A 115,343-nucleotide genomic window follows, 5' to 3' on the forward strand; every position below is an offset into this window, starting at 1 on the left:
GAAGGACTGGCCCTGGCCCTGGAGCCGGAGTTTACCATCAATACCAGCGGGGAAAGTAATTTACGTATAAAGCCTTTCGTGCGCTACGGGCTGAGTAATAGTCACCTCAACGCCTATACGGAAATTAACTTTCAGAACACCAGCAAAATCAGTAAGCGGTATGGGCGTAACGACTGGAAGCTGGCAGGGGGCAAGCGTATTTCCCAATTCAACCAGGACAACCCGATCGATAATATCGCCAACGAATTTTATACCCTGTTCCTGAAGGAAAACTATATGAAGCTGTATGAGAATTGGTTCGGTAACCTGCAATACAGCAGAACGTTTCAAACAAATGACCGTTTAACCGTTGGCGTGAATTATGAAAGCAGGATACCGGTAGAAAATACGACGGATTTTGTATTCTTTAGGAACGACCGTAAGGCGTTTACGCCCAACCATCCGCAGGAATTGGCTGGTGTACCTTTTGAAAAGCACCAGGCGCTGGTTGCTGATGTGAGTTTTACTTACCAGCCGGGGCAACAGTTTATAGAATTACCGGACCGTAAAATACCGTTGGGTTCTAAATATCCTACCTTTAAAATCAGCTACAGCAAAGGAATTCCGAATGTAGCCAATAGCATCGTTGATTTTGATAAATGGAATTTTTCAGTGCAGGATAATATGAACTTTAAATTACTGGGTGAGTTCCGTTATCACATTGGAGTAGGGGGATTTCTGAATGATAAAAATGTACAGATCCCGGACTACCAGCATTTCAACGGGAACCAGACGTTCTATAACATGAAATACCTGAATAGTTTTCAGCTGGCTCCCTATTACCAGTATAGTACTACCGCCTCGTTTTATACCACCGCCAATGTAGAGCATCATTTCAATGGGTTGCTGACCAACAAAATTCCGTTGTTCAACCGGCTGAAATGGAACCTGGTAGCGGGCGCCAATGCTTTTTATGTAAACAGCGATAACAACTATGTAGAAGTATTCGGAGGTCTGGAAAATATTTTCAAGATGATCCGGGTAGATGTGGTGGCGGGTTATCAGAGCAAACAGGATACCCGTATAGGCGTGCGCGTTGGCTTTGGCGGAATATTAGGTAACGTGGTAAAGTTTAACAGCCGTTAAGTTCGATGCCGGAGATTTTACCTGGGGTACCGTAAAATCTCCGTATCTCAACATCCACACCCTAAAAAGGGGTTTACTTTTTCCTGCTCTTTAATTCCTTTTTCTCGTCGAAGTAATACGCCAGCAACCTGAAGATCCAGATACCAACGACTGCGTAAATAAAGTAAGTAATGTAAGTACTCATAATGTAACATTTAAGGGTTAAACAATAATTGTTCTTGTAATGCCATTTTTCAAAAAGGGTGCCAATCGGGGTCGTAACTTATAACAAAGTTATATACAATAATTATCAAATAGTTATAAAATAATAAATATTTTTTTTCTCAGGGAAGAAACTTTTGGTTGATAAATTACGTTAGTAAGGTAAGCATATTTGCAGGATCGCTGTGCACATTTTACTCACACGTAAGTACCAGCGGCCTTTAGTTAATAAGAAATTGTTCGTTATGAGGAAAATCGCCCTTTACGCGTTATTATCAGGCATCCTGCTGGCAGCAGCAGCCTATTTTACAGAAATGAATGACCTGCCCGGCGCAGTGGAATTAAGAACGCCTGGTTTTGTAGGTTATATATTCATTATCAGCGCAATAGGTTGGTTTTCCCTGAATACCCTGTATGAATGGGGACGGGAAGCCGATGCTTACCAGTATTGATATTGCTGTATTTTTGCTACCTTTGCGCCCTAATCAATTGTTCTTTTACGATTAAAGAGGGGTTGATTGAAGTTTTGTTCACGACGCAGGTGTCCTTAAAATTTCAAGCAATTATGGCATTACACAACAGAGTATCTGCCGCCGAACTAAAACAACGGCTGGCAAAAGAAACATTTAAGCGCGTTACAATTTCTTTCTACCAGTACGCGAAAATCCCCGATCCGCAGGCATTCCGCGATCAGCTCTACGAATCCCTTTTCAAACTGGATACATTCGGACGTATTTACGTGGCCCATGAAGGCATCAATGCCCAGATCAGTGTGCCCGAACATCATTTTGATGCATTTAAGGACACGTTATATGGCATCGACTTCCTGAATGGTATAAGGCTGAATATTGCGGTAGACGATGACGGCAAGTCGTTTTTTGTATTGAAAATCAAGGTCCGGGAAAAAATTGTTGCTGATGGCATCGAGGACCCCACCTTCGATATGGCCAACCGTGGCCGCTATGTAGACGCCCGAACCTTCAATGAGCTGACTGCCGATCCTGACACGGTGATTGTGGACATGCGGAACCACTATGAGTACGAGGTGGGACATTTTGAAGGCGCCATTGAAGTACCCTCCGATACTTTCCGCGATCAACTGCCCATGGCCGTAAATATGCTGGCCGACCAGAAAGATAAAAACATCATTATGTACTGCACCGGGGGCATACGTTGTGAAAAAGCATCGGCCTACATGCTGCATAATGGTTTTAAGAACGTATTTCACCTGGAGGGCGGCATTATTGAATATACCAACAAAGCTCGTCAACAGGGCCTTCCCATCAAATTCAAAGGCAAAAACTTTGTATTCGATGATCGCCTCGGTGAGCGTATCAGTGAAGATATTATCAGTCATTGTCATCAATGTGGTGAGCCTTGCGATACCCATACCAACTGCCTGAACCAGGGCTGTCACCTGTTGTTTATCCAGTGCGAGTCTTGCGCGAAGAAGTACAATGGGTGCTGCAGTGACGCCTGCCAAACCGTATACGCTTTACCGGAAGAAGAACAGCTCGAATTACGCAAGGGCGTAGAGAAAGGATTGATGTTTAATAAATCGAGACGGAGAAAAATATAAGCGGGTGCGTTTCCTGCAAAGTAAATAAACAGCGAAGCCGTAAAGAAATGTAGTCACATTCTTTACGGCTTCGCTGCTTGGTTTTAAAAAATCCGCTCCGCGTTGTATCTTCTCGGCAGGGCGGAGTAGTATGAGCATAAAATTGAATGGTCGGAATTACTCCGGCCATTCTTTTTTATGGCCATGCTATCAACCTATATGCGAACTAAAATTTTTCTAGTTTACTTATAAAGCGTCTTTCTTATTTTTATAAGCACCGTAGAAGATAATTGGGAACACCAGCAGTGTTAAGATGGTGGCCGTAATCAATCCTCCAATTACTACAATCGCCAGCGGCTTCTGTGTTTCGGAGCCAATTCCGTGGGAAATGGCGGCTGGTATCAGACCGATGGCAGCCATCAGCGCGGTCATTACTACCGGACGCACACGACTCTGTACTCCCAGTTTAATGGCCTCATTGAGTGGCACTTTTCCTTCCAGGTTTTTATGGAAGACGGAAATCAGGATCACCCCATTTTGTATACAAATCCCGAACAGCGCGATGAAACCAACACCGGCGGAAATACCGAAGTTCATACCGGTAACATGCAGCGCCAGGATACCACCAATCAATGCAAACGGTACGTTCATCAGTACCAGGCCGGCATCTTTTACACTACCCAGCATGATAAACAATACCATAAAGATGGCGATGATACTGATAGGCACTACCTGTCCCAGACGTTGCGTGGCACGTACCTGGTTTTCAAACTCACCGGTCCAGCCAATAGAGTAGGCCTTCGGCAATTTAACCACCTTGTTGATTTTAGCTTGTGCTTCCGCAATGGTACTACCCAGATCACGATCACGTACAGAGAACTTCACCCCGATGAAGCGCTTATTGCTGTCACGGTAAATGAACGCCGGCCCTGTAATCGTTTTGATTTCCGCGATTTCTTTCAGTGGTATCTTATTATTGTTGATGGTAGGTACCATCAGGTTAGCCAGGTCGTCTTCCGTTTTACGATAGTTTTCGTCATAACGGATACGGATATCGAATTTTTTCTCTCCCTGGTACAGCTGGGTAGCGGTTTTACCACCAATCGCCATTTCAATTACAGCCTGTGCATCGCCGGTGGCTACGCCGTATTGGGCCATTTTGTTGTCGTCGAGATTGATACTCATTTCAGGCTGACCAATGTTACGGATAACCCCCAGGTCTTTAATACCCTGTACTGTTTTCAGCTGTGCAATCACCTGTTGGGATAATGCTTCCAGCTTTGTCAGGTCATCTCCGAAAATCTTCACCCCGTTAGCGGCTTTAAAACCTGCAACGGCTTCCGCTACGTTGTCGCTGATCGGCTGGGAGAAGTTCAGGATAATGCCCGGATATTTTTTCAGGCGATGCTCCATTTCTGCAATCAACTCGTCCTGTGTGATTTTGCGCTTCCATTCCTCTTTCGGCGCCAGGTCTACCTGGTATTGTACGAAGTAAAAACCATTAGGGTCAGTACCGTCGTTGGAACGGCCTACCTGCGACAATACCCGCTTTACCTCAGGGAATGTACCCAGGTCTCCCCGGATATCATGCGCCATTTTGGTGCTTTCGCTCAGGGCCATACTCATGGGCAATTCCGTGGTTACCCAGAGGGAGCCTTCATTCAGCTGCGGCAGGAACTCTGTTCCCAGGAATTTGGCAGAGATGAAGGTCACTACCATAAATGCCAGGGCCAGCGTCATACTTAAGCGCTTGTTGCGGTAAGTCCAGCCGAAACCGCGCATAACAATGCGGTCGAAGAAGTTAACCAGTATATTATTTTTCTCCTTTACATTTTTATTGAGCAGGATAGAGCACAATACCGGCACAAGTGTTAGCGTAAACAACAGGGCGCCCAGTAAGGCAAATCCCAATGTCCAGGCCAGCGGCGAAAACATTTTACCTTCTACCTTCTGGAAGGAGAAGATAGGAATGAGGGAGATGATAATAATGAGTTTGGAGAAGAAGATGGCCTTCGCCAGCTCACCGCCGGTTTGCTTGATCCATCCCAGCTTGGCCATTTTATTAAACCGCTCCATGCCATACTTGTGGGCTTTGTGGTCGAGCATTACGAAAATACCCTCCACCATTACCACAGCACCATCAATGATAATACCGAAGTCGATAGCTCCCATCGACAGCAGGTTGGCGCTCATGCCTTTCAGGCGTAAGCACATGAAGGCAAACAGCAAGGCCAGCGGGATAATGATGGATACGATCACCGTGGTGCGCCAGTCGGCCATGAAAAGGAATACGATCACCGTTACGAAAATGATACCTTCTACCAGGTTATGCATTACTGTATGGGTACAGAACTCCATGAGGTTATCACGGTCGTAGAACGTTTCCATCTTGATATCATCCGGCAGGATGGTTTCATTCAGCTCTTTCAGCTTGTCTTTCAGGCGGGCGAGGACTTCGGTCGGATTTTCGCCTTTACGCATTACCACGATACCTTCTACCAGGTCATCATTTTTATCGATACCTACTTGTCCCACGCGTGGAGCAGAGGCTTCGCGTACATTGGCCAGGTCTTTTACCAGCAGGGGTACGCCATTGATATTTTGTAAGATGATGTTATTGATATCCTGTATGCTGTTCAACAAACCTATACCACGTACTACATAGGCCTGCCCGTTCTTCTCGATCACATCGCCGCCTACGTTGACGTTACTCTTGGTAACGGCCTGGTATAATTCCAGCGGGGTAATATCGTATTTAGCCAGTCTTACCGGGTCGGCAGAAATTTCATAAATCTTTTCCTGTCCGCCGAAGGCTACTACGTCGGCAATGCCGGGCACACTGCGGATTTGGCGGTCTATCACCCAGTTCTGCCAGGTGAGCAGGTCGCGGGAGTCGCGTTTGCTGCTCTTGAGGTAGTATCGGAATATTTCACCGGTAGGGCCGTAGGGGGGTTGTACTTCCGGTTCGGAGCCCTCGGGGAGACTTACGTTAGACAACATGTTGTTGACCTGTTGCCGGGCGAAGAAGTCTTCCACATCGTCTTCGAACATGATTTTCACCACAGACAGCCCGAACATGGTAACGGAGCGTACACTGGTTTTCTTTTGTACGGCGTTCATCGATACTTCTATGGGTAGCGTTACAAAACGCTCTACTTCCTGCGCGCTCCGGCCATTCCATTTGGTAACGATTACGATTTGTGTATTCGTTACATCGGGGAATGCTTCGATCGGCGTATGCACAAAGGAAAATATGCCGGCTGCTATCAGCGTTGCTACGCTGATGAATACAAACAACTTATTCCTCAGCGAAAAAGCTACAATATTTCTAATGAATTTATTCATAACTCCTGTTCTTTAGAATGCCACTCTGGTCCTTATGCCGATGATGTTAACCGGTCCGCGGTCCTTGTTGTAAGCAGGATGCAGCACAAACTGGTAATCAGGGCTTAAGGCAATATGTAGCCTGGTAATGTTACATTGATAGAAAACTTCGGCAATCATTTCCGGAGCATAGTTCAGGCGACCATCGCCCACCATGAACCCGGTGCCTCCTGCAGCGAGGTAGTCGCGGTGGTCTTTCGACAAGCCGTTTACAGCGATGGCGATGCCGGCATTATCCTGTGCGCGGTGCCACCATTGGCCATTTTGCAGCCATCCGGCGCTGAGCGACTGATCTATTTCGGTGTAGGCCCAGGTTTCATTATGACCATCATTCCAGGACGCTTTCAGGAAAGCCCCTCCGCTTTTGGTAATTTCCTGGTCTATATTAATGCCGAAGCCGTATTTAGTACGTCCGTCTTTCCTGGCAGCGGTAATGTCGGGGGTGTCGGTAGCTCCCTTCAGTGCCAGCCGGTAGTTGCCCATAGGCGCCTGGTTAATAAAAGCCATCAGCCGTACATTCCCTTCATGCTTATTCAGTGTATGTGTATGGGCTACTTCTATCACTTCGCCGTTCGACTTGCCATAGTCATAATTCAACTTAGGGCCATTGGCCAGCTTGGGCTCCAGAGAAGTTGCCGCCTGCACCTGCCATTTGTCTTTCCGGTATTGTACGGTCAACGCCATGGTATATCCGCGTACATCGGCGGGGTAATCCCACGCGGCATTAGCCATCAGCGACCAGTTCAGGAACTGAGTGCGGGGATCGTGACTATAGCTGTTCTGATCGAAGAAGTCGGCCAGACAATACTTACCGGCAATAAAGCGCAGATAATGGGTAGGCGTGGCGCCGGCTACATGGTTCAGATCATCAGCGTCAAATTCGTTCCGGTCATCCAGGTCGGCTGCTGTCCTTTTGGAAGTTAACGGCAACGTATATATGCCAAATGCCCGGGCCAGGTAAATGGTAGGTGTGGGGTTGCCCACCCTGAACGTTTCGCCGTTGGGGAAACCCGCGATGCCGGTGGCATGGCTGAGACCCTGGCCACCAGCGAGTTCCGGGTTTACATATAGTTCCAGGTTCTTTAACGGGCGAATGCCCGCATAAATAGTACTGGTAATAGAAGTAGCGCCTTTTTCATGCGTCTGGAAGCTGTTGGGACCAGAATACTTTGCCTGAAAGTCCGGGTGCCATTGCGTTACCAGTGTTTGCTGGAAATGGAAAGTGTAAGGAACAATGCTATCCGTTCGTTTGTCCTGTGCGATAGCCTGGCTACCGGCAAATGCCAGTATACCCAGGGAGAATAAGGGTTTTATTCCCAGCTTAGTCTTTAAGTGCATCGTAAATAAGCAATTGATTTTTTGAGATAACTTTTTCATCTGCATTGAGGCCAGATGAAAGATAAGTAATATCTCCCGCTGTCTTGGCGACCTCTACCTGGCGTACAGCGATATTAAATTTGTCCTTAAATACGAGCACATAGTTTTTGCTGTTGTCGAAAATGACCGCTGCAGAAGGCACTGCTACTTTTTCATCGTTATCCTGGTATTTCACATACACGGTGGCAAACATTTCCGGTTTCAGCTCCATATTTTTGTTATCGATGGCGATTCTTACCTGCATGGTTTTGGTAGCAGGGTCCAGGAAGTTGTAGATCTTGTCGATCTTGCCATGGAAGGGCTCATCGGGATAACTTACGGTTACCACCTTGGCTTCGTAGCCTTCTTTAATCCGGGCAATATCCGTTTCAAATACGTTGGCCATTACCCATACATCATCCAGTTCGGAGATGGTGAAGATGTTGGCGCTGTTATCCGAACGGATCTCCATATTGTTGTTGATATTTTTTTCGATGATATAGCCCGATATAGGCGCAGTTACCAGGTAGGTAGCGCCATTTCCTTTGCGGTAAATTTTAAAGAGGTCGTTGAGGCGATTAATTTCCGCTTCTGACTTCTGTAATTCTCCTTTGGCGTTTACCACATCTTTTTCTGTGCTCAAACGGCTATCATACAGGTCTTGCGCTACTTTCAGGTTTTTGTCGGCTACATTGCGGTCAGATTTTGCCTGTGCCAGTTGTTTTTCATAGTCGGCAATTTCCGCACTGTGTATCACGGCCAGCACCTGTCCTTTTTTAACATAGTCGCCCAGCTGCACTTTGATATCTTCTACATAACCACTCACCAGCGGATATACTTTCAATACCTTGCCACCGTTGGGCGTTACCTTACCGGAAAGGCGCAGTTCATTCATCACCGGTTGCATATGCGCGGTATCAATGCGTATATTTTTCAGCATGGTATCGCTGAGTACAAAGGTGGTCTTCTCTGAATCTTCTGCCTGGCTGTGTTTGCATCCACTCCACAGAATGGCTGCCAGCAGCGAAAAGCCAATAATCAGAATAGGCTGTTTCATGTGCTTAGTTTTTAAATAGTTCTTGTCCTGTTGCATAGTTGAGTTCTTCGTAAGCATTTACCCGGTTGGATAAAAACTTATTAATATTTTTTGCGTTGTCGCTATAACTGTTGAAATAGTCGATAAACTGGAGCAGGGAGATATTACCCTTGCTGAAGTTTTTAGATACTTCTGCGATGAGGGTATCAAATTCGCCCTGAAACTGGTGGAGGTCAAATCCTTTGTAACGCTTTTCCAGTACCACAATGCGCTGGTAGGCATTCAGCACTTCTGTTTGTGCTACGGATTGTTGTTGGAGTAACTGTTGTTGCTCACTGTTGATTTGCAGTTTTGCTGCGTGTATATTGCCCTGGTTGCGATTCCACACTGGCAGGTCAATACCGAGGGTCAGGCCCACAAAGTTATTAACGTAGCTGCCTTGTTTATCGTAAGTGGCGCCTACATGCAGATCGGGTACTGCCAGGGATTTTTGCAGGCGATAATTCAGCTGTGCGGTCTGGTATTGCAGGTCGGCCATCCGTACATCGGCCCTGTTTTTTGAAGCGGCTTCCAATAGCTGGGGCAGCTGTATTTTATCCAGGGTGTAAGGAGCCAGGTCGGCGGGCTTGATATCAGCTGCGTAGAAATCCTGGCTATGTAATAGCTGTTGCAGGTTTTTCTGCGATTCCAGTTCCTGTTGTTTCAGGTCGGCGAAATCGTTTTCTATTCCCACCTGCAGGGCCTGAAGGCGCACGAGGTCAGCATGTGCCACGCTTCCCTTTTTATCTGCAGTAACGTAGGCATCTACGATTGTCTGCAGGTTGCCCAGTTGTTCTTTTAATACCTTTTCGGTTTGCTGTTGGTAGTAGATATTGTAAACGTTTTCCCGCAGTTGTAAACGGAGAGTACGTATCAGCTCATCGAAGTTGGCCTCACTCATTTTGGTAGCGGTGGCGGCCAGCTGAATAGCTTTATTCCTTTTGCCCGCGGTTTGAATCAGCTGGTCGATGTTGTACTGTGTTTCACCACCGGATCCAACGTTAAAAGGTTTCAATTTATCGGTGCTGCCAAAACCAAGTACAGTGCTGAAAGAAGGATTGCTCCACATCTTCGCCTGGCGTACCAGCGCTTTGGAAGCGTCAATCTGGTAGCGTTGTGCCAACAATAAATAGTTTTTAACCAGGAAAGAGTCCTCCACAGACTGGAGGGTTACTGTTTGTACAGAATTTTGTGCCTGTGTAGGTTGAATAAAGCCCAGGCATGTTCCACATGCTGCCAGTAGCAGCATCCTTATAGTTCGCATAATGCCAATTTTGATGATACAAAATTCTTAAAGCGAAATTAAAGGCGCCTTTAAGCCACATTAAAATGCCCTTAAAATAGGATTAGAAAAAGAGCGTATAATCGTGCACGTTGGGTCCGGGGAGCGCGTCTGGCTATGGTTTTTGCTTTGAAGTGTTTGCTGGTGGCTTGTTTTAGCGCACCGGGCAAAATTATCACCGGGTATTTTAAAAACTAAAATACATCTCATTCCGGATTAGAATAAGATTAGAACCAGGTTATAAATGGGGGAGTATGACGGTAAAAGTGGTGCCTTCCGGTAAATTAGAAGTAACTGTAATGTGTCCGTTGTGGATCTGGACTATTTTCTTGCAGATAGAGAGCCCCAGGCCATGGCCGCGGATTTGCAGGGCATTCTGGCCGCGGTAAAAAGGCTCAAATATTTTATTGATCTCGTCGGGGGGGATACCGATGCCGGTATCTTTTATCTGTACCAGGATATATTGGGTAAAGAAATCGATGGATACGTGTGCGGTATTGTTGTCAGAAAATTTGCATGCATTGTCGATGAGGTTCAGAAAAAGTACTTTCAGCAGGTTTTCATTGCCATAGCAGGTCACCAGGGAATCGTTGTCAGGTACCTTCAGGAAGTGCAATTCCAGCTTGCTGGCGGTTTTCTGCTTCAGCCGGATCAGCGTGGTCATTTCCATCAGCAGTTCATCAATGCGCACATTACTGAGCACAAATTCCTGTTGCCGCATTTCAGACTGCGCCAGCTGTAACAGCCCATTGGAAAGGTCGGAGAGGTTCTCCGCGTCTTCCAGCACAGAACTGAGGAGGGCCTGGTATTCTTCCTGGGTCCTGTCTTTCGACAGGGCTACCTGTAGCTGGCTGATAATGGCGGCCAGCGGGGTACGCAGCTCATGGGAGGCATTGCTCACAAAGCTTTTCTGGAGATGGAAAGACTCGCTTAGACGCTGCAACATGGTATTAAAGTTGGCGCCGAGCTTGGCAATTTCATCTTTCCCCTTTACGGCTACCTGTGTATCCTGCAGGTTGTTGGCATTGATACTGTCAACCTGTTGTACTAATTGATCAATCGGTTCCACCATTTTACGGGCAAAGAAATAACCTATCACCACCAGCACAATGACGGCCGTGAGCAGCTCCAGCAGCAGGATCTGGCTCAAGTGCTGCAGGTTGAGGAAACCATACTTATCAAAGGACGATACAATTACGATCACTGAAATATTGCCTTCCGTATAGTATACACCTACCACTTCGCCGCTGCCTTTGTCGTAGCTGTATAATTTATTCTCCTTGATATAATTCAGCAGGCTGGGGTGGGTGCGGATGGTAGTGTCTTTCAGGTTGCTATAAAGCAGGTCATAATTGGTACTGTATACCAGGATGGTTTCTTTGTAGAGGTCCTGGAAGGTGGTTCTGTCCAGTTTTCGCAGCAGGTCTACCTTTACGATATCATCTTCAATAATTACATTGGCGATAGACCTGGCGCGGTATTCCAGTCGTTCCAGGTATTCCGCTTTGCGCGACTTGGCCGAGAAATAATAAGCCAACCCCGCAAACGCAATGAGCATCAGCGTAGCGGAGAGCGTGTAATAGAGTGCTATTTTATATTTGATCTTCAAATAAAACTGCTATTCTTCGGAAAGATAATATCCCATGCCGGTTTTGGTATGGAGTAATTTCTGGTCAAAGTCTTTGTCTATCTTTTTACGGAGGAAGTTCATATACACTTCGATCACATTGGTGCCGGTATCGAAGTCGATGTCCCACACTTTTTCGGCGATGGTGAGTTTGGAAATAACTTTTCCTTTGTGCATGGCCAGGAACTCCAGCAGTTGGTATTCTTTGGCTGTAAGGGCAATTTTTTTGCCGGCGCGGCTCACATCTTTTTTCTCCCGGTCTATTTCCAGGTCGGCAATCGTGATTTTGTATTGGGTGCCATGGGTGGCTTCAGAGCCGGCACGTTTCAGGAACACCCGGATGCGGGCCAGTAGCTCACGGAAGTCGAAGGGTTTTACCAGGTAGTCGTCTGCTCCCAGCTCGAAGGCCTGCATTTTATCTTCCATGCCGCCCAGCGCCGTCAGCATGATGACGGGGACCCGGTTATTTTTGTTGCGGATCACCTCACAGAGCTCATACCCGTTGTTATGCGGAAGATTGAGGTCGAGGATCACCAGGTCGTAGTGGTTATTGGTCACCAGGCCTTTACCGATGCGGCCATCATAGGCTACGTCTACATCAAAACCATTTTCTTCCAACCCTTTCTTAACGGCATTGGCCACTTTAACTTCGTCTTCAACTACCAGTATTTTTTGCATACTACAGGAAGGGGGATGGTTAAAAAATATAGCTGACTAGCTACGGTGTGGAAGGTGGGTGGCCGGGCCACACCGTAGTAATGATACCTGAATGTAATGATATTAGCTGACCAGGCTGGCTTCCAGCTGCATTATTTTTTCGAATAACTGCTCATATTGCTGGTTGGCGCGGTCTAAATACTTCTGTACTTCCTGGTATTCACTTTCTACCTGGGCAAATTTTGCCCGGTCGCTGTAAATATCCGGTGATCCCAGGCTGGCTTCCAGGTTAGCCTTGCGCTCTTTCAGGCTGGCTACCTGTCCCTCTACCTGCGAAAACTGTTTCTGCTGTTTTTGCAACTCGCGCTGTACATCTTTATTGATGGCTCCCTTGCCGGCTTCAGCTGTCGCGGCATTATTCTGGGGAGCGGCTTCTTTTTTCGTATCTGCGTTATTGTTAGCTTTTGCTGCAGCGGGCTGCTGTTGGGCGGCCATTCTCTTCTTCCACTCTTCGTACTCGTTATAGGTCCCCTTGAACTCTTTGATTTCGCCATCTACGATTTCCCAGATCTTGTTGGCCGTTTGGCTCACAAAATAACGGTCGTGCGATACCAGTACCAGGCTGCCTTCGTACTTGTTCAATGCATCGATCAGCATTTGTACGGAGTTCATATCCAGGTGGTTGGTAGGCTCATCCAGCATGAGGAAGTTAGCCTGGCTGATAATGGTTTTGGCCAGGGCCACACGGGCTTTTTCCCCTCCCGACAGGATCTTGATCTTTTTAAATACGTCGTCGCCGGTAAAAAGGAAGCAACCGAGCAGCTGGCGTAATTCCAGCTCTGTGCGGCCGCTGCCGAAGTTTTTCAGCTCGTCCAGGATTTCTGCGCTCAGGTCCAGCGATTCCAGCTGGTGCTGGGCGTAGAAGCTGGTCACCACGTTATGGCCGGGAACACGTTCTCCTTCCATTGGTTCCATCCCGAAAATGATGCGGAGCAGGGTAGACTTACCCTTACCGTTGGCGCCTATCAGGGCAATTTTATCGCCGCGGTTGATTTCAGCGCTGGTATTTTTCAGGATTTGTATATCTCCGTAACTTTTACTGATATTGTTCAGGGTACATAGGATCTTACCGGGCGTTTTATCCACGGTAAAGTTGATCCGGATCTTAGAGGGACCATTATCTACCTGCTCTACCCGTTCCAGCTTATCGAGCCTTTTTGCAATACTCTGTGCCTGGGCGGCTTTGGAGGCTTTGGCTTTAAAACGCTCAATAAAGCGTTCCTGCTGGCGGATATAGTCCTGTTGATTTTCGTATGCACGTTGCTGCATTTCCCGGCGCAGTTCTTTCTCCACTTCATAATCAGCGTAAGAGCCGGCATAGTGGTGCAGTTGCTGCTGGTATACTTCCACGATTTTGTTGACCATGCGATCCAGGAAGAAACGGTCGTGCGATACAATGATCACGGCGCCGTTATAGCCTACCAGGTATCTTTCCAGCCATTCTATAGATGGAAGGTCCAGGTGGTTCGTGGGTTCATCGAGCATGAGTACATCGGGCTGCTGCAGGATCAGGCGGGCGAGGAGCACGCGCATGCGCCATCCTCCGGAAAACTGGCTGTAGGGGCGGTCCAGGTCCGATGTGGTGAAGCCGAGGCCTTCCAGCACCTGCGCTGTTTTATGTTTCATGTTATATCCATCCAGTGCCTCGAATTCGTGCAGCTTATCGCTGAACTCCTCCAGTAACGCGTCTGTCTGGCTATGCTCCAGCTCTTTGGTAATACGTTCTATATCCTTTTCCAGCTCCAGGGCCTTACCGAAGGCCATCATGCCCACGGTGAGGATAGATTCATCGGTTTCAAAACTGAGCAGGTCCTGGTTAAAGAAACCAATCGTCAGATTTTTACTTTTATTAACACTTCCTTTAGAAACGGAATATTCCCCATTGATAATGCGTAACAGGGTTGACTTTCCGGTACCGTTTAACCCGATAAGGCCCACACGGTCACCGGGTTCTATATGCCAGGAGGACTCTTCCAGTATCACCCTGGATCCAAACTCAAACGTAATATCCTGTAATGCGATCAACATAAAAACAAAAAAAATTGGATAAAAAACGTGCAAAGTTAAGGATAAAAGGTGAAACCAGAAAGCCTTTAGACAGGCAGCTATTAAAGTATCCGTTTATATCATTTGCTGCCGTCACTGTCTGCTTTATGATTACTTTTGCTAAAAGACCAACAAGATGCATATCAAACAAGGCTTATCGATTGGATGTTTACTGGTGGGGCTTGGGGCCTGCCATTCCGCAGCGCCTAAGGAAGAACAGGCAACAGCGCCTGTTACCGCAGCGCTACAGGCCCCCTATAGCCAGCAGTTTTACGACTCGCTGGGAGGTGTAATGAATACCTACTATCGCCTTTCCGCCGCACTGGTGGCAGCCGACAGCCCCACAGCCAATCATGCTGCCGCCGCGTTGAAAATGCAGGTGGACAGCCTGCCGGTAAACCTGCTTCAGATGGATAGCAGCCACCTGGCTAATATAAACGGCATCAGTACCAGTATCAGCGCTGAACTGGCCGGTTTTGAAGGAGAGCAGGGGCTGGATGGCAAACGGGCATCGTTCCAGATGGTATCCGATATGTTGTTCGACCTTGTAAAAAATACCGGTTTAAAAGGACATACGATTTACCACCAGTACTGCCCCATGGCATTCAATGATAAAGGCGCCTACTGGCTTAGCGATAAACCGGGTATTCAAAATCCCTACTTCGGCCATGATATGCTAACCTGCGGAGAAACCCGGGATAGTTTAATTTATAAGTAGATTATCGTCGGGTAAATCGTAAATTACCAGCAACGATCTTACGGTATGTTTACACGATACGGTCCCTTCTTACTGATATTATGGCTGTCATGTTTTGCGGGTGCAGCATGGGGACAACAGTATATCGTCAGCGGCTTTATAAAAGACAGCACCAACGGCGAATCCTTGCCAGGTGCCACTGTGCAGGTACTGCATTCCTCCAGTGGCGTGCAAACCAACAATTACGGCTTCTACTCCCTCACCTTGCCGGCCGGCAGCTATATATTGCTTTATTCTTTTGTAGGATACGAATCCAGGGCTGTGGCGCTTAACCTGGCAGGAAATGCCACCCAGCACATGGAATTGGCGCCGCATATCTACCAGGCAAAGGAAGTGGTGATTACCGATAAAAAGAAAGATGCCAACGTTAAAAGCACCGACATGGGGAAGGTGGAAATTACCGCTGACCAGGTAAAGAAATTACCCGCCCTGATGGGAGAGGTGGATATGCTCAAAGCCCTGCAACTCATGCCTGGTGTACAGGCCTCAGGAGAAGGGAATGCAGGATTTTATGTGCGGGGCGGCGGCCCGGATCAAAACCTTATCTTGCTCGACGAAGCGCCGGTATATAATACGGGTCACCTTTTCGGCTTTTTCTCCGTATTTAATACAGATGCCATCCGTAATACCACGCTGATCAAAGGAGGAATGCCTGCCAACTACGGTGGGCGGCTATCTTCCGTAGTGGATATTTCCATGAAAGAAGGTAATAATAAAAATTTCCAGGGAGAAGGAGGAATAGGACTGATCTCCTCGCGGCTCTCATTACAGGGACCATTGAAGAAAAACAAGGCCTCCTTTATTGTAAGCGGCAGGCGCACTTATATCGACCTGATTACAAAACCAGTTATCAATAATACTTCGTATAAGGGTTCGGGTTATTACTTTTATGACCTCAATGCGAAAATGAATTATATTTTTTCAGACAAAGATCGCCTGTACCTGAGCGGTTACCTGGGAAAAGACGTGTTTAGTTTTGCCAACAAAGACCGTTCGTTTAACGTGAATATTCCCTGGGGCAATACCACGGCGACATTGAGATGGAATCATATTTTTAGCCGGCAATTGTTTGCCAACACCTCACTCATTTACAACGATTATAAGTTTCGTTTCAACGCTTTGCAAAACAGCTTTGATATCCGCCTGTCGTCTGGTATCAGCGATGTAAACTTTAAAACGGATTTTGACTATTATCCGCATGTGGATCATCATATCCGGTTTGGCGCCAATTATATCCACCACACGTTTACGCCTTCCACGGTGTCTGGCCGGCAGGATTCTACGCAGTTTACGCCGGAAAAGGCCTTCGAGAAGTATGCACATGAAGTGGCGGTCTACCTGATGGATGACTGGGAAATATCTCCCAAACTGCAACTCAATGCAGGCGTTCGTGTCAGTGGGTTTATGCAGGTGGGACCCTATAAGCAGTACACCAAAGATGCCAACGGCAATAATATTGACAGTGTTATGTATGGCCGGGGACAAAAAGTGGTGAGTTACGGAGGGCTGGAACCCAGGGTGATCCTGCGTTTGGCACTAAATGATCAAAATTCCCTGAAAGCATCGGTTACCCGTAACTACCAATACATACACCTCGTGTCTAATGCGGCTACCACGCTGCCTACCGATGTTTGGGTGCCCAGCACTTATCTCGTACAGCCGCAGGTGGCCTGGCAGTACAGCGCCGGCTATTTTCTCAACTTCGGCCATAATACTTATGAAGCTTCTGCGGAGGTATATTACAAGGAAATGGACCACCAGATTGAGTATAAAGAAGGATATACGCCTTCTATCACGGACCCGGAACAGGATTTCGTTTTTGGTAAGGGGCAGGCTTATGGCCTGGAACTGTTTGTGAACAAGAAGAAAGGACGTTTTACCGGATGGCTGGGATATACATTGGCATGGACCTGGCGGCAGTTCCCCGATCTGAATGATGGCAAACAATACCCTGCGAAATATGACCGTCGCCATGACCTTGCGCTGGTAGGCACTTATGAGCTGAGTAAGCGCTGGAGCCTGTCCGGTATATTTATCTATGGCAGCGGCAATACGACTACGCTGCCGGAAACTTTTTATTTTATGGAAGGCACGCTGATACAGGCCTATGGGAACCTGAATGGCTACCGACTGCCGGCCTACCACCGTCTGGACTTATCGGCTATTTATTCGCCTCAGCCAAAAAGGCCCAACCGCCGGTTTAAGAGCAGCTGGGCGTTTTCAATATACAATGTGTACAGTAGGCAAAACCCTTATTTTGTGTATTTTGATCAGAATGGAAGTGTGGTTAACGGGACATTGCAAGTAAGTGCCAAACAGGTGTCGTTGTTTCCTGTATTGCCTTCTATTACTTACAACTTCAGGTTTTAGGGAGAGAGAAAATGGAAGCTTAGCGGAGGTGGAACGTAGACAATTGCTTACTTAATTACGCCTGCATATTTCAGGATTGTGAGAACAGAAATGATGACTACCAGTAGTTGGCCCAACCCCACCATATATATACTTTTAGTAACCCGGGCCTCCACTTCTGCCAATTCGCGTTTAGTTGCCATGTTAGTGTTCATGTTATGGTTCATGTGTTCCAACTTGGTGTTGATAATTTGTACTTCATGTTTAACAGCTTGTACCTCGTGTTTAACGGCTTCAATTTCAGTTTTTAGCTCATTCTTCGTGCTTTGCAGCTCAGTCTTGGTGGCCATATCCTTGGTGGCTTCGGTGATTTTTAGCGAGAAAAAATCATCCATGGCTACCATGGCTTCCATGGCCCGGTTGTCTGGTAAATGAAGATCCAGTCTAAAGATCTCGTACAGTTTTAAGTTTTCAAATGTCATATGAAATATGGTTTTAAATCATGATAAAATTACGGTGTTTAAACCTCTTGTATAGGTATTTATATAGATATTTCTTTTAACTATATTATATTATAATTTAATTGATTAAGATGTAAATTGATCGATCATTTTGAGAGAGATGAATACTAACTACAGCCAGGAATGTAAAAATGAGAATAATCCGTTATGTGATCAGGCGCGCAGAATAGCCGGGGAGCGCCTTGCATTGTTTCAAAATTTTATGATAAAACCCATTTCTGTCATTTTTTAACTGAGCTTACACCGCTGTAATAATATTTATTTTTAAAATCCTTAATTTCAATGACATGGTTATCTAAATGCTAACAAAGTATTTCTTAACTTCGCAAACATTTATAAAGGAAATATAGCCCATATGACGTAGTATGGCGCTAACAGCAAAACGTATGATAAATATCACTTTTCCGGATGGCGCAGTTCGTCAGTATGAACCAGGAGTAACTGCATTGGACATTGCCAAATCCATCAGCGAGGGATTGGCGCGTAAAGTATTGGCAGCAAATGTGAACGGGCAGGTAGTGGATGCTACGCGCCCGATTTTGACGGATAGCACACTACAGTTGCTGACGTGGGTGGATAAGGATGGCAAGGCAACGATGTGGCACTCTTCCGCCCACCTGATGGCCGAGGCCCTGGAAGCCCTGTATCCTGGTGTGAAACTGGGTTACGGACCCTCTATTGAAAACGGATTCTATTACGATGTTGACCTGGGCGATCGTACCATTTCGGAAGAAGATCTGAAAAAGATTGAAGCCAAAATGGTGGAGCTGTCTAAGTTAAACAGCGAGTATATACGCAAGGATATCAGCAAAGCAGATGCGCTGGCTTACTTTACAGAGAAAGGAGATCAGTACAAAGTAGAAACCATCAATGAACTGGCGGATGGCAGCATTAGCTTCTATACCCAGGGTGGTTTTACAGATTTGTGCCGTGGTCCGCATATCCCGAACACCGGCTTTATCAAGTCGATCAAGCTGACCAGCATTGCCGGTGCTTACTGGCGTGGGAATGAAAAAAATAAGATGCTGACCCGCATCTATGGTATTACTTTCCCTAACCAGAAGGAGCTCGACGAGTACCTGACCCTGATCGAAGAAGCGAAGAAACGTGATCACCGTAAGCTGGGTAAGGAACTGGAGTTGTTTGCCTTCTCTGAAAAAGTGGGGTTGGGGCTGCCTATGTGGCTGCCTAAGGGCGCTATGCTCCGCGAGCGTTTACAACGGTTCCTCCAGGAAGCACAGATTGCCAGTGGTTACCTGCCAGTGGTAACTCCGCATATCGGTAACAAAAATCTGTACGTGACTTCCGGTCACTACGAAAAATATGGTAAAGACAGTTTCCAGCCTATTCACACGCCGGAAGAAGGCGAGGAGTTTATGCTGAAACCGATGAACTGTCCACATCACTGTGAGCTGTACAAGGTAACGCCTAAATCCTACAAAGACCTGCCGGTTCGTTTTGCCGAATTCGGTACCGTGTATCGTTATGAGCAACACGGCGAACTGCATGGCTTAACCCGTGTAAGAGGGTTTACCCAGGATGACGCACACTTATTCTGCCGTCCTGATCAGGTGAAGGCGGAATTCCAGAAGGTGATAGACCTGGTGATGTATGTGTTTAACAGTCTCAGTTTTACCGATTTTACCGCGCAGATTTCCCTGAGAGATAAGGAAGATCGCAGTAAGTACATTGGTTCAGACGAAAACTGGGAGCTGGCAGAACGGGCGATTATCGAATCTGCCGCCGAAAAGGGTTTGAATACCGTGGTGGAATATGGTGAAGCGGCCTTCTATGGTCCTAAGCTGGATTTCATGGTAAAAGATGCATTGGGCCGTAAGTGGCAGCTGGGTACTATCCAGGTGGATTACAATCTGCCAGAGCGTTTTGAGTTGGAGTATATCGGCGCCGATAACCAGCGTCATCGCCCGGTAATGATTCACCGTGCGCCATTTGGTTCACTGGAGCGGTTTATAGCCGTGCTGATAGAGCACTGTGCGGGCAAGTTCCCGCTATGGCTGGCGCCTACCCAGGTGAAGATTTTACCGATCAGTGATAAAAGCCAGGAGTACGCAGAAAAAGTAGCAGAATTGCTAAAAAAAGCGGAAATTCGCGCTGAAATAGACGATAGAAGTGAAAAAATAGGCAAAAAAATCCGGGAAGCTGAGCTGGCAAAAATTCCGTACATGCTCGTCCTGGGTGAAAAAGAAGCCGCCGATAATGTAGTAGCTGTTCGTCGTCAGTCTAAAGGTGATATGGGAACTATGCAAATTGACGCTTTTACTGCGTTGATCAATGAAGAAGTAGCGAACCGGAAACCATTAGAATAGTGATGTAATAAATGTGGAAAAAAGGTATATAAAACAATGAACATTACTAGAGAAAGGTATGTTTATTGCTATAATTTTCCCCTTATTTTTGTAGAAATTGTTTTTGGTCCATGGAAGAGAATGGACCATGGACTAAATGGACAATTAATTAATTAATTTTAATTTTCTTAATGCAACAAAGACCCAGACCAAGTTTTGGCGGTAACAACAACAACCGGGGAAGAAACCCCAACTTCCGCAGGGAACAACAACAAGAACATCGCACCAACAGGATGATACGTGTCCCTGAGGTTAGACTTGTAGGTGAAAACGTTGAAGTCGGTGTTTACAGAACGGAAGAAGCACTCCGTATGGCGGAAGAACAGGGATTAGACCTGGTAGAAATTTCTCCAAATGCAGTGCCTCCTGTTTGTCGTATTATCGACTACAATAAATTCCTTTACGAGAAGAAGAAGAAGGAAAAAGAAATGAAGGCGAAGGCGCATAAGAGCGAAGTGAAAGAAATTCGTTTTACGCCTAACACCGATGATCACGATTTTGATTTCAAGGCCAAGCACGCAGAAAGCTTCCTGAAAGACGGTAACAAGGTAAAAACCTATGTTCAGTTTAAAGGTCGCGCTATCATGTTTAAAGAGCGTGGCGAGTTAATTCTCCTCAAATTCGCTGAAAGGCTGGCAGAAGTAGGTGGTTTGGAAAGCATGCCTACCATGGAAGGTAAGCGTATGATTGCCATCTTTGCGCCGAAAGCAGCCAAGAAGAAAGAGAAGGAACCTAAAGAGCCGAGAGAACCAAGAGAGCCGAAGGCAGCAACTCCTCCGTCATCTGCTGATGCGGGTGGTAGTGCAGAGTAATCACCAACGGTTATATACCTGATTAAGAAAAGCAGCACAACGGGGTGTAATACCTCGTTGCGCTGCTTTTCGTTTATGGCTTGGGTATTCTACTGAATGGCTTTCAGCACCTTCTTTGCCCTCGACCGGATACCAGGTGTGGGATTGGTTTCCAGCTGGTCTTCCACCAGCAGGCGGATCTCGTTTTTAATATCGGGATAGTCTTTCGCTAAACCGGCCAGGATGCTCATCGAAAAGGCTTTTACCGCTACTGGTTCTTCCGGGTCTTCCAGGAACCGGAAGCAGCTGTTCATCACTGCACCGTGAAGGGGAGTGGGGATGTCAAGGTATTGTAGTATCCTGAGCACATTTCTTTTAACGGCTACGGGGATACCGGCATCTTCCATCCTGGCCACCATGGCGGGCAGGTGAGTAGTCAGCAGTGCCGGGTGTTTCATGGCCACAAAGCTGATGACCCAGGCGGCTCTTTGTACCACGCGGTATTCATCTTCCAAAAATAATTGCATGAGCTGCCGGAAGCGGGAAACGCTATTGCCGATCCAGCCTGCGATGTACAGCGATTGCGTACGGGAATGTTCTGCCAGTATGGCTGTTCTAAGGTCCATACCGGAAAGTTAATACAAGTAGCTTAATCAGCCTGGTTTATTGATAATGCTCCAGCAGGTAGGACAGCGTCTTCTGTTTCATCCGGCTAATATCTTCAGGCATTACCGACATGTCGGTTTCCTTACCCATATCGTCCCATATTCTTATCTGGATGTATTGATGGAACAGCGGATCACTGCGGAAAGCAAGGGCTTCTTCTTCAGTCATAGGCCCGCCCTGGTATTCGAGGGTTTGTTTGCTGGCTTCAGAAAGCGTATCGTAGTAAGCGCTATCGGACCAGGTGAGATAACGTTTGGCGGCCACATGACTTCCGACCAGCTTAGCCATCCTTTCAGGAAATCCACATTCTACCAGGTAAGCGCTGCCCAGGTCGTCGTGCGCCTGGCTGCCATAGATGCCCATTTGCGCTTCCTGTTCAAAAAAATGCCCGATGTCGTGTAAGAAAGCGGCGACAATCATCTCATCATCGAATCCTGTACTTTCTGCTATCAGGGCGGCTTGCATCATATGCATCATCATCGTTACCTGTTCTCCGTATTCCTGGTGCCCGAGACGTTCGTATAAATCAAAAATATTGTTGATAACGGTGTGTGCATGTAGTTCGTTGTCGGTCATTTTCGTATATTAATTCGTATATTAATGAGGGTTAGGACTGTTTTTCAGTAGTTGTGGTAACGCTTATCGCAAATGTAATGGCTATCGGTGCTAAATCTGCACAGGTGTTGTTATCTAATTATTAAGGTCTTGGATACGGCGGGGCATAAAAAAAGCCCCGCTATAAACGGGGCTGGTTTAAGATCTTTACCGGTCGTTGATTTATTCTTCTCCTGCTTCTTCGCCATCACCATGGCCCAGTATTTCACGTATTGGTTTTACTGCCTGGTAAATGCCACGGTTATATTTGTTGCCTAATATAATCAGGGTAGTGGAGTCTTGTACAAAGCGGTAAAACACGGTATTGTTACCATGCCACCATCCGTTGTGGTAGACGATATTTTTGGTGCTGTCAGGGTATACCATCAGTCGCCATCCCAGGCCATAGTTGCGTACGCCGGGTTTCTCGTTGCTGTAAGGCGTGTAGGCTACTTTCAGGCTGGCTTCATTCAGAAACTGGCCGGAGTAAAGCGCCTGGTCCCATTTCAACATATCTTCTGCGGAGCTGTAGATACCTTTATCGCCCATGACGCCATCGAAATAAGTGTCGGGTTCAAACTGCCCGTTATATTTGTGGCTTTGTGTCTGGTGTGCATGTACTGCGCTGCCCGGATTAAATACAAAGGTGCTGTTCATGCCCAGTGGTTTGAATATGGTTTGGGTCATGAAGTCGGCATATTTTTGTCCGCTTACCTTTTCTATGATGGAAGCCAACAAGAGATAGTTGGTATTGCAATACTGGAAGTGAGTGCCCGGCAGATGCTGCATGGGTGGCTTATGTACTTCCATCAGTTTAATTACTTCATCGTTGGAGATAAAGCCTGATTCTTTTTTCCAGAGGCTGTCACAGAAGTAGAGGTAGTTCGGAAGGCCGCTGCGGTGGCTTAACAGCATACGTACATTGATTCCCTTGTAGGGGAATGTGGGAAAGAACTTTTGCAGGGAATCGTCCAGGCTGAGTTGTTCTTTTTGTACGAGCCATAGTACGGCTGCGCCGGTAAATGTTTTGGATACGGAGGCCAGCTGGAAGGCAGAGCTGTCCACAATTGGCGCCTTGGTGCGGGAGTTTTCGTACCCATGATATTTCTCAAAAATCACGACACCTTTCCTGGCCACAATCATCGCGCCGTTGAACCCACTACGGACGAGTTTACCGTTATAAAATGCTTCCAGTTCCTGTTGCATTTGTTTGGTGCGGGATGATTTAAGGATGGCTTCCTTTTCCGCATTGTTTAATCCTAATGTATAAAGAACACTGTCTGTTGTTGCTTTCTTTCTGTTTGCTTCTCTGCGTGCTGCATTGCTCTGGCAACTTGATACAATTGCAATTCCCGATATTAAAATGATACTTACTGCTTTCAATCGCTTCATTAGAGGAGTGTATACTAGCTTTCTTAATTCAAATGACCCTTAACAAAAATACAAGGCGTTAAATTTATACTCAAAGTGTATGATTGCCAAATAAAAACAGTGTTTTCAGATCGTTTTAATGGGTTTTTAAGCCCAAAAGCTAAAAAAACTTCAAAATTTGTCCCTGATACGCGTGTTTTTTTGATAAAATCGAATTTGATGTTCCTACTATTTGAATATTCCCCGACATAGAGTAGGTTTGTGCCCTGTTTCCCCGCTATCAGCAATTATTAAGCCAATTGCAACACAGAGATACACATATAATCTAGTATAATATTATGGACCAGCAAAAGTCGACAAGTTATCCGAAAGAGAAGATCAGTATTTTATTATTGGAAAATATCAGTGATGCCGCCGTGGCAGAATTTACGTCGGCGGGATACCAGGTGCGTAAGTTGTCGGGTGCGATGAATGAAGATGATCTGATCAACGAGATCAAGGATGTACATCTCCTGGGAATACGTTCTAAAACCAAGGTTACCCGTAGAGTGCTGGAGGCAGCAAAGAAATTGCAGGCAATAGGATGTTTTTGTATTGGTACCAACCAGGTAGACCTGAAAGCTGCTACAGAGCATGGTGTGGCGGTATTCAATGCGCCATACTCCAATACCCGTTCGGTGGCTGAACTGGTAATAGGATTATCCATCATCCTGATTCGCCGGATTGTAGATAAGAATGCTGCGGCTCATAATGGTACCTGGCTGAAGGAAGCTACCGGTAGTTATGAACTCAGAGGCAAAACGCTGGGTATAGTAGGGTATGGTAACATTGGTAGCCAGGTGAGCGTACTGGCGGAAGGTATGGGTATGAACGTCATTTATTACGATGCGGAAACCAAGCTGCCCCTGGGAAATGCAGAACAGCAACGTACCCTGAGGGAGTTGTTTAATAAGTCGGATATTATTTCCCTGCATGTGCCTTCCAGTAAAACTACTGCCAACATGATCACCAAAGAGGTGCTGGCAGATGCTAAACCGGGTGCTATTTTTATTAACTACGCACGTGGGGAAGTGGTAGACCTGGAAGCATTGAAGGACGCATTGCAGAGTGGCCTGTTGTCTGGCGCTGCCATCGACGTGTTCCCGGTAGAACCGGAAAAGAACGGGGCTTCTTTCAGTACGCCGCTGCAAAAATTATCCAACGTTATTTTAACGCCACACATCGGTGGTAGTACCGAAGAAGCGCAGCATAACATCGGGCTGGATGTGAGCAGTAAGATGCTCAATTATCTCGAGAAAGGTGCCAGCTTTGGTTCACATACCGTGCCCGCCATCAGCGTGCCACCGATTGAAAATACACATCGTATCCTGCACATCCACCAGAACGTGCCGGGCGTGTTGTCGGCGATCAATACCGCACTGTCTTCCAACAAAATCAATATCCTCGGACAATACCTGAAAACCAACGACCAGATTGGTTACGTAGTACTCGATGTGGATACCCGGTTATCACAGGAAGCGTTGGCACTGCTCAAAGAAGTGGAGCATACTATTAAAACAAGGTTGCTGTACTAATACTTACAACAGTATAAATATTTCTAAAAAAAGCAGGGATTTCTCCCTGCTTTTTTTGTTTCTTTATATTCATTTTTAAACCCTAATACCTTTTCTGTACTATGAGAAAATTAACCCTTTTCCTGGCGCTTTGCGCAGGATTGTTATCCCAGCAAACGAAGGCCCAGATTGGTAGTTATGATACCATCTATTTAAACAAGACCTATCGAAACAATATTTTCAGCAGTGTTTACTCGGCTAATTTCAGATCCGGGTTAAACTTTCAAACCGGGGCCTCCATTAATTCGGCTATCAGTAATTTTTTGGATCGTGGCTTCCAGTTCAGGTGGCTGGCAAATGATGTGGCAGTCGATTTTACCACAGACCGGGACCTTATCATGAAGTTAACTCCCGTTGGAGACCTGTCAGTAAAAAAATCCCTGAACGCGCCGCTTTTGACTGTAGGAAGTGCCACCGACAGTAACTATTATAAGCTGGTCATCGTGGGGCCTAACAGCCCTTACGGCCCGGATAGCAGGCGTGATCTTTCCTATGAGTTCGCCGGCGCCGGTAAAGCCGTTGTGCGTTCCTACAGGGGAGGATCCTGGGATACTTACCTGCAATTTTTAACGAGCGGGATCAATAACACCGGGGGGGAACCTAGTGTAAGAATGCATATTGGAGAGGACGGCAACGTGGGTATTGGCACTACTGCTCCGGCAAACCATTTGCAGCTGGCCACTTCAGCAGCGAATAATCCCAACATATTTTCTATCGTGAATACCGGCGTTGCCAATTCTCAAATGTTTATTGGCAACACGACGAGCAACTATGTTGTTACCAACCAGCGGGATGGCAATATCGTTGAAAGTTACAGGGACCTGCATGTAAGTGCCGCCAATGCAGGAAACATTTACTTCGAAACAGCCAGGGGAGGTAACACTGCGCCTGTCCGCATGACGATCCTGAATGATGGCAGTGTTGGTATCGGTACGGCTACGACGGGTACGAACAAGCTGGCCGTAGAAGGAACGATCGCTGCGAGAAAGGTGAAAGTAACTGCCGCCAATCCCTGGCCCGACTACGTGTTCCATGAAGGTTATCAATTACCACATTTGAAAGACCTGGCGCACTATATAGCGCAACATAAGCACCTCCCAGGCATACCAGACGCAGCAGCTATACAGCAGGAAGGGCAGGATCTGGGAGAGATGAACCGTAAATTGCTGGAAAAGGTGGAGGAACTTACCCTGTACATCATTGAGCAACATAAAAGAAATGACGAGCAGCAGGTGCAAATAGATATGTTATTGAAACAATTAAAACATTAACCGTATGTTTTGGGAGATGACGGCTATGTATATCTCCCAAAATTTCCCTTGTTAACTCCCCCAAAATGGCCATTCACCGACTCTTTTTCCCCATATACGCTTTTTATTGGTAGATTGTCAAAATTCTTTGCTAACCTTGTAGTGCAACTGAAAATATTAGCACATGAAAATGAAAAGGGCACTGACAACAGGAGCAGGGATAATAGCCGGATTACTGTTATTTGTAGAAGCTTCTGCGCAGGATGAACCTAACAAGTGGGCGCCAGCCAATATCAAGGTAGACGGACAAGCCACCGAATGGCCTAAGCCCCTCCAGTTTTATAATAATGAAACCAAGTTATTTTATACCATAGCCAACGATCAGGATAATATATACGTAATCGTAAGTGTACCTGATCCAAAGAGCCAGATGAAAATTATGCGTTCTGGCCTGACGCTTTCCGTGAATGCCACAGGGAAGAAAAAGGGAGGTGCTTCTATTACATTTCCCCTGACGGAAAACGTGAGCACCGGGGCGCCGGATGTACCCGAAGCTTCCAGGGCTTTAATTGCCGGCGAGCTGAAGAAGCAGGTATTGGCTAACGTTAAAGAAATTAAAGTATCGGGTTTTGAGGGCATACCAGATGGCAATATTCCAGTGCGTAATACGTTTGGTATTCAGACAGCCGGCACTTATGAGGCTGCCGGGAACCTGGTACTGGAGGTGGCGATCCCGTTAAAAACTTTGGGCGTTACCTCGTTAGCCAGTCAAGCCATTGCCTATCATTTTAAGGTGAATGCGATGAAACGGGAAGATAAAAAGGAAATGGAAGCCAAGCGGGCCAAAGGGCAGGCGGCTCCCATGCCTGGTGAGTATGAAGACAATTTCGCCATGTACTATTCTGCCGACTTCTGGACCAGGCAAACACTGGCCAATCACTAGTTGCGGCAGCGCAAATCGTTTTAACCGTTTTTATGTATAGAGAGCTGTTTACTACAGGAGCAAAAGCAATGTTGGCTGGCGTTTTTTGTGCCGGCGTTTTGATGTCTTGTCATAAAGACCATAATCCTGCCCCTGATCCGGGAACGGGCCCCGTAATTACGGATGCCATGAAGGAAGATTCCCTGCGATACCTGATGTACCAAATTATGCAGGTAACCTACGGCGATGGCGGGCGGAACGCGAGTACCGGACTACCCACTTATTACTGGAATAAATCAGTACCGGTGCTGAACCCCTTTGATAAGCAATTTGCCAATGCCGATAGTTTGCTGGAGCAAATGAAGCGATATGCCATTAACCCCACTACAGGAAAGCCCTTCGATCGTTATAGCTTCCTGGATCGCGATGGTACGCTTACCAACAAGCTGATGAACGGCGTTTCTTCCCAGGCTTATATCGCCGCTACCGGCTCGCTGGGACTGGATTATGCGCCAGTACTGGTACCGAATACCAATAAGGTAAGGTTGTTTGTATTATACGCCGACAAAAATAGCCCGGCAGGGCAGGCAGGTGTTACCAGAGGCTGGGAGATTACCAGCGTAAATGGAACGACCGATTTTAACGCCTCCAGCTCTTCGCTTGACTTTGTGTACAATGCCATCCTCAAATCGTCGAGTGTTACGCTGACGTTTAAGGTGCCTAACGTAAACGATCCGGTTACCCGCACCATTAATACCGCCAGCTATAACATCAACCCGGTATTGTTCGACACCATCTATACTGTGATCTCTAATCACGGTCCGGTGAAAGTAGGTTATTTCGGCATGTATACTTTTGCCAGTGTATTTAATGAAAAAGGACAGCCTACGGCGACGAAAATAGCACTGGATCAGACCCTGAGCAAATTTGCGGCACAAGGGATCAGGAACCTGGTGGTAGATCTCCGTTACAATGGAGGCGGCGCCACCACTACCGCTGAGTACCTCGATAGTGCGATTGCACCCGCTTCGGCAGCAGGGAAGGTCATGTACAAGTATAAGTATAATGAAGCCCTTACGCAGAACCTGAATGCCGCCGGCCTGGCCTCGCAGGTAAACTTCCCGGCTAATACCGGTGGTTTCACACTGGACAATGTTTTCTTTATTGTTTCCCGGGGTACTGCATCCGCCAGTGAGCTGACGTTGAACAACCTGAAGCCCTACATGAATGTAAGGTTGGTGGGAGATACTACCTATGGCAAACCGGTAGGATTCATCGATTTTAATATTTCAATGTACGACAACACACATCAGCCTAAATACCTGGCCGACCTGTATGCCATTAACTTTGAAACCATGAATGCAAAAGGAGAGGGCGGGTATTTTACCGGTATAGGTGAAGACTTCGGCGCCTTTGCACATGATTTTGTAAATGTTCCGTGGGGTGATACTACCGATCAGAATATCAAGCAGGCACTGAATTACGTCCGGACAGGTGCTTATCTGAGTATCCCGCGTAATGCGCGCCTTGCGGCAGCTCCGACCAGTGGAGGCAGTTTGCAAATCCCCATCCAGAACAGCCATCCGGCTCCTAATTTCAACGGCATGGTTGACTTCAGGATGAGGCAGAAGATCAGATAAAAATTCAACGAGAAAATAATAGCGTTTAGGCCTGCCCGTTAGTCGATACACTAGCAGGCAGGCCTAAACGTTAATAGATAATTACTTCATCTGCGAAGAGGAAGCCATGTTGCAGGTTCTTTGCATGTATCCGGATATACCTTGCCGACTGCCCCTTTAAATCAAACCGAAAGTCTTTAAACGTCAGTGTTGATTGCGTAACAGGTACGTCGTTGTCTATCTGTTTTACCTTCCTGAAATCTTTATTATCATCAGACACCAGTACTTCTACAAAGGCCGGGATATATACTCCGGGTCCGGTTTGCTGCATGAAGGAAACCGACAGACTTTTGAGCGCGGTGGGTTGATCCATATCGATGGTAACGTCCATATCTTTCCCTTCAAATCCCTGCCATTGGCCATCACCATAGGTGAGCGATCCCCGGTAACCATTTACCAGCGTGGATTCCCGCTGAGCAGGATAGCCTTTGCTGTAGGGGAGATTGTAGATCACCTTTTTGCCAAGTGCGAGGTGATCGTCGAGCTGCAGGGAAGCGGATTTGCCCGGCATGTTATTGTCTTTGAAGACCGCAGCAGTAACGGTGGCAGTACCGTGTACTTCAAAAGGACTGCCATACAAAGCCGACTGACTCGTGGGGACAGTACCATCGAGGGTATACCGGATCTGTGGTTGGTATTGCTCCGTACTGAAAGAAATAACAGTTTTATGTGCTGCGATATTTATAGCCGGGTGAATGGTAACCGCATACGACGGCCGGTAATAATTTACGTGTAGCCGTTGAAGTAAGCGATAGTGCGATTGTAACCGGCGTTGAAAGTCTGTCCATTCTTTATGCAGGGTATCCGACCAAACTACCTCCGACAATGCCAGCAAACGTGGATAGATCATATATTCCAGGTGGTCGGTAGTAGGAATATATTCTGTCCATGTATTGGCCTGAGCGCCTAATACATGTTGCGCAGCCTGGGGAGTCAGCTCTTCCGGTACTGGTTCATAACTATATACTTTTTCCAGTGGGAGATAGCCTCCAATGGCTTCCGGCTGAGTTGTGGGATCGGCCTGGTAGCTGTCGAAATAACAGAATCCGCCCGGTGTCATGATAACGTTGTGCCCAGCCAGGGCAGCGGCAATGCCCCCGGCTTCCCCGCGCCACGACATTACCGTGGCTTCGGGAGCCAGTCCGCCTTCCAGGATTTCATCCCAGCCCAGGAGCTTACGCTGGTGCGCCACCAGGAATTTTTCCATGCGACGTATGGCATAGCTCTGTAATTCGTTTTCATCTTTCAGGTGCTCCTGGCGTATACGTTGCTGGCATTTGGGACATTGCTTCCAGGCCTTTTTATCTGCTTCATCGCCACCGATATGGATATAGGGAGAGGGAAAAATATCCAGCACCTCCGTTAGTACATTTTCCAGGAAGTGGAAGGTACTGTCGTTACCCAAACAGAATTCCGAGTTTTTGTAGGGTAGCCCCGAACAGGATAACTGTGGATACACGGCCAATACTTCTTCTGAGTGACCGGGCATTTCAATTTCCGGGATAACAGTAATTCCGCGTTGGGCGGCATAAGCAACGATTTCCCGGGCTTCCTCCTGGGTGTAGTAGCCGCCATAGGCGTTGGGATCACCTTCGCGGGCATAATGGCGGTTGCCGTTCCACCATTCTTTCCAGCTGGCTTTATCCCTCCAGGCGGCTACCCGCGTGAGTTCAGGATACCGTTTTATTTCCAGCCTCCACCCGGCGCCATCGGTAAGGTGCCAATGAAAGGTATTCATTTTATACAGCGCCATCAGGTCGATAAAGCGCTTGATATAGCTGGCTGGAAAGAAATTCCTGGACACATCCAGGTGTACGCCGCGATAGCCAAAACGGGGATAGTCCGTAATTTCTGCGCAGGGAATGACAGTGGGAACGGGTTGTAATAACCGTAATTGCAACAACGATTGCATCCCATTTAATGCCCCTGTGCGGGTAAAGGCAAGAATAAAAACATGATCGGGTGTAACTTTTAACTGGTAACCTGCGGAATCGGAGAGTGCCGATTTATCGGCTACTCCGAAAACAATGCTATGGCGGGCCGGTTTGCCGGAAGTGGAGGCTACCTGAGAAAGGCCGGTAGCGCTGGCCAATAAGGTCGCTACTTCTTTAAAACGGGGAGTGCTGTATACTTTACTCTGGCTGGTAAAGGTAAAAGTGCCGGCGGTAGCCAATATCCTTGCCGGCCGGGGAATAAGATCCAGGTTGCCCCAGCTCTGGCTATGCAGAACGTTTGAAAGGCCCACTACCAGCAATAATAAACAGGTAATACGTTTTAACATGCGCAATGTTGAATAATAACCCGTGAAAGTAGCTTGTTTTAGGCGAAATATATGTAGCCGGCTGATAAAGTACCGGTATGTGTCAAAATACTATAAAAAAAACAGGTCCGGGCAGTAATACCCGGACCTGTTGACACTTGATGAAGATCGTTATTTTGATCCCAGTTTGCGGATCATATCTTCCGACATATCTTCTGAATAAACGCCATAGCCATACATCAGCACTCCTTTGGCGCCGGATTTGGTTTCAATGGCATATACTACGGCTTCATCTCCGGGATCACTATCACCTTCGAAACGATAGGTTTCTGTGATTTCAAAATCCTGCGGATGTATGGTGTTGCTGTTATGTTGTATGCTATCAAAAAGCAGGTTAAAATCGGCCAGGTATCCACGTGTACGCAGATCTTCAATGGCGGCGGTTACGGTATCATATACTCTCATACGTTCATTTATTACTTGTTACTAAGTTAGGGAAAAATGTGCAAGCAGGTAAAAAAGGAACAGCATAAAGCCGGTTGACTTTATGCTGTTCCTTTTTATTGATCGTTGGTCGTTGTTAGCGGACTACGGTAACTTCTCCTTTCAGTACGTTGGCATTACCTCCTGCAACTTTCTTGTAGGTGAGCCACCATACGTAAGTACCTACATCTACTGGTACCCCTTTGTATTTACCATCCCATCCTTTGTGGTTGTCGGAAGTCATGAAGATCAGTTCACCCCAGCGGTTGAAGATCCTTAATTCGTATTCGAACATTTGTCCTCTTACCACTGGTCTGAACACATCATTACGTCCATCGCCATTTGGTGAGAAGGCGTTCGGGATGGTTGGTTTAGGTTCGCACTGTGTAAAGTTCACTGTGATATCATCGGTAGCGGATCCGCAATCGTTGAATACAGTGACGGTGTAAGTACCACCGTTGGTCACCGACAGGGAAGAAGCGCTGGAGCCATTATCCCAACGAACACCTGAGATACCGGTGCCCATGGCGCGGAGCACCAGTGTTTCGCCTACGCACATCACGGTATCTCTGCCGAGGTTCACTGTTGGTAAGCCGGTGATATTTACTGCTACACTATCCATGAATACGCGTTGGCAATATTTATCCATCACTGCCAGTTTGTATTTACCGGCCTGGGTGATTTGTTTCACCGGGTTTGGATCACCGTCATTCCAGAGATAGGAGATCGCATCCGGGTTGGTGCCATCGAGGGTGATAGTACCGCCAGGGCATATATTTCTGTCTGGTCCCAGATCCATCATCAGTGCCGGTTTCATTCTCACGTTTACAGTATCTCTTACCACACAGTTGTCTCTGCTAACTGCTACCCAGTAACCGCCTGGTTTATTTACCACGATAGAGTTGCTGGTTTCGCCGGTTTGCCATTGGATACGGCCACCGTTTGAATTTACCGTGAGCATGATTGACTGGTCAGGGCAGATTGCGGTGTCGCGACTCAGGCTGATATCTGGTGGCGGATTCACGCTTACTTTAATGGTATCGATCGTGATACAGGCTGACTTCATCACTTTCACCCAGAATTGTTCCTGTGTGCTTACCAGTATGGAGGAAGCGGTAGAACCGTTGCTCCACAGGTAGGACGCGCCATCTACATAGGCATCCAGTTTCACGGACTGACCGCGGCAGATGGTGGTATCAGGGATACTTACCAGCGGTGTTGGAATCAGTCCCACATGAATGGTGTCGGTGGTCGCACATTCGCCGTTGCTTACATTTACCCAGTAGGTACCGGCCTGGTTGATGTTGATCCTCTGGGTGGTAGCACCGGTAGACCATTGGATTTTGTAGGCGAAGTTAGCAGCTCCTGCATCCAGTACCAGGCTGTTGCCACCACAGATCGTGGTATCGCTGCCCAGGTTTACCATTGGTTTCTGGATATAGTTGATGTTGTAAGTCACGGTATCAGAAGAGCAACCTGTTCTGCCATCTGTGATGATGAAGGAAGCCGAAGTGGCGCCGTTCAGGTTAAACACGTTGTTGTTTTGTGTTCTTGGCAAACCTGTCACCGCGTTGGCTGGTGTAACAGCTACGAGGGTGTAGGTTGGCATATACACATCGCCCACTTTATGTAATGCGATTCTGCCGTTGTCGGAGCAGTTGGAAGGCAGAGTAGCTTCCAGTTGCGGTTTAGCGCAAGGCTTCACAATTACACGTTGGGTAACGTCATTGGCTTTATTGCCGCAGGCATCCATGATGGTCCATCTTCTCACAATAGTATAACCGTTACAGATATCGGCCACATATGGATCTTCTGAATAGATAGCATTTTTCGGGAAGCTATTATCGCAGTTATCCGTTGCGGTCAGTACCGGAGGAGCCGGAATTTTATCCTGGCAGTAGATCACCACATCGGCTGGAGCTGGCATGATTACCGGTCTGGTGGTATCTTTCACGGTTACCACCTGAGTGATGGTGCTGGTGTTACCGCAGGCATCTGTCGCAATCCAGGTTCTGATGATGCGGTAGTTGGAAGCGCATGCACCTGGTATTGTTTCCACTGTTACGCGGCGGCTTACTGTCAGTCCATTTCCGATGGTACTGCAATTATCCGTTACGGTTACGTCGATAGCAGGAGCCGGGATGTTATCGCAGCTGACGGTAGTGTCTGCCGGTGGTTTCACGGTGAATACCGGTTTAGTGGTATCCTGTACAGTGATGGTTTGCTGCATCACAGATTTGTTACCGCAATCATCGGTAGCTGTCCAGTAGCGGATTTCCTGGTAGTTGCCTGCGCAGGTGCCTGGCAATTTCACGGTTTTGCTGGTGGTGAATACCTGGACATTAGCGGTACAGTTGTCACTTGCAGTGATTGCCGGCCATGCTGGTACTTTATCGCAATCTACCACGGTGTCTTTCGGAGCAGACATGCTGAATACTGGTTTAGTGGTATCCTGTACGTGGATGATTTGTTGTACCGCGCTGGCATTGCCACATTGGTCAAAGGCTGTCCATTTCCTGTAGATCAGGTAGTTGCTGTTACAGTTGTTAATATCACGCGCTATTGAATCTTTCGGCGTTACGGTAATTACACCTGGGGTACAGTTGTCTTTAGCCGTAAGGTTAAAGCCTGCAGGTATTTTATCGCAATCCACGATGGTATCTTTTGGCGCTGCCATATCGAATACCGGAGCGGTCATGTCTTTCACGGTAATCACCTGTTTGAGGGTTACACCTGTATTACATGCGTCTTTCGCGGTCCAGGTACGGATCAGCAGGTAGTTGTTGGTACAGTTGCCTGGAATATCCTGGCGAACTTCCACCACAGGGATGATGATTTCACCGGCACAGTCATCGTTCGCTTTCAGATCTGTTTTAACAGGTACCTTGTCGCAATCCACGGTGGTGTCAGCAGGAGCTGGCGTAGTGAATACCGGCGCTTTGGTATCCTGGATAGTGATCGTTTGCGATGCACTTACAGAGCGTCCGCATCTGTCGGTCGCGGTCCAGGTACGGGTAATCGTACTAAGACAAGGCGATGTTACCACGGTGGCATCATTGTAAGTGATGGTCAGTTTTTCATCGTCATAAGGTGCGTGACTGAATACCGGTGTTCCGAAGAGCGTGGTATAGTCTTTACCTTTTTCACACTCAGTAGTGATTGCAGGAGGAGTGGAGGTAACGATCGGGTTGATGGTTATCACGGTGATCTTCACTGCGTTACTGATGTTGTTGATACAAGCGCCTGAAGCCACGATTCTTCTGTACCAGGTATTTGCAGCGAGTGTACCAGGTTGGTAAGTATCGCTGGTAGCACCCGGGATATTTACAAATGGTCCGGTAGCACCGGTGGTACTTTGCTGCCATTGGTAAGTGTAGGCGCCGTTACCACCGCTGAGTGCATTGCTGCGTATAGCCATTGGCGTTTCTGTGATACATACGGTTTGATCGGCCGTGATATTGTTACCCAGAATTGGTTTGCGGTTAATCAGCGTTACACTGGAGCTGGTAGCAGCACACACGCCGTTGCTTACTACCCAGGTCAGTTGGGCTGTTTCGCCGGCAGGAACCGTAACCGTGGCTGTTCTCAGGTTGATATCGCTGATTTGGATGAGGCTGGCGTTGTTGCTGGTGACTACCCAGGTGCCTTTTGCACCGGCTACACCAGGATCGCTGGCATTCATTTTAAAGGTAGCGTCATCGCAGTGTTCCTGGTTAGTGCCTGCGTTGGCAGTTACCGGCATCCGGTAGTTAATGAGGGTCACATCATCCCAGGTAGCGCTACATACGCCATTGGTAACTGTCCAGCGTAAGGTAACAGTGTCACCTACGTTGATATTTACCAGGGAGGTGGGACTGTTGATGGATTTGATCACCGCATTTCCTTTTACGATAGACCAGAAGCCTTTGGCGCTCGGAACAGATACAGGATCTGCGGCCATTTTGAAGTCGCCGGTGTTGTTACACATTTCCTGGTCAGGGCCGGCGTTGGCGTCATCAGCTTTCTTGTAATTGATGAGTGTTACAATGCTGCTGGTGCTGGTACAAGTGCCGTTGGTAACGGTCCATTTCAGTATAACGGTGTCGCCTATAGGAACAGTTACGGCTGTTAACGGATCGTTTGGCGCTTTGATGGTGGCGCGGCCAGGGATCCGGCTGATGTCTGTCCATGTACCTGTTGCAGAGCTGGATCCAGGCTGGCTGGCTTTCATGATGAAGTCGGCAGCCGTGTTACATTTTTCCTGGTCAGGGCCTGCATTGGCGGTGATGGCAGCTTTGTAGTTGATGATGGTTACCCTGCTGAAAGTGGTATCACATACGCCGTTGGCGATAGCCCACTGCAGTATAACCGTGTCGCCAACGGGTACAGTCACCGCAGTAGTCGGGCTGTTAGGCGATTTGATGATCGCTCTGCCAGGAATCCGGCTGATGTCGGTCCAGGTGCCTTTAGCAGTTGGTACGCCTGGTGTATTTGCCTGCATGATGAAGTCGCCTGTATTGTTACAGATCATCTGATCAGGTCCTGCATTGGCCTTGTTGGCAGTGGCATAGTTGGTGAGCAGTACTGTATCGGTGGTAGCAGCGCAGGTACCATTGGAGATGGTCCACACCAGGGCAGCCGTATGGCCCGCCAATACTTTCACCCGGGTGTTATTTAATGTAGTGTCGGTAATGATCACCCAGCTTTGCTTGCCACCCACGATGGTCCAGGCGCCTTTAGCTCCGTATTCAGTAGGCTTATTAGCCGCCATGGTGAAGATGGAGTCGTTACAGTGTTTCTGGTCAATGTTTGCCTTAGCAACCGCCGGTACATCGTAGTTAGTGAGTAACACGGTATCGGTAGTTGCCGCGCAGGTACCGTTAGTGATGGTCCATACCAGGGTAGCGGTGTGGCCAGCCAATACTTTCACTTTAGTAGTATTTAAAGTGGTATCGGTGATGGTTACCCAGCTTGGCTTACCAATGACAGACCAGGTACCTTTTGCACCGTATTCAGCCGGTTTATTAGCCGCCATGGAGAAGATAGAATCATTACAGTGTTGCTGATCGATACCCGCCTTAGCGACAGCCGGTACGTCATAGTTAGTGAGCAGTACGGTATCGGTAGTTGCCGCGCAGGTGCCGTTGGTAATGGTCCATACCAGGGTAGCGGTGTGTCCAGCCAGCACTTTTACTTTAGTTGTATTTAAAGTGGAGTCGGTAATCGTTACCCAGCTCGGTTTACCCACCACTGACCAGGTGCCTTTGGCTCCGTATTCAGTAGGCTTGTTAGCAGCCATGGTGAAAATGGAATCGTTACAGTGTTGCTGGTCAATGTTCGCTTTAGCTACCGCAGGAATGTCATAGTTAGTCAACAGCACGGTATCGGTAGTTGCCGCGCAGGTGCCGTTGGTAATGGTCCATACCAGGGTAGCGGTATGACCAGCCAGTACTTTTACCTGGGTGTTATTCAGGGTAGTGTCTGTAACTGTTACCCAGCTAGGCTTGCCAATCACAGACCAGGTGCCTTTAGCGCCATATTCGGTCGGCTTGTTAGCAGCCATTGTGAAGATAGAGTCGTTACAATGCTTCTGATCCACATTGGCCTTGGCAACCGCTGGTACATCGTAGTTGGTGAGTAACACAGTGTCCGTAGTAGCAGCGCAAGTACCGTTGGTAATGGTCCATACCAGGGTAGCGGTATGACCAGCCAGTACTTTTACTTTGGTGGTATTTAAAGTGGTGTCGGTAATCGTTACCCAGCTTGGTTTACCCACCACAGACCAGGTGCCTTTGGCTCCGTATTCAGTAGGCTTGTTGGCGGCCATGGTGAAGATGGAGTCGTTACAGTGTTTCTGGTCAATGTTCGCCTTAGCAACAGCCGGTACATCATAGTTAGTGAGCAACACGGTATCAGTAGTTGCAGCGCAGGTACCGTTAGTGATGGTCCATACCAGGGTAGCGGTATGACCAGCCAGTACTTTTACTTTCGTCGTATTTAAAGTGGTGTCGGTAATAGTGATCCATGTTTGTTTACCACCCACGATAGTCCAAGCGCCATAAGCACCATATTCGGTCGGCTTGTTAGCAGCCATGGTGAAGATGGAATCGTTACAGTGTTTCTGGTCAATGTTCGCCTTAGCAACCGCCGGTACATCGTAGTTAGTGAGTAACACGGTATCGGTAGTTGCCGCGCAGGTACCGTTAGTGATGGTCCATACCAGGGTAGCGGTGTGGCCAGCCAGTACTTTCACTTTGGTGGTATTCAAGGTGGTGTCGGTAATCGTTACCCAGCTTGGTTTACCCACCACAGACCAGGTGCCTTTGGCACCATATTCAGTAGGCTTGTTAGCGGCCATGGTGAAGATGGAGTCGTTACAGTGTTTCTGGTCAATGTTCGCCTTAGCTACCGCAGGGATGTCATAGTTAGTGAGTAACACGGTGTCGGTAGTTGCCGCGCAGGTGCCGTTGGTAATGGTCCATACCAGGGTAGCGGTGTGACCAGCGAGTACTTTTACTTTTGTCGTGTTTAAAGTAGTGTCAGTAATGGTGATCCAGGTTTGCTTACCGCCCACGATGGTCCATGCACCGTATGCTCCGTATTCAGTAGGCTTGTTAGCGGCCATGGTGAAGATGGAGTCGTTACAATGTTTCTGATCCACATTTGCTTTAGCAATAGCTGGTACATCGTAGTTGGTGAGTAACACAGTGTCCGTAGTTGCTGCGCAGGTACCGTTAGTAATGGTCCATACCAGGGTAGCGGTATGCCCAGCCAGTACTTTTACCTGGGTGTTATTCAGCGTAGTGTCTGTAACTGTTACCCAGCTAGGCTTACCAACCACAGACCAGGTGCCTTTAGCGCCGTATTCAGTAGGCTTGTTAGCGGCCATGGTGAAGATAGAGTCGTTACAATGCTTCTGATCCACATTAGCCTTAGCAACCGCTGGTACATCGTAGTTGGTGAGTAACACAGTGTCCGTAGTAGCAGCGCAAGTACCGTTGGTAATGGTCCATACCAGGGTAGCGGTATGCCCCGCCAGTACTTTTACTTTGGTGGTATTTAAAGTGGTATCAGTAATAGTGATCCAGGTTTGTTTACCGCCTACAATAGTCCATGCACCGTAAGCGCCATATTCCGTTGGCTTGTTGGCGGCCATGGTGAAGATGGAGTCGTTACAGTGTTTCTGGTCAATGTTCGCCTTAGCAACCGCCGGTACATCATAGTTAGTGAGCAGCACTGTGTCGGTAGTTGCCGCGCAGGTACCATTGGTAATGGTCCATACCAGGGTAGCGGTGTGGCCAGCCAGTACTTTTACTTTAGTTGTACTTAAAGTGGTATCAGTAATAGTGATCCATGTTTGTTTACCGCCCACGATAGTCCAAGCGCCATAAGCACCATATTCGGTCGGCTTGTTAGCAGCCATGGTGAAGATGGAGTCGTTACAGTGTTTCTGGTCAATGTTCGCCTTAGCAACCGCCGGTACATCGTAGTTAGTGAGTAACACGGTATCGGTAGTTGCCGCGCAGGTACCGTTAGTGATGGTCCATACCAGGGTAGCGGTGTGGCCAGCCAGTACTTTCACTTTGGTGGTATTCAAGGTGGTGTCGGTAATCGTTACCCAGCTTGGTTTACCCACCACAAACCAGGTGCCTTTGGCTCCGTATTCAGTAGGCTTGTTGGCGGCCATGGTGAAGATGGAGTCGTTACAGTGTTTCTGGTCAATGTTCGCCTTAGCTACCGCAGGGATGTCATAGTTAGTGAGCAACACGGTGTCGGTAGTTGCCGTGCAGGTGCCGTTGGTAATGGTCCATACCAGGGTAGCGGTGTGACCAGCGAGTACTTTTACTTTTGTGGTGTTTAAAGTAGTGTCAGTAATGGTGATCCAGGTTTGCTTACCGCCCACGATGGTCCATGCACCGTATGCTCCGTATTCAGTAGGCTTGTTAGCGGCCATGGTGAAGATGGAGTCGTTACAATGTTTCTGATCCACATTTGCTTTAGCAATAGCTGGTACATCGTAGTTGGTGAGTAACACAGTGTCCGTAGTTGCTGCGCAGGTACCGTTAGTAATGGTCCATACCAGGGTAGCGGTATGCCCAGCCAGTACTTTTACCTGGGTGTTATTCAGCGTAGTGTCTGTAACGGTCACCCAGCTAGGCTTGCCCACCACAGACCAGGTGCCTTTAGCGCCATATTCAGTAGGCTTGTTAGCGGCCATAGTGAAGATGGAGTCGTTACAATGCTTCTGATCCACATTAGCCTTGGCAACCGCCGGTACATCGTAGTTGGTGAGTAACACAGTGTCCGTAGTAGCAGCGCAAGTACCGTTGGTAATGGTCCATACCAGGGTAGCGGTATGCCCCGCCAGTACTTTTACTTTGGTGGTATTTAAAGTGGTATCAGTAATAGTGATCCAGGTTTGTTTACCGCCTACAATAGTCCATGCACCGTAAGCGCCATATTCCGTTGGCTTATTGGCCGCCATGGTGAAGATGGAATCGTTACAGTGTTTCTGGTCAATGTTCGCCTTAGCAACAGCCGGTACATCATAGTTAGTGAGCAACACGGTGTCGGTAGTTGCCGCGCAGGTGCCGTTGGTAATGGTCCATACGAGGGTAGCGGTGTGGCCAGCCAGTACTTTTACTTTCGTCGTATTTAAAGTGGTGTCGGTAATAGTGATCCATGTTTGTTTACCACCCACGATAGTCCATGCACCGTACGCGCCATATTCGGTCGGCTTGTTAGCTGCCATGGTGAAGATGGAGTCGTTACAGTGTTTCTGGTCAATGTTCGCCTTAGCAACCGCCGGTACATCGTAGTTAGTGAGTAACACGGTATCGGTAGTTGCCGCGCAGGTACCGTTAGTAATAGTCCATACCAGGGTAGCGGTGTGGCCAGCCAGCACTTTCACTTTGGTGGTATTCAAGGTGGTGTCGGTAATCGTTACCCAGCTTGGTTTACCCACCACAGACCAGGTGCCTTTGGCACCATATTCAGTAGGCTTGTTGGCGGCCATGGTGAAGATGGAGTCGTTACAGTGTTTCTGGTCAATGTTCGCCTTAGCTACCGCAGGGATGTCATAGTTAGTGAGCAACACGGTGTCGGTAGTTGCCGCGCAGGTGCCGTTGGTAATGGTCCATACCAGGGTAGCGGTGTGACCAGCGAGTACTTTTACTTTTGTCGTGTTTAAAGTAGTGTCAGTAATGGTGATCCAGGTTTGCTTACCGCCCACGATAGTCCATGCACCGTATGCGCCATATTCGGTCGGCTTGTTAGCGGCCATAGTGAAGATGGAGTCGTTACAATGTTTCTGATCCACATTTGCTTTAGCAATAGCTGGTACATCGTAGTTGGTGAGTAACACAGTGTCCGTAGTTGCCGCGCAGGTACCGTTAGTAATGGTCCATACCAAGGTAGCGGTATGACCAGCCAGTACTTTTACCTGGGTGTTATTCAGGGTAGTGTCTGTAACGGTCACCCAGCTAGGCTTGCCCACCACAGACCAGGTGCCTTTAGCGCCATATTCAGTAGGCTTGTTAGCAGCCATGGTGAAGATGGAGTCGTTACAATGCTTCTGATCCACATTGGCCTTGGCAACCGCTGGTACATCGTAGTTGGTGAGTAACACAGTGTCCGTAGTAGCAGCGCAAGTACCGTTGGTAATGGTCCATACCAGGGTAGCGGTATGCCCCGCCAGTACTTTTACTTTGGTGGTATTTAAAGTGGTATCAGTAATAGTGATCCAGGTTTGTTTACCGCCTACGATGGTCCATGCCCCATATGCACCATATTCCGTTGGCTTGTTGGCGGCCATGGTGAAGATGGAGTCGTTACAGTGTTTCTGGTCAATGTTCGCCTTAGCAACAGCCGGTACATCATAGTTAGTGAGCAACACGGTGTCGGTAGTTGCAGCACAGGTACCGTTAGTGATGGTCCATACCAGGGCGGCGGTATGACCCGCCAGTACTTTTACTTTGGTGGTGTTTAAAGTGGTATCGGTAATAGTGATCCAGGTTTGTTTACCGCCCACGATGGTCCATGCACCGTAAGCGCCATATTCCGTTGGCTTATTGGCAGCCATGGTGAAGATGGAATCGTTACAGTGTTTCTGGTCAATGTTTGCCTTAGCAACCGCCGGTACATCGTAGTTGGTGAGTAACACAGTATCGGTAGTTGCCGCGCAGGTACCGTTGGTAATAGTCCATACCAGGGTAGCGGTGTGGCCCGCCAATACTTTTACTTTAGTCGTATTTAAAGTAGTGTCAGTAATGGAGATCCAGGTTTGTTTACCGCCCACGATGGTCCATGCACCGTATGCTCCATATTCGGTCGGCTTGTTAGCGGCCATGGTGAAGATGGAGTCGTTACAGTGTTTCTGGTCAATGTTCGCCTTAGCTACCGCAGGGATGTCATAGTTAGTGAGTAACACGGTGTCGGTAGTTGCCGTGCAGGTGCCGTTGGTAATGGTCCATACCAGGGTAGCGGTGTGACCAGCGAGTACTTTTACTTTTGTCGTGTTTAAAGTAGTGTCAGTAATTGTGATCCAGGTTTGCTTACCGCCCACGATGGTCCATGCACCGTATGCTCCGTATTCAGTAGGCTTGTTAGCGGCCATGGTGAAGATGGAGTCGTTACAATGTTTCTGATCCACATTTGCTTTAGCAATAGCTGGTACATCGTAGTTGGTGAGTAACACAGTGTCCGTAGTTGCCGCGCAGGTACCGTTAGTAATGGTCCATACCAGGGTAGCGGTATGACCGGCGAGTACTTTTACCTGGGTAGTATTCAGGGTAGTGTCTGTAACGGTCACCCAGCTAGGCTTGCCAATCACAGACCAGGTGCCTTTAGCGCCATATTCAGTAGGCTTGTTAGCAGCCATGGTGAAGATGGAGTCGTTGCAATGCTTCTGATCCACATTAGCCTTAGCAACCGCCGGTACATCGTAGTTGGTGAGTAACACAGTGTCCGTAGTAGCAGCGCAAGTACCGTTGGTAATGGTCCATACCAGGGTAGCGGTATGCCCCGCCAGTACTTTTACTTTGGTGGTATTTAAAGTGGTATCAGTAATAGTGATCCAGGTTTGTTTACCGCCCATGATGGTCCATGCACCGTAAGCGCCATATTCCGTTGGCTTATTGGCCGCCATGGTGAAGATGGAATCATTACAATGTTGCTGATTACCACCGGCATTAGCGGTAGCAGGCTTATCGTAGTTGGTAAGCAGCACGGTATCGGTAGTTGCCGCGCAGGTACCGTTGGTAATAGTCCACACCAGGGCAGCAGTGTGACCTGCCAGTACTTTTACTTTGGTGGTATTTAAAGTGGTATCGGTAATAGTGATCCAGGTTTGTTTACCGCCCACGATGGTCCATGCACCGTAAGCGCCATATTCCGTTGGCTTATTGGCCGCCATAGTGAAGATGGAGTCGTTACAGTGTTGCTGATTACCACCGGCATTAGCGGTAGCCGGCTTGTCGTAGTTGGTGAGCAACACCGTATCGGTAGTTGCCGCGCAAGTACCGTTGGTGATCGTCCATACCAGGGTAGCGGTATGTCCAGCCAGTACTTTTACCTTGGTGGTATTTAAAGTAGTGTCAGTAATGGAGATCCAGGTTTGTTTACCGCCCACGATGGTCCAGGCACCGTATGCTCCGTACTCTGTCGGCTTGTTAGCGGCCATGGTGAAGATGGAGTCGTTACAGTGTTTCTGATTACCACCGGCGTTAGCGGTAGCCGGTTTGTCATAGTTAGTGAGCAACACAGTATCGGTAGTAGCGGCACAAGTACCATTGGTAATGGTCCATACCAGGGCAGCAGTGTGCCCCGCCAGTACTTTTACTTTGGTAGTATTTAAAGTAGTATCGGTAATAGTGATCCAGGATTGCTTACCACCCACAATGGTCCATGCACCGTAAGCGCCATATTCCGTTGGCTTGTTGGCCGTCATGGTAAAGATGGAGTCGTTACAGTGTTGCTGATTGCCACCGGCGTTAGCGGTAGCCGGTTTGTCATAGTTAGTGAGCAACACAGTATCGGTAGTTGCCGCGCAAGTACCATTGGTAATGGTCCATACCAGGGCAGCAGTGTGACCCGCCAGTACTTTTACTTTGGTAGTATTTAAAGTAGTATCGGTAATAGTGATCCAGGATTGCTTACCACCCACAATGGTCCATGCACCGTAAGCGCCATATTCCGTTGGCTTATTGGCCGCCATAGTGAAGATGGAATCGTTACAGTGTTGCTGATTACCACCGGCATTAGCGGTAGCAGGCTTGTCGTAGTTGGTAAGCAGCACGGTATCGGTAGTGGCCGCGCAAGTACCATTGGTAATGGTCCATACCAGGGCGGCGGTATGACCCGCCAGTACTTTTACTTTGGTGGTGTTTAAAGTGGTATCGGTAATAGTGATCCAGCTTTGTTTACCACCCACGATGGTCCATGCACCGTAAGCGCCATATTCCGTTGGCTTATTGGCCGCCATGGTGAAGATGGAGTCGTTACAGTGTTTCTGATTACCACCGGCATTAGCGGTAGCGGGCTTGTCGTAGTTGGTGAGCAGCACCGTATCAGTAGTAGCGGCACAAGTACCATTGGTAATGGTCCATACCAGGGCGGCGGTATGACCCGCCAGTACTTTTACTTTGGTAGTATTTAAAGTGGTATCGGTAATAGTGATCCAGGTTTGTTTACCGCCCACGATGGTCCATGCACCGTAAGCGCCATATTCCGTTGGCTTATTGGCCGCCATGGTGAAGATGGAATCGTTACAATGCTTTTGATCAATATTAGCATTAGCGATAGCTGGTACGTCATAATTTGTAAGCAGTACCGTATCGGTAGTAGCCGCGCAAGTACCGTTGGTGATCGTCCATACCAGGGTAGCGGTATGCCCAGCCAGTACTTTTACCTTGGTGGTATTTAAAGTAGTGTCAGTAATGGAGATCCAGGTTTGTTTACCGCCCACGATGGTCCAGGCACCGTATGCTCCGTACTCTGTCGGCTTGTTGGCCGTCATGGTAAAGATGGAGTCGTTACAGTGTTTCTGATTGCCACCGGCATTAGCGGTAGCAGGCTTATCGTAGTTGGTAAGCAGCACGGTATCGGTAGTTGCCGCGCAGGTACCGTTGGTAATAGTCCACACCAGGGCAGCAGTGTGACCCGCCAGTACTTTTACTTTGGTGGTATTTAAAGTGGTATCTGTAATAGTGATCCAGGATTGCTTACCACCCACAATGGTCCATGCACCATAAGCGCCATATTCCATTGGCTTGTTAGCCGCCATAGTGAAGATGGAGTCGTTACAGTGTTGCTGATTACCACCGGCGTTAGCGGTAGCCGGCTTGTCATAGTTAGTGAGCAACACCGTATCGGTAGTAGCGGCACAAGTACCATTGGTAATGGTCCATACCAGGGCAGCAGTGTGCCCCGCCAGTACTTTTACTTTGGTAGTATTTAAAGTAGTATCGGTAATAGTGATCCAGGATTGCTTACCACCCACGATGGTCCATGCACCGTAAGCGCCATATTCCGTTGGTTTATTGGCCGCCATGGTGAAGATGGAGTCGTTACAGTGTTGCTGATTACCACCGGCATTAGCGGTAGCCGGCTTGTCATAGTTGGTGAGCAACACCGTATCGGTAGTAGCGGCACAAGTACCATTGGTAATGGTCCATACCAGGGCAGCAGTGTGACCTGCCAGCACTTTTACTTTGGTGGTATTTAAAGTAGTATCAGTAATCGTGATCCATGTTTGTTTACCGCCCACGATGGTCCATGCCCCATATGCACCATATTCCGTTGGCTTATTGGCCGCCATAGTGAAGATGGAGTCGTTACAGTGTTTCTGATTACCACCCGCATTAGCGGTAGCCGGCTTGTCGTAGTTGGTGAGCAGCACCGTATCGGTAGTAGCGGCACAGGTACTGTTGGTGATAGTCCATACTAATGCAGCGGTGTGGCCCGCCAGTACTTTTACTTTGGTGGTATTTAAAGTAGTGTCAGTAATGGAGATCCATGTTTGTTTACCGCCCACGATGGTCCATGCACCGTAAGCGCCATATTCCGTTGGCTTATTGGCCGCCATGGTGAAGATGGAATCGTTACAATGACTTAGATCAGTGCCGGCATTTGCGGTTACTGGCTTTTTGAAATTGGTAATAAACACCGTGTCAACTGTTGTTACACAGGGACCATTAGATATGGTCCAAAATAAGGTAGCGGTATCACCAATATTTACTTTAACGGTAGCATTGGGGAGGGTAGGGCCAGTGATAATGGCACTGGCATTCCAGGTGGTCCATTGACCATTAACACCCGCTACGCCTGTGGCGTTACCATTTAACTGGAAGGCGGTGGCACGTTCGCAGGCGCTTTGGTCAGCACCCGCGTTGGCTTTATTGGGCTGCGCAAAAACTGTTACGGTAACGGAAGCACATGCAGTGTTACCGCAAGGCCCCGCACTTGGCGCCATCACATAATAAGTAGTCGTAGCAGTTACATTCTTAAAAGTAACAATGGAACTGTCTGTATTGGCAGAAGTAGGATAAACCCGTGTACTGCCAGGGTTGCCAGGGCAAGCCCCTGTATACCATTTCCAGGTAGCTGGAGTTTTAGTAGAATCCATGCCCAGGGAGCCGCCAACAACGGTTAATGTCACATCTCCTTTTACACACAATGAGGTAATAGAGGCGGTGACGGCGGTAGGATTGGTAGACGGCTTTTCTACAGATAGGGAGAAGGGCACACTAACAGTACATCCATGGAGCGTATCTATTTTCCCGGTGAGTATAAAATCGTAGCTGCCAGCAGGAGTGTTAGCCGGAAGAGGGACATTAAACGTACCGGAAGTACTGCTGCCGGGCCAGCTACCGGTAACTTTTGTAAAGTTCGGCATCGGCCTGGCAGGTGCGGCCACTATTTCATAACTTTTAAGGGTATCTGTTAATCCTGAGTAACTGACAGTGAATGAGGAGACGTTGTTACATACGGCGTTAGCCTTTATATTAACAGTCGGAGGATTCTTTAATGTCAGTTTAATAACGCTCGAAGTAGGATTGGGACACACACCATTAGAAATAGTCCATATCAGCTGTACAGCTTGCGGTGCGGCTGCGATGATGGTTGCTTTCGCATTGTAAGCAGTGTCATAGTCAATTGTCACCATGGTTGCAGTGGTACCGCTCCCTAATGTCCATTTGCCAGTTTCGCCGGGGCCAGGTTTGCTTGCATTCAATTGAAACACATTGATATTGCACTGTGCCTGGTTATTACCGGCAACGCTTGTTGTAAGTGGCCTGGTGTTAATCAGGGTCACCCAGCTGGTATCTGTACAAGCGCCCATCGAATTGTTCGTGATCACCCATATCAGTGTAACAGTATCGCCCACTGGCACATTTGTGACGGTTACATCAGGCGCGTTAGGATCTGAAAAGCCAATGCCACTGGTATTATTTTGGGTATCCTTGTATACAGACCACGTTCCCCGCTGATCATTAGGCAGTGATTTCCTGGTTATTGCAAAATTCGGGATGTTACATTGTTTGTAGGTAATGGGTTGGTCTGCATTGGGCATCGACCTTATATTTACCGTAAATGTATCAGTAGCCTTACAGGTTTTATTGGTCAGTAATACAGAATATATATAAGCGCCTACAGCAGTGGGCGACTGGGTAATGCTTACATCATTTGGGTTACCTATTGGAGAGCCATTTACCTGCCAGTTCCAGGCCAGGCTGTCAGGAGGTGCACCACTGTTGGTTACGTTCAGTGTTACCATACTACCTTTACAGATGGTTGTAGGGCCACCACTAATTTTTGTAACCGGTTGGGCATCTACGATTACCTGGGCGGAACCGGTGTCTCTACACTGTCGTTGCTCCATTTTAACCGCATCCCATCCATAATCGGCGATACCAATGGCTGAGTAGGTGGTGGTAGCAGTTGGGTATACGGTCATAATAGGCCCGGTAACGACGGGGTTCACCTGCCATTCATATTCACTGTATCCTCCATTGGCGGTCATCACCACACTATCACCTATACATATTCTCCCGGAAGAAACGGTTACTTTAGGTTTGGGCAATATCGTAATCTTGGTGTATTCAGAAGGCGCCGCACAGTTGCCAAGGTTGCCTTTTTCCAGGATGTTTACACGGTAATACTTTGTTACAATCTGGTTCGGATCTCCCTTCAAAGCACCAGGTGCAAACACTACAGACGATGTCATGGTACCAGTGATACCGCTACCATCGTGGAGGGTATCCCAGGCAACGCCATCATTACTCCAGAACCATTGATATTGTGGATTTTTAAAATAGTCTTTAGTGGCATCGTAGGTGCCATCTGGTTGCCAGCCATTAGGGCTATAAGAGGCTTTCATGGTTACCGGGGCGCCATCGCACAGCGAATCTGCTCTTAATCCCAGTTTACCATCTATATAAGAATAAATATAAGGGCTACAATAAGCAAAGGAAATGTCATCTACAGCGATGTCATTTCCGCAACCTCCGGGCCGATCATTCACAATCTCAAGCCGGACCGACGTCACACCTCCCGGCGTTTTAAAACCACCTCCATACATCTGCCACTGGGGGCCAGATAGGTTCATCGACACATCGAAGGTTTTAAAGCGGGCCAGGGTATCCCAGGTGGAGGAAGGTGCGCCTCCCTTGGTATTGATGATCAAAAAGCTTACACCTGCGTAGTGATATCCATCCCAGTTACCAGTGGAGCAACTGTTCTCATTAAATACTTTGATACCATTTACGTTAAGGAACCAGGCACTGAAGTTATACAGGGACCCGGGACAGACCGGTACGTTATCCCTGGCGAAGAATGATCTGGCATCATAGGAGGAGTTGGCAATCAGCATACCGCCTACAGAATCGACAGTACTACCGGTATGGTCAGTCATATATACCCATTCGCTTCTCACCTGGGTATTCCAGAAAACAGTGTAACTGTTATCATTCATGGTGTAAGGACTTACCAGCGGAATTGGGTTATAGACGTAACCAGTTACATAGGAACTGGATTTACTGGTGGTTGCACCATTTTGGAAGTTTCCGAAATCTTCTTTGAAGTCACCCAGCCCGGTATTTTTACCCTGACAGGGGAGGATAGAGCAGTCTTTTGAATATATTTTTTTAGTGACAATTGATTTGACGCCGTTATACCAGAGGGCAACCGAAATAGTATATTGCCCGATATCATTGAATTTGATCGTCAGGGCATTCCGTTTATAGGTAGGATCAGGTTTTTGCCTGACTAGCTTATTGGTATTATCGGAGGAATACAGAACCGTAATAGAGGCCCCCCCGGGGGTAATGGTCCAGGTGGCGGAATCTGGCACCCTAGCCGATTTCCAGTAGAAAGCGTTCATACTCGCGAAACTCTTCCAGCAGGTGGTATCCGGAAGGTTCATGAAGGGTGTTCCTGTAGCGGGTTCGGTTTGTGCTTCTGCCCCTTTGCCCAGGAATATCAGCCCGGTCAGCAAGTACAAGAAGGTTAATAGTTGTTTCATAGGTGCAAACAGTTAAGTAAAAAAAGTATCAGAATTGTCCAGGATTAGCTGTTCAATTCTTATTGCTGCTCAACTCTTTACATAAATAAAAATAACCGGCGGAAATTTTCCGGCTCACTTGGATAGATGAGTAAAATGGTTTCATAGGCGTCAGGTATTTATACATGGTATGGTTAAAATATGTAATTAAAATAAAATTAAAACTAATGATAATATAGATAAATAAAAAAAGTGTGATTAATTATAATATGAATAACGACCAGATAACTTGACAAAGGTGGAAAGGGGAAAATTGATAGTCAATCGCTTAAGAGATGGTAAAAAAATATTAGAAAAGTTATCCACATTCGGGAGAGGGCGTTAATTATTTATACAAGACTGTGCTTTATTGAATTATTTTCATACCTTTGCAGACCAAATTTGATGTAAGATGCCCAAAGTAAAGACACATTCCCGTGCCAAGAAAACGTTCAAGGTTGGTGGGAACGGACAGATTAAGCGGTTCATGGCCTTCAAAAGCCACTTACTGACTAAAAAATCTACGAAAAGAAAACGTAGCTTAAGAGGTAGTACGCTGGTTCACGAAGCAAATCTTAACCTGGTTAAGAGAATGCTCGGAATGCGCTAGTATCTGTCAAAAGAATCGAATTTTATAACCTGAGAAAAAACAAAGCAAATGCCTCGTTCAGTTAATGCCGTAGCTTCAAGAGCCCGGAGAAAAAGGATCTTAAAGCAAGCCAAAGGCTTCTACGGTAAAAGAAAGAATGTTTACACCGTAGCGAAAAACGTCCTGGAAAAAGGACTCACATACAGCTATGTTGGTCGTAAATTAAAGAAAAGAAACTACCGTCAGCTGTGGATCGCCCGTATCAACGCTGCTGTTAGAGCAGAAGGGTTGACCTATTCTGTGTTTATGAACAAATTAGCCGGTAAAAATATCGACCTGAACAGAAAAGTTCTGGCTGATCTGGCTATGAATGAACCAGAAACATTTAAAGCATTGGTAGCTTCTGTAAAGTAAGACTTACCTGATAGTAAATACCCGATAGCTGGCATCCCACAGGATGTCAGCTATTTTGTTTTTAGGGAAAATACCCACCACTGCCGAACCACTTCCGCTCATGGCAGCGTACAAAGCCCCAGCCGCATATAATTGTTCCTTGATCCCCGCTAAAACCGGGTAGGCGCTGAATACCGGCGCCTCAAAATCGTTGGTAATTAATCCTCTCCAGGTAGCCACCGGTGATTGTATTTTCTCCCTCAGCGCATAAGCCGGTGCCTGGGGCGTAAGTTGCTTAAACGCCCAGCCGGTATTAACATGAATGCCGGGATGTACGAGTACAAAGGAGTATCCTGAAAGATCCAGGTCAATAGGGTCCATGATTTCACCACGTCCTGTGGCATAACAAGGCCGGTTGTAAATAAAGAAGGGGCAATCGCTACCCAACTGGGCAGCATAGTCAGCCAATACGGTATCTGAAAGGCCTAATTGAAACTTCTGGTTGAGCAATCGCAGCATGAACGCGGCATCTGCCGAACCTCCTCCCAATCCAGCGCCAATAGGTATGTGTTTATGCAGGTGGATATTTACCGGCTGTACCTGCGGAAAATCGCGCTGTAGCAAGTGAAAAGCCCTGATACAAAGGTTATCGGCCGCCTCCCCGGGAACAGGGATACCACTGCTGGCAAACTGTAAAGATGGATGGGCAATGATTTCCAGGGCATCGTTTACAGGCAGGGGATAGAAAACGGTTTCCAGGTCATGAAAACCGTCGGGGCGCTTACGGGTAATATGCAGGCCCAGGTTTATCTTACAATTGGGAAATACGATCATCTATTATCTGTTGCACGGCAAACCTACAGCTACACGCCAGATGGCTGTCAACTGCACGATTATACTGAAAGAAAATTATTTGCTTTTGCGACTGTTTAGTTCATCGCGGATGGCGATGGCACGAATGTAATCTTCCTGTTCCAACACTTCCTGTAAGAGGGTGTTTAATTCATCCACATTCATAGATTTGAGGTCGTCTTCCACACCTTTTTCATGTTCTGAAATAGTAGGGGTTACTGGCTTGCTGCTTTTTTTGCCGGCAGGATCATCCAGCAATATACCCGCACTGTTGAGAATATTCTCAAACGTATAAATAGGGCATCCAAAACGAACCGCGAGCGCCAGCGCATCTGAAGTGCGGGAATCTATCTCAATAGTTTCGTCGTTATTGGAACAGATAAGTTTGGAATAAAAAATACCTTCCTGCAAATTACTGATGACCACCTCCTGCAATTCCACATTAAAGGCGTTCATGAAGTTTTTCATCAGGTCGTGCGTTAAAGGCCGGCTGGGTTGCATTTTCTCCAAAGCCACCGCAATAGCCTGCGCTTCAAAGCCCCCGATCACAATCGGCAAACGGCGTAACCCGTTTACTTCTCCCAATACCACGGCATATGAATGAGTCTGCGTAATGCTGTGCGATAAAGCAACTATTTCCAGTTCTATTTTTCTCATATCTGTCTTGCGTTGTCGCTGAATAGTTTGTAAGTCTGTGAAGTTAGAAAAATATTCCCTATCTAAAAAAAATCTATCTGATAAATGCCTAATATCAAGCCTATAAAGCGAAGAATTATGGGTGACTGATCAGGATGATTTTAACATTTACATCTGTCACCCATAATTCTTCCTTTGTAAAGCCCTTTATGATTGTTTCAGCTTCTGAACGGCTGCTGTCAGTTTAGGTACCACCTCAAAAGCATCGCCAACAATGCCGTAGTCGGCAGCCTTGAAGAAAGGCGCTTCCGGGTCTTTGTTGATCACCACAATAACCTTGCTACCATTTACGCCCGCCAGGTGCTGTATAGCGCCGGAAATACCGATGGCAACGTATAAATTAGGCCTTACGGTGAGCCCGGTCTGACCTACGTGTTCATGATGAGGGCGCCATCCGGCATCGGCCACAGGGCGTGAACTTGCGGTGGCTGCTCCCAGTGCCCTGGCCAGGTCTTCCAGGATACCCCAGTTTTCAGGACCTTTCATACCGCGACCACCACTTACTACGATTTCGGCCTCTGTTAAAGGTACGTCGCCGCTCACTGTTTCGGTTTTTACCACTTTCACTTTAAAATCGCTATCCTGGATGGCAGGAGAAAAAGCTTCTACTGCAGCAGTTCCTGTGCCGGGAGTGAGCGCAAAAGTATTGGGTATAATCGCAATGATTTTCTTGTCGGAGGTAATATTGACATGGGCGAACGCCTTGCCGGAAAACACATTTTTCTTTACCACAAAACCGTTGCTGGTATCAGGGTAGGAGATAGCGCCGGCAACGAGTCCCGCTTTGAGCCGGGCAGCAACCCGGGGAGCAACGGCTTTCCCGTCGAAATTATGTGGGAAGATGATCACCTGGCTGCCTTCTTTTTCAGCTGCTTCCGCAATCACTTTAGTATATACGATGCTTTCTACTTCGTGCAGGCGTGCATCGGCAGCGTGTAATACTTTCTGGGCACCGTAGTTACCGAGCGCCGACAGTTCCGCGGCATCTACCGGGCCAAGTACCAGCGCGGTGGCAGTGGTACCCAGTTGCGCGGCTACTTTGGCGCCATATTGTACGGCTTCCAGCGCCGCTTTTTTAATCTTACCCTGTGCCTGATCGGCAAATATTAATATTGACATGAATAATTTAATTAGTCGTTAGGAGATAGAGAACCCTTAGATCACTTTAGCTTCTTCGTGGAGTAATTTCACCAGTTCATCCACGTTGTCGGGACTGATCAATTTTACCCCTGCTTTTGCCGGAGGCAGCTCAAAGCTAATTACGGAAGTGAGGGTGTCTGCCGCTACAGGATCTACTACTGTCAAGGGTTTGGTTCTGGCAGCCATGATACCGCGCATATTGGGAATACGGGCTTCTGCCATTCCTTTCTGGCAGGAAACTACCACTGGCAGGGATACTTCACAAATTTCCTCGCCACCTTCAATCTCCCGGTTTACTGTTGCTACGGTACCATTCAGGTCAAATTTCGCCGCAATAGACACATAGGGAAGGTCTAGCAATTCCGCTACCATACCGCCTATACCTGAACCATTATAATCGATGGTTTCTTTACCGGTAAAAATAATGTCGTATTGCTTTTCCCGCGCATGTGCCGCAATCTGGGAGGCGATATAAAAACTATCAGCACTGTCTGCATTAATACGGAATGCTTCATCACCACCCAATGCCAGGGCCTTGCGGATAATAGGATCGCAATCAGCACCGCCTACCGTTACCAGGTGAACATCGGCGCCAATGGTTTCTTTCAGCTCCAGCGCCCTCACCAATGCGTACCACTCATCGTATGGATTAATAATAAACTGTACACCAGCCTCATTGAATTTCGTGTTATTGTCCGTGAAAGCTATTTTTGCAGTCGTGTCCGGAGTTTTGCTGATACATACTAAAATCTTCATGGCCTTAAACTGTTTTGTTTAAAAATGCGGTAGTAGCAAATATATTTAAATAATATAAGCCAACCGCAGGCCGGAAAATGATTTTAATCAGTATTATCATTGACATATTGTAGAATTAAATAATAATAAACGGATGGATAGAATCCCGCAAATAAAGCAGCTGTTGCTGGCCACACCCAACGATAGCTTTTTAAAACACGCGTTGGCATTGGAGTATATTAAGATAGGCGACGATGTGGCCGCCCGTCAGCAATTTGAAGAATTGCTGGCATACGAACCCGGTTATGTAGGTTCTTATTACCACCTTGGTAAGTTGCTGGAACGCGCGGGCGACAATGCCGGCGCCATCAGCGTATACGAAAAAGGAATGAGCATGGCCAAGGCAGCCAATGAAAGACACGCCTACAACGAATTACAGTCCGCCTACGAAGAGCTGGTTTACTGATATTTTAAATCCAATTAACCACGAATGCCTCAACATTTATTGACTCATTTTTCAGATTATATATCCCGGCAGCGGTTATTTGATCCTGCTCAGAAAATACTGCTGGCCGTTAGCGGGGGCGTAGATTCTATCGCGATGGCCTGGTTATTTAAACAGGCCGGGTATGCCGCAGGTATTGCCCATTGCAACTTCCAGCTCCGTGCAGCCGAATCAGCACAAGATGAAGCCTTTGTAAAACAGGTAGCTGCCGCACTGGAGCTGCCTTTTCACTCCGTCCGTTTTGATACAAATGCATACGTGGAAGCACATCGTGTAACCATACAGGTAGCCGCGAGGGAATTGCGCTATGAGTGGCTGGAACAAGTACGCGCTGCGGAAGGGTATGCATATATTGCTACCGCGCACCATATGCAGGACAGTGTGGAAACGGCCCTGATGAATTTTACGAAAGGCACAGGCATAGCTGGTTTACACGGTATCTTACCCAAGCAGGAAAAGATTATCCGGCCTTTATTATTTACAGAGAAAGCTACCCTGGTGGCCTATGCCGCCTTGCATAATATCACTTTCCGGGAAGACAGTTCCAATATAACAGATAAGTATACACGTAATTATTACCGGCACCAGGTTATTCCCCGGTTGCAGGAAGCATTTCCCGGCGCAGTACGGAACATGGCGGCTACCATAGAGCGGATAAAGGAAGCAGAGCATCTTTACCAGGAAGCAGTAGAACGGCATCGTAAGCGGTTATTGTTCCGGGAAGGCGATACCTGGAAAGTACCGGTAGGTAAACTGCAACAAAGCATCCCCTTGCAAACCATTGCCTGGGAATTATTTCGCCCGTTTGGTTGTTCTTCGGCACAGGTGCAACAGGTGTTGTCGCTGCTCGACAGCGAGTCGGGCCGATACGTGGAAACGACCACGCACCGGGTTATCCGTAACCGGCAGTGGTTGCTGATAACGCCATTGGCCATGGAAGCGGCGCCACTGGTAGTTATTGACGCCGATACGCCACATGTGCATTTCGGCGGAGGCCAGCTACGCATCCGGCAGCAGGAGAGAGGCGCCACCCCTATACCCACGGCCGCAGCAATGGCCTGGCTGGATGCGGCACAGGTAGCATATCCGATGATCCTGCGGAAATGGAAACAGGGCGATTATTTTTATCCACTGGGCATGCCCCGGAAGAAAAAAATAAGCCGGTTCCTGATCGATCAGAAGTTGTCGCTGCCACAAAAAGAAAATGTTTGGGTATTGGAATCCAATAAGCGGATTGTGTGGATTGTAGGGATGAGGATAGACGACCGGGTGAAGATAACCCCTAAAACAAAAGTGATACTAAGCATCGAATGGATGCCGTGAAAATGAGTGCAGCAGCGGCTTTATGCGCGCTGCTGCACTCATCGGTTATTGCACAAATTGCGAGCGATGCATAATCATATACAAAAAGTTGGTGCCCAGTTCCGGATGGAAGATCAGCGGAAATATCAACCCAAATAAGGCTCCCCATAAATGCGCATCGTGATTAATATTACCTCCACCTTTTCTTCCCATGTAAGCGGAAATCCCCAGGAATAATGCGCCGTATACCACAGCTGGCAATTTAAGCGCAAAAAACAGGTAGATAGACGCCCAGGGATTCACCAGGATTGCGGTAAATACAATGGCGGAAATAGCGCCGGAGGCTCCCAAGGAAGAGTAATAAGAGTTGTCGCGGTGCTTAATGTAAGAAGGAATATTAGCCACAATAATACCTAACAGGTAATAGCCTACATACACCACTTTGTTATGGAATAATTGTGCAAAAACACGCTCAATAAACCCTCCGAAAAAATATAAAGTCAGCATATTAAAGAGCAGATGCTGGAAGTCGGCATGCACAAACCCGGAAGTGATAAAGCGGTAGTACTGGTTGTAACGCTTTACCAGATAGGGTTGCAGACTCAACTTATCTAACTGGTCGTAGTTCTGCAGGGCGGTATAGGAGATAAGGCAGGTAATGATGATGATAACTAAACTGATTGATAGCGTCATACAATGAGATGATTTTATCTATAAATGTAACTATTGATGATGATACTTTTCCCTGTTTAATACCGTATAGGCACGATATAATTGTTCCGTGAAAATAAGCCGTACGAGTTGATGAGGGAAGGTTAAGGGCGACAACGACATTTTCAGCTGGGCTCTCTGTAACAGGGTTTCGTCAATACCAAAGGCGCCCCCTATGAGAATGATGAGTTGCCGGGTGCTTGCGTTGGTACGCTGTTGCAGGAAGTCGGCGAATTGCACCGTCGTCATCATCTTTCCTTTTTCATCGAGCGCCAGCAGAAAGTCGGTAGGCTGCAACAGGTCCATGATTAATTTGGCTTCCTGTTTTTTGAGTTCAGGTATCGATAAACTGGCAGCCTGTTTTACGGTAGGGATCAGTTTTACTTCGAAGTCCACGTAATGCTGTAGTCGTTTTTGAAAAACTGTCATCCCGTCCCTGATGTAGGGATCATGCTCCTTTCCTATGCTCCAGAGTTGAATTTTCACTTCGTATGATAATTAAGTAACGGTGTAAAAGTAAGTGTAAATCAGAAGATTGCAGGAATTTTTTTAGTAACTATTTGGTGTTTTCGAAAAATCCGCTACCTTTGCCATCCAATCACAATTAATGGCTCCGTAGCTCAATTGAATAGAGCATTTGACTACGGATCAAAAGGTTTCAGGTTTGAATCCTGACGGGGTCACTAAGAGAAACGCCTCCCAATTTGGGGGGCGTTTCTCTTTTTAATATTGGCAGGCTATGCCTGGCAGCAGCCAATGAGGTTGGCTGTCGTTTTTACAGCCCCGGAATTTATCTTGCCATCGTATTAAGTTACTCCATTTACGTATATACGTTGCCGATAGTGACCCAGCAATCCGGGTCAACAAAGTACTGTCAGAATAAAAAAAATATTTTAAATTAAAGGAGATATAAATACTGTCTGTTTGAATAATAAATAAAACCATCATGGCCATTGCTGTCAAACAAAGATTGTTATCATTGGATTTTTTCCGCGGCCTTACCGTAGCAGCTATGATACTGGTGAATAACCCGGGGGACTGGAACTATGTATATGCGCCGTTGGAGCACTCCAAATGGAATGGCTGCACGCCCACCGATCTCATTTTCCCTTTTTTCCTCTTTATCGTGGGGGTGTCTATCGCCTATGCCCTTGGCAGCAGGAAAGATGACCCCACGCAGCATGGACAAATGATCCGGCAGGCATTGCGCCGGGGCGCAACTATCGTGGTACTGGGATGGTTATTGCATCTGATCCCCCGATTTGATTTTTCGCACTGGCGTTTCCCGGGAGTGCTGCCACGTATAGGCGTGGTATTTAGTATCTGTGCGATATTATTTATCAAAACCAGCAGGCGTACACAGCTATGGACGGGGATAGCACTATTATTGGGCTATTGGATACTGATGACGCTCGTACCGGTACCAGGCATCGGTGCACCCAACCTGGAGCCGGAAACTAATCTTGGGGCCTGGTTAGATCGCCTGGTATTTACCCCTGCGCATTTGTGGGCGGGTAGCAAAACATGGGATCCGGAAGGGCTGCTAAGCACCTTGCCAGCTATCGGCACAGGTATCTTTGGGATGCTGGTCGGAAGCTGGTTACGGCGCAAAGACCGCGAAGATGCAGTAAAAGTATCGTGGCTCTTTGTTTATGGCTTTATAATGGTGATACTGGCACTGATCTGGGATCCGTTTTTTCCTATTAATAAATCGCTCTGGACCAGTTCTTTTGTATTATACACCGGCGGACTGGCTACCATGGCGCTGTCGGCCAGTTACTGGCTGATCGATGTGCAACAGCATCAACGCTATCTTGTGCCATTCGTAGCTTTTGGCCGCAATGCCATTACGGCTTTTGTATTGTCGGGGCTTATTCCGAAGATACTGGGATATATCCCTGCAGGTAATACTAATGCAAGAGAATGGCTTTACCAGACGGTGTTTGCCAATAACATGATGCCCTATCATGCATCCCTGGGATCGGCCATCCTGCTGGTGTTGGTGATATGGGTGCCTATAGGAATCATGTATCGTAAGCATATTATTATTAAGGTATAAAATGGGTAAAGGCGTATAGCCTTTGACGATAGTTTATGAAAACTATTTGCTGATTTATTTTGATAAATAAAAAACAAATTCTACATTTGCAATCCCAAAACAGGAATGGCTTCATAGCTCAACTGAATAGAGCATTTGACTACGAATCAAAAGGTTTCTGGTTTGAATCCAGATGAGGTCACAAAAAAAGGAATGCTGCAATTATTGCAGCATTCCTTTTTTATGGTGATATATTTATTCGGTACGTATACTCTTCACCGGATCTACCCAGGCGGCCTTTACGGCCTGCATACTGATGGTGATCAATGCAATCAGTAATGCTGTTACGCCGGCCACCACAAACATCCACCAGCTTATACTGATACGGTAGGCAAAGTTTTCCAGCCACCGGTGCATCAGCCACCAGGCAATGGGGCAGGAAGTCACAATGGCAATCACCACCAGCTTCATAAAGTCTTTCGCCAGCAATTGTACGATGTTATTTGTGTTGGCGCCCAACACCTTCCGGATACCAATTTCTTTTTTCCGCTGTTTGGCGGTAAAAGTGGTGAGCCCGTATAATCCCATACAGGCAATAAATACAGCGATCAGGGCAGACACGATAAAGAAGCGGCCCAGCCTTTGTTCTTCCTTGTATTGGTTATCGTACATTTGGTCGAGGAAGAAGTAATCGAATGGATTGCCTGGAAATACCGATTCATACAGGGTTTTGATACTGCTTATCTTCCCTGAGATATCTGCTGCATTTAACTTCAGCGTAAAATAATTATCGATATCCGAAGGAAGGAAAATGGTAGGTTCTATCAGCTGCCGCAGCGATAAATGGTGGTAGTCTTTTACCACGCCGATGATCTCCAGGTCTTTGTCCTGCCATTTTATTTTCTGGGAGATGGCATTTTCCGCACTGGTGAATCCCAGCTGCTTTACTGCTTTTTCATTGACGATCACTTTGCCATCGTTTTCCCAGCCGCTTTGCACCATTTGAGGTGTAAAATTTTTGCCGGCTACCAGGGGGATTTCATAAGTGCCAAAGTAGTTATCATCTACCTTCAGCAGGTAGTATGTTTTTTCTTCCATGGTCGACAAATCGGCTCCCAGCCGGTATATGCGGTTATTGGATAGGTTGTATCCCATGCCCGGTGTGTTATCAGAAGAAGCCACGCTCTTTACAAACGGCAGCTGGCTTAGCTCATTCTTAAATGTGGCGGCGCTGGTATTACTAGTATCTATCTGGTTAGATGGGCCCGTAATAATCAACCGTTGCTCGAGGTTAATGCCCAGGTCCTGTGTTTGCATATAAGAGAGTTGCCGGTATAGCACAATGGTGGCAATAATGAATATGATAGATGCCATAAACTGGAATACCACCAGGCCTTTGCGTAAGGTAAGTCCTCTGCCGGACTGGTTAAATTTATTGCGCAGCATGGCAATGGGGCTGAAACCAGTCAGCACCAGGGCAACATATCCGCCGGATAAAATAGAGCTGACAATAATGAGCACAACTCCCATAAGCCAGAACCAGCCACGGTTGAGCACGAGGATAGAAAGTGATTTCCCGGTAAAGCCATTATAAACGCCCTGTAGCGCCAGAACAATGAGGATAGCTACCAGGGTGCTGAGGATGGTTAGCAGGAAGGTTTCCGTGAGGTATTGTACAACCAGCTCATGCCGCTGGGCGCCCAGTACTTTACGTACACCTACTTCCTTCGCGCGGTTCAGCGCCTGGGCCGTAGAGAGATTAATGTAATTTACCCACGCAATCAGCAATATCAGGACGGCAATGCTAAGCAGTGCTACCACCAGTTTGAGGCTGCCGAATGTTTGATGTATATAGTTGAAGGAAGGGGCCAGGTGTAATTCGCTCATAGGTTGAAAGGCCATACGGTCGGTAGACTGCGGCTTTACCTTATGTACAAATTTGGTGATCTGATCTGCTATCTGATCTACCGGTGAATGATCCGCGATCAGCAAGTACACAATACTAAAGCCGGCTTTAATACTCCTGGGGTCGGCCCAGTCATTGCCGTTGCGATTGGCGGGGTTTTCCAGGGTTTTAAACGACAATAATATATTGGACTTGATGTCAGACTCGCCGGGCATGTCTTTAAATACGGCCGTTACAGTGTACGGGGTGGTGCCAAACTGGTTACTCAGCTTTATAATTTTTCCGACAGCATTATCATTATCGAAGTACCGCCTGGCGGTTGTTTCGGAGATAGCTACTGTATTGGGTTCATTTAAGGATGGGGTACCTGCCACGAGCGGGAAGGTAAAGAGATCCAGGAAGTTTCCATCTACATACATTACTTTGTCTTCGAGAAAAGCTTTTTCCCGGTTGGCATTATCGGTAACAGATACCACGCCGTTGCCAATATCCTCAGCAGTCCTTACATATGCCCGGATACCGGTACTGTTGGCAAAGTTCTGTTGTATCACCGGCGCAAATCCGGGGGGAAGGTGATAAGTGCTGCGGTCTTCCTGGCTTACGACCATCGTTCTGTATAGCCGGGTATAATTTTTATGGAACCGGTTAGCGCTCCATTCAAACGTAACATATTCGATGATGAATATAAAAAGAGCTATTCCGATGGCCAGTCCCGCCATATTAATGGTTACGAAGGTTTTATTCCTCCATAAATTCCTGCGGGCAATTTTCAGATGAGTGATGAACATAGGGCTATTGTTTTTTTGAAGGAGGCTAAGTAGATTTTTTGATTGGGTGTTTTAAAAACAAGCGAATGATTAAAGTTACCTGGAAAAAATCTATCGGGTCAAAAGGGTCCTCGTGCTATGAAATTCTTTGCTGGTGCCGGTTGCAGGAAAGAAACGCATTAGTGAAACTATACCAGGGTATTCAATATCCGCCATTACAAAATGATGCCAGTTTATTACTGCTATGAAAATCAAATCGTTCCATTGCTGCCGGTCCACAATAGTGTCCGTTTTTGAAACAATGATGTTCGCTTTTGTAATAACATGGAACAGGTTTATTTTTCAACCGGAAGATAGATATCTTATAAATAATAAAATAACGTATCATGGAGAAATGAGGGAATCCGTAACGAGATTTATAGTTTTCTGCATTTTTTGGTAACTATTCTCCTGTTATCTTTATGAATCTTATTTTTTCAGAGAACCCAAATAATAATTGTTACTATGTGTGTTGAATTAACTGATATGGGAGTATCTGTAGCGCCAGCTATACCATGTGATTAGGAATCAGTACTACTTTACTGTCAGTTGTTTTTTTCTGTATATTCTGCGTAAGTCCTTGAACCTGTTTTAGCCAACGGAATGAAGGCTGTTCTGTCTGACAACAGATGGAACAGGTATTTGTTAATCCCTTCTTTCCACTTCACAGTATCCATTTTCCAGGTAAACGCGTCGGTTCCAGTTGTATCCGTTTCATTCAAACGGTAAGGGGGAAATATTTGCTTTATCGCCGGGTAAATCAGCTATTTCCATCTCTCCGTCCACTTTTAATTTTTATCATTAAACCTATGTGTGTTTCATCCCCCGAAGAGAAATGGCTGGTCGTTTATACCAAACCCAAACTGGAGAAGAAGATCGCTGCCGAAATTGCCTCCATGGCATACGAGTGCTATCTGCCTTTGTACACAGTGGCCCGTAAGTGGAGCGATCGTATAAAACGGCTACGACAGCCATTATTCCCCAATTATCTTTTTGTGAAGATAAACCCCCGTGAAAAGTTCCGGGTGTTATCGGCTAATGGCGTTATCCGCCTGGTTGCTTTTAAAGGTGAGCCGGTGGCTGTAAGTGATGAAGAGATAGCGCGTATCAGGATGATTGAAACGGCCGGATGTGAGATCACCCGCGAACATAATTATTGTATAGGCGAAAAAGTAAAAGTAGTGGAAGGGGTGCTTTCCGGTTTGGAAGGTATCCTGGTGAAACGCCATACCGACAAACGTTTTGTAGTACAGTTACCCTTGATTAACCAATCAATCGGCGTAGAAATTCCCATGCATTGCCTGGAGAGAGTCAGTTAATATTTTACCCTGCTCACCTACTATCCCGGACCGGTTAAGAACAACGCTTGTTGTTCGGCTGTGCCCGTTTGAGCTTACAGTACCTGTAAATCATTACACATGATGAAGAATGAATCTAACAACCCGATAGCCATTGTCGGAATTGGTTGCCGTTTGCCTGGCGGCGCCTCTTCTGCTCCGAAATTTTGGGACATGCTGATGAATAAAACAGATGCCATCGTTGAAATTCCCCGCGAGCGATGGGACAACCGGCGGTTCTGCAGTCAGTCGGACCAGGCGCACAATAAAATCCGTAGTTTTCATGGCGGTTTCCTGAGAGAGAAAATAGATGAATTTGACCCGTTCTTCTTTGGCATTTCACCCCGGGAGGCCGAAACGTTAGACCCGCAACAGCGGCTACTGCTGGAGGTTTCCTATGAGGCCATGGAAGATGCCGGCATTACGTTGCCGCAAGTAAAAGGCAGCAATACCGGTGTTTTCGTAGGGGGATTTACGTATGATTTCGGGCTGTTGCAGCTGGAAAAGGATAATCGCGCGCTCATTAACTCCACTACGGCTACGGGTATCATGCTGACCATGTTATCCAACAAGTTATCCTACTGGTATGATTTTAAAGGACCAAGTTTCACTATCGATACCGCTTGTTCTTCCTCGCTGGTGGCTACTCATGTGGCCTGCCAGAATATCTGGGCGGGAGAATGTGATATGGCCATGGTAGGCGGTGTAAACGTAGTGCTGAAACCCGTGATGAGCATGGTGATGAGTGCCGGTAAGTTCTTGTCGAAACATGGCCGCTGCAAAGCTTTTGATGAAGAGGCGGCGGGCTATGTAAGGGGAGAGGGCGCCGGCGTAGTATTATTGAAGCCATACGATAAAGCGGTGGCAGACGGCAATAAAATTTATGCCCTGATCAGGGCTACCGGTATTAACCAGGATGGCAAGACCGGTGGGATTACCGTGCCAAATGGTCTTTCACAAAAAGCGCTGATAAGAAAAGTATTACATAAGAGCGGTATTCACGTGAACCAGGTACACTATGTGGAAGCACATGGTACCGGCACCCAGGCAGGCGACCCGGTAGAGTTTAATGCCATCAATGATATTCTGAAAGAAGAGGGATATAGCAACGGCAAGTGCCTGATTGGTTCTGTGAAAACCAATATCGGCCACCTGGAAGCCGGATCGGGCGTAGCCGGTTTGATCAAAGCTACGCTATGCCTGCAGCATAAGACGGCGCCGCCTAACCTGCATTTTAACAAACCTAATCCAGGTTTGAATTACGAGGAAAGCTTGCTGCGGATTCCCGTACAGCCGGAACCGTTACCTGCCGGCGAGCCATCATTTGCCCTGGTGAATTCCTTTGGATATGGAGGAACCAATGCGCATGTGGTACTGGAAGAATATCGTATGCCCGCAGCCGATAGTACTACCACTGCAACTGCTGCAACGGCAGCTCCCATGATATTTCCGCTCTCTGCACATGACACCGGGGCGCTAAAGCAGTTGGCACAATCTTACCTGGCGCTGCTGGAGAGAAACGAAGTAAGCGCGGCGGATTTGCTGTATTCGGCCGCTCACCGGCGTACGCATCATAAGCACCGCCTGGCAGTGGTGGCACAGAGAAAAGAAGACCTGAAAGAAAAGCTGCTGGCTTTTCATCATAATAATTTAGGAAAACAGATTGTTACCAATACCGCCGGCACAGAGAAGGGCAAGACCGTTTTTGTATACACTGGTATGGGCCCACAGTGGTGGAAGATGGGGCGGGAGCTGATGGCTTACGAACCTGTATTCCGTCAAAGCCTGGAAGACTGTGATGCCATTTTCAGGAGAATTGCTTCCTGGTCTGTGCTGGAGGAAATGCAAAAGGACGAAGCGACCTCCCGTATCAAAGAAACGCAGGTAGCGCAACCGGCCAATTTTTTCATACAGGTGGCTTTAACAGCGTTGCTGGCACATTTCGGCGTGAAGCCGGATGCTGTAGTTGGGCATAGTGTAGGGGAAGTGGCGTCTGCTTATATTTCAGGTGCGCTGTCACTGGAAGAGGCCATCCTGGTGAGCTATCACCGGAGCCGCCTGCAACAGCTGATTGCCGGTAAGGGTAGGATGCTGGCGGTATCTATCCCGGCGGCTACTGCAGAAAACATGATTGCGCAGTACCCGGATATTTCTATAGCGGCTATCAACAGTCCCGATTCGGTTACGTTGTCTGGCGATGAAACCGGTCTGCTGGCCTTGGCAGACCAGTTTGAGCTGAAGGGTATTTTCTGCCGGATGCTGGAGGTGGAGGTACCTTATCATAGTCCGTTAATGAATGAAATTCATGAAGAATTGCTGGAGTCGTTGCGCGGGCTGCAACCGGCAACTACACATATCCCGCTTTATTCTACCGTTACCGGCAACCTGATTGAGGGAACCGCTATTGACGCCCATTACTGGTGGCTGAATGTACGTAACCCGGTTAGCTTTGCGCCGGCTATAGATGTATTGTCGGCCAATGAGTTTGATTGTTTTATGGAGATTGGTCCCCACCCGGTGTTGAAAACGGCTATAACAGAGTGCCTGCAGGCCAGGAGCCGGAAAGGTACGCTGGTTCATTTTATGAACCGTAAGGAAAGAGAGCAGCTTCATTTTTATAATGGCCTGGCAACTTTATATACCTTGGGGCATTCGGTTAACTGGGAGTTACTGGCTCCCCGGGCGGCTTTCGTTCCATTGCCGGTTTATCCCTGGCAGAAAGTGCGATACTGGAATGAAAGTGGGATATCTGCGGAAGACCGGTCCGGCCTGGAGGGAAACGTATTCCTCTATAACAGGCTGCCAGCGGCTCAACCCATGTATGAAGTAGAATTGAATACCCTATTCTTTCCTTTCCTGCGCGATCATATTGTGCATGGGAAAATAATTTTTCCGGGAGCCGGTTATATCACTGCGGCAATGGCTATGTATAGCAATGAACCCGGTAATGCAGGCAAAGGGATGATATTGGAAGATATTGCATTTCACCAGTTGCTGCTGATCGATGACCGGCAGGTGCAACTGCTGCATGCTACGATGGATACCAGTCTCGGGCAGTTTCGTGTACTGAGCCGGCAGGAAGGTACTTTACCTGGTTGGCAGCTGAGGGCAACGGGGAGATATGTAAACGGAAATCTGCCGGTTACCGGTAAGCAGCTCGATTTACCTCACCTGCGTAGCAGGTGTACGGAGCATCTGACTGCAGCCGCATTATATGATAAACTGGCGCATATAAAACTGGAGTATGGCCCATTGTTTCGTTGTGTGAAAGAAGTGGCCTATGCGCCAGGAATGGCATTAGCGGCTATTGAGGGACATCCTTCCTATGCGGCTAACCGCGAGGAATATTTCATTCATCCGGTGTTGCTGGATGCCTGTTTCCAGGTAATGGTAGTGGCCAGTCCACGGGAAGTGGTACCTGTTTCCATCCGTCGGCTCAACTGCTATCATGCAGTGGGCAATCGTTTCCTGTGTTATGCAACGATCACGTCTGTCACACCAACGGAAGTAGAGGGCGATTTGACGATATGCCTGGAAGACGGTGCAGTGGCGATGCACATTGAAGGACTGAAATGCCAGCAGATGTTGAAACTGGCTGATGCTGATGAAGAGCCAGGAGTAGCAGATGATTTTTATCTGCCCGAATGGCAGGAGTATGTACTTCCTGCCACCAAGCAGGATATGCCGGCGCCGGTAGTGGTACTGGCGGCCGATAAGTCGATGGGGCTTTCCGCAGCAACCGCCTTGTCGGCAAGGGGAGTGGCCGTAAGCCTTTTGTGCCAGGGTAATACCGGCCGGAAAGTGAGTGGTAGCCAATATGAACTGGATTTCAGCAACGACGCCGATATGAAATGGGCATTGGAAGCAGCAGGGAGCTCTGGTATGCAGGTGATGTATATTCCCGGAAAACAGGAAGCTATACCAGATGCTGAGCGATGCCTGCAGGAAGTAACGCCGTTGCTGCAATTAATGAAAAACTGGCCTGCCACCGGTACCCGGTCGCTGTACATTGTTACGCAACAGGCACATGTTATAGGAGACGACAACGCTACAGTGAACCTGGCTGCAGCGCCGGTATGGGGATTGGGAGGTGTGATTGCCAACGAATATCCACAATGCCGGGTACAGTTGATAGACCTGCCTGCCCAACATACCGACTGGTCATTGCTGGCAGCCGTGGTGGGACAGGAAGGATCAGAAACGGAAATGGCTATACGAGGTACGCAGTTGTATGTAAGAAGATTACGCCGGAAGGCAGTTGCGGCGCCTGAAACACTGAAAGAAGCCGTTAACGTAAGCCAGCATCCTGTTGCGCTGAAAATGGGGCAGAAAACGGCTCCGGGTGTACCCGCATTTGAAGAAGTATCAAGAGGGGTACCCGGTAATAAAGAGATAGAGATATTGGTATATAATACCGCGATTAATAATAAAGATTATCCCCGGATAGTCAATAAGGGGATGAATGGCCACCATTACCAGGTGGGAATAGAATGTGCCGGCGTGGTAATGTCGCTTGGCAAGGATGTCATCGGTTTTCGTATAGGCGACCATGTGATAGGCATCTGTCCTTCGGGAGCTGTTAGGTCATATGCCATGCTACCGGATCATTTAACCATACAACTGCCGGCGGGAATACCGCACAGCGGCGCAGCGGCACTGATACCGTTTGTGGGCGCACTGCATGCACTCAAATATATTGCGCAGCTGGGAGCGGGCGATAAAATACTGATTCCAAGGGCAACGGAGAGTGCAGGTATGGCGGCTATTCAATATGCCCGGATGGTAGGAGCTGAAATATTTGCCACGGCAGAGGGGGCACAGCAACAGGATCTGCTGAGAAACGCTGGTGTACAGCATGTGTTTGGGGCAGACGATATCGACGCTATAGCTGCTATCCTGGGCATCACCAACGGGTATGGTATAGACGTGGTGTTCAGCATGTCGCACGGTGAAATGTTGTACCAGGGACTGGCCTTGTTAGCGCCTTATGGCAAATACCTGGATGTTAGCGGCGACCAAAGCGTCCAGAAGGTACTGCCTATGCAACATTTCTCCCGAAATCTGACCTTTGCTTCGGTGGATGCGGAACGCATTATCAATGAACGGCCTTTATTGGCAGCTAAATACCTGAAAGAGACCCGCGAATATATGGAAGCCGGTCATTTCACTGCTTTGCAGGTAAAAGAAATAGCCGCCTGGGAAATTGGCAACGTTGAAGCCAGAACAGCTGAACAGTCCTGGTCTGCCGATAAAACCGTGATTCGTTTTTACAATGAGGAAGTAGAGATCCCTGTAGCAGAAAATACCAGGTTGACCTTAAAGCCAGATGCAACTTACCTGGTTACCGGCGGTACCCGCGGCCTGGGCCTGGCGATAGCCCGCTGGATGGTGGCGCGTGGTGTAAGAAATGTAGTGCTGGTAAGCCGTTCCGGTGCGCAACTACAAAGCTCACAGGATGCTATCCGGGAAATGGAAGCTGCTGGCGCAGTAGTATGGGTGGTAGTAGCCGATATAGCAGACGGTAAGGCGGTACAAGCACTGATAACTAAGATACAAGCCCAGCTACCTCCATTGAAAGGCATTTTCCATGGCGCCATGGTACTGGACGACGGCTTCTTTGCAGATATGACACCTGACCGTTTTCGCAAGGTAATGACGCCTAAAATAGATGGCGCCGTGCACCTGCACAATGCAACGGCCACGGATACACTGGATTTCTTTGTATGTATATCCTCTGTTTCTACCTTAATCAGTAACCCCGGGCAAGCGAACTACATTGCTGCCAACGGCTTCCTCGATGCCTTTGCACATTACCGCCGTCAGAAAGGATGGCCGGCTACCACCATCAACCTCGGCGTGGTAGCAGGAACCGGGGTGGTGGCCCGTGATGAAAAATTACAGGCCATGTTGGAAGATGCGGGTATCCATGGTTTGTCAACCCGGGAAATAATGGAAGGCATTACCATCATACTAAAAGAAAAACCAATACAGACAGGCTTCTTCAGCGTTGATTGGGAAACCTGGGCCAGCGGCAACCCCGTAGCAGGTCAGTTCTCCCTGTTCAAAGACCTGGTGGCAAAGAACCGGCAAGATACTGGCCCGGTGCAGCAACAGCAGGAGGTAGTGGCCGCATTGATGGGTATGAGCCGCGAGGAATGGGCCGGTTATATAGGAGGATTACTTGTAACAGAGTTATCGCAGATCCTTAAAATGGACGCCGGAAAAATTGACCGCGATAAAGGTATTAACCTGCTGGGTATTGATTCAGTAATGGTGGTAGAATTGATTGGCGCCGTAAAACGAAACCTCGGCATCGTGATGCTGCCCATGGAATTTTTGACAGGCCCGTCAGTGACGGTATTAGCAGAGGTAATGCTGAAGAGACTACCATTACCTGCTGAAGAAATGGTCAGCGAATAAAAATTGTTTTCCGCCATATAGCGTGCCTAATATACTCTTCTATGTCATCATCCCTACAACATAGCCTGGAACATAGTTTCACCGCATATGCCCGGCACACAGCGATTCTTGCCGGTAGCACTGCCGTCAGTTACGAACAACTGTCGCGCACTGCCGCCAATATTGCTGCGGGCCTTGCGCAACAGGAGATTCCTGCGCTTACTTTTATTGGCGTTACTGCTACCAGCAGGATCGACTACATCTATGCCTTTACCGGCATACTCAAAGGGCGCTATGTATACGTGCCTATTGACCCGCGGTTGCCCGTTTTACGGGTGCAGCAGATGGTCAGCAAACTGAAGATCAGGCACCTCGTGGCAGATCGTACGGCCCTGGATACGATTTACCAGGATAGGGCGGCCTTCAGAGAAATCTGTTTTCATGAGCTGGACACACTGAAAATCAGCGCTGCATCAGCAATGCCGAATCCGGTCTTCAGCGAAGATGATCCGGCCTATGTATACTTTACCTCCGGTTCTACCGGCGAGGCCAAGGCCGTACTGGGCAGAAATGGCAGCCTGCTGCATTTCATTCAATGGGAACTTCAAAATTTTCATATAGACCATACCGTTAGGGTCAGTCAATTTGTACATCCCGGTTTTGACGCCTGGATGAGAGACATCCTGGTGCCCTTGTTTGCCGGCGGCACTATCTGCATACATCCGTCTATTGACAGTGGCGTATATGAACAGGAATTGACGGCCTGGCTTAATGATACGGGTATTGGCTTGATTCACTGCGTGCCTAGTTTCTTCAGGCTGGTTAATCACAGTCGGCTGCAATCATCCGATTATCCGGCATTGCGATATGTATTGTTATCTGGCGAACATATGGCGCCTCAGTACCTGGAAAACTGGTATCGCCTTTTTGGAAACAGGATACAGCTGGTGAACCTGTATGGTACCACCGAAACCACGCTGATCCGGACCTGGTACCCGATACAACCGGAAGACGTACAACGGTCACGTATTCCGGCGGGCAAGCCAATAGCCGATACGGAAATATTATTGCTGGACGCGCAGGGACAGGCTTGTGAAGCGGGTGCTACAGGAGAAATATATATCAGCACCCCTTACATGACTTACGGTTACTACAGTGATGAACAGCAACAGCAGGAGCGATTTTTGCCGCATCCGTTCGACGCTGGTAAGCCATGGGCGTATCGCACAGGCGATTTGGGAAGATGGCTGCCAGATGGGAATCTGGATATCCTGGGGCGAAAAGATAAGCAGGTGAAGATCCGTGGAATAAGGGTGAATTTGCAGGAGATAGAAAATGCTATGCTCCGGCACCCCGATGTAAAAGAAGTGGTGGTAATGGCCCCTGAAATGGCGCCGGGCGAACAAAGTTTGCAGGCGTACTATGTGCCAGGCAGGGAACTGCTGCCCGAATCATTGCGTACGTTCCTGCAATCAGTACTGCCACCGTACCTGGTGCCGGGGTCATTGATGTCCTTGTCACATTTCCCGCTGCTACCTAATGGAAAGATAAATCTGAACGCGTTGCCCGCGCCGGAATCGACTACCCCGGAAGGATCCGAAGCCCCCGGAAACCACGTGGAAGAAGTACTCAGAAAAATATGGGCAGAGCTGTTACATCTCTCCCCGGAGAAAATAAGTACAGACATTAATTTTTTCCAGCTGGGAGGCAACTCTATACAGGTATTGCAATTCCTTTCCCGTGCATTGGAAATGACCGGTTACCGGATACCGTTGGAGAAATTTCTCCGGATGCCGACCATCCGCGCCTGTGCAGGTATGATGGCGCCGGAAATTTTAAATGGAGAAGATACGCTCAGACCAGCTCCCGCAAAAAGCGGGTATGTGCTGACGGAGAACCAGGAGCATATCTTTTTTGATTGCTACAAACATCCCTCTTCTACTGCCTACAATATGATCAGTATTGTGGATATAGTGGGCGAGATATCGGGAGAAGAGATAACTACACTCTTACAAAAGCTGATTGCGCGCCACGAAATGTTCCGCACTTCTTTTCATATAGCCGACAACGGTAGTGCCTACCAGGTAGTGCATCCGGAGGTAACCTTTGCGGTGGTGGAGGAGCAGGTGGAAGATGATAAGTTGCAGCAGGCAATCCGCGCCTGTATCAAACCATTTGAACTGGATAAGGCCCCGCTGATCAGGGCTTTTATGATCAGGGCCGGTAGGGATAAATCGGTGTTGCTGCTGGATATTCATCATCTGTTGACAGACGCCGTGTCTATGCGGATCATGGAGAGGGAACTGAAACAGATTTATCGTGGTGTCCCATTGACCCCGTTGACACTGCATTATAAAGATTATGCTGAATGGCTGCATCAGCCGGTGCAGCAGCAGCTGTTGCAGGAGCAGCAGCGCTACTGGCTGCATCAGTACCAGGCATTGCCGGCGCCACTAGCATTGCCAATGGATGAAGAAAGGCCGGCGGCCAAGAGCTACGAAGGAGCCATCTATCGCTTTGAATGCGATGCTGTATTTGCAGAGAAGCTGAACAGCTTTGCGCGGACACAACAGGTGACCCTGTTTACCTTGCTGCTCACCTGTTATTATATCCTGTTGCAGAAATTGGGAGCTACCAGCGACATTGTAGTCGGTATTCCCGCCGCCAGGCGTAGCCATCCGGCTACCGGGAGCATGATGGGGCTATTTGTGGGAGAGCTGGCGTTACGGGTATCATCCAGCCCCGACCAGGATTTTCGTACGTTCCTGCACGTTGTACATACCACATTGATAGATGCTTACAAGCACCAGGATTTTCAGTACCGGCAGCTGTTGCAGCAATTAGATCTGCCTCCGGCAGCTCCCCGTAATCCGCTGTTTGATGTGTGGTTTGCCTTTCAGCAGGTAGATCAGTCGGAAGTGGTGTTGTCAGAGCAACTGAAATTTGTAAAACATATCAATAATAATACGGTAGCACTCTTTGATCTGCTGCTGCGGGGTTATGAAATAGATGGGCAGATTGAGTTCCGGTTTGAATATTACAGGAAGATATTCCGGGAAGAACGGATAGCACTGTTTGCCGGCTACTACCTGGATATCCTCGAACAGGTACTGGCAAACGACCGGGTGAGCCTGCACCAGATACGTTTACAGGGCCAGGAAAACATGGTCTGAAGCACAATATCTACCGATCCCACATGCTTAAATCTATTATTGATATGAAATCAATAGAAGCGCTGCTTCACAAAATTATGCAGGCCTACGAATTGCCCGGTATGGCGGTTGGTATTATGGAAGGAGGAGAGGTAACGTACCAGCAACATTTTGGTGTCAGCAATATCAGTACCGGCGCCGGTCTTACCCATGAATCCGTTTTTCAGCTGGGATCCCTGTCGAAAGTATTTGTGGCTACTGCTATCATGCAATTGGCTGAACAGGGCAAGATAGCGCTGGACGAAAAACTGGTGACTTATCTGCCCTATCTGAAAACAACAGATACGCGTTACAGCAGGATTACTATCCGGCAAATATTATCGCATACCTCGGGTATTCCTGATGTCCGGAACTTTGAATGGAATAAACCACAATACGACGACGGTGCGGCGCGCCGCTATATAGATACGCTGGAACATCTTCCGCTGCTCGACGAGCCAGGCGTACTTTATCACTATAGCAACCGTGCCTACAATGTGCTGGCAGATGTAATCCATGTTTGTTCCGGTATGTTGTTCGAAACATATATGCGCCGGCATTTTTTTGAACCACTGGAAATGCCGCATAGCACTTTTACCGTAACAGATGTGCCGGAACGTTTGCTGGTAAGTCCGCATACCCTGGCAAAAAATTTCGTAAGCAAGGTACGTAAGGTATACCCCTACAATCGTATCCATGCACCCAGCTCCACGCTCTATTCCAACGTACCGGATATGATGCATTGGATGAAGGCCAATCTTGATAACGGCGTGTGGAAAGACAAGGCCCTGTTACAGGAAGATAATTATCGCCGGTTAATGCAACCGGAGGTTGAAACGGAGCAGGATACTTATATGTGCCTGGCCTGGAAGCTGGTGAAGCGTAATGGCTATACCATGGCGGTATCGCTGGGAGGGGAGCCCGGGTTCCGCGCTTTTATGATCCTGTTGCCGGAAAAGAAAACCGGAGTATTTGTTTGTATTAACTCTGATAATTTTTCGGCAGAACAGGTGGCTATCCCGGTACTGCTGATGAAGTTGGGCTACGAGGTAGATCCACCTAAAACCCCTATACATCTGCCACTCGGCAGAACGCTGATGCAAAGCGGGTTTGATGCCGCGGTGCAGGCCTATCATTACCTGAAGAAAGAAGCCCCCGGCGCCTACGACTTCCAGGATACGCACCTGATTGCCCTGGGATTTAAGTTGCTGTACCGGGCACGTAAATGCCAGGATGCACAGAAAATCTTCCGCCTTTGTGTAATGGACTATCCCGATTCCTGGGAGGCCTGGTACGGGCTGGGAGAGTCACAGTCCTGGGCAGATGAAACCGAAGGCGCTATCAGCAGTTACCAACGTACCCTGGAGCTGAATCCGTCTTATGATAAGGCGGTACAGGCACTCCGCAAATTAATGGAATTCAAAAACGCATAACGTTACTATCGATATATGTCAGTTGATAACAGGAAACTTACCGGCCTTGAAATAGCAATAACGGGCATGGCTATACGTGTTCCGGGCGCTGATAGCCCCGCTGCTTTCTGGGATAACCTGGTAAATGGCCGGGAAACGCTCCGTTTCTTTACAGATGCGGAACTGGAGGCATCAGGGATCACTTCTGCACAGTACAGTCAGCCGGGATATGTGAAAGCGAGGGGGATTATTGATGACGCAGAGATGTTTGATGCGGCCTTTTTTGGCTTCACCCCCAAAGAGGCAGAACGGCTGGATCCCCAGATACGTTTGCTTTGTGAGCTTGCCTATGAGGCAATGGAGAACGGAGGATGTAACGCGGCTACCTGGCAGGGATTGATGGGCGTATACCTGGGCGCGGCTCCGGCTACTGCCTGGCAACAACATACCCTGGCGGCTTGCAAGGCATCTTTTTCCGACGAGTTCGCCACTTTGTTATTGAATGATAAAGATTTTCTCAGCACGCGTTTATCATACTTACTGAATCTGCATGGGCCCAGTATGACTATTTATACCGCCTGCTCTACCTCCCTGGTAACGGTAGATACTGCCTGCCAGGCGTTGCTCACGGGTAAGTGCGATGCAGCTCTTGCCGGCGCTATATCTTTATCGCTGCCGGTAAAGGCGGGGCACCTACATGAACCAGGTATGATTTTATCGGCCGATGGGCATACCCGCTCTTTTGATGAAAAGGCCTCTGGATCAGTATTCAGCGACGGGGCAGGCATCGTGATGCTGAAACGGCTGGCTGATGCGCTGGCCGATGGAGATACCATTCATGCGGTAATCAAGGGAAGTGCTATCAACAATGATGGCGCCCGTAAAATTGGCTATACCGCGCCTGGATCTGCAGGGCAGGCAGAGGTGATTGCCATGGCGCACCAGGTAGCAGAAATAGAACCACAAAGCATCAGCTATATCGAAACGCACGGCAGCGCCACTGCTATCGGTGATAAAATTGAAATAGAGGCACTGGAAACGGTTTTTCGCGATGTACCTGGCGAGTTCCGTTGCCCGCTGGGAAGCGTGAAATCCAACTTTGGCCACCTGAATACTGCCGCCGGCATGGCGGGCCTGATAAAGACCGTGCTGGCCTTAAAACATGGCATGATACCTCCCAGCCTGCATTGCACACAACCTATCGCCGGGCTAAACACGGGACAAAGCAGGTTTTATGTAAATACCACGCTTGCTTCCTGGACAAATGATCAGCAGCCATTACGTGCAGGAGTCAGCTCCTTCGGCATTGGAGGCACCAACGCACATCTTATACTCGAAGAAGCGCCGGTAGCGGCAACAGATACGCCTTCCTGGAGAGATCATTACCTGTTGCTGTTATCAGCTAAAACCCCGGTAGCATTGGAGGCCAGGGTTACGCAATTGGCGGCCCACCTGTCATCAGCTACGGATATTAATATGGCTGATGTTGCCTATACATTGCAAACCGGCCGGCAGGAATTCCGCTACCGCAGTATTTGTGTGGCAGCCGATCGGGAAGATGCTATCCGGAAGTTAACCGCACAAGGTAACAGGGGAACACAAACTGCCGGGGTGAATCAACAGTGCCCTCCGCTAGTGTTCCTCTTTGCAGGGTTAGGCGCCCAGTATCCCGATATGGGGCGGGACCTCTATGAAAAGGAACCATTTTTCAGGAAAGAGGTAGACCGCTGCCAGCAGTTGCTGGCCGGCACTGAGATGGCAAAATGGACGCTTTATCACAACAATCATACACCCGATAATAGTTTTACCGGTTCTCAACTCAGGATGTTTGTATTTGAATATGCATTGGCGCGGCTGCTGATGCATTGGGGATTGCAGCCGGATCATCTTGCAGGCTACAGTCTCGGGGAATATGTGGCGGCTTGCCTGGCCGGCGTTTTTTCGCTGGAAGATGCGCTGCAATTAATGCTTATCCGGGGACGGCTGGTAGAAACACTGCCTGCCGGAGCTATGCTGAGTATCCCATTGCCGGCAGCAGAGGCCATGCACCTGTTACCGGAAGACGTGTATATGGCAATTGACAATGGCCCCTCTTGCGTGGTATCTGGCGGACTCGAAGATATTATCCGTCTCGAAAAACAACTAAAGGAAGAACGCCTGTTGTCGTTCAGGATATCCTCTACGCATGCTGTACATGCGCCTACAGTAAACCCGGTGTTACCTGCATTGAGGGCGCACCTGGCATCAATAGTATTGCATCCCCCAGCCATTCCTTTCCTTTCGAATGTAACAGGGCTGTGGATGACAGCTGCAGATGCCACTTCGCCGGAATATTGGTGCCAGCACCTTTCCCAAACCGTGCGCTTTGCTGATAACGTACAACATATCACGGCTATTCCGGATGCCACCCTGGTGGAAATTGGTCCTGGCAATGATCTTACCATGCTGGTAAAACGATTGTTACCGCCGGAACAGGAAAATCGTGTACTCAGCACCGTTAGAACCCAGTCGGTGGGGGTATCTGATGTAGCATACCTGTTGAACCGGGTTGGTCAGCTGTGGCTGAAAGGACATCCGTTCAGCTGGGAAAATTTTTACCGGGAAGAAAATCGCTGTAAGATACCATTGCCGGCTTATCCTTTTGAGAAGGCACCGCATACGATGGATATTGGACACGTGGCACGTCGCGATCCGGCGGAAACGGCTAATACGAATGGCATTACCAAGCAGGAGGACTTGTCTTCCTGGTTTTACCTTCCTTCCTGGAGGCGGCAACCCTTGCTACCATACCAACCGGAAGTTGATTTGCCGGTAAGCTTACTGTTGTTTGTACCGCCGGGTATACCGGTGTCGCTGCTGTTGAATGAACTACAGACCTGGGAGATTACTGATGTGGTAATGGTGCATCCGGGCAGCGCTTTTGAGCAAACGAATGCCAACGAATTTATTATCCATCCTCAGTCGGCAGAAGACTATAGGGAAATGTGCCGGCGGTTGCAAACGGCCGGTTGGGAAGCCTCGCATGTGTTGCATGCCTGGAATACAGGCAATAGGGAAGAACAGGTACTCACAGCTGACAGCATCAAAGAAAAACAATACACCGGTTTTTATAGCCTGCTTTATTTAATGCAGGCATTGGAATATACCCAATCCCTCTCGCTTTCTCTGCAGCTCACAGTAGCGGCCGACAGGATATTCCGTATTACCGGTGATGAAAATACAGATGCCGGCAAAACAACGTTACTGGGATTGGTAAAGGTAATACCGCAAGAATATCCCGGGGTGCGCTGCAGGATAGTGGAGCCGGATGGCGATGACTTTTTCCGGCAGGTAATCCGGGAAGCATTGCTCACCACAACCGGTATCGTAGCCGCCTACCGTGGAAAGTCGCGCTGGGTGCAACAAATGGAGCCATTATCCTTACCTGCGGCTCCGGCAAAAACAGCCCGGCTCCGGGTGGGAGGCACTTACCTGGTAACCGGGGGAATGGGCAATATAGGATTGGCTATTGCCACTTGCTTACATCGCGAATACCAGGCTAAAATAATACTGGCGGGTCGCACGCCATTGCCACCCCGCAGCCAGTGGGAACAGCAGGCTACTGCTGAACGCAATGGGGGAAAACGGCGCAAAATATCTACGCTGCTGGAGTTGGAGCAGGAGGGCGCCACTATTGCCTTTATGGCAGCAGATGCCGGAAGTCTCGAAGAAATGCAGCAGGTAGTAACGGAAGCTGAAAATAAATTCGGACCTATTCACGGCGTGTTTCATACGGCCGGCATCATCGACATGCACGCTTTCCCCACCATAGGCCAGTTGCAGCCATCGGATTATGAAAGACACTGCCATCCTAAGATAACCGGTACGCTCGTACTGGAAGAAATTTTCAGGAACAGGCAACCGGATTTTATCCTGTTGGCTTCTTCGCTGTCACCCATACTGGGAGGACTGGGACTGGCTTCCTACGCCGCCGCCAACCAATTTATGGATGCAATGGCTTTGGAGCAGGTAGCCGCCGGCAAGCCCTGGATCAGCCTCAACTGGGCTGACTGGGAAGGCTGGGAGGCAGGGTTGGAAAATATGATGATCAGCAGCGAGGCGATCGCACTCAATATCTCCGCAGCTGAAGGAATAGAAACCCTGAAGCGGGTATTACATTATGCCCTGGAAGAAGGACAGGTGGCTATTTCTTCGGGCAACTTATTACAGCGGATGCAGAAGTGGGTGTATACCGCTAATGATCATCCCGGTACTGTAGCCACGGGGGATGCCTCTATGACCATACCGCTAAAACCCAAGCCAATATTGTTAAACGAATACCTGCCGCCGGCCGATGCACTGGAAGAAAAATTGGTGGAGCAATGGAGCGAACAACTGGGATTCAGCGGTATAGGTGTACAGGACGACTTCATGGAATTGGGAGGTGATTCACTCAAGGCTATCATCATGCTCTCCCGTGTACACCGGCTTACCAAAACGATTGTATCATTGGAGGAATTTTTCCGCAACCGTACTATTCAACATATTGCGCATGTAGTGCGTCATACAAAGCATAAAGCCTATAAGCCGGTAATGCCGGCGCCGGACCGCACGTATTATCCTTTGTCGGCTGCACAGCGGCGGCTCTTCTTCCTGCGTGAGTTTGATACCAGCGGCATTGGTTACAATGAAACCCACGTTGATATCCTGGAAGGCCGGTTAGACATTGACCGGTTAACCAGCGCATTTCGCACCATTATACAACGGCATGAAATTTATCGCACCGCCTTGCTGATGACGCCGGAAGGCCCGGTACAACAGGTGATGGAGCAGGTGCCTTTTGAACCGGAATTACTGGAAGCAGACGAAGCGGCTTTGCCAGCGCTGATCCGGAATTTTGCCCGGCCTTTTCATTTCGATCAACCGCCCTTTATGAGGGTTGGCATCGTGAAACTGGCGACCGATAAACATGCGGTTATATTTGACCGTCATCATATTATTTCCGATGGAATCAGCAGTGAAATACTGGATCGTGAACTCGTTGCTTTATGTGAAGGCGCCTCCCTGCCAGCCGTAGCCCTGCAATACAAAGATTACGCAATATGGCAGGAAGAAGAGCAGCACAGCGAATATCGCAGGCAACAGCTGGATTGGTGGAAAGAGATCTTCCAACAGGATATCCCGGTATTGCAACTACCCACCGACTATTCCAGGCCGCCCGTGCAGTTGTTCAACGGCGATGCTGTTCACTTTACGCTTGATGAAGCAACTGTATTGGCTGCCAGGAAGCTGGTAAAAGAGCTGGATGTTACCATGCATAGCCTGTTATTGGCTGTCTTTAATGTACTGTTGTCGGGACTTTCGGGGCAGAAAGATATTGTGGTGGGCACACCGGTGGGTGGAAGACGGCATCCTGACCTGGAAAATATCAGCGGCATATTTGTAAATACGCTGCCTTTGCGTAACCAGCTGCCGGAAGAAATGCCTTTTAATACGTTTCTACAGGAAGTTAAGAAACGGGTATTTACAGCGCTGGAAAACCAGGATTGTCAGTATGAGGACCTGGTAGAACAGTTACATCTCCCAAAAGATATTTCCCGCAACCCGCTTTTCGACGTTCTGTTGGTGTACCAGCATTTTTCTATCCGCAGCAAAGGCTGGGAGGGTATTCAACGTACACCTTATCATCATGTAACTGATAAAGCCAAATTCGATTTAAATCTGGTTTGCTGGGACCAGGATGCGTCGCTCTACTTTGAACTGGAATATAGTACCCATCTCTTTAAAAAAGCTACGGTAGCACGTTTTACCCGATATTTTATACATATTCTCCAGGAGGTATTGTTGCAACCTGCGTTGCCATTGAGTTCCATCAGCTTATTACCTGATAGTGAAAAAGAGCAGCTGTTATATACTTTTAATCACCTGAAATCAGATCGCTGTAAAGGCCTTGTTCTCCAGGAGCTGTTTATCGAACAGGTGGAAAGAACGCCGGAAGCCATTGCGCTGGTAGATGGCGCTCAAACGTTCACTTACCGGGAACTGAACCGTAGAGCTAACCAGCTGGCGGAAACGCTGATAAAAAAAGGCGTCGCCACCGATGTGCTGGTAGCCCTGTATACGGGTCGCAGTGCCGCTACTGTTGTAGGTATGCTGGGCATTATCAAAGCCGGAGGCGCCTGGTTGCCGATAGACCCGGTATTGCCGGTGAACAGGGTGCAGTACATGCTGGCAGACAGCCAGGTGAAGTTCTTACTGGCCGACGGTGAAACGGCTGCCCAGGCCGCAACATTATTGGATACTATAACGGTAATGGACATATCCAGGGAAGATACGTATAGTGGTAACGGTAACGAGCCAACGTTGATCAATAAACCCGGCGACCTGGTATACGTCATTTATACTTCAGGTTCTACCGGTCGCCCGAAAGGCATCATGCTCGAACACCGTAATGCCGTAAACCTGGTACAGCATTGTATTTACCACACCGGCATGGATTTTAGCAAGGTGCTTCAATTCAGTACAATTTCTTTTGACGTTTCTTTTTCAGAGATATTTTATACGTTATGTGCAGGCGGAACGGTATATATGGTCAGCGAAGCGGTGCGGAAAAATATCCCCGATTTACTGGCATTTATCGGAGAGCATCATATCAGCACTGTCTTCTTTCCTATGTCGTTACTGAGATTGTTGTTCAGGGAAACCGCATACATAGAAGCCATTCCCGCCTGCATCCGGCATATACAAACTGCCGGTGAACAAGTGATTGTCAGCAATGAATTCCGGTATTACCTGCAAAATAACGGGGTATACCTGCATAATCACTATGGTCCTTCTGAAACGCATGTGATTACCACGCTGACTATTTCGCCGGAAGGCGATATTCCGGCGTTACCAGGTATTGGCACGCCCATCCTCAATACAGATATCTATATCCTGGATGTCAGGGGAAATATTACCCCTATGGGCGTTCCCGGCGAATTATGCGCAGGAGGAGAGCAGGTGGGCAGGGGATATATCGGGAATGAAATATTAACCAGGGAGAAGTTTATTCCACATCCTTTTCGGCCTGATGAGGTAATTTATCGTACTGGCGATATTGCCCGCTGGTTGCCCGATGGTACGATCGATTTCCTGGGCAGGATAGACGGACAAGTGAAGATCAGGGGATACCGGGTAGAACCGGGTGAAACCGAAAGTTGTTTACTGGAGATACCTGTGGTGAAAGAAGCGGTTGTTACCGTGCAGCAACATACCGATGGCGACAAATACCTGTGTGCCCACCTGGTGGTAAAGGAAAAAATAACTGTTGAAATGCTGCGCCAGCTGTTATCCCGGCGATTGCCCGATTATATGATACCATCGGCGTTTGTAATGGTAGATAAGATACCTGTTACCGCCAATGGTAAGATCGACAAGGCCGCCTTGCATCCGCCGGCGCAGCAGCAGCAAGAAGGGTATGTAGCCCCTGTTACGGCCGCTGAAATATTAATGACGCAAATATGGGCAGCTGCCTTACAAACGGACGCTGCGCATATCGGGGTAACGGATAACTTTTTCATCCTGGGTGGTCATTCGTTGAAAGCAATGCAGCTGATTGCTAATATCCAACAGGCATTTAACGTGAAAATATCATTGCCGGAGTTCTTCAAGGATCCTACTGTCAGGGCCAATATAGCCGCGGTGTTGCAAGGGGTACGAGAAAGTAACACGACCATTAGCCGCACTGCTTCGCAAGCTTTTTACCCTGCCTCCGATGCGCAGCAACGTTTGTATTTCCTGCATCGGTTGCATCCCGGCGGACTCGAATACAACATGCCCGCTGCCTACCTGGTAAAGGGACAGCTAAACCTGTCGGCCTTACAGGCAGCCCTGCAACAGCTGATGGCCCGGCATCCGGTACTGAGCATTACCTACGATATTGCAGATAACAATATCGTCCAGGTACCCGCGGTGAACAGGGCGATAGAGATTATAAGGCTTCCGGCCACCATCGGCCACCATCCGGAAGCAGCCTTTCACCAGTTCATCCGGCCATTTGATTTAAACCGTGGACCTTTATTTCGTATAGCCGTTGCTGATATTGATGACAATAGTGCCTGGTTATTCCTTGATTTTCATCACAGCATTGCCGACGGCACCTCTTCCGGCATCTTTATCAGGGAGCTGAATGCCCTCCTGGCAGGAGAAACGCTGGCGCCGGTATCATTGCAATACCAACATTACGCTACCTGGCAGCAATCGGAAGAATACCGGCAGTTATTGTCCCACCAGGAAGTTTACTGGCTGGAGGTATTCCGGGATCTTCCCCTTGCCCGGCCTTCCTTACCAACAGATTTTAATCGCGCTATTGGCATACATACCGCTGGCGATACTGTTATTACCTGCATCACAGCCGCGCAATACCAGGCGCTTAAACAGCTGGCAGCCACAGAAAATACCACGGTATTTGTGGTGTTGATGACGCTCTATCATGTATTGTTATCTCATCTTACCGGCTCAGAAGAGATGATAGTAGGTACGCCGGTAACGGGGCGGAGAAGACCAGAACTGCAAACCGTAGTAGGCTTGTTTGTAAATACCCTGGCACTACGATCTTTCCCCAGTGATTATAAAACATTCGGCGGATTTTTAGGAGAAGTCAGCCAGCTGGTACTAGAGGCTTTTGATCAGCAGGAATACCCGCTGGATTTACTGATCCGGCGCCTGGGGCTTAGCAATCTCCCAGGCCGTAACCCGCTTTTTGATGTGATGATGGAGTTTGATTATGCCGACGGCACCACCCTGCAAATTCCCGGTACTGACGTAAGACCGTTCCCGCTAAAGAAAAGGATCGCCAAATTTGACCTGATGCTGTATTGCCGCGAAGTTGGCGATACACTGGAACTGGAGCTGTGTTATGCAACCCATCTGTTTCAGCAGGGCCGTATTGTGGCCTTCATGAATGCGTTGCACATCCTCATCACCCAGGTACTGGAAAATCCGCATTTACCATTGGCTACACTCAAAGCTGCCTGCCAGCCGGCGGCAACTGCTGCCGTACAACCCGTCAATATCGCCGGTTAACAATTATCTATGATCCGTTTAAATGAAAGTATATCGCCATGAATACGCTCCAGGATATCTTATTATCAGGTTTTAAACAATATGCTGATAATCCCGCAATCGATGATGGCAACAGCGTTATTTCCTATGCGGCATTGCATCACGACAGCGATCTGTTGGCGCGTGCCCTGCTGGCCAGAAGCGGCGGGCAACAACTTATGGTGGGCGTTTGCAGTGAAAACAGGGTGAAAGTGATTACCGCATTGGTCGCTATCCTGAAGGCCAGGTGTATTTTTGTGCCAATAGATCAAACCTTACCGGCAGCGCGTATTCGTCATATTTTACATACTACAGCTGCTCCCTTGTTGTTGACTGACCAGGAACAGGTTACGCTTCTGGAGGAATGGAAGCCAGCACATGCCGTGGTGGCAGATATAGACGCCTGGATGCAGGAAACACCAGCAGCTGCTATATCATGGCCTGGCTATGATACAGAAGACAGTATCTATGTATACTTCACTTCTGGTTCCACCGGCCAACCGAAAGGTATTGTGGGAATGAATAAAAGCCTGCTGCATTTTATTCAGTGGGAGATCGGCAGCTTTCAGCTACAGCCTGGCGATCGTATCAGCCAGTTCATCAATCCGGGGTTTGATGCCTTTCTCCGTGATGTGTTTGCGGCTTTATGCGCGGGAGCTACCATTTGTATTCCCCGGGAGAAAGAAACCTTACTGCACCAGCGTAAACTGAAAGCATGGATACACGACAACAGGATTACCCTGATCCATTGTGTCCCCAGTTTTTTCAGGCTGATCAATCACGATGCAGGAGAAACGATCGCCTTCCCTCACCTGAAATATATCTTGTTATCGGGAGAAGCGTTGCGCCCGTCGGAGCTGCAACAATGGTACGATCAACATGGCGATACGGTACAACTGTATAACCTGTACGGCCCTACGGAAACGACCATGATAAAAACTGCTTACCGGATCAGGCGGGAAGATATGAGAAGCGCCACTATTCCTGTTGGAAAGCCCATGGAAGGAGCAGAGATATGGTTGCTCGATGAATCGTTGCAGCCGGTGGAAAGCGGTATGCCAGGGGAAATATATATCCGCACTGCTTACCGTACCAAAGGTTATTTGCATGAGCCCGGGCTGAACGAAGAGAAATTTATTACCCATCCCCAGGGGAATGGAGAACCATTATATAAAACCGGCGACCTGGGAAAATGGCTGCCGGATGGAAACCTGGAGTTACTCGGACGTATAGACCGCCAGGTGAAGATCAGGGGCGTCCGCGTGGAGCCTGGAGAAATAGAATCACATTTACTGCGTCATCCACAGGTAAGCAATGGCCTGGTAGTAGCGCGGCCAGATGGAGCTTCCAGCTATGAACTATGCGCGTATGTGGTGCCGGCAGCTACCAGCATCACAATGGCCGATATCCGGGAATACCTGGTGGACCTGTTGCCGGAGTACCTCGTTCCAACTCATTACGTAATGCTGGATAAAATTCCGCTCACAGCTAATGGTAAAACTGATATCGCAGCATTGCCCTTACCGGAAGCAGTAGCAACACCCGCCACCGCTGCGCCTGCCAATGCCACCGAGCAGCAGTTGGCGCAGATTTGGTCAGATGTACTGGGCATCCCATTGGTGCAAATCGGCCGGCACGATGATTTTTTCAAAATAGGTGGACATTCCCTGAGAGCCACGATCCTGGCGGCCAGGATAGAGAAAACTTTCGGGATAGCCTTTCCACTATTGGATATATTTTATTATCCTGTTTTATCGGCGATAGCAACGCGGATAGCCACCGCGGAGGCAAGCCAGGTACCGGTTATTCCACCCGCACCTGTTGCCTCCTCCTATGAACTGTCATCCTCACAGGAACGGCTATACGTGGTGCAGCAATACAATACCCAAAGTACGGCCTATAACATCACTACCACTTTAACCGTTGCAGGCTACCTGGATATTGATCGCCTGGAGTTGGCCATGCAGGCTATTATCGACCGCCATGAAAGCCTGCGTACGGCTTTTATCCTCCAGGAGGGCATGCCCCGGCAGGTAATACATGAACAGGTAACCTTCCATGTTACCAGGATGCAGGCTGCTATCGGCGAAGAAAATACGCTGATCCATGATTTTATTCAGCCCTTTAACTTACAGGATCCGCCGCTGATCAGGATGGGCGTGATCACCACTGCAGCTGACCAACATACCCTGGTACTCGATATACACCATGCGGTAGCAGATGGTACTTCCCTGGGTATCCTGGTGAGGGAATGCCTGCAGCTATATGTGGGAGAGGCGCCCGCAGCGGTGCCACTCCAATATAAAGACTATGCCGTGTGGCAGCAGCAACAACTGCCCATGCAGGCATTGCAGCAGCAGGAAGCTTATTGGCTGGAACAGTTTGCCAGCGACGTAGCCCCGTTACAGTTACCCACCGATTTCCCACGGCCGGCCCGGCAAACCCTGGAAGGCGCTTCCCGGCGCTTCCTGCTGGATAGCGCTACCTATGAAGCGGTGAAGGCATGCGCGGTGCAGTACAACACCACCGTATATACGATTTTGTTAACTACCTACCTGGCGCTGCTACAGGAGCTGAGCGGCCAGTCGGATATTGTTATCGGCACCATCATCGCCGGCAGGCGACAGGCCGACCTGATGAATACCATTGGTATGTTTGCCAATACCCTGGGACTACGGTTTGATATAGCCCGGGGCGCCACCTGGACGGAGCTGCTGCAATATGTAAAAATAAAAACGACAGAAGCCCAGCAACACCAGGACTATCCCTTCGAAGAGCTGGTGAAACGGGTGGTGAAATGGCGGGATCCGGGGCGTAGTCCATTACTGGATGTGATGTTCAACTTGCAGAACCTCGACCTGCCAGATATCGATCTCCCGGGGCTAAGCATCCGCAGATTTGATGTAGAGAAGCACATTTCCAAGTTTGATCTTACCCTCAGGGGCATTGAGGAATACGGCCGCTTTGAACTCACCTTTGAATACAATACCAACCTGTTTACGCCGGCTACCATAGAACGTTTTATTGGTGGTTACCAGCGTTTGCTCAACGATTTTATCCAACATCCCACTGGCCGCCCGGCGGAGGTTACCTTATTATCCAGGGAAGAAGAGCAGTGGTTACTGCACCAGGTAAATGCCGCACAGGAGACATTTCCACGGCACCGGGCAGTACATGAGTTATTTGAAGAACAGGCATTGCTGCACCCGCAGCAGGTAGCCCTCGAATGTGAAGACGAACAGGTGACTTACGAGGCGTTGAATGAGAATGCCACCCACGTAGCCCGCGCCCTGCATGCCCGGGGTATTCAGCCCGGATCGGTAGTTGGACTCATGATGGATCGCTGCCCGGATATGATAACAGCCATCCTCGCGGTGTTGAAATGCGGCGCCGCCTTTTTCCCGGTAGACCCGGATTATCCCGTGGCCCGCAAATCTTACCTGCTCTCCGATAGCGGGGTACAGGTGTTACTTACCAATACCCATACCCAATTTGATCAACAGCCCTTCCTGGAAGATTGCGGCGTACCGCACATTTTATGCATGGATGACCATAGCTGGTGGAGTAGCGATGCCAGTAATTTGCCGATAGCGGTTGCCGGTAATACCGCTGCTTACCTTATTTATACATCGGGTACCACCGGGCAACCAAAGGGGATCAGCATTCCTCACAGCGCGCTGGTAAACTATGTGAGCTATGCTATTGGCAACTACCAACAGGGTGCCGCCATGAACTTTCCCTTGTTTACCTCCGTAGCGTTCGACCTTACCCTAACGGCTATTTTTGTACCGTTACTGTCGGGAAACAGCATGATCATTTATAGCAGACGCGGACAAGACGCACTGCTGCTGGAACATATACTGGGAGAAGATAAAACAGATATTATTAAACTCACGCCCGCTCACCTGAAGATAATGGCGGCATTGCGTATACGGCCATCCAGGCTTAAAGTGCTGATAGTAGGCGGGGAGGCGTTACCTTACCAGCTGGCCTTGAAAATACATGAGCAGTTTAATGGCCACATAGCCATCTATAACGAGTACGGGCCTACGGAAACCACCGTAGGCTGTATTGTTCATCGGTTTAATCCTGCTGAAGTGCTGGAGTCGGTACCCATCGGTTTGCCGGTACCCAACACCCAGGTGTATTTGTTGAACGAATATCTACGGCCGGTGCCCGTAGGCGTAACGGGTGAAATTTACCTTGGCGGAGCGCAGCTCGCGCATGGTTACACGAGGCAGGAGGAACCCGGCAAGGCGAAATTTATTCCTCATCCATTTATTACCGGGGAGCGGTTATACCGTACCGGCGACCTGGCCCGCTGGCTGCCACAGGGCATATTGTTGTACATGGGACGTGCGGATGAACAGGTAAAGATCCGCGGATATCGCGTTGAACTGGCCGAAATTGAAAGCACCCTGTTATTGCATCCCGGCATCGATGCCACTGTGGTGGCAGTCAACGAAAATGCGGAGGGCGACAAATACCTGGTGGCCTACTACACCACCAGGCATCAACCGGACGTATCAGCGCTTAAACAGTTTATGGCGGAACGCTTACCGATCCATATGTTGCCAGCGCACTACGTGGAACTGGACCAGATACCATTAACAACCAACGGTAAAGTGAACCGGAAAGCATTACCGGCAGTGACACCACAAAGAGTGGCCGAAAAGCCTGCATCGATAATGGGTAACCCGGTAAAAGACCAGTTACGTAACATTTGGGCAGACGTACTGGAAATCCCAGCTGGAGACATCGATGATCAATCTGATTTCTTCCGGGCCGGTGGTCATTCACTGGCAGCTATTACCTTACTGGCTGCCATACAACAACAATGGGGTATACAGCTGGGGCTAAGCGAGGTATTTGATACGTCGGAATTTACACAGCAAGCTGCTTTACTCGAAGCTGCCATCACTACATCTACAGTACCGGTAACAGAAAATGCGGCTATTCCTGTAGCCCCCCAACAACCTTATTATCCGCTTTCATCCGGGCAGCGTCGCCTGTTCGTATTGCACCAGCTGGCACCACAATCAGTTGCCTACAACATTCCATTGTTTTACCGCGTAAAAGGCAGCCTGGATATTGAAAAAATAACCACCGTATTCCGGCAGCTGATCCAACGATACGACAGTTTCAGGACCGCATTTTATATCCGGGAAGGCGAGCCCGTACAATCTATTCAAGCCGATACCGATTTTCGTATAACCGTTTACGATGGGAAGGACGTGGACGCGGTTATCCGGCAGTTTATCGCTCCCTTTAACCTGGAGTGCGCGCCATTATTGAGAGCTGGCGTAATGCCGCTGTCAACGAATGAATATCTTTTGATGATAGATACCCATCATATTATATCAGATGAGGTGGCCACCAGCTTGTTTATGCATGATTTTGTCAGCCTGGTGCAGGGCGAAATCCTTTCCCCGGTAAAGCTACAATATAAAGACTTTGTGATGTGGCAGCAGAGGCCAGCCCAAATCAGCAGCGTCAACGCGCAAAAAGATTTCTGGATGAATCATCTATCCGGTGAGTTGTTGCCCAACGACCTGCCTGCTGATTTTCCCCGTCCAGCCGTGAAAGGATTTGATGGCGACGTGGTAACTGTACAGTTGGATGCCACTGTAACAGCACAGCTACAGGAAATAGCCAGCAACGAAGGCGTAACGCTTTACATGGTATTGCTATCATTGTACCATCTGTTAATCAGTAAACTGTGTGGCCAGGAAGATATATTAACCGGTACCATTACAGCAGGACGGCCCCACGCTGATTTGCAGAAAATACACGGCGTGTTTGTAAATACGCTGGTATTAAGAACTAAGCCGAGATATGACCTGCCGTACCGGGATTTCCTCCAACAAGTAAAAGCAATGACGCTGTCCTGCTTTGAACACCAGGATTATCAGTACGAAGAGCTGGTAGAAGCATTAGCGGTGGAAAGGGACACCAGCCGCAATCCACTGTTTGAGATCATGTTCAATATGCACAGTATTGCACAAGAAACGCTGTTACTAAAGGAGCTCACCTTCCTGCCTTACCCGTATTATACCACCACCACCAAGTTTGATCTTAACCTGCAGGTAGTGCAGCAGGAAGGGGGACTCACACTCAATTTTTGTTATGCTACCGCTTTGTTCAAACGGAGTACCATCACCAGGTGGGCAGGCTATTACGCGCGACTGGCAAGATCCATTGCCGGTCAATTATCACAACAGATAGGGGATATCAGCCTGCTGCCGGAAAACGAACGCGAACAACTCATTTATACTTTCAACGATACCGCAGTACCCTATGACAGGGCGGCTACCTTGCCGGATATTTTTGAAGACCAGGTGGCCCGCACACCATCGGCTACAGCCCTGGCTACGGCCACCAGCCATGTCAGCTACGATATGTTGAATATGGCGGCTAACCGCCTGGCGCATACCTTGATAGCCGGTGGAATAGGGCCTGGTAAGTTTGTGGCGGTTACCATCAGCCGTTCTATTGAAATGGTGGTGGCATTATTGGGAATCCTGAAGTCAGGTGCTACCTATGTTCCACTGGAACCCTATCTCCCGGATAACCGGGTAATGGGTATCATGGACACGCTACCTGTAGCTGCGGTAATAACAGATACCGCTCATGCCATGAAGGTAGCCTCCTGTACAGGAAGCCTGTCTATAGCCAGTCCGCTAAAGATCTGCCTTGGTAAGCAGGACCACGCATTACCGCCGGGAGCCTGGATCACCCAGCAACAGGTGGACCATCATCCCGTTCATAATCCCCGGTTACCCTTGTTATCTGATTCGTTGGCCTATGTCATTTTTACATCCGGTTCAACGGGCACTCCTAAAGGGGTAGCAGTTATGCATCGACCGGTGATCAACCTGATTGAGTGGCTGAATCGCCGCTTTGGTATTGGGGAACAGGATAAACTGTTATTTACTACATCGTTAGGATTTGATCTTTCGGTGTATGATATTTTCGGCATACTTGCAGCGGGAGGAGTGGTGCGTATTGCATCGTCTGCAGAAATAGCTGAACCGGAAAACCTGGTGTATATACTATTGAAAGAAGGGATTACCTGCTGGGACTCCGCCCCGGCAGCGTTGCAACAATTGGTGCCTTATCTTCCGGAAGCCAGGCATACTGGCACCGGTAGCCTGCGACTGGTGCTGCTCAGCGGCGACTGGATTCCGCTTACCCTACCGGTGGATGTAAAACACACGTTTACACAGGCGCAGGTCATTGCCCTGGGAGGTGCCACAGAGGCTACGGTATGGTCTAATTTCTTCCCGGTAAAGGATATCGATCCGGGCTGGAGAAGTATTCCCTACGGCAAGCCAATTCAGAATGCAGCCTATTACATTCTCGATAAACAAAAAAAATGCTGTCCTATTGGTGTAAAAGGTGATTTATACATAGGAGGAGAATGCCTGGCCAGCGGCTACATCAACGACGATACACTCACAACCGCAAAGTTTATCGCTAATCCTTTTGTACCGGGAGGTACGATGTATTATACCGGCGACAAAGCCCGCTGGTATGAAGATGGCAATATTGAATTCCTTGGCCGGGAAGATGCGCAGGTGAAGATCCGTGGCTATCGTATCGAGTTGGGTGAAATAGAACAGCAACTGCTGAAATATGCCGGGCTGAAAGCAGTAAAGGTGATTGTAAGAACAGGTCATAGTAACAACCGTTACCTCTGCGCCTATTATGTGGCTGATCAGTTGGTGGAAGACGAGGCGCTGCGCCGGTTTCTGAGCGGTCAGCTTCCGGAGTACATGTTGCCCGCTTACTTTATACGTATAGCGGCCATCCCCGTAACCGTAAATGGTAAACTGGATCTGAAAGCATTACCGGAACCCGCCGACAATGAGAAAAAACAATACCGGGCGCCGGTAACGGAAACAGAAAAAGTGCTGGTCAACATCTGGGGACGGGTATTGCAACTTGATAGCACCGCTATCAGTACCGATGCGGATTTCTTCAGGTTGGGTGGTCATTCTCTCAGTGCAACGCTGATGCTTGCCGCGGTTACACAGGAACTGGAGGTTAAAGTACCGCTGATTGAATTGTTTAAGCGGCCCGTATTAAAAGACCTGGCCCAATATGTAGCGCAGGCTTGTAAAACGTTATTCCATCATATAGAAAGGGCTGAACAGGCAGACTACCATCCGTTGTCGCCCGCGCAGCGGCGGCTGTTTACCCTGCAGTTCCTGATGAATGATTCCTGTGCCTATAACATGCCGGTGGCTTTTATGTTATCAGGCGTCATCGACAAGGCGCGACTGGAACAGGCATTGCAATCATTGATAAACCGGCATGAGAGCCTGTGTACCATTTTCTGCCTGCACAACGGTGAACCGGTTCAGCGGGTATTGGAGCAGGTTGCTTTCCAGCTTACCTGGTACAATGGGGTATATGCGTCGCCGCAGGAAGTACTGGATATTTTTATTCAGCCTTTTCAGCTGGAGGAAGCGCCACTTTTCCGTGCAGGCATATGGCAACAGGATGAAAGCCATTTTATGCTGATGCTCGATATGCATCATATCGTTTCCGATGGCATTTCGATGGATATATTGGTGCGTGACTTTCGATCGCTTTACCAGCAGCAGACAACGGGCGATATACCGTTGGGCTATAAAGACTATGTGCATTGGTATCTGAAGCCTGCTACCCAGGTCATGATCGCAGAGCAGGAAGCATACTGGTTGTCACAGTTCCGGGAACCGGCTCCTGTATTACAGCTGCCTGCCGATTATGAGCGTACCGGTTTAATGGACTTCAACGGTGAAGCCATCCGGTTCCGGGTAGCGCAGGAAACAGCCATGGCATTGCATACCCTGGCACAACAAGAAGGTGTGACGGTGTTTATGGTATTGCTGGCGGCATTGAATGTGTTGCTGGCTAAGTTAAGCGGCCAGGAAGATATTGTCATAGGCTCTCCTGTGGCTGCCCGCAGGCATACGGCTTTGCAGCAGATCGTCGGGCTGTTTGTTAATGTACTGGCCTTCCGTCATCAGCCATCTCCCGGTAAAACCTTCCGGCAGTTTATGCAGGAAGTGAAACAGGGCGTGCTCGATGGTTTCGACAACGGAGAATATCCATTTGATGCCCTGGTGAATAAGGTGGTGAGTCAGCGCAACTGGAGCCGTAGTCCGCTCTTTGACGTATACTTCTACATGGATAATATTCATATCGGATCGCTGGACATGCCCGGACTACAGGTACGGTTATACGAAATGAAAAGAAGGTATACCCAGTATGATATTATGTTGGGAATGAGCCAGCAAGGCACGGATTTAGCCGGGGTATTTACCTTCGCCACCAGCCGGTTTAGCCGCGCTACCATGGAACAGTTTACCGGCTACTTTCAGCAGATATTGCTCCTGGCAACCACTCATCCGGATCAGCTGTTACAGGATCTCCGGCTACAAAGCGTCTTCGTTGATTTTAAATAATTCTTTCTTCTCCTTCACCCGATAAACCCTATTTTTCTTATGTGTGGTATTTGTGGATATATGCTGTTGCCCGGCAGGCAACAACCGGCGCCCCCCATCATTGAGAGAATGGCAGAAAAGCTGCACCACCGCGGTCCCGACGGTACAGCCTTTCTGCATCGCCATCCTGTTACATTCGGCTTTACCCGGTTAAGCATTATTGACTTGTCGGGTGGTATGCAGCCGCTTACCAATGAAGACAACTCTCTGATGCTGATCTGTAATGGTGAGATATTTAATTACATTGAGCTGAGGGAAGAGCTGCGGCAAAAAGGACACTCCTTTAAAACCCATACCGACGTGGAAGTAATTCTTCACCTGTATGAAGAATTTGGGGTACATTTCTTAAATCGCCTCAATGGTCAGTTTGCGTTCGCACTATATGATGAAAAGAAAGGGCAACTGTTTTGCGCCCGTGATCACTTTGGCATTATCCCATTCTTTTATACCATGGCTGGCGATGGTTTTGTTTTCGGATCTGAGATCAAAGCCATACTCGAGTACCCGGGGATAAAGAAGGAGCTGGACCTCGTGGCACTGGACCAGGTATTTACCTTTCCTGGCCTGATCAGCCCCAGAACCATGTTTAAGGGCATTAAAAGTTTGGAGAACGGACACTATTTATTGCTGAACCGCGACGGTCAGCTGACCGACCACGAATATTGGGACCTTGTTTACCCGGAAATCGGGCATACAGACTATACCTATCCGGAACATTATTATGTGGAGAAACTGAATGAATTGATTGATCAATCTATCCGGCTACGGTTACGTGCAGACGTACCCGTAGGATGTTACCTGAGTGGAGGATTGGATTCATCGCTGATTGCGTCCAAATTAATGCATCTTACACCAGATGTGCGCCGGTATTCTTTTTCCATAGATTTTGCGGATCATAGCGCCTCCGAAGCTGATTTTCAGCGTACCGTGGCGAATATGATCGAATCTGTACATTCGGAAAAATTATTCCTGGAGTCGGATGTGATAGCCCAGCTACCCAAAACCATCTACCATTGCGAATGCCCCGTAAAAGAATCCTATAACACCGCATCGCTGACGCTCTCGCGCCTGGTGCGGGACAAAGATATAAAAGTAGTACTTAGCGGCGAAGGTGCCGATGAGCTATTTGGTGGGTATGTAGGCTACAAATTCGACAAAATACGCGGCATGATGGCCCAGGCGTCGCCGCAGCCGAAGAATGGCGAACATGCGTTACGCGAAGTGCTCTGGGGCAACGAAGATTTTTTCTATGAGAAAGATTACCATCTCTTCTCAGATGAAAAAAAGCAATTATATGCCAGCTCGATCAGTAATCATTTTCACGAAATTGACTGCCTGCAGCACTTTATTATTGATAAAGAGAAAATCCGGAACCGGGAGATACTCCATCAACGCTCTTATATAGATTATAAGCTGAGAATGGTAGATCACCTGGTATCTGATCATGGCGACCGCATGGCCATGGCTAATTCAGTGGAAGCGCGTTACCCTTTCCTGGATAAGCATATCGCCGAATTTGCCTACCAGATACCCACCGGCCTGAAGTTGAAAGATTTCCAGGAAAAACACATCATCCGCGAAATAGCCAAAGACATTGTACCGCCACGTATTCTCAAACGCGAGAAATTTGGCTTCATTGCACCTCCCAGTACCCAGCTGCTGAAAAAGAACCACGAGTACGTAAACGATCTGCTTTCCTATGATGCCATCAAACGCCGCGGTTACTTTAACCCCGACACCATCGAAGCCCTGAAGCAGCGATACAGCGAAAAAGATTTTAAACTCAATATACCTTTTGAAAGCGACCTGCTGATCACGGTACTCACTTTCGGCGTCTTTCTCGAGCAATTCGACCTGTAATTTTCTTCTCCAGATCGTTTATCCAAAATCTGACAACTGCTTATGTCAAACGAAATATTTCAACTACAGCTGAAAACCGCCCTGCGCACATATAGCCGGCAAATAGCGCTGATGCAGGGAGACCGTAAAGTTACCTATGAAACGCTGGCCGCAAACGCCTGTTGTATTACCCGGGTCCTCTTGCGCACACCAGGATTCAGTAAAGGTGATTTTGTCGGCATCCTCTGCAGCAGCAAACCACACATTATCACCGCAATAACCGGTATCAGTTGCGCTGGCGGCGTATTTGTACCCCTGGACACGGTGTTGCCTGCCGCTCGTATCCTGCAGATGGCAGATACCGTGTCATTGCCCATGGTGATCGCCTCCCGGGAAGATAGCGGGGTAGCAGGAATCATCGCGCAACTGCAACAACAGAAGATCCATATATTTTACATAGAAGATATGCTGCAGGCAGAGGAGTGTGAGGATACTGAATTCCCGGAAGTAGCTTATCATCGGAACGATGCACTGTATATCTACTTTACATCCGGGAGCACAGGTAAGCCCAAAGCGATATTGGGACAGAATATGAGTCTTCATCATTTTATTAACTGGGAGATAAATACCTTTAAAGTGACTGCTGGCGAGAGATTTAGCCAGTTGATCACTCCTGGTTTCGACGCCTTTTTGCGAGATGTTTTTGTTCCTCTCTTTTCCGGCGGTACTATCTGTATCCCTGAAGATCCACAACTGGTATTACAGGCAGATACGCTGTCGGCCTGGTTAAACCGGGAGGAAATTCAGTATATCCATTGCGTGCCCAGTATATTCGGGCTGATCAGCAACGCTGCCACCATCCACAGCTATCCCCGGTTACAGTATGTGTTCCTTTCCGGCGAACGTATTGTGCCTGCCACATTAAAGCCCTGGTACGCCCTGTTCGGATCCCGTATACAGCTGGTGAATTTTTATGGTGCCACCGAAACAACACTGATTAAAACATACTATGAAATCAGGCCGGCAGATGCAGACAGCCAAAATATTTCCGTTGGGAAACCCATGGAAGGCGCCAGGGTATTGGTACTGGATGAACAACTGAATATCTGTGATCCGCTGGTACCGGGAGAAGTATTTATCAGTACGCCCTATGCGGCGAAGGGTTATTATAACGAAGAAGCATTGACCCGTCAGAAGTTTATGTTCGATCCTTATGATCCCAATCCTGATGGTCGCATCTTTAAAACCGGTGATAAAGGCCGTTTGCTGGCAGACGGCAACCTGGAATTACTGGGTCGTATCGACCGGCAGATAAAGTTACGGGGGGTGAGAATAGAACCAGAGGAAGTAGAAACTATATTATTGCAACATCCATCTGTAAAAGAAGCTGCGGTCGTTACCACGACCATCAACGATACGACTATGCTTTGTGCCTGCCTGGTGCCAGTAACCGACGGCACAGGCAACAGCGAAGAAATATTGCAGTATGCCCATACCTGCCTGCCTGATTACATGGTGCCGGGCAAAATCAAATGGTTGTCGGCCTTCCCGAGAAAAGTAAATGGAAAGCTGGATTATGATCAGTTGGTAGCCTTGTTGCAACCGGTGTCTGAACCGGTATCCCAGCCTCTAACAGCATTGGAACAGCAACTGTTTGACACCTGGGCGGGCATCCTGAAAAACAATCAATTTGGTGCCGATAGTACTTTTTTTGAAGTGGGAGGTAATTCGTTTCACCTGATAGGGCTGGTAGCAAAAGTATACAGTCAATTCAGGGTCCGGCTCACGATCGAAGAAATTTTTAAATACAACAGTATCCGCAAGCTGGCTATTTTCCTCGAAGGAAAAATGACACAGGAGGCCCCGGATATAAAACCAGCGCCCTTGCGCGACTATTATCCACTGTCTGCGGCCCAGTTCAGGATCTACCACCAGCAGCAACTGCAGCCGGAAGGCACGGGCTATAACCTGCCTCAATGTTTTGAAGTAACTGGTCCGGTTGATATGGGAAAGGTAGAAGAGGTTTTCCGGCAAATGGTACAACGCCATGAAAGCTTGCGTACCTGTTTTAAGATGGTAGGAGGAGAAGTAGTACAACAAGTACTGCAGGAAGTCGATTTTCGTATAGACTACCAGGTAAGTACGGAGGCTGTCCCGGCATTGATATCCCGGTTTGTTCGCCCCTTCAACCTGGCGGAGGCACCATTGTTAAGGGTTACGCTGGTAAAGAGAGGACCTGCGCAATATCTTCTGATGATGGATGTACATCATATCATCGCAGATGGCTTGTCGCAGTTGTTGCTCAATAAGGAGTTTTCGTCTCTGTATATGGATTTGCCCGCGGCCCTGCCGGTTTTACAGTACAAGGACTTTGCCGTTTGGCAGCAACAGCAACGCACCAACGAAGTGGTACAGCAACAGCAGCAGTACTGGCTCAAAGCACTCGCCAATCCTCCGGCGGTACTATCGTTGCCGGGTGAACAGGCCACAGATCATGCTGCTGGCGCATTGCATCATTTTACACTGGCACGGGAAAGTTATCAGCGGCTGAAGAAAATGGCGAAGGAAAAAGAAACCACCATTTTTGTATTATTGCTCACTGCCTATAATATACTGTTATCGAGACTGAGCGGGCAGGACGACATTATTGTGGGAACTGCGGCCAGCGGCCGGCAACATGTGGCGCTTGATAAAATGATAGGTATGTTTGTAAACACGCTGGCCTTGCGCAATCAGCTCAGCCCGGATATGTCGTTCGATACCTTATTGAAACAAGTACACAAGAATACGTTAGCAGCGCTCCAGCACCAGGACTATCCACTGGAAGATATTATCCACCAGTTACAACTACCGCGGGGAAAACGGCATCCCTTGTTCAGCGTGATGCTGGTGCTGCAGAATATGAGCGTAGGCAGCGAAAACATTCCAGGCATTACCATTGCTCCTTACCCGATTGCAGAAAGTACGTCGCGGTTTGATCTCACACTGTACGGGCAGGATACCGGCAATGACCTTGTTTTCCGCCTGGCCTATGCTTCGCAGCGCTTTACCCCGGCCCGGATACAACGCCTGGTAGACTACTTCCAGGAAATTATTACACAAGTATTATCCTCTCCCGATATACAATTAAAGGATATTCATCTGTCACATCAGCTGGAAACAGCCGTTAACCAGGTTGAGAAGATATCCTTCCGGTTCTGATCCCATCCGCATATACATTCATTTCAAATGCTTTATTCCATGTTTCGACAAGAACAACTGGATATACTAACGGCCGCATCTATCCATAACCAGCGGGAAAAAGAATACTGGTTAACGATCATGGCCGGAGAACTGCCCCATAGCAGCCTGCCTGCAGCGCACAACACCGATCCCAAAGCGACTACCTGTCACCACTACGAGTTTTCAATAGGAGATAAGCTGCACCAGCGTTTGCAGCTATTAAGCAATGATTCAGATTACTCCCTGCAGGTAATATTAATGGCTGCACTGCAGGTAATGCTGAGTAAGTATACCGACAACGCCGATGTGATAACGGGGACGCCTATATACCGGCAAACGGAATTGTCGGCCGACCAGTTGATAAATACCGTTCTCGCCATCAGGGGGACGATAGAGGGGAATGCTACTTTTGCTTCTTTGCTGGAAGCCATGGGGCAACAGATGGTGCTGGCTATGCAACACCAGAACTACCCGATAGAGGTACTGCAGCAGGAACTGGCAGACAGCCTGGTGCCTGGTGCTGAGGGACTTTTCAGTGTAGCCCTTTTATTAGACAATATACAGGAACTGCATTATCTCGATAGTGTACAGCCAGATATTACCTTCGTATTTACCTCAACCGACAGCTCGCTCAAAGGACAGCTGATATATAAAACGGGCAGGTATGATGACGCTGTGGCAGCACGCTTGGCGCACCACTATTGTACGCTGCTGCAATACCTGGTTACCCATGTAGAACAGCCACTGTACCTGGCCGATATGATGCCGCCAGAAGAAGCTACCCTGATTCACCAGCAATTCAATGCTACCAGCCGCGAATATAATAACGCTGCGCAATGCCTGGCACAACTGATGGAAGCGCAGGTACAGCGTGATCCCACCCGGATTGCCGTTACCTGGCCGGATGGTGTATATACTTACGAGATGTTGAACCGCAAAGCTAACCAGCTTGGCAACGTACTACGTACCGCCGGTGCGGGTCCCAACCAGGTGGTGGGCGTATTGGCGGAGCGTTCGCCCGAAATGCTGACAGCGATCCTGGGTACTATGAAATCCGGGGCCGCCTATTTACCGATTGATCCTTCCTACCCGGCAGAACGAATACAGTTCATGGTGGAAGATAGCGGCTGTAAATACCTGATGGTACAATCGCATCTAACGGTACCGCCTATATCAACTGGCGTAACCATATTTAATCTGAATGACCCTGGCTTATATACCGGCAGTGGTGAAGACCTGCCATGGGTAAATAAGCCGGCCGACCTGGCCTATGTGATCTATACTTCCGGATCTACCGGCAATCCCAAGGGGGTAATGATTGAGCAGCATTCGCTGGTGAACCGGCTCAACTGGATGCACGACCGTTACCGCTTAACCGGTACCGATGTGATCCTGCAAAAAACGCCTTTTACATTTGACGTATCTGTGTGGGAGCTTTTCTGGTGGCTGTTTACAGGAGCGGGTGTTTATCTGCTGGCGCCCGGAACAGAGAAATACCCCGACCAGATGGTGGCGGAAATAAAAGCCAATAACGTTACCGTTATGCACTTTGTGCCTTCCATGCTGGTGGTGTTCCTGGAATACGTGTCTGCCACCGGGTGTGCAGCTGCCCTGGCCTCGCTCCGGCAGGTATTTACCAGCGGCGAAGCGCTGAGCGCGGCAGCAGTAAAGGAGTTTAGCCGCCTGCTGCCAGGATGTGCGCTATCTAACCTCTACGGACCTACGGAGGCCACTATCGATGTATCCTACTTTGACTGCCCCGCAACAGGCGTCCCTGACAGTATACCCATTGGTAAGCCCATCGATAACATACAGCTGTATATTACCAACCGCCATCAGCAGTTGCAGCCAATTGGCGTAGCGGGAGAGTTGTGTATTGGCGGCGTGGGACTGGCACGCGGGTACCTCAATCGCCGGGAGCTGACAGCAGAAAGATTTATCACGGTGCCCTGGCACGACACGCCGGTATATCGTACCGGCGACCTGGCCCGCTGGCTGCCCGATGGTAATATTGCTTACCTGGGTCGCATTGACAACCAGGTAAAGATCCGGGGGTACCGCATTGAACTGGGCGAAATTGAACAGCAACTGCTGAAGCTCGACACCGTGCGGGATGCCCTGGTACTGGTACAACAAAGGGAACAGGACAAGTACCTCCGCGCATTTGTAGTGCCGGCAGCGCCCTGTACAGAGCATACCATTAAAGAAGCCCTTGGCCAGGTGTTGCCCGTATACATGGTGCCTGCCTATATCACGTTATTGGATACACTGCCGCTTACCCCCAATGGCAAGGCCGACAGGAAAGCGCTACAGCGCATGCCCCTGTTTGTAGAAACAGCCGCACAGCATTGGGACGATCCGCGGGAGCAAATGGTGGCAGATATCTGGAAAGAGGTACTTAAGACCGTGGCGGCCAATGCCGCCGACAATTTCTTTTATCACGGCGGAGATTCTATCCTGGCCATACGCCTGGTGAGTAAAGTAAATACACAACTCCAGGCCAACATCGACCTGGCAGCGTTTTATGAAGTACAAACACTGGGAGGACTGATTACCCTGGCAACGGCTACGGATACACGCGCGGCTACGGCAGAGAAGACAGCGGCGCTGGAAGAGATCCATACCTTTGAATCGCAATACCTGGTTGGTATTTCAGCGGAGGGAAAACAGAATATTGACAGGGTTTATCCCATGAGCGATATCGAGAAAGGGATGTGTTATCACCACCTGAAAGATCCTGCCTTGAATGTTTACTACGAGCAAAATACGCTCGATTTTCTTTTCAGTGACATCGATATTGAACTGATTGTGCGGGCGTTGAAGTTGATGATCGCCAAGCACCCGGCACTTCGTACGGCATTTGATCTAAACCGTCTGGCGCATGTAGTCTATAAAGAAATTCCCTTGCCGCTACAGGTAGAAGATCTCATGGATAAAGACAGGGATACGCAGCAGCAGGTGATCGGCCAGTTTCTGAAAGAAAGTAAGCTGAAGGCGTTTCCATTGGCCAGTGTGCCACTGTGGCGAATTACAATGTTCCGGATCAATGCAGGGCACCTGGTATTTACAATGGAAGCACACCATGCTATTTTTGATGGTTGGAGCTGGGCCTCGTTTATGACGGAATTCAGCAACGTTTATTTCCGGTTAAAGGAAGACCCCGGTTTTGCCCCATTGCCCCTGAAATGTACTTTCGAAGATTATATCCTGGAAGAACTGTTGTGCAAGCGGAACAAAGCCATTACCACCTTCTGGAAAAATGAACTGGAGGGATATCAGCGGCTACAACTCAATGGCAGCAAGGAATCGCCGGAGTACCTGAAAATGTTCCGCACGTTCGATAGCCAATACCTGCACGGGTTACAACAGGTAGCCGAGCAGTACCAGGTGCAGGTAAAACACCTGCTCTTTGCGGCCTATGTATATGCCACGAAGATGTTGACCTATGAAAATGATATTGTTACCGGGTTGGTGGCTTTCAGCCGCCCCCTGGTGGAAGACGGAGAGCGCCTGCTGGGTTGCTTCCTGAATACAGTACCTGTGCGTATACAGGTGCCGGCAGGGCTATCGTGGCGGGAGTACCTGGCGGCCGTGGAGGAAAAACTGGCATTGATCCGAAAATATGATCAGCTGCCTTTACTGAGTATTGTAGAACAAACCAGGGAACAATACAGCGGCGGCAATCCGTTGTTTGACGCGCAATTCAACTTCGTTAATTTCCACGTCTGGAAAGAAATCAACGATAATACAACGGTAGGCGGAACAGGTGTACCATTCAGATTTGAAAGCTACCTGCGGGAAAATACACTGTTCGATTTCAATGTCGACCTGACAGACGGCAACCTCAATATTGCTATCGAATATTTCACCGCTTATATCAGTACGCCGGCGTTACAACAACTACTTTCCTGTTTTGAAAAAGCGTTGTATCACCTGCAATGTACACCTGATGAAAAGATAGACCCGCTGTTGTTGATAGCCGGTGATGTACAGCAGATCCGGGAAGTATTTAATACTACTGTAAAGCCATATGAGCAGGCAAACAATACGCTGGCGCAGCTCATGGAAGCACAGGTGCGCCAACACCCTTCCCGCATAGCGGTAAGCTGGTCAGGAGGCGCCTATACCTATGAAGAACTGAATACCAGAGCCAACCAGCTGGGCGCCATGCTACGTGCATTGGGCGCGGGCCCCGACCAGGTAGTAGGTATATTGGCCGAACGTTCCCCGGAAATGCTCGTAGCCATCCTGGCAGTAGTGAAATCCGGCGCTGCTTATCTACCTATTGATCCTGCATACCCCGCAGACCGGATACAATTTATGCTGGAAGACAGCGGCTGCAGCTACCTGCTGAAACAGCAACAGTTTCCTACTCCCGGTATTGAAGGAAACATCACTGTACTAAATATCAATAATGCGGCACTTTACAAAGGCGTAGGAGCTGACCTGCCATTAGTAAATACGCCAGCTGATCTGGCCTATATCATTTATACGTCCGGTTCCACCGGCAAGCCCAAAGGCGTGATGATAGAACAGCATGCCCTGGTAAACCGGCTCTGCTGGATGCAGTCGAAGTATCCGCTGAACAGCACGGATAAGATCCTGCAAAAGACGCCGTTTACTTTCGATGTATCGGTATGGGAACTCTTCTGGTGGCTCTTTACCGGCGCAGGTGTTCACTTGTTGTCCGCCGGCGCCGAAAAATTCCCTGATCAGATCGTGGAGGAAATAGCGGCTAACGAGGTCACCGTCATGCATTTTGTGCCTTCGATGCTCACCGCATTCCTGGACTATGTTGCCGGTGCTGGATGCGAAGCGTCCCTGCAATCCCTGCGACAGGTATTTGCCAGTGGCGAGGCGCTGTCAGCATCGGCGGTGAAGGCTTTTAATCGCCTGTTGCCGGGATGTGCGCTGTCTAACCTCTACGGACCTACGGAAGCCACTATTGATGTGTCTTACTACGACTGTCCTAAAACCGATGTGCCGGACAATATACCCATTGGTAAACCCATCGATAACCTACAGTTATATATCACAGACCGTTATCAGCAGCTGCAACCAATCGGCGTTCCGGGTGAGCTTTGTATTGGCGGTAAAGGTCTTGCCCGCGGGTATCTCAACCGGCCAACGCTAACCGCAGAGCGGTTTGTCCGGGTGCCATGGAGCGACTCCTCCGTGTATCGTACCGGCGACCTGGCCCGCTGGCTGCCGGATGGGAACATCGAATACCTGGGCCGTATCGATAGCCAGGTAAAAATCCGCGGCTATCGGATTGAATTAGGAGAGATTGAAGAAGTATTACTGCAATACGAAGACGTATCACAGTGCGCGGTGATCGCAAAACCCACCGCCGGTGATGCATTGCAGCTGCATGCTTATATTGTTCCCCAGGGAATGTTCAACCGTGAACGGATATACGAATACCTGAAACAACGTTTACCCGCTTATATGATACCACCGTTCCTGGTGGAAATGACCGCCCTTCCGCTTACCGGCAGCGGTAAACTGGATCGCAAAGCATTGCCGGAAATGGAAGCACGCAGCCAAAGCCGGCAACAACCCGCTCGCCCGCGTAACTCCATAGAGCTGCAACTCCAAACGATCTGGAAAGAGTTGCTGGGAGTAGCAGAGATAGGTATTCATGATAATATCTTCGAATGGGGAGGACATTCCCTGATGGCGATGAGAGCTATCGGCGCCATCAATACCGCCACAGGAGCAAATGCAGTGATCAGAGATGTTTTTGCGCATACCACCATTGCGCAGTTTGCAGCCTTACTGGAAGAGAAAGGTGTAGTGGCTCTGCCGCTGGCGCCCACCTTCCTGCGTAAAGGCCCCTTATCCTTTTCCCAGGAGAGATTATGGTTCATAGACAGCCTGCAGGGCAGCGTGCATTATCATATGCCCGTGGTCGTGAAAATGGAAGGACCACTGAACGTACAAGCCCTGCAACAGGCGCTGGAAAGTCTTATTGAGAGGCATGAAATCCTGCGTACGGTTATCCGGGAGGAAGGTGACCAGGTGTTCCAGTTATTGCGGGAAACAGGCGGCTGGACCATGCAATATACCGACGATGCTTCCCTGAAGGATAAAACCCTGCTGGAAGCACACCTGGAAGAACAGATCCGGCAACCATTTGATCTTTCGGCAGATTATATGTTACGGGCAGAACTGATCCGGCTGGCGCCTGATATACACATACTCCTTACCGTTACTCACCATATCGCAACAGACGGTTGGTCGCTGTCATTGATGATAAAAGAACTGATGGAGTTATACGTGGCGGCAGAAGAGAACAGAAGTCCGCGCCTGCCGGTGTTGCCCTGGCAGTACGCAGACTATGCGGAATGGCAGCGCGCACACCTGCAGGGCGATGCCCTGGCTACGCAACTCAACTATTGGGTGGGTAAGCTGAAAGGTGTATCGCCACTTGACTTTCCGACCGATCGCGTCCGGCCGGCGGTAGAAAGAATGCACGGAAGTATCGTACACCACAACATATCATTGGAACATGCTACGCAGCTGAAAGCACTCTCCCGGAAAGAAGGCGTTACCCTCTTCATGACACTCCTGGCAGCTTTTAAAGTATTGCTGTACCGCTACAGCGGGCAGGAAGATATCTGCGTAGGGATCCCGATCGCTAACCGTACCCGGGAAGAAGTGGAAAAGATGGTGGGCTTTTTTGTGAATACGCTGGCCCTGCGCAGCGATTTAGGAGGCAAGCCATCCTTTAGTGAATTTTTGCAACAGGTAAGGGAAACTACCCTCGACGCCTATACGTACCAGGAGGTGCCCTTTGAAAGGATTGTAGAACTGGTGGGTGCTGCCCGTGATATGACCCGCAGCCCGTTGTTCCAGGTCATGTTTGTATTCCAGAACACGCCGGCTACAGAAGTGATGAACTTCGGAAATATCAGCGTATCGCAGGCAAACTATGAACCGGAAACCGCCAAATTCGATTTCTCCTTCGAAGTAACGGAAGTTGCCGCAGGCTTACGTGTGAACATAGAATTCAAAACTGACCTTTTCAATGCGTCGACCATTCAACGGATGGCCGCACATTATGAACAACTACTGATAGCCATCGCCAGCGACCCCTCCCAGAAAGTGAACGAGCTCCCCCTGATGACGAAAGGGGAAGAACGCCACCAGCTCGCCGGCTTCAACAATACCACTGTCCCTTATCCGGCTGATACCACAGTGGTGCACCTGTTTGAAGAACAGGTAGCCAGAACGCCTGGTAAAATTGCGGTGACTTACGGAGAACAATCGCTTACCTTCCGGGAGTTGCATCAGCAGTCAGCCGCGCTGGCCGCTTTCCTGCAAACGAAGGGCGTAAGCCGGGGAGAGATGATTGCCCTCTGCCTCAACCGCTCACTGGAAATGATCATCGGCATCTGGGGTATCCTTAAAGCCGGATGTGCCTACGTACCTATTGATCCGGCTTACCCGGCCGACCGGATTAGTTATATACTTACAGATACGGATACACGATTAATATTGACAGATGAGTCATCGGCCTCCCGTATTCCGATGGCAGAAAACCTGGAGCAAGTGCTGTTGGATACACATTGGCCTGTCATCAGGGATACGCCGCCAGTAGACACCGATAGCTACCCGCAGCCGCACGACCTGGTATACGTTATCTATACGTCTGGTTCTACCGGCAAGCCTAAAGGGGTGATGATAGAACATCATTCGCTGGTAAACCGTCTTACCTGGGGGCAACAGCAATACCCGCTGCATACAACAGATGTAATCATCCAGAAAACACCTTTTACGTTTGACGTATCCGTATACGAGCTGTTTTGCTGGTCATTCACCGGCGCGCAGCTATACCTGCTGAAACAGGGAGAAGAGAAGTATAGCGACCGGATTGTGGAAGTGATGATCAATGAGAAAGTGACCATCATGCACTTCGTACCCTCTATGCTCACGCCGTTCCTGGAATACATACAGGAATCGCCGGAATTACAGCAGTTGAAAGGCCTCCGGCAGGTATTTACCAGTGGCGAAGCATTATCAGCCGCTGCTGCCCGGCAGTTTAAACAGCTGCTGCCCTGGTGTGCATTATCTAACCTTTACGGACCTACGGAAGCCACGATCGAAGTGTCTTACTACAACTGTCCCGACGACAATATCCCGGATAATATTCCCATAGGGCGTCCTATCAACAATACCCGCCTGTATATTGTGGATGCCTGGGGCAAACTACAACCGGTAGGCATTGCGGGCGAATTATGTATTGCCGGTGTGGGGCTGGCCCGCGGTTATCGTAACCGGGACGATCTCACGGCAGAAAAATTCGTATCCGCTGCCTGGACCGATGAACGGATATACCGTACCGGTGATCTGGCCCGCTGGCTGCCCAATGGGAATATCGAATACCTGGGCCGCATCGACGACCAGGTAAAAATAAGAGGCTACCGGATTGAACTGGGCGAGATTGAAAACGTGTTATTGCAACACCCGGCAGTAAGCCAGGCGGTGGTAATTGCCCGGGCCGATCATAGCGGGGTTAAGCGCTTACAAGCCTATGTTATTTGCCGGGCGCCATTTGATAAAAGCGATATCCTCGCATTTATCGGCAAACATGTACCAGTGTATATGGTACCGGATATTCTCCTGGAGTTACCCGACTTCCCGCTGACTACAAGTGGTAAGGTGAATAAGAAAGAATTGCCTGATTCGGACAATACTGGCATCCAATCAGTATATGTAGCTCCCCGCAATACCACCGATCAGCAGCTGGCTGCCATCTGGCAGGAGTTGTTACGGCTTCCGCAGGTGAGCATCCAGGATAACTTTTTCCGCCTCGGTGGTCATTCTCTCATGGCTATGCGGGTAATGGCTGCCATACGGAAAGATATGGGCGTTGCACTGTCTATCAAAGACCTGTTTACCTATACCACGATCACTGCACTATCAGATTATATCAGCAATCGTGGCACCAGCAGCCCCGTGCCAGCTATTGCTCCTGTGGCGGTATCCGCCAGGCCTGCACGGATTCCGTTATCTTTCTCCCAGGAAAGGCTCTGGTTTATTGACCGCCTGGAAGGAAGTATACATTATCATATTCCCGGGGTGCTGGAGCTGAACGGTACGCTCGATAAAGAGGCACTGGAATATGCCTTCCGCGAAGTAGTGAACCGTCACGAGGTACTGAGAACCGTATTGCGGGAAGAAGACGGAAGGCCCTACCAGGAGGTAATGCCGGAAAACCGGTGGAAGATGATCTATCGCGAAGATCCTTCAATGACCGACCAGCAACGCTGGCAGGCGCATGTGGTGAATAGTATCCAGCAGCCTTTTGACCTGGCCACAGACCATATGCTGCGCATCGAACTGGTGAAACTATCCGACGTAAAACACAAGATGATCCTGGTTATACACCATATCGCAGCAGATGGTTGGTCGGTATCTATTCTTACCAGGGAGCTGTCGGAATACTACCATGCCTGGCTGGAGCAACGCGCACCGGTACTGGACGCATTGCCTTTGCAATATGGCGATTACGCCACCTGGCAAAGAGGATACCTGCAAGGGGAAGTATTGGAGCAGCAATTGAAATACTGGAAAGATACCCTGACAGGGATTCCGCTGCTGCAACTGCCGGCCGATTTTGAGCGCCCGGCTATAGAAACGATGAAAGGTGGCGTTATTCACTACCGGGTAGATGAAACTGTTTGTGCGCAACTAAAGGACCTGGCGCAGCGCGAGGGCGTTACTTTATTTATGCTGTTAATAGCCGCCCTGAAGGTGCTCCTGTTCCGCTACAGCCGCCAGGAAGATATTTGTATAGGCGTTCCCGTAGCCAACCGTATGGAAAAGGAACTGGAGCCATTGATCGGCTTTTTTGTAAATACGCTGGCCCTCAGAAGCCGTTTCCGGGGACAGCAGTCTTTCGCGGAGCTATTGCAACAGGTAAAGCAAACCACCCTCGATGCATACGCCCACCAGGATGTCCCTTTCGAGAAAATAGTGGAGTCTGTAGGCGTGGAAAGAAGCATGAATCACAGCCCGCTTTTCCAGGTGATGTTTGTGCTGCAAAACACCCCGGAGATTATGGAGAGCAGGTTAGGAGAGGCGGTGATCAGGCCCGAAGAGTTTAATCGCACCACCTCCAAATTCGATCTCACGTTCGATATCACCGAAATGCAAAATGGGCTTTCCCTGCTGGTAGAATACAACAGCGATGTATATGCCGCCGCTTCCATGGAAAGACTGGGGGCGCACTATTGCCAACTGCTGAAGGCGATTGCAGAAAGTATTCAGCCATCATTGCAGGAGTTAGCGGTTGCCAGCGAAGAAGAACTGGCTACGGTAGCCGACTTTAGTCAGGGACCGGCAACGCCGCCTCCTGCCACAACGGTGCTGGATACGCTGGCACAACTGGCCCTTACATATGGTGCTGTCACCGCCGTGGTGGCTGGTTCTGAGCAATACTCGTTTGCCGCGCTGGAAACATGGTCCGGGCAATTAGCCCGCCGCCTGCAACAGGCAGGCGTAAGACCTGCCGATGTAGTTGGTATCAGCATGACCGCCTCTCCGCAGCAGCTCATTGCTTTACTGGCCATCTGGAAATCCGGCGCCACAGCCGTGCCGCTGAATGCGGATACACCGCCAGAGTACTGGCGGAATGTGGTAAAACAAACGGGCGCGCAGTGGTTGTTGACTGATAGGGATATAACCCGATTGCCAGCTGGACTACTAACAGTAATAGATATAAGGGGGCAGGCAGCAGATATGCCGGACGTAGGAAAGGATCTGTCATTGTCTCTGAACAGCACCGCTTACACCAGTTATACTACCGGGGCGGATGGTTTGCCATTAGGTTTTACCGTAAGCCACGCACAGCTTGGTAGCCGCCTGGAACAGGCCGGGAAGGCCTACCTGGGGGAGGGCATGGGAACAACCGCCACCGTAGCCCATGAAGGACTTGGCTTCGATAAATGGTTAACGGTTGTATTGGCCTCATTGCTGGCAGGGAAGAAGGTGGTAATGCTGGCGCAGACCCTGCCTGAAATGCTCGACAACCCCGATTTACTAAAATATGCTCCTTACGATTTTATCGCGTTACCTTCCTCCGCATTGCCCCTGGTGGCAGAGCTGGCGGCTGTTTGGAAGTTGACCGATAAATACGTCACCAGTGGAAGGCCCTTGCAACGGGCACATCTTGCGGAGTTGGCCGCCGTTAATGAGCGTTGTATTATCGTGAACGAATACAACGCACCTGGCGCAGCCATCGGTTGTATTGCCACCAGTATATGTATCACCGATGCCGTTAGTCAGCCGGGAAATAGCATACGCCTCGGCCGCCCACAAAACAATGTAACGGCCCTGGTATGGGATACCCTCGGCCGTCCTGTTCCGCCCGGAATGCCCGGAGAGCTGTGTATTGCCAGCAACGCCACCCCTTATCATACCGGCGACCTGGTACGCTGGGACCAGGAAGGCAACCTCGAATACCTCGGCCGCCTGGACAATGTGATAGAAATAAACGATCACCTGGTGAATCCCGCAGCAGCGCACCACTTGCTCCTGCGATATGCCGGGGTACAAGATGCCCTGGTAGCGGTGAAACCCGGTACAGAAGGCACACTGCAGCTACAAGCCTGGGTAGTGGCCAACTCCGGATTTACGCCCTACGACGCCATGCAATGGCTGTCGGAATACTTGCCTGCACAGTGGTTACCTGCCCAAATTACCCTGATAGAGGCACTCCCGGTATTGACAACTGGTCGCTTGCAGGAAGGTCATTTGTCCGATAATGGCCAGCCAAAAGGCGATGATACGCCGGCAACACCCACAGAAATCATACTGGCAGCCATCTGGCAGGAAGTACTGAAGGTAGAACGGATAGGACTATACGATAATTTCTTTGAAAAGGGCGGAGACTCACTGGTGACCGTAAAAATATTGAACCAGGCCCGAAAGAAAGGCATCGTATTCCGTATCCGCGACATTTTTATGCACCAGACAGTCGCCTCCCTGGCCGCCTTTATAGATGCCAGCGTAGCAACACCTCAATCCTGACGCTTTTCTTTTACCCCTTAATACTTTTCACATGCGTACGGCAAAGAAAGAAGTGATAGGCGTGATTGGCGGCTGCGGCCCCCATGCCGGTATTATGCTGGCAGAAAATATTTTCAGACAAACCCTTGCCGGCTCAGACCAGGAGCATTTACCCATGTTGCTGTCATCTATGCCAGACCAGATACCCGACAGAACAGCCTTTATCCTGGGAGATGCTGATGAAAATCCCGCCTGTGCTATTGCCTCGATCATCCTGCAAATGGAGGCGCAGGGCGTTACAGTGGCAGGCATTGCCTGCAATACTTCCCATGCCCCCATTATCTATCACACGATACAGGGAATTCTCCACGCAGCCAGGTCAGAAGTGAAATTGCTGCATATGATTGAGGAAACGATGTATTTCCTGGAAGAACATTTCAGGCAGGCAAAACGGATCGGCGTACTGGCCACTGATGGTACCTATAAAACCGGGTTGTATGAATACGCTTTGCAGCAGCATGGTTTTAACTATATCAAGCCGCCGGCAGACTTTCAGCATAAATATATCCACCAGTGTATCTATGACAAGAAATACGGTATCAAATGTCAGTCAGCGCCGGTTACACCACAGGCCATGGAAATAATGGAAAAGGCCGTGCAGTACTACCGCGACAAAGGCGCAGAAGCGCTGGTGCTGGGATGTACGGAGTTTTCGCTGGCGCTTAACCGTAGTACCGTATTTGATATACCGGTGATAGATTCTACGAAAGTGATGGCCCGCGCGCTTATCCGGGAAGCGGCGCCGCATAAATTATGTCAACTAAACTATCACCAACTGACTGTATAATATGCAAAAGATTAAACTGTTTTGTTTTCCATTTGCCGGCGGCGCCGCCTCATTTTATAACCCCTGGAGAACGTTGCTGCCGGACTATCTCGAACTGCATTGCTTTGAATTGGCCGGTCGTGGCAGCCGTATCACGGAATCGTTGTATAGCTCCATCGCAGAAATAGTAGATGAGATCATGATTAAACTGCGGCCCGCATTTGAATCTGGCCCCTATGCGCTCTTCGGGCACAGCATGGGTGGTATCATTGTATACGAGCTGACAAAGCGGATCAGTGAACAAAACATGCCCATGCCCGTGCAGATATTTATTTCCGGGAAAGGTCCCTTGCATTTACCAAGACCGGAACTGAAGATATACAGCATGCCCGACGATGAGTTTCAGAAAAATATGATTGAAATGGGAGGGATCTCAGAGGACTTTTTCCGCTCACCAGAACTGGCTTGTCTTTTTATCCCGGTTATCCGCAATGACATGCGGCTGGCAGAAACATTTGAAGTGAAAGAGCTGGCGCGGCTGAGCTGTAACATTACCGTTTTTTATGGCGAAGAAGAAATATTGAAACCCACCGATGTAGAGCAGTGGCGATATTACACCAAAGGCGTTTTTAAAGCACACTACTTCAAAGGCGGACATTTTTTTATCAAGGATTATACCCGCGAAATCATAGATATTATATCCAACACCATCATGCAAACCCAAATGAGCTGCTGATACCTCGCACGGCTCTGCTAAATCACTGTTATGGAAATTACCAAATCACCCTTTAGCCCGGATATCTCAGAGGATACCTTGTTTCCGATGAGGATCCGTTTTCCCAAACATACGGGCATCGATGAGCTTATACACTTTTACCACAGTAACCGGGAGTTTATTGCCGGTAAGCTGCAACGTAATGGGGCTATCCTTTTCAGCGGGGTGGATATCCACTCCCGGGAGGATTTTCAGACGGTGATGTCGTCTATGGGAGAGCGCTTCCTCGACTACGCAGATGGAAACTCTCCCCGCACCAAACTGTCTGATTTCGTATATACGTCCACGGAATATGATGCCGGTAAAAGTATTACCATGCACAACGAACTGTCTTATTCCGCCCGTTGGCCATCCAGGATCTGCTTTTGCTGTATTACGCCTGCAGCTACCGGTGGTGAAACGCCTATTGCCGATGGCAGGGAAGTGTTGAAACAGATGAATGCGTCGTTGGTATCAACTATCCGGAACAAAGGATTGCTGTATATCCGAAATCTTCATGGTGGCGCGGGTTTTGGCCCATCCTGGCAGGATACTTTCGAAATGGATGACCGCGAACAGGTAATGGCATATTGCCGGGAAAGGAATATGACCTACGAATGGAAGGAAGACGGCGGTATTAAGTTGATGCAATTTAGCAAAGGGATTATCCCGCACCCGGCTACAGGCGAGCTGGTCTGGTTCAACCAGATCGACCAGTTTCATCCTTCTCATATGGGCCGCGATGTGTACGATGTTTTAATGCAGATGTACGAACGGGAAGAAGAGCTACCCACCTATATCACCTTTGGGGATGGCAGCCCGGTATCGGATACCACGGTAGCCCATATCCTCGATGTCATGGATCGCGTATCCATCGTAAGACCCTGGGAGAAAGGCGACCTTATTCTCCTGGATAATGTTTTGGTAAGCCATGGCCGGAAACCCTTTACCGGCAAACGCGAAGTGCTGGTATCTATGATGCAGTAATCTATGTATTCATCTCCTAACAAGATAGCTATTATGAAAAATCTTTTCTTACTCAGTTTCCTGTTCCTGCTGCACACCTCCGCAAGGGCACAGATAGTCACCCTTAAAGGACAATCCATTTCCCCTGTTGAGGTGGATGATTTCATCCAGGAAAAAATGAAACACTATAAGATCCCCGGACTGTCTATTGCCATTATCAACAACGGACAGGTAGTCTATAACCGTGCCTTTGGCGTTGGTAATACCACCCAGGGAAAGGCGATTGACACCAATGCAATCTTTGAAGCCGCCTCTCTTTCTAAACCCATATTCGCCTTCGCGTTCGCCAAACTGGTAGACCAGGGGAAAATTGCATTGGATACCCCCCTTTATAAATACCTGGAATACGATGATATTAAATACGACGATCGTTATAAACTCATCACCGCCCGCATGGTGCTGTCGCATACTTCCGGGTTTCCCAACTGGCGGGAGAATAATAAAGACGGTAAACTCAATATTAAGTTCACACCAGGGGAGCGGTTCTCCTACTCCGGCGAAGGCTACGAATACCTGAGCCATGTGGTAAAAAAGATAACAGGAGAGGATTCGGAAGATTATATACGCCAAACGGTATTTGTGCCACTGGGGATGACACACAGCTATTACAAATGGAACAGTGTGATGGACTCCATGGCGGTAACCGGGCATGACCGCTCTGAAGTGCCGCATAAAAAATGGAAACCTAAGGAAACCTCGGTAGCATCAGGGTTGCATACCACCGCAGTTGATTATATCCATTTCCTGCAGGCCGTGATACAGCATAATGGTGTATCAGAAAGAACACTCGACGAGATGGAAAAACCACAGGTGAAAGTAACAGACCGTGCCATTCATGCAGACACCTGGGGACTCGGATTTGGTATTAAAGATACGCCGGAAGGTACCGTCATCAACCACTTTGGAGCAGATCCTTATTTCGAATGTTATATGGAGATACTGAAAGGTGGCAAGACGGGGATGGTATATTTCACTAACTGTAAGGGAGGACTAAAGATCATGAAACAGCTCCGGAAAAAACTGATTGTAGGAAAGGCTGCCTGACTATTATCCACGCCATTAAACCCCTTTTGTATGAAAATGACAAAATCAATGGAAACAGCATTCCGGGAAGATGGATACCTGATGCTGGAATCACTTTTTTCTGAAGAAGAAGTATCCTTTATACTCCATCAGCTGCCCATACTGATGGCCAGCGAAACACCCCATGTGGTAAAGGAAAAGAACGGGCAGGTACGTTCAATATACGGGCTGCACGAAATCAACGTAATCTTTGAAGAGCTGGTCCGCGTAGAGCGCCTGATCAACATTGCCCGATCCCTGCTCAACAGCGATGTATATATCCATCAAACAAAGATCAATATCAAACAGGCATTTGATGGCGAATGGTGGGAGTGGCACCAGGATTTTCCGTACTGGCACCTGTATGATGGCATGCCTGTCCCCCGGGTACTTTCTGTCATGATTTTCCTGGATGAAGTCACTGATTTCAACGGTCCGCTTTACGTGATACCAGGTACACATGAATTAGGGATGGTAGATTTTGAGAAGAAAGCAACCGTGGGCATCGATGGCGCCCCGGCCTATACCTCGTCGCTGAGCGCCAACCTGGAATACACCATTGAACGGAAGGTATTAAGCCAATGGTTCCGGCAACGCGGTATTTTCGCCGCTACCGGCAAACCCGGTACAGCACTGGTGTTTCACGGTAATATCTTTCATGCATCCAATTGCAACCTGTCGCCGCTCGATAGGAGGGTGCTGATTATTACCTACAACAGTATTGAAAATACATTGACGACCGTGGAAAAGGAACGCCCTACTTTCTTAAGCAATCGCAACTTTACCCCCTTATTGCCGGTACCCGATAACTTCCTCCGCATAGGCAATACCTTATAAAAAAATCTCCATGATAGTAAATAAAATTGCTGTAATAGGAGCAGGTACTATGGGCAGCCAGGTAGCACTCACATTGGCTATGCACGGCTATACCGTTGTATTGAAAGATATCAGCGGTGCTGTATTGGAAGCTGCCGCCCGGCGAATAAAAACAGATGCAAGAATGTTGAAAATGCTGGGTAAATCAGCACTTACTCCTGTAAATGATCATTATGCCGACCGGATTACGTACACCCTGGAAGAAAGCTTACTGGAAGAGGCAGACCTGGTGATCGAAAATATCCCGGAACATTGGGAACTGAAAAAGCAACTCTATCAACGCCTGGCTGCTATCTGTCCGGCGCATACGCGATACGCCGTGAATACCAGCTGTATTGCCATTACGGGCATTGCGGCGCTGTTGCCCGATCCGGGCAGAGTAGCCGGCTGGCATTTTATGAACCCGGTATACAGTAAAGAACTGGTAGAAGTAGTGCGCGGATTACATACTACCGATGAACACATACAATGGACGCTGTCCTTCCTGCAATCCATCCATAAAAGGGCTGTGGTAGTGGAAGATGCCCCCGGCTTTGTTGCCAACCGGTTATCGCACTTGCTGATGAACGAAGCCGCTTTCCTGGTACAGGAGAAAGTGGCAAGCCCTAAGGACGTGGATCTCATCTTCAGAAAGGGATACGGCCACGCGATGGGGCCCCTGGAAACGGCCGACCTGATTGGCCTCGACACGGTAGTCAACTCGCTGAACATCCTGTATGACAGTTTCCAGGACCCCAAATTCCGCTGCTGTCCGCTGCTCCATAAAATGGTACAGGGTGGACTGCTGGGCCGCAAAAGTGGAAAAGGATTTTTTGTCTATGACTAATAGAACCTGCTATGAAAGGAAAAACGATCAAATGCCTGGTATGGGATCTTGATAATACGCTTTGGAACGGCACGCTGCTTGAATCGGAAGAAGTAACCCTGAAAGACAGGATAGTAGAGGTAATCCGCGAGCTGGATGAAAAAGGTATTGTACATTCTATTGCCAGTAAAAACAGCTATGAGGATGCCATGACCCGGTTAAAGCATTTTGGTATTGATCAATATTTCCTGTACCCGGAAATACACTGGAATGCCAAATCTGCTTCTATCGACAATATCCGCAGGCAACTCAATATCGGCATCGATGCCATTGCGTTTATAGATGATCAGCCCTTTGAACGCGAAGAGGTGAACAGCGTGTTCCCGGAGGTATATTGCCTCGATGCAGCCGAATATGGGCAGCTGGTGCACTACGATTGCTTTAACCCTCCGCAGGTTACGGAAGATGCCCGGCGCCGCCGGAAAATGTACCAGGAAGAAATACAGCGGAAAGAGGAAGAAGAAAATTTCCAGGGCCCGTCAGAATCATTTCTCGCCGGGCTGAATATGGAACTGTATATCACGCCCGCCACAGTACATGACCTGGCCCGTGCAGAAGAATTAACGCTGCGTACCAACCAGCTCAACGCCACCGGGAAAACGTACAGCTACACGGAATTGGAACAGATACTAACTTCCCCCGATCACCTGCTCTGGGTATGCGAATTCAAAGATAAATACGGTTCCTACGGTAAAATAGGACTGGTCCTGCTGCATATCTCCGAACACAACTGGCACCTCGAAATGATGCTATATTCCTGCCGGGTGATGTCCAGGGG

At 48.6% G+C, this 115,343-nt stretch carries 53 protein-coding genes and 2 tRNA genes (2 of these 55 only partly in view); 34 read left to right on the plus strand and 21 right to left on the minus strand.

Annotated elements, in window-relative coordinates; all coding sequences use genetic code 11:
* From FHW36_RS09240 to trhO, 3 genes are all read left to right on the plus strand, one after another.
* Positions 1-1,125, plus strand: partial view of a DUF5686 and carboxypeptidase regulatory-like domain-containing protein gene (locus tag FHW36_RS09240; protein WP_145666076.1) — the 3' portion only. Its footprint begins 1,398 nt before the window's first position; the window shows 1,125 of its 2,523 coding nt (coding positions 1,399-2,523); its start codon lies off the left edge, out of view; its stop codon occupies positions 1,123-1,125.
* Positions 1,126-1,571: 446 nt separating this feature from the next.
* The gene (locus tag FHW36_RS09245; RefSeq protein WP_145666079.1) at positions 1,572-1,778 is read left to right on the plus strand and encodes a hypothetical protein; all 207 of its coding nucleotides are present in this window, start codon (positions 1,572-1,574) and stop codon (positions 1,776-1,778) included.
* Between the two features lie 113 nt (positions 1,779-1,891).
* Positions 1,892-2,905, plus strand: coding sequence for an oxygen-dependent tRNA uridine(34) hydroxylase TrhO (gene trhO / locus FHW36_RS09250; RefSeq protein ID WP_222429035.1), 1,014 nt, complete (start codon positions 1,892-1,894; stop codon positions 2,903-2,905).
* Positions 2,906-3,130: 225 nt separating this feature from the next.
* On the opposite strand, the gene FHW36_RS09255 is transcribed toward trhO, so the two are convergent.
* From FHW36_RS09255 to FHW36_RS09285, 7 genes are all read right to left on the minus strand, one after another.
* Positions 3,131-6,229: an efflux RND transporter permease subunit gene (locus FHW36_RS09255; RefSeq protein ID WP_145666082.1), complete on the minus strand. Its 3,099-nt coding sequence runs from the start codon at positions 6,227-6,229 to the stop codon at positions 3,131-3,133.
* Positions 6,230-6,241: 12 nt separating this feature from the next.
* Positions 6,242-7,606, minus strand: coding sequence for a carbohydrate porin (locus FHW36_RS09260; RefSeq protein ID WP_186452364.1), 1,365 nt, complete (start codon positions 7,604-7,606; stop codon positions 6,242-6,244).
* Positions 7,590-8,681, minus strand: coding sequence for an efflux RND transporter periplasmic adaptor subunit (locus tag FHW36_RS09265; RefSeq protein WP_145666089.1), 1,092 nt, complete (start codon positions 8,679-8,681; stop codon positions 7,590-7,592). Before FHW36_RS09265 ends, FHW36_RS09260 begins: the two co-directional genes overlap by 17 nt.
* A gap of 4 nt (positions 8,682-8,685) precedes the next feature.
* A complete protein-coding gene (locus FHW36_RS09270; RefSeq protein ID WP_145666092.1) occupies positions 8,686-9,963 on the minus strand; it encodes a TolC family protein in 1,278 nt (425 codons plus the stop codon).
* A 256-nt stretch (positions 9,964-10,219) separates the two neighbouring features.
* Positions 10,220-11,590: a sensor histidine kinase gene (locus FHW36_RS09275; protein WP_145666095.1), complete on the minus strand. Its 1,371-nt coding sequence runs from the start codon at positions 11,588-11,590 to the stop codon at positions 10,220-10,222.
* A gap of 9 nt (positions 11,591-11,599) precedes the next feature.
* Positions 11,600-12,286 carry a response regulator transcription factor gene (locus FHW36_RS09280; RefSeq protein ID WP_145666098.1) on the minus strand — a complete coding sequence of 229 codons (687 nt, stop codon included), beginning with the start codon at positions 12,284-12,286 and terminating at the stop codon, positions 11,600-11,602.
* Between the two features lie 102 nt (positions 12,287-12,388).
* Entirely contained in the window at positions 12,389-14,353 is a 1,965-nt protein-coding gene (locus FHW36_RS09285) for an ABC-F family ATP-binding cassette domain-containing protein (protein ID WP_145666100.1), read from the minus strand.
* 154 nt (positions 14,354-14,507) lie between these two features.
* On the opposite strand from FHW36_RS09285, the gene FHW36_RS09290 reads away from it, so the two are divergent.
* A complete protein-coding gene (locus FHW36_RS09290) occupies positions 14,508-15,089 on the plus strand; it encodes a DUF3347 domain-containing protein (protein WP_145666103.1) in 582 nt (193 codons plus the stop codon).
* Positions 15,090-15,134: 45 nt separating this feature from the next.
* Entirely contained in the window at positions 15,135-17,498 is a 2,364-nt protein-coding gene (locus tag FHW36_RS09295) for a TonB-dependent receptor (protein ID WP_145666106.1), read from the plus strand.
* A gap of 47 nt (positions 17,499-17,545) precedes the next feature.
* Here FHW36_RS09295 and FHW36_RS09300 read toward each other — a convergent pair whose 3' ends face one another.
* Positions 17,546-17,959 carry a hypothetical protein gene (locus FHW36_RS09300; RefSeq protein ID WP_145666108.1) on the minus strand — a complete coding sequence of 138 codons (414 nt, stop codon included), beginning with the start codon at positions 17,957-17,959 and terminating at the stop codon, positions 17,546-17,548.
* Between the two features lie 425 nt (positions 17,960-18,384).
* Here FHW36_RS09300 and thrS point away from each other — a divergent pair, with 425 nt between their 5' ends.
* A complete protein-coding gene (gene thrS / locus FHW36_RS09305) occupies positions 18,385-20,325 on the plus strand; it encodes a threonine--tRNA ligase (protein WP_145666111.1) in 1,941 nt (646 codons plus the stop codon).
* A gap of 170 nt (positions 20,326-20,495) precedes the next feature.
* Positions 20,496-21,176 (plus strand): translation initiation factor IF-3, encoded by a 681-nt coding sequence (gene infC / locus FHW36_RS09310; protein WP_145666114.1) that lies wholly within the window; start codon positions 20,496-20,498, stop codon positions 21,174-21,176.
* An 89-nt stretch (positions 21,177-21,265) separates the two neighbouring features.
* Here the strand turns inward: infC and FHW36_RS09315 are convergent, their stop codons facing one another.
* The 3 genes from FHW36_RS09315 to FHW36_RS09325 all read right to left on the minus strand — a co-directional run bounded on the left by FHW36_RS09315 (position 21,266) and on the right by FHW36_RS09325 (position 23,807).
* Positions 21,266-21,781: a hypothetical protein gene (locus tag FHW36_RS09315; protein ID WP_145666117.1), complete on the minus strand. Its 516-nt coding sequence runs from the start codon at positions 21,779-21,781 to the stop codon at positions 21,266-21,268.
* Positions 21,782-21,818: 37 nt separating this feature from the next.
* Positions 21,819-22,397: an HD domain-containing protein gene (locus tag FHW36_RS09320; protein WP_145666119.1), complete on the minus strand. Its 579-nt coding sequence runs from the start codon at positions 22,395-22,397 to the stop codon at positions 21,819-21,821.
* A gap of 201 nt (positions 22,398-22,598) precedes the next feature.
* Entirely contained in the window at positions 22,599-23,807 is a 1,209-nt protein-coding gene (locus tag FHW36_RS09325) for a serine hydrolase domain-containing protein (RefSeq protein ID WP_246121122.1), read from the minus strand.
* Between the two features lie 317 nt (positions 23,808-24,124).
* Here FHW36_RS09325 and serA point away from each other — a divergent pair, with 317 nt between their 5' ends.
* From serA to FHW36_RS09345, 4 genes are all read left to right on the plus strand, one after another.
* Entirely contained in the window at positions 24,125-25,360 is a 1,236-nt protein-coding gene (serA, locus tag FHW36_RS09330) for a phosphoglycerate dehydrogenase (protein WP_145666122.1), read from the plus strand.
* A gap of 101 nt (positions 25,361-25,461) precedes the next feature.
* Positions 25,462-26,670 (plus strand): hypothetical protein, encoded by a 1,209-nt coding sequence (locus tag FHW36_RS09335; RefSeq protein ID WP_145666124.1) that lies wholly within the window; start codon positions 25,462-25,464, stop codon positions 26,668-26,670.
* Positions 26,671-26,833: 163 nt separating this feature from the next.
* Positions 26,834-27,592: a hypothetical protein gene (locus tag FHW36_RS09340; protein ID WP_145666127.1), complete on the plus strand. Its 759-nt coding sequence runs from the start codon at positions 26,834-26,836 to the stop codon at positions 27,590-27,592.
* 32 nt (positions 27,593-27,624) lie between these two features.
* Complete coding sequence (locus FHW36_RS09345; RefSeq protein ID WP_145666130.1) at positions 27,625-29,211, plus strand: S41 family peptidase; 1,587 nt, start codon at positions 27,625-27,627, stop codon at positions 29,209-29,211.
* 70 nt (positions 29,212-29,281) lie between these two features.
* On the opposite strand, the gene FHW36_RS09350 is transcribed toward FHW36_RS09345, so the two are convergent.
* The 3 genes from FHW36_RS09350 to FHW36_RS09360 form a co-directional block, all read right to left on the minus strand.
* Positions 29,282-31,531 (minus strand): glycoside hydrolase family 20 protein, encoded by a 2,250-nt coding sequence (locus FHW36_RS09350; protein ID WP_145666132.1) that lies wholly within the window; start codon positions 31,529-31,531, stop codon positions 29,282-29,284.
* A 150-nt stretch (positions 31,532-31,681) separates the two neighbouring features.
* On the minus strand, positions 31,682-31,975 hold the full coding sequence (locus tag FHW36_RS09355; protein ID WP_145666134.1) for a phosphoribosylpyrophosphate synthetase: 294 nt from the start codon (positions 31,973-31,975) through the stop codon (positions 31,682-31,684).
* A gap of 115 nt (positions 31,976-32,090) precedes the next feature.
* Complete coding sequence (locus FHW36_RS09360) at positions 32,091-49,493, minus strand: HYR-like domain-containing protein (RefSeq protein ID WP_145666138.1); 17,403 nt, start codon at positions 49,491-49,493, stop codon at positions 32,091-32,093.
* A 430-nt stretch (positions 49,494-49,923) separates the two neighbouring features.
* On the opposite strand from FHW36_RS09360, the gene rpmI reads away from it, so the two are divergent.
* The gene (gene rpmI, locus FHW36_RS09365) at positions 49,924-50,121 is read left to right on the plus strand and encodes a 50S ribosomal protein L35 (protein WP_079471802.1); all 198 of its coding nucleotides are present in this window, start codon (positions 49,924-49,926) and stop codon (positions 50,119-50,121) included.
* Positions 50,122-50,169: 48 nt separating this feature from the next.
* Complete coding sequence (rplT, locus tag FHW36_RS09370; protein ID WP_078673350.1) at positions 50,170-50,514, plus strand: 50S ribosomal protein L20; 345 nt, start codon at positions 50,170-50,172, stop codon at positions 50,512-50,514.
* A gap of 3 nt (positions 50,515-50,517) precedes the next feature.
* Here rplT and ispE read toward each other — a convergent pair whose 3' ends face one another.
* The 4 genes from ispE to FHW36_RS09390 form a co-directional block, all read right to left on the minus strand.
* A complete protein-coding gene (gene ispE, locus FHW36_RS09375) occupies positions 50,518-51,327 on the minus strand; it encodes a 4-(cytidine 5'-diphospho)-2-C-methyl-D-erythritol kinase (RefSeq protein WP_145666140.1) in 810 nt (269 codons plus the stop codon).
* A gap of 75 nt (positions 51,328-51,402) precedes the next feature.
* Positions 51,403-52,002 (minus strand): bifunctional nuclease family protein, encoded by a 600-nt coding sequence (locus tag FHW36_RS09380; protein WP_145666142.1) that lies wholly within the window; start codon positions 52,000-52,002, stop codon positions 51,403-51,405.
* Positions 52,003-52,188: 186 nt separating this feature from the next.
* A complete protein-coding gene (locus tag FHW36_RS09385; RefSeq protein WP_145666144.1) occupies positions 52,189-53,160 on the minus strand; it encodes an electron transfer flavoprotein subunit alpha/FixB family protein in 972 nt (323 codons plus the stop codon).
* 36 nt (positions 53,161-53,196) lie between these two features.
* Positions 53,197-53,937 carry an electron transfer flavoprotein subunit beta/FixA family protein gene (locus FHW36_RS09390; protein ID WP_145666146.1) on the minus strand — a complete coding sequence of 247 codons (741 nt, stop codon included), beginning with the start codon at positions 53,935-53,937 and terminating at the stop codon, positions 53,197-53,199.
* 133 nt (positions 53,938-54,070) lie between these two features.
* Here FHW36_RS09390 and FHW36_RS09395 point away from each other — a divergent pair, with 133 nt between their 5' ends.
* Both FHW36_RS09395 and tilS read left to right on the plus strand, forming a co-directional pair.
* Complete coding sequence (locus FHW36_RS09395; protein ID WP_145666148.1) at positions 54,071-54,382, plus strand: tetratricopeptide repeat protein; 312 nt, start codon at positions 54,071-54,073, stop codon at positions 54,380-54,382.
* Positions 54,383-54,406: 24 nt separating this feature from the next.
* On the plus strand, positions 54,407-55,744 hold the full coding sequence (gene tilS, locus FHW36_RS09400; RefSeq protein WP_145666150.1) for a tRNA lysidine(34) synthetase TilS: 1,338 nt from the start codon (positions 54,407-54,409) through the stop codon (positions 55,742-55,744).
* A gap of 45 nt (positions 55,745-55,789) precedes the next feature.
* Here tilS and FHW36_RS09405 read toward each other — a convergent pair whose 3' ends face one another.
* Together FHW36_RS09405 and FHW36_RS09410 are read right to left on the minus strand one after the other, a co-directional pair.
* On the minus strand, positions 55,790-56,416 hold the full coding sequence (locus FHW36_RS09405) for a rhomboid family intramembrane serine protease (RefSeq protein WP_145666152.1): 627 nt from the start codon (positions 56,414-56,416) through the stop codon (positions 55,790-55,792).
* 30 nt (positions 56,417-56,446) lie between these two features.
* The gene (locus FHW36_RS09410) at positions 56,447-56,920 is read right to left on the minus strand and encodes a 23S rRNA (pseudouridine(1915)-N(3))-methyltransferase RlmH (RefSeq protein WP_145666154.1); all 474 of its coding nucleotides are present in this window, start codon (positions 56,918-56,920) and stop codon (positions 56,447-56,449) included.
* A gap of 123 nt (positions 56,921-57,043) precedes the next feature.
* Here FHW36_RS09410 and FHW36_RS09415 point away from each other — a divergent pair.
* The 3 genes from FHW36_RS09415 to FHW36_RS09425 all read left to right on the plus strand — a co-directional run bounded on the left by FHW36_RS09415 (position 57,044) and on the right by FHW36_RS09425 (position 58,674).
* A tRNA-Arg gene (locus tag FHW36_RS09415) sits at positions 57,044-57,117 on the plus strand.
* 263 nt (positions 57,118-57,380) lie between these two features.
* The gene (locus FHW36_RS09420) at positions 57,381-58,493 is read left to right on the plus strand and encodes an acyltransferase family protein (RefSeq protein ID WP_145666155.1); all 1,113 of its coding nucleotides are present in this window, start codon (positions 57,381-57,383) and stop codon (positions 58,491-58,493) included.
* 107 nt (positions 58,494-58,600) lie between these two features.
* A tRNA-Arg gene (locus FHW36_RS09425) sits at positions 58,601-58,674 on the plus strand.
* A gap of 53 nt (positions 58,675-58,727) precedes the next feature.
* Here FHW36_RS09425 and FHW36_RS09430 read toward each other — a convergent pair.
* Positions 58,728-61,166 (minus strand): ABC transporter permease, encoded by a 2,439-nt coding sequence (locus FHW36_RS09430; protein WP_145666157.1) that lies wholly within the window; start codon positions 61,164-61,166, stop codon positions 58,728-58,730.
* Between the two features lie 827 nt (positions 61,167-61,993).
* Here FHW36_RS09430 and FHW36_RS09435 point away from each other — a divergent pair.
* The 16 genes from FHW36_RS09435 to FHW36_RS09510 form a co-directional block, all read left to right on the plus strand.
* Complete coding sequence (locus tag FHW36_RS09435; protein WP_186452365.1) at positions 61,994-62,503, plus strand: UpxY family transcription antiterminator; 510 nt, start codon at positions 61,994-61,996, stop codon at positions 62,501-62,503.
* A 99-nt stretch (positions 62,504-62,602) separates the two neighbouring features.
* The gene (locus FHW36_RS09440) at positions 62,603-68,941 is read left to right on the plus strand and encodes a type I polyketide synthase (RefSeq protein WP_145666161.1); all 6,339 of its coding nucleotides are present in this window, start codon (positions 62,603-62,605) and stop codon (positions 68,939-68,941) included.
* A 41-nt stretch (positions 68,942-68,982) separates the two neighbouring features.
* On the plus strand, positions 68,983-72,093 hold the full coding sequence (locus FHW36_RS09445) for a non-ribosomal peptide synthetase (protein ID WP_145666164.1): 3,111 nt from the start codon (positions 68,983-68,985) through the stop codon (positions 72,091-72,093).
* Between the two features lie 44 nt (positions 72,094-72,137).
* Complete coding sequence (locus FHW36_RS09450) at positions 72,138-73,544, plus strand: serine hydrolase domain-containing protein (protein WP_186452366.1); 1,407 nt, start codon at positions 72,138-72,140, stop codon at positions 73,542-73,544.
* A 15-nt stretch (positions 73,545-73,559) separates the two neighbouring features.
* Entirely contained in the window at positions 73,560-82,568 is a 9,009-nt protein-coding gene (locus tag FHW36_RS09455) for a hybrid non-ribosomal peptide synthetase/type I polyketide synthase (RefSeq protein ID WP_145666168.1), read from the plus strand.
* 38 nt (positions 82,569-82,606) lie between these two features.
* On the plus strand, positions 82,607-92,041 hold the full coding sequence (locus FHW36_RS09460) for a non-ribosomal peptide synthetase (RefSeq protein ID WP_145666170.1): 9,435 nt from the start codon (positions 82,607-82,609) through the stop codon (positions 92,039-92,041).
* Positions 92,042-92,080: 39 nt separating this feature from the next.
* Positions 92,081-93,940: an asparagine synthase (glutamine-hydrolyzing) gene (gene asnB, locus FHW36_RS09465; protein ID WP_145666172.1), complete on the plus strand. Its 1,860-nt coding sequence runs from the start codon at positions 92,081-92,083 to the stop codon at positions 93,938-93,940.
* 42 nt (positions 93,941-93,982) lie between these two features.
* On the plus strand, positions 93,983-97,120 hold the full coding sequence (locus FHW36_RS09470; RefSeq protein ID WP_145666175.1) for a non-ribosomal peptide synthetase: 3,138 nt from the start codon (positions 93,983-93,985) through the stop codon (positions 97,118-97,120).
* A gap of 39 nt (positions 97,121-97,159) precedes the next feature.
* Entirely contained in the window at positions 97,160-109,177 is a 12,018-nt protein-coding gene (locus tag FHW36_RS09475) for a non-ribosomal peptide synthetase (RefSeq protein ID WP_186452367.1), read from the plus strand.
* Positions 109,178-109,208: 31 nt separating this feature from the next.
* The gene (locus tag FHW36_RS09480; protein WP_145666179.1) at positions 109,209-110,003 is read left to right on the plus strand and encodes an aspartate/glutamate racemase family protein; all 795 of its coding nucleotides are present in this window, start codon (positions 109,209-109,211) and stop codon (positions 110,001-110,003) included.
* 1 nt (position 110,004) lies between these two features.
* Positions 110,005-110,718 carry a thioesterase II family protein gene (locus tag FHW36_RS09485; RefSeq protein WP_145666181.1) on the plus strand — a complete coding sequence of 238 codons (714 nt, stop codon included), beginning with the start codon at positions 110,005-110,007 and terminating at the stop codon, positions 110,716-110,718.
* Positions 110,719-110,748: 30 nt separating this feature from the next.
* Entirely contained in the window at positions 110,749-111,723 is a 975-nt protein-coding gene (locus FHW36_RS09490; protein ID WP_145666183.1) for a TauD/TfdA family dioxygenase, read from the plus strand.
* A 33-nt stretch (positions 111,724-111,756) separates the two neighbouring features.
* Positions 111,757-112,806: a serine hydrolase domain-containing protein gene (locus FHW36_RS09495; protein ID WP_186452368.1), complete on the plus strand. Its 1,050-nt coding sequence runs from the start codon at positions 111,757-111,759 to the stop codon at positions 112,804-112,806.
* 30 nt (positions 112,807-112,836) lie between these two features.
* Positions 112,837-113,661, plus strand: coding sequence for a phytanoyl-CoA dioxygenase family protein (locus FHW36_RS09500; protein ID WP_145666188.1), 825 nt, complete (start codon positions 112,837-112,839; stop codon positions 113,659-113,661).
* 10 nt (positions 113,662-113,671) lie between these two features.
* The gene (locus tag FHW36_RS09505) at positions 113,672-114,526 is read left to right on the plus strand and encodes a 3-hydroxyacyl-CoA dehydrogenase family protein (protein WP_145666190.1); all 855 of its coding nucleotides are present in this window, start codon (positions 113,672-113,674) and stop codon (positions 114,524-114,526) included.
* Between the two features lie 11 nt (positions 114,527-114,537).
* Positions 114,538-115,343, plus strand: the 5' portion of a protein-coding gene (locus FHW36_RS09510; RefSeq protein ID WP_145666192.1) for an HAD-IIIC family phosphatase. Its footprint extends 229 nt past the window's final position; the window shows 806 of its 1,035 coding nt (coding positions 1-806); the start codon lies at positions 114,538-114,540; its stop codon lies beyond the right edge, outside the window.

This window comes from Chitinophaga polysaccharea, assembly GCF_007829335.1.
Lineage (GTDB): Bacteria > Bacteroidota > Bacteroidia > Chitinophagales > Chitinophagaceae > Chitinophaga > Chitinophaga polysaccharea_B.

What these genes read in the sequence shown, in the direction of transcription:
- FHW36_RS09245 (WP_145666079.1), top strand. Translation starts at nt 1,572, where the DNA reads ATGAGGAAAATCGCCCTTTACGCGTTATTATCAGGCATCCTGCTGGCA.
- trhO (WP_222429035.1), top strand. Translation starts at nt 1,892, where the DNA reads ATGGCATTACACAACAGAGTATCTGCCGCCGAACTAAAACAACGGCTG.
- FHW36_RS09255 (WP_145666082.1), bottom strand. Translation starts at nt 6,229, where the DNA reads ATGAATAAATTCATTAGAAATATTGTAGCTTTTTCGCTGAGGAATAAG.
- FHW36_RS09260 (WP_186452364.1), bottom strand. Translation starts at nt 7,606, where the DNA reads ATGCACTTAAAGACTAAGCTGGGAATAAAACCCTTATTCTCCCTGGGT.
- FHW36_RS09265 (WP_145666089.1), bottom strand. Translation starts at nt 8,681, where the DNA reads ATGAAACAGCCTATTCTGATTATTGGCTTTTCGCTGCTGGCAGCCATT.
- FHW36_RS09270 (WP_145666092.1), bottom strand. Translation starts at nt 9,963, where the DNA reads ATGCGAACTATAAGGATGCTGCTACTGGCAGCATGTGGAACATGCCTG.
- FHW36_RS09280 (WP_145666098.1), bottom strand. Translation starts at nt 12,286, where the DNA reads ATGCAAAAAATACTGGTAGTTGAAGACGAAGTTAAAGTGGCCAATGCC.
- FHW36_RS09285 (WP_145666100.1), bottom strand. Translation starts at nt 14,353, where the DNA reads ATGTTGATCGCATTACAGGATATTACGTTTGAGTTTGGATCCAGGGTG.
- FHW36_RS09290 (WP_145666103.1), top strand. Translation starts at nt 14,508, where the DNA reads ATGCATATCAAACAAGGCTTATCGATTGGATGTTTACTGGTGGGGCTT.
- FHW36_RS09295 (WP_145666106.1), top strand. Translation starts at nt 15,135, where the DNA reads ATGTTTACACGATACGGTCCCTTCTTACTGATATTATGGCTGTCATGT.
- FHW36_RS09300 (WP_145666108.1), bottom strand. Translation starts at nt 17,959, where the DNA reads ATGACATTTGAAAACTTAAAACTGTACGAGATCTTTAGACTGGATCTT.
- thrS (WP_145666111.1), top strand. Translation starts at nt 18,385, where the DNA reads ATGATAAATATCACTTTTCCGGATGGCGCAGTTCGTCAGTATGAACCA.
- infC (WP_145666114.1), top strand. Translation starts at nt 20,496, where the DNA reads ATGCAACAAAGACCCAGACCAAGTTTTGGCGGTAACAACAACAACCGG.
- FHW36_RS09315 (WP_145666117.1), bottom strand. Translation starts at nt 21,781, where the DNA reads ATGGACCTTAGAACAGCCATACTGGCAGAACATTCCCGTACGCAATCG.
- FHW36_RS09320 (WP_145666119.1), bottom strand. Translation starts at nt 22,397, where the DNA reads ATGACCGACAACGAACTACATGCACACACCGTTATCAACAATATTTTT.
- FHW36_RS09325 (WP_246121122.1), bottom strand. Translation starts at nt 23,807, where the DNA reads ATGAAGCGATTGAAAGCAGTAAGTATCATTTTAATATCGGGAATTGCA.
- serA (WP_145666122.1), top strand. Translation starts at nt 24,125, where the DNA reads ATGGACCAGCAAAAGTCGACAAGTTATCCGAAAGAGAAGATCAGTATT.
- FHW36_RS09335 (WP_145666124.1), top strand. Translation starts at nt 25,462, where the DNA reads ATGAGAAAATTAACCCTTTTCCTGGCGCTTTGCGCAGGATTGTTATCC.
- FHW36_RS09340 (WP_145666127.1), top strand. Translation starts at nt 26,834, where the DNA reads ATGAAAATGAAAAGGGCACTGACAACAGGAGCAGGGATAATAGCCGGA.
- FHW36_RS09345 (WP_145666130.1), top strand. Translation starts at nt 27,625, where the DNA reads ATGTATAGAGAGCTGTTTACTACAGGAGCAAAAGCAATGTTGGCTGGC.
- FHW36_RS09350 (WP_145666132.1), bottom strand. Translation starts at nt 31,531, where the DNA reads ATGTTAAAACGTATTACCTGTTTATTATTGCTGGTAGTGGGCCTTTCA.
- FHW36_RS09355 (WP_145666134.1), bottom strand. Translation starts at nt 31,975, where the DNA reads ATGAGAGTATATGATACCGTAACCGCCGCCATTGAAGATCTGCGTACA.
- FHW36_RS09360 (WP_145666138.1), bottom strand. Translation starts at nt 49,493, where the DNA reads ATGAAACAACTATTAACCTTCTTGTACTTGCTGACCGGGCTGATATTC.
- rpmI (WP_079471802.1), top strand. Translation starts at nt 49,924, where the DNA reads ATGCCCAAAGTAAAGACACATTCCCGTGCCAAGAAAACGTTCAAGGTT.
- rplT (WP_078673350.1), top strand. Translation starts at nt 50,170, where the DNA reads ATGCCTCGTTCAGTTAATGCCGTAGCTTCAAGAGCCCGGAGAAAAAGG.
- ispE (WP_145666140.1), bottom strand. Translation starts at nt 51,327, where the DNA reads ATGATCGTATTTCCCAATTGTAAGATAAACCTGGGCCTGCATATTACC.
- FHW36_RS09380 (WP_145666142.1), bottom strand. Translation starts at nt 52,002, where the DNA reads ATGAGAAAAATAGAACTGGAAATAGTTGCTTTATCGCACAGCATTACG.
- FHW36_RS09385 (WP_145666144.1), bottom strand. Translation starts at nt 53,160, where the DNA reads ATGTCAATATTAATATTTGCCGATCAGGCACAGGGTAAGATTAAAAAA.
- FHW36_RS09390 (WP_145666146.1), bottom strand. Translation starts at nt 53,937, where the DNA reads ATGAAGATTTTAGTATGTATCAGCAAAACTCCGGACACGACTGCAAAA.
- FHW36_RS09395 (WP_145666148.1), top strand. Translation starts at nt 54,071, where the DNA reads ATGGATAGAATCCCGCAAATAAAGCAGCTGTTGCTGGCCACACCCAAC.
- tilS (WP_145666150.1), top strand. Translation starts at nt 54,407, where the DNA reads ATGCCTCAACATTTATTGACTCATTTTTCAGATTATATATCCCGGCAG.
- FHW36_RS09405 (WP_145666152.1), bottom strand. Translation starts at nt 56,416, where the DNA reads ATGACGCTATCAATCAGTTTAGTTATCATCATCATTACCTGCCTTATC.
- FHW36_RS09420 (WP_145666155.1), top strand. Translation starts at nt 57,381, where the DNA reads ATGGCCATTGCTGTCAAACAAAGATTGTTATCATTGGATTTTTTCCGC.
- FHW36_RS09430 (WP_145666157.1), bottom strand. Translation starts at nt 61,166, where the DNA reads ATGTTCATCACTCATCTGAAAATTGCCCGCAGGAATTTATGGAGGAAT.
- FHW36_RS09435 (WP_186452365.1), top strand. Translation starts at nt 61,994, where the DNA reads ATGTGTGTTTCATCCCCCGAAGAGAAATGGCTGGTCGTTTATACCAAA.
- FHW36_RS09440 (WP_145666161.1), top strand. Translation starts at nt 62,603, where the DNA reads ATGATGAAGAATGAATCTAACAACCCGATAGCCATTGTCGGAATTGGT.
- FHW36_RS09445 (WP_145666164.1), top strand. Translation starts at nt 68,983, where the DNA reads ATGTCATCATCCCTACAACATAGCCTGGAACATAGTTTCACCGCATAT.
- FHW36_RS09450 (WP_186452366.1), top strand. Translation starts at nt 72,138, where the DNA reads ATGAAATCAATAGAAGCGCTGCTTCACAAAATTATGCAGGCCTACGAA.
- FHW36_RS09455 (WP_145666168.1), top strand. Translation starts at nt 73,560, where the DNA reads ATGTCAGTTGATAACAGGAAACTTACCGGCCTTGAAATAGCAATAACG.
- FHW36_RS09460 (WP_145666170.1), top strand. Translation starts at nt 82,607, where the DNA reads ATGAATACGCTCCAGGATATCTTATTATCAGGTTTTAAACAATATGCT.
- asnB (WP_145666172.1), top strand. Translation starts at nt 92,081, where the DNA reads ATGTGTGGTATTTGTGGATATATGCTGTTGCCCGGCAGGCAACAACCG.
- FHW36_RS09470 (WP_145666175.1), top strand. Translation starts at nt 93,983, where the DNA reads ATGTCAAACGAAATATTTCAACTACAGCTGAAAACCGCCCTGCGCACA.
- FHW36_RS09475 (WP_186452367.1), top strand. Translation starts at nt 97,160, where the DNA reads ATGTTTCGACAAGAACAACTGGATATACTAACGGCCGCATCTATCCAT.
- FHW36_RS09480 (WP_145666179.1), top strand. Translation starts at nt 109,209, where the DNA reads ATGCGTACGGCAAAGAAAGAAGTGATAGGCGTGATTGGCGGCTGCGGC.
- FHW36_RS09485 (WP_145666181.1), top strand. Translation starts at nt 110,005, where the DNA reads ATGCAAAAGATTAAACTGTTTTGTTTTCCATTTGCCGGCGGCGCCGCC.
- FHW36_RS09490 (WP_145666183.1), top strand. Translation starts at nt 110,749, where the DNA reads ATGGAAATTACCAAATCACCCTTTAGCCCGGATATCTCAGAGGATACC.
- FHW36_RS09495 (WP_186452368.1), top strand. Translation starts at nt 111,757, where the DNA reads ATGAAAAATCTTTTCTTACTCAGTTTCCTGTTCCTGCTGCACACCTCC.
- FHW36_RS09500 (WP_145666188.1), top strand. Translation starts at nt 112,837, where the DNA reads ATGAAAATGACAAAATCAATGGAAACAGCATTCCGGGAAGATGGATAC.
- FHW36_RS09505 (WP_145666190.1), top strand. Translation starts at nt 113,672, where the DNA reads ATGATAGTAAATAAAATTGCTGTAATAGGAGCAGGTACTATGGGCAGC.